The sequence below is a fragment of the Phaeobacter sp. HS011 genome (assembly GCF_018101215.1).
GTDB classification, from domain to species: Bacteria; Pseudomonadota; Alphaproteobacteria; order Rhodobacterales; family Rhodobacteraceae; genus Phaeobacter; species Phaeobacter inhibens.
Genome location: NZ_JAGEUF010000012.1, coordinates 1 through 113,609 on the forward strand (window position 1 = coordinate 1; position 113,609 = coordinate 113,609).

The 113,609-nt window shown below is 61.2% G+C and carries 108 protein-coding genes and 1 tRNA gene (1 of these 109 running past the window's edge); 59 read left to right on the forward strand and 50 right to left on the reverse strand.

What is annotated here, in order from left to right; translation table 11 throughout:
- Positions 1 to 51 precede the first annotated feature (51 nt).
- A complete protein-coding gene (locus J4721_RS18250) occupies positions 52 to 396 on the reverse strand; it encodes a hypothetical protein (RefSeq protein WP_014873669.1) in 345 nt (114 codons plus the stop codon).
- A gap of 246 nt (positions 397 to 642) precedes the next feature.
- Between J4721_RS18250 and J4721_RS18255 the strand changes: the two genes are divergently transcribed.
- Positions 643 to 1,101, forward strand: a complete 459-nt coding sequence (locus J4721_RS18255) for a methylated-DNA--[protein]-cysteine S-methyltransferase (protein WP_027247948.1) — start codon at positions 643 to 645, stop codon at positions 1,099 to 1,101.
- Positions 1,102 to 1,329: 228 nt separating this feature from the next.
- On the opposite strand, the gene J4721_RS18260 is transcribed toward J4721_RS18255, so the two are convergent.
- The 5 genes from J4721_RS18260 to fsa form a co-directional block, all read right to left on the reverse strand.
- A complete protein-coding gene (locus J4721_RS18260; protein ID WP_014873671.1) occupies positions 1,330 to 2,025 on the reverse strand; it encodes a phosphatidylcholine/phosphatidylserine synthase in 696 nt (231 codons plus the stop codon).
- Between the two features lie 160 nt (positions 2,026 to 2,185).
- Positions 2,186 to 2,527 carry a hypothetical protein gene (locus J4721_RS18265; RefSeq protein WP_211003443.1) on the reverse strand — a complete coding sequence of 114 codons (342 nt, stop codon included), beginning with the start codon at positions 2,525 to 2,527 and terminating at the stop codon, positions 2,186 to 2,188.
- Positions 2,528 to 2,624: 97 nt separating this feature from the next.
- Entirely contained in the window at positions 2,625 to 3,560 is a 936-nt protein-coding gene (locus tag J4721_RS18270; RefSeq protein WP_102915480.1) for a tyrosine recombinase XerC, read from the reverse strand.
- Positions 3,557 to 4,264, reverse strand: coding sequence for a DUF484 family protein (locus J4721_RS18275; protein ID WP_014879225.1), 708 nt, complete (start codon positions 4,262 to 4,264; stop codon positions 3,557 to 3,559). The genes J4721_RS18270 and J4721_RS18275 overlap by 4 nt, the downstream gene beginning before the upstream one ends.
- A gap of 184 nt (positions 4,265 to 4,448) precedes the next feature.
- Entirely contained in the window at positions 4,449 to 5,102 is a 654-nt protein-coding gene (fsa, locus tag J4721_RS18280) for a fructose-6-phosphate aldolase (RefSeq protein ID WP_014873675.1), read from the reverse strand.
- A gap of 148 nt (positions 5,103 to 5,250) precedes the next feature.
- Here fsa and J4721_RS18285 point away from each other — a divergent pair, with 148 nt between their 5' ends.
- Complete coding sequence (locus tag J4721_RS18285; protein WP_211003442.1) at positions 5,251 to 7,446, forward strand: primosomal protein N'; 2,196 nt, start codon at positions 5,251 to 5,253, stop codon at positions 7,444 to 7,446.
- A 131-nt stretch (positions 7,447 to 7,577) separates the two neighbouring features.
- On the opposite strand, the gene J4721_RS18290 is transcribed toward J4721_RS18285, so the two are convergent.
- Positions 7,578 to 8,642 (reverse strand): YeeE/YedE family protein, encoded by a 1,065-nt coding sequence (locus J4721_RS18290; protein WP_102876198.1) that lies wholly within the window; start codon positions 8,640 to 8,642, stop codon positions 7,578 to 7,580.
- Between the two features lie 130 nt (positions 8,643 to 8,772).
- On the opposite strand from J4721_RS18290, the gene J4721_RS18295 reads away from it, so the two are divergent.
- The 3 genes from J4721_RS18295 to J4721_RS18305 all read left to right on the forward strand — a co-directional run bounded on the left by J4721_RS18295 (position 8,773) and on the right by J4721_RS18305 (position 11,467).
- Positions 8,773 to 10,008, forward strand: coding sequence for an MFS transporter (locus J4721_RS18295; protein ID WP_027247944.1), 1,236 nt, complete (start codon positions 8,773 to 8,775; stop codon positions 10,006 to 10,008).
- A gap of 136 nt (positions 10,009 to 10,144) precedes the next feature.
- Positions 10,145 to 11,017, forward strand: a complete 873-nt coding sequence (locus J4721_RS18300; protein WP_211003441.1) for a 50S ribosomal protein L11 methyltransferase — start codon at positions 10,145 to 10,147, stop codon at positions 11,015 to 11,017.
- A gap of 105 nt (positions 11,018 to 11,122) precedes the next feature.
- Positions 11,123 to 11,467 (forward strand): hypothetical protein, encoded by a 345-nt coding sequence (locus J4721_RS18305; protein WP_076619124.1) that lies wholly within the window; start codon positions 11,123 to 11,125, stop codon positions 11,465 to 11,467.
- A gap of 206 nt (positions 11,468 to 11,673) precedes the next feature.
- Here J4721_RS18305 and J4721_RS18310 read toward each other — a convergent pair whose 3' ends face one another.
- Positions 11,674 to 11,892, reverse strand: coding sequence for a DUF1127 domain-containing protein (locus J4721_RS18310; protein ID WP_014873681.1), 219 nt, complete (start codon positions 11,890 to 11,892; stop codon positions 11,674 to 11,676).
- A 361-nt stretch (positions 11,893 to 12,253) separates the two neighbouring features.
- Between J4721_RS18310 and ruvC the strand changes: the two genes are divergently transcribed.
- From ruvC to folD, 17 genes are all read left to right on the forward strand, one after another.
- Positions 12,254 to 12,751, forward strand: a complete 498-nt coding sequence (gene ruvC, locus J4721_RS18315; RefSeq protein WP_014873682.1) for a crossover junction endodeoxyribonuclease RuvC — start codon at positions 12,254 to 12,256, stop codon at positions 12,749 to 12,751.
- Entirely contained in the window at positions 12,748 to 13,437 is a 690-nt protein-coding gene (gene ruvA / locus J4721_RS18320; protein ID WP_061049402.1) for a Holliday junction branch migration protein RuvA, read from the forward strand. The genes ruvC and ruvA overlap by 4 nt, the downstream gene beginning before the upstream one ends.
- A 117-nt stretch (positions 13,438 to 13,554) precedes the next feature.
- A complete protein-coding gene (ruvB, locus tag J4721_RS18325; protein ID WP_014873684.1) occupies positions 13,555 to 14,586 on the forward strand; it encodes a Holliday junction branch migration DNA helicase RuvB in 1,032 nt (343 codons plus the stop codon).
- A gap of 297 nt (positions 14,587 to 14,883) precedes the next feature.
- On the forward strand, positions 14,884 to 15,552 hold the full coding sequence (locus J4721_RS18330) for a hypothetical protein (protein WP_211003440.1): 669 nt from the start codon (positions 14,884 to 14,886) through the stop codon (positions 15,550 to 15,552).
- A 25-nt stretch (positions 15,553 to 15,577) separates the two neighbouring features.
- Positions 15,578 to 15,964: a tol-pal system-associated acyl-CoA thioesterase gene (ybgC, locus tag J4721_RS18335; RefSeq protein WP_102857975.1), complete on the forward strand. Its 387-nt coding sequence runs from the start codon at positions 15,578 to 15,580 to the stop codon at positions 15,962 to 15,964.
- A gap of 114 nt (positions 15,965 to 16,078) precedes the next feature.
- Positions 16,079 to 16,774 (forward strand): protein TolQ, encoded by a 696-nt coding sequence (gene tolQ / locus J4721_RS18340; RefSeq protein WP_014873687.1) that lies wholly within the window; start codon positions 16,079 to 16,081, stop codon positions 16,772 to 16,774.
- A gap of 3 nt (positions 16,775 to 16,777) precedes the next feature.
- Complete coding sequence (gene tolR, locus J4721_RS18345) at positions 16,778 to 17,266, forward strand: protein TolR (protein ID WP_027247938.1); 489 nt, start codon at positions 16,778 to 16,780, stop codon at positions 17,264 to 17,266.
- 13 nt (positions 17,267 to 17,279) lie between these two features.
- Positions 17,280 to 18,419: an energy transducer TonB gene (locus J4721_RS18350; RefSeq protein ID WP_211003439.1), complete on the forward strand. Its 1,140-nt coding sequence runs from the start codon at positions 17,280 to 17,282 to the stop codon at positions 18,417 to 18,419.
- Complete coding sequence (tolB, locus tag J4721_RS18355; RefSeq protein WP_044041374.1) at positions 18,416 to 19,756, forward strand: Tol-Pal system beta propeller repeat protein TolB; 1,341 nt, start codon at positions 18,416 to 18,418, stop codon at positions 19,754 to 19,756. The genes J4721_RS18350 and tolB overlap by 4 nt, the downstream gene beginning before the upstream one ends.
- Before the next feature lie 121 nt (positions 19,757 to 19,877).
- The gene (gene pal, locus J4721_RS18360; RefSeq protein WP_014873691.1) at positions 19,878 to 20,387 is read left to right on the forward strand and encodes a peptidoglycan-associated lipoprotein Pal; all 510 of its coding nucleotides are present in this window, start codon (positions 19,878 to 19,880) and stop codon (positions 20,385 to 20,387) included.
- A gap of 6 nt (positions 20,388 to 20,393) precedes the next feature.
- Positions 20,394 to 21,236, forward strand: coding sequence for a tol-pal system protein YbgF (gene ybgF, locus J4721_RS18365; RefSeq protein WP_211003438.1), 843 nt, complete (start codon positions 20,394 to 20,396; stop codon positions 21,234 to 21,236).
- A 53-nt stretch (positions 21,237 to 21,289) separates the two neighbouring features.
- Positions 21,290 to 22,495, forward strand: a complete 1,206-nt coding sequence (gene tilS / locus J4721_RS18370; protein ID WP_256440715.1) for a tRNA lysidine(34) synthetase TilS — start codon at positions 21,290 to 21,292, stop codon at positions 22,493 to 22,495.
- A 77-nt stretch (positions 22,496 to 22,572) separates the two neighbouring features.
- Complete coding sequence (ftsH, locus tag J4721_RS18375) at positions 22,573 to 24,486, forward strand: ATP-dependent zinc metalloprotease FtsH (protein ID WP_014873694.1); 1,914 nt, start codon at positions 22,573 to 22,575, stop codon at positions 24,484 to 24,486.
- 185 nt (positions 24,487 to 24,671) lie between these two features.
- Positions 24,672 to 25,250, forward strand: a complete 579-nt coding sequence (locus tag J4721_RS18380) for an MOSC domain-containing protein (RefSeq protein WP_014873695.1) — start codon at positions 24,672 to 24,674, stop codon at positions 25,248 to 25,250.
- 222 nt (positions 25,251 to 25,472) lie between these two features.
- Entirely contained in the window at positions 25,473 to 27,149 is a 1,677-nt protein-coding gene (locus J4721_RS18385; protein ID WP_211003436.1) for a formate--tetrahydrofolate ligase, read from the forward strand.
- A gap of 58 nt (positions 27,150 to 27,207) precedes the next feature.
- Positions 27,208 to 27,513: a chorismate mutase gene (locus tag J4721_RS18390; RefSeq protein ID WP_014873697.1), complete on the forward strand. Its 306-nt coding sequence runs from the start codon at positions 27,208 to 27,210 to the stop codon at positions 27,511 to 27,513.
- 40 nt (positions 27,514 to 27,553) lie between these two features.
- Entirely contained in the window at positions 27,554 to 28,456 is a 903-nt protein-coding gene (gene folD / locus J4721_RS18395; RefSeq protein ID WP_211003435.1) for a bifunctional methylenetetrahydrofolate dehydrogenase/methenyltetrahydrofolate cyclohydrolase FolD, read from the forward strand.
- A gap of 124 nt (positions 28,457 to 28,580) precedes the next feature.
- On the opposite strand, the gene J4721_RS18400 is transcribed toward folD, so the two are convergent.
- The 16 genes from J4721_RS18400 to J4721_RS18475 all read right to left on the reverse strand — a co-directional run bounded on the left by J4721_RS18400 (position 28,581) and on the right by J4721_RS18475 (position 44,431).
- The gene (locus J4721_RS18400) at positions 28,581 to 28,991 is read right to left on the reverse strand and encodes a PaaI family thioesterase (protein WP_102855790.1); all 411 of its coding nucleotides are present in this window, start codon (positions 28,989 to 28,991) and stop codon (positions 28,581 to 28,583) included.
- Positions 28,992 to 29,077: 86 nt separating this feature from the next.
- Entirely contained in the window at positions 29,078 to 29,752 is a 675-nt protein-coding gene (gene pdeM / locus J4721_RS18405) for a ligase-associated DNA damage response endonuclease PdeM (RefSeq protein WP_211003434.1), read from the reverse strand.
- A 52-nt stretch (positions 29,753 to 29,804) separates the two neighbouring features.
- On the reverse strand, positions 29,805 to 32,240 hold the full coding sequence (locus tag J4721_RS18410) for a ligase-associated DNA damage response DEXH box helicase (RefSeq protein WP_211003433.1): 2,436 nt from the start codon (positions 32,238 to 32,240) through the stop codon (positions 29,805 to 29,807).
- A gap of 74 nt (positions 32,241 to 32,314) precedes the next feature.
- Positions 32,315 to 33,622 (reverse strand): ATPase, encoded by a 1,308-nt coding sequence (locus J4721_RS18415; RefSeq protein WP_211003432.1) that lies wholly within the window; start codon positions 33,620 to 33,622, stop codon positions 32,315 to 32,317.
- A 173-nt stretch (positions 33,623 to 33,795) separates the two neighbouring features.
- The gene (locus J4721_RS18420; protein WP_014873703.1) at positions 33,796 to 34,302 is read right to left on the reverse strand and encodes a prepilin peptidase; all 507 of its coding nucleotides are present in this window, start codon (positions 34,300 to 34,302) and stop codon (positions 33,796 to 33,798) included.
- Between the two features lie 18 nt (positions 34,303 to 34,320).
- A complete protein-coding gene (locus tag J4721_RS18425; protein ID WP_014873704.1) occupies positions 34,321 to 35,169 on the reverse strand; it encodes a lipopolysaccharide assembly protein LapB in 849 nt (282 codons plus the stop codon).
- Positions 35,170 to 35,209: 40 nt separating this feature from the next.
- The gene (locus J4721_RS18430) at positions 35,210 to 35,812 is read right to left on the reverse strand and encodes a tetratricopeptide repeat protein (RefSeq protein WP_014873705.1); all 603 of its coding nucleotides are present in this window, start codon (positions 35,810 to 35,812) and stop codon (positions 35,210 to 35,212) included.
- Positions 35,813 to 35,815: 3 nt separating this feature from the next.
- Positions 35,816 to 36,796: a type II secretion system F family protein gene (locus J4721_RS18435; protein WP_014873706.1), complete on the reverse strand. Its 981-nt coding sequence runs from the start codon at positions 36,794 to 36,796 to the stop codon at positions 35,816 to 35,818.
- 10 nt (positions 36,797 to 36,806) lie between these two features.
- The gene (locus J4721_RS18440; RefSeq protein ID WP_014873707.1) at positions 36,807 to 37,775 is read right to left on the reverse strand and encodes a type II secretion system F family protein; all 969 of its coding nucleotides are present in this window, start codon (positions 37,773 to 37,775) and stop codon (positions 36,807 to 36,809) included.
- A complete protein-coding gene (locus tag J4721_RS18445) occupies positions 37,775 to 39,220 on the reverse strand; it encodes a CpaF family protein (RefSeq protein ID WP_014879253.1) in 1,446 nt (481 codons plus the stop codon). Before J4721_RS18445 ends, J4721_RS18440 begins: the two co-directional genes overlap by 1 nt.
- A 29-nt stretch (positions 39,221 to 39,249) precedes the next feature.
- The gene (locus J4721_RS18450; protein ID WP_014873709.1) at positions 39,250 to 40,482 is read right to left on the reverse strand and encodes an AAA family ATPase; all 1,233 of its coding nucleotides are present in this window, start codon (positions 40,480 to 40,482) and stop codon (positions 39,250 to 39,252) included.
- Between the two features lie 204 nt (positions 40,483 to 40,686).
- Positions 40,687 to 41,313, reverse strand: a complete 627-nt coding sequence (locus J4721_RS18455; RefSeq protein ID WP_076620062.1) for an OmpA family protein — start codon at positions 41,311 to 41,313, stop codon at positions 40,687 to 40,689.
- A gap of 19 nt (positions 41,314 to 41,332) precedes the next feature.
- Positions 41,333 to 42,739 carry a type II and III secretion system protein family protein gene (locus J4721_RS18460; protein WP_044040875.1) on the reverse strand — a complete coding sequence of 469 codons (1,407 nt, stop codon included), beginning with the start codon at positions 42,737 to 42,739 and terminating at the stop codon, positions 41,333 to 41,335.
- A gap of 227 nt (positions 42,740 to 42,966) precedes the next feature.
- A complete protein-coding gene (gene cpaB, locus J4721_RS18465; protein WP_027247926.1) occupies positions 42,967 to 43,827 on the reverse strand; it encodes a Flp pilus assembly protein CpaB in 861 nt (286 codons plus the stop codon).
- A gap of 150 nt (positions 43,828 to 43,977) precedes the next feature.
- Positions 43,978 to 44,154, reverse strand: a complete 177-nt coding sequence (locus J4721_RS18470) for a hypothetical protein (protein WP_014873713.1) — start codon at positions 44,152 to 44,154, stop codon at positions 43,978 to 43,980.
- A 91-nt stretch (positions 44,155 to 44,245) separates the two neighbouring features.
- Positions 44,246 to 44,431: a hypothetical protein gene (locus J4721_RS18475; RefSeq protein WP_014873714.1), complete on the reverse strand. Its 186-nt coding sequence runs from the start codon at positions 44,429 to 44,431 to the stop codon at positions 44,246 to 44,248.
- A gap of 354 nt (positions 44,432 to 44,785) precedes the next feature.
- On the opposite strand from J4721_RS18475, the gene J4721_RS18480 reads away from it, so the two are divergent.
- Both J4721_RS18480 and J4721_RS18485 read left to right on the forward strand, forming a co-directional pair.
- Positions 44,786 to 45,715 carry a lytic transglycosylase domain-containing protein gene (locus tag J4721_RS18480; protein WP_102884292.1) on the forward strand — a complete coding sequence of 310 codons (930 nt, stop codon included), beginning with the start codon at positions 44,786 to 44,788 and terminating at the stop codon, positions 45,713 to 45,715.
- A gap of 137 nt (positions 45,716 to 45,852) precedes the next feature.
- Positions 45,853 to 46,344: a hypothetical protein gene (locus tag J4721_RS18485; protein WP_211003431.1), complete on the forward strand. Its 492-nt coding sequence runs from the start codon at positions 45,853 to 45,855 to the stop codon at positions 46,342 to 46,344.
- Positions 46,345 to 46,407: 63 nt separating this feature from the next.
- Here the strand turns inward: J4721_RS18485 and J4721_RS18490 are convergent, their stop codons facing one another.
- The 5 genes from J4721_RS18490 to tldD form a co-directional block, all read right to left on the reverse strand.
- Positions 46,408 to 47,037, reverse strand: coding sequence for a 3-oxoacid CoA-transferase subunit B (locus tag J4721_RS18490; RefSeq protein WP_061049383.1), 630 nt, complete (start codon positions 47,035 to 47,037; stop codon positions 46,408 to 46,410).
- A gap of 12 nt (positions 47,038 to 47,049) precedes the next feature.
- Entirely contained in the window at positions 47,050 to 47,769 is a 720-nt protein-coding gene (locus J4721_RS18495; protein ID WP_076619155.1) for a CoA transferase subunit A, read from the reverse strand.
- 292 nt (positions 47,770 to 48,061) lie between these two features.
- Positions 48,062 to 50,749: a type I DNA topoisomerase gene (topA, locus tag J4721_RS18500; RefSeq protein ID WP_076619156.1), complete on the reverse strand. Its 2,688-nt coding sequence runs from the start codon at positions 50,747 to 50,749 to the stop codon at positions 48,062 to 48,064.
- Positions 50,750 to 50,862: 113 nt separating this feature from the next.
- A complete protein-coding gene (gene dprA, locus J4721_RS18505; RefSeq protein ID WP_211003430.1) occupies positions 50,863 to 52,101 on the reverse strand; it encodes a DNA-processing protein DprA in 1,239 nt (412 codons plus the stop codon).
- A gap of 319 nt (positions 52,102 to 52,420) precedes the next feature.
- Positions 52,421 to 53,842: a metalloprotease TldD gene (gene tldD, locus J4721_RS18510; protein WP_211003429.1), complete on the reverse strand. Its 1,422-nt coding sequence runs from the start codon at positions 53,840 to 53,842 to the stop codon at positions 52,421 to 52,423.
- 199 nt (positions 53,843 to 54,041) lie between these two features.
- On the opposite strand from tldD, the gene coxB reads away from it, so the two are divergent.
- The 10 genes from coxB (at position 54,042) to J4721_RS18560 (ending at position 63,076) form a co-directional block, all read left to right on the forward strand.
- A complete protein-coding gene (gene coxB, locus J4721_RS18515) occupies positions 54,042 to 54,881 on the forward strand; it encodes a cytochrome c oxidase subunit II (RefSeq protein ID WP_014873722.1) in 840 nt (279 codons plus the stop codon).
- 122 nt (positions 54,882 to 55,003) lie between these two features.
- On the forward strand, positions 55,004 to 55,945 hold the full coding sequence (cyoE, locus tag J4721_RS18520; RefSeq protein WP_102915465.1) for a heme o synthase: 942 nt from the start codon (positions 55,004 to 55,006) through the stop codon (positions 55,943 to 55,945).
- A 1-nt stretch (position 55,946) separates the two neighbouring features.
- Positions 55,947 to 56,126, forward strand: coding sequence for a hypothetical protein (locus J4721_RS18525; RefSeq protein ID WP_014873724.1), 180 nt, complete (start codon positions 55,947 to 55,949; stop codon positions 56,124 to 56,126).
- Complete coding sequence (locus tag J4721_RS18530; protein ID WP_014873725.1) at positions 56,126 to 56,713, forward strand: cytochrome c oxidase assembly protein; 588 nt, start codon at positions 56,126 to 56,128, stop codon at positions 56,711 to 56,713. Before J4721_RS18525 ends, J4721_RS18530 begins: the two co-directional genes overlap by 1 nt.
- Positions 56,714 to 56,737: 24 nt before the next feature.
- Complete coding sequence (locus J4721_RS18535) at positions 56,738 to 57,553, forward strand: cytochrome c oxidase subunit 3 (protein ID WP_014873726.1); 816 nt, start codon at positions 56,738 to 56,740, stop codon at positions 57,551 to 57,553.
- A gap of 118 nt (positions 57,554 to 57,671) precedes the next feature.
- Positions 57,672 to 58,346 (forward strand): SURF1 family protein, encoded by a 675-nt coding sequence (locus J4721_RS18540; RefSeq protein WP_102855792.1) that lies wholly within the window; start codon positions 57,672 to 57,674, stop codon positions 58,344 to 58,346.
- 4 nt (positions 58,347 to 58,350) lie between these two features.
- A complete protein-coding gene (gene thrC / locus J4721_RS18545; protein WP_027247920.1) occupies positions 58,351 to 59,739 on the forward strand; it encodes a threonine synthase in 1,389 nt (462 codons plus the stop codon).
- A complete protein-coding gene (locus J4721_RS18550) occupies positions 59,736 to 60,998 on the forward strand; it encodes a pitrilysin family protein (protein WP_211003407.1) in 1,263 nt (420 codons plus the stop codon). The genes thrC and J4721_RS18550 overlap by 4 nt, the downstream gene beginning before the upstream one ends.
- Entirely contained in the window at positions 60,998 to 61,588 is a 591-nt protein-coding gene (locus J4721_RS18555; RefSeq protein ID WP_014873730.1) for a GNAT family N-acetyltransferase, read from the forward strand. Before J4721_RS18550 ends, J4721_RS18555 begins: the two co-directional genes overlap by 1 nt.
- A 63-nt stretch (positions 61,589 to 61,651) precedes the next feature.
- Complete coding sequence (locus tag J4721_RS18560; RefSeq protein ID WP_211003408.1) at positions 61,652 to 63,076, forward strand: FAD-binding oxidoreductase; 1,425 nt, start codon at positions 61,652 to 61,654, stop codon at positions 63,074 to 63,076.
- Between the two features lie 18 nt (positions 63,077 to 63,094).
- On the opposite strand, the gene J4721_RS18565 is transcribed toward J4721_RS18560, so the two are convergent.
- The 4 genes from J4721_RS18565 to J4721_RS18580 form a co-directional block, all read right to left on the reverse strand.
- On the reverse strand, positions 63,095 to 64,315 hold the full coding sequence (locus J4721_RS18565) for a CynX/NimT family MFS transporter (RefSeq protein WP_211003409.1): 1,221 nt from the start codon (positions 64,313 to 64,315) through the stop codon (positions 63,095 to 63,097).
- Between the two features lie 241 nt (positions 64,316 to 64,556).
- Entirely contained in the window at positions 64,557 to 65,033 is a 477-nt protein-coding gene (locus J4721_RS18570) for a fasciclin domain-containing protein (protein ID WP_014879271.1), read from the reverse strand.
- Between the two features lie 218 nt (positions 65,034 to 65,251).
- Positions 65,252 to 65,791 carry an adenine phosphoribosyltransferase gene (locus J4721_RS18575; protein WP_008563170.1) on the reverse strand — a complete coding sequence of 180 codons (540 nt, stop codon included), beginning with the start codon at positions 65,789 to 65,791 and terminating at the stop codon, positions 65,252 to 65,254.
- A 183-nt stretch (positions 65,792 to 65,974) separates the two neighbouring features.
- Positions 65,975 to 66,850 carry an S-methyl-5'-thioadenosine phosphorylase gene (locus J4721_RS18580; RefSeq protein ID WP_371816091.1) on the reverse strand — a complete coding sequence of 292 codons (876 nt, stop codon included), beginning with the start codon at positions 66,848 to 66,850 and terminating at the stop codon, positions 65,975 to 65,977.
- A gap of 331 nt (positions 66,851 to 67,181) precedes the next feature.
- Here J4721_RS18580 and J4721_RS18585 point away from each other — a divergent pair, with 331 nt between their 5' ends.
- Positions 67,182 to 68,822, forward strand: a complete 1,641-nt coding sequence (locus J4721_RS18585; RefSeq protein WP_014873735.1) for a SulP family inorganic anion transporter — start codon at positions 67,182 to 67,184, stop codon at positions 68,820 to 68,822.
- A gap of 100 nt (positions 68,823 to 68,922) precedes the next feature.
- On the opposite strand, the gene J4721_RS18590 is transcribed toward J4721_RS18585, so the two are convergent.
- Together J4721_RS18590 and J4721_RS18595 are read right to left on the reverse strand one after the other, a co-directional pair.
- Positions 68,923 to 69,564, reverse strand: coding sequence for a CatB-related O-acetyltransferase (locus J4721_RS18590; protein WP_211003410.1), 642 nt, complete (start codon positions 69,562 to 69,564; stop codon positions 68,923 to 68,925).
- A gap of 9 nt (positions 69,565 to 69,573) precedes the next feature.
- Complete coding sequence (locus J4721_RS18595; RefSeq protein WP_014873737.1) at positions 69,574 to 70,179, reverse strand: flavin reductase family protein; 606 nt, start codon at positions 70,177 to 70,179, stop codon at positions 69,574 to 69,576.
- 207 nt (positions 70,180 to 70,386) lie between these two features.
- Here J4721_RS18595 and J4721_RS18600 point away from each other — a divergent pair, with 207 nt between their 5' ends.
- The 4 genes from J4721_RS18600 to J4721_RS18615 all read left to right on the forward strand — a co-directional run bounded on the left by J4721_RS18600 (position 70,387) and on the right by J4721_RS18615 (position 73,079).
- Positions 70,387 to 70,896: a GNAT family N-acetyltransferase gene (locus tag J4721_RS18600; RefSeq protein WP_211003411.1), complete on the forward strand. Its 510-nt coding sequence runs from the start codon at positions 70,387 to 70,389 to the stop codon at positions 70,894 to 70,896.
- A gap of 96 nt (positions 70,897 to 70,992) precedes the next feature.
- A complete protein-coding gene (locus J4721_RS18605) occupies positions 70,993 to 71,772 on the forward strand; it encodes an EcsC family protein (protein WP_211003412.1) in 780 nt (259 codons plus the stop codon).
- Positions 71,773 to 71,893: 121 nt separating this feature from the next.
- Positions 71,894 to 72,424 (forward strand): DUF1178 family protein, encoded by a 531-nt coding sequence (locus tag J4721_RS18610; RefSeq protein ID WP_014873740.1) that lies wholly within the window; start codon positions 71,894 to 71,896, stop codon positions 72,422 to 72,424.
- 13 nt (positions 72,425 to 72,437) lie between these two features.
- On the forward strand, positions 72,438 to 73,079 hold the full coding sequence (locus tag J4721_RS18615) for an SDR family oxidoreductase (protein WP_014873741.1): 642 nt from the start codon (positions 72,438 to 72,440) through the stop codon (positions 73,077 to 73,079).
- Between the two features lie 119 nt (positions 73,080 to 73,198).
- Here the strand turns inward: J4721_RS18615 and J4721_RS18620 are convergent, their stop codons facing one another.
- Positions 73,199 to 74,977: a serine protease gene (locus J4721_RS18620; protein ID WP_211003413.1), complete on the reverse strand. Its 1,779-nt coding sequence runs from the start codon at positions 74,975 to 74,977 to the stop codon at positions 73,199 to 73,201.
- Positions 74,978 to 75,246: 269 nt separating this feature from the next.
- On the opposite strand from J4721_RS18620, the gene J4721_RS18625 reads away from it, so the two are divergent.
- From J4721_RS18625 to glmM, 9 genes are all read left to right on the forward strand, one after another.
- Positions 75,247 to 76,176 (forward strand): glycine--tRNA ligase subunit alpha, encoded by a 930-nt coding sequence (locus J4721_RS18625; protein ID WP_211003414.1) that lies wholly within the window; start codon positions 75,247 to 75,249, stop codon positions 76,174 to 76,176.
- Between the two features lie 33 nt (positions 76,177 to 76,209).
- Positions 76,210 to 76,743: a DUF6446 family protein gene (locus J4721_RS18630; protein ID WP_014879282.1), complete on the forward strand. Its 534-nt coding sequence runs from the start codon at positions 76,210 to 76,212 to the stop codon at positions 76,741 to 76,743.
- A 121-nt stretch (positions 76,744 to 76,864) separates the two neighbouring features.
- Complete coding sequence (gltS, locus tag J4721_RS18635; RefSeq protein WP_211003415.1) at positions 76,865 to 78,073, forward strand: sodium/glutamate symporter; 1,209 nt, start codon at positions 76,865 to 76,867, stop codon at positions 78,071 to 78,073.
- 9 nt (positions 78,074 to 78,082) lie between these two features.
- Positions 78,083 to 80,311, forward strand: coding sequence for a glycine--tRNA ligase subunit beta (gene glyS / locus J4721_RS18640; RefSeq protein WP_211003416.1), 2,229 nt, complete (start codon positions 78,083 to 78,085; stop codon positions 80,309 to 80,311).
- Positions 80,312 to 80,496: 185 nt separating this feature from the next.
- Positions 80,497 to 83,076: a putative PEP-binding protein gene (locus J4721_RS18645; RefSeq protein ID WP_211003417.1), complete on the forward strand. Its 2,580-nt coding sequence runs from the start codon at positions 80,497 to 80,499 to the stop codon at positions 83,074 to 83,076.
- A gap of 135 nt (positions 83,077 to 83,211) precedes the next feature.
- Complete coding sequence (locus J4721_RS18650) at positions 83,212 to 83,895, forward strand: cell wall hydrolase (protein WP_014873748.1); 684 nt, start codon at positions 83,212 to 83,214, stop codon at positions 83,893 to 83,895.
- Positions 83,896 to 84,043: 148 nt separating this feature from the next.
- Positions 84,044 to 84,964, forward strand: a complete 921-nt coding sequence (locus J4721_RS18655) for a dihydroneopterin aldolase (RefSeq protein ID WP_027247907.1) — start codon at positions 84,044 to 84,046, stop codon at positions 84,962 to 84,964.
- Positions 84,961 to 85,956, forward strand: a complete 996-nt coding sequence (gene folP / locus J4721_RS18660; RefSeq protein ID WP_102869549.1) for a dihydropteroate synthase — start codon at positions 84,961 to 84,963, stop codon at positions 85,954 to 85,956. The genes J4721_RS18655 and folP overlap by 4 nt, the downstream gene beginning before the upstream one ends.
- Positions 85,957 to 85,978: 22 nt before the next feature.
- Positions 85,979 to 87,325, forward strand: a complete 1,347-nt coding sequence (gene glmM / locus J4721_RS18665; protein WP_014879288.1) for a phosphoglucosamine mutase — start codon at positions 85,979 to 85,981, stop codon at positions 87,323 to 87,325.
- Positions 87,326 to 87,407: 82 nt separating this feature from the next.
- Here glmM and J4721_RS18670 read toward each other — a convergent pair whose 3' ends face one another.
- From J4721_RS18670 to ilvC, 3 genes are all read right to left on the reverse strand, one after another.
- Positions 87,408 to 88,316 (reverse strand): DMT family transporter, encoded by a 909-nt coding sequence (locus J4721_RS18670; RefSeq protein WP_102874726.1) that lies wholly within the window; start codon positions 88,314 to 88,316, stop codon positions 87,408 to 87,410.
- Between the two features lie 87 nt (positions 88,317 to 88,403).
- A complete protein-coding gene (locus J4721_RS18675) occupies positions 88,404 to 89,318 on the reverse strand; it encodes a DMT family transporter (protein ID WP_211003418.1) in 915 nt (304 codons plus the stop codon).
- Between the two features lie 89 nt (positions 89,319 to 89,407).
- Positions 89,408 to 90,430: a ketol-acid reductoisomerase gene (ilvC, locus tag J4721_RS18680; RefSeq protein ID WP_014873754.1), complete on the reverse strand. Its 1,023-nt coding sequence runs from the start codon at positions 90,428 to 90,430 to the stop codon at positions 89,408 to 89,410.
- Positions 90,431 to 90,561: 131 nt separating this feature from the next.
- Here ilvC and J4721_RS18685 point away from each other — a divergent pair, with 131 nt between their 5' ends.
- Both J4721_RS18685 and J4721_RS18690 read left to right on the forward strand, forming a co-directional pair.
- Positions 90,562 to 91,017 carry an Lrp/AsnC family transcriptional regulator gene (locus J4721_RS18685; protein ID WP_014879291.1) on the forward strand — a complete coding sequence of 152 codons (456 nt, stop codon included), beginning with the start codon at positions 90,562 to 90,564 and terminating at the stop codon, positions 91,015 to 91,017.
- Complete coding sequence (locus tag J4721_RS18690) at positions 91,014 to 91,472, forward strand: Lrp/AsnC family transcriptional regulator (protein WP_102854138.1); 459 nt, start codon at positions 91,014 to 91,016, stop codon at positions 91,470 to 91,472. The genes J4721_RS18685 and J4721_RS18690 overlap by 4 nt, the downstream gene beginning before the upstream one ends.
- Position 91,473: 1 nt before the next feature.
- Here J4721_RS18690 and J4721_RS18695 read toward each other — a convergent pair whose 3' ends face one another.
- The 4 genes from J4721_RS18695 to J4721_RS18710 form a co-directional block, all read right to left on the reverse strand.
- Positions 91,474 to 92,166, reverse strand: coding sequence for a M50 family metallopeptidase (locus J4721_RS18695; protein ID WP_102874724.1), 693 nt, complete (start codon positions 92,164 to 92,166; stop codon positions 91,474 to 91,476).
- 1 nt (position 92,167) lies between these two features.
- The gene (locus tag J4721_RS18700) at positions 92,168 to 93,364 is read right to left on the reverse strand and encodes a UbiH/UbiF family hydroxylase (RefSeq protein ID WP_102874723.1); all 1,197 of its coding nucleotides are present in this window, start codon (positions 93,362 to 93,364) and stop codon (positions 92,168 to 92,170) included.
- Between the two features lie 105 nt (positions 93,365 to 93,469).
- Complete coding sequence (locus J4721_RS18705) at positions 93,470 to 93,715, reverse strand: hypothetical protein (RefSeq protein WP_102854141.1); 246 nt, start codon at positions 93,713 to 93,715, stop codon at positions 93,470 to 93,472.
- Between the two features lie 177 nt (positions 93,716 to 93,892).
- Positions 93,893 to 94,534: a pyrimidine 5'-nucleotidase gene (locus tag J4721_RS18710; protein ID WP_211003419.1), complete on the reverse strand. Its 642-nt coding sequence runs from the start codon at positions 94,532 to 94,534 to the stop codon at positions 93,893 to 93,895.
- A gap of 178 nt (positions 94,535 to 94,712) precedes the next feature.
- Between J4721_RS18710 and J4721_RS18715 the strand changes: the two genes are divergently transcribed.
- Positions 94,713 to 95,366, forward strand: a complete 654-nt coding sequence (locus J4721_RS18715; RefSeq protein ID WP_014873761.1) for a GntR family transcriptional regulator — start codon at positions 94,713 to 94,715, stop codon at positions 95,364 to 95,366.
- A 19-nt stretch (positions 95,367 to 95,385) separates the two neighbouring features.
- Here J4721_RS18715 and J4721_RS18720 read toward each other — a convergent pair whose 3' ends face one another.
- Both J4721_RS18720 and carA read right to left on the reverse strand, forming a co-directional pair.
- A complete protein-coding gene (locus J4721_RS18720) occupies positions 95,386 to 97,326 on the reverse strand; it encodes a glycosyltransferase (RefSeq protein ID WP_247656200.1) in 1,941 nt (646 codons plus the stop codon).
- Between the two features lie 136 nt (positions 97,327 to 97,462).
- Positions 97,463 to 98,626 (reverse strand): glutamine-hydrolyzing carbamoyl-phosphate synthase small subunit, encoded by a 1,164-nt coding sequence (gene carA, locus J4721_RS18725; RefSeq protein WP_014873763.1) that lies wholly within the window; start codon positions 98,624 to 98,626, stop codon positions 97,463 to 97,465.
- A gap of 229 nt (positions 98,627 to 98,855) precedes the next feature.
- On the opposite strand from carA, the gene J4721_RS18730 reads away from it, so the two are divergent.
- Entirely contained in the window at positions 98,856 to 99,329 is a 474-nt protein-coding gene (locus J4721_RS18730) for a GatB/YqeY domain-containing protein (RefSeq protein WP_014873764.1), read from the forward strand.
- Between the two features lie 33 nt (positions 99,330 to 99,362).
- Here J4721_RS18730 and J4721_RS18735 read toward each other — a convergent pair whose 3' ends face one another.
- The 3 genes from J4721_RS18735 to ctaD form a co-directional block, all read right to left on the reverse strand.
- Positions 99,363 to 100,148 carry a prephenate dehydrogenase gene (locus J4721_RS18735; protein ID WP_014873765.1) on the reverse strand — a complete coding sequence of 262 codons (786 nt, stop codon included), beginning with the start codon at positions 100,146 to 100,148 and terminating at the stop codon, positions 99,363 to 99,365.
- 224 nt (positions 100,149 to 100,372) lie between these two features.
- Complete coding sequence (locus J4721_RS18740; protein WP_102848691.1) at positions 100,373 to 100,858, reverse strand: DUF2244 domain-containing protein; 486 nt, start codon at positions 100,856 to 100,858, stop codon at positions 100,373 to 100,375.
- A 143-nt stretch (positions 100,859 to 101,001) separates the two neighbouring features.
- On the reverse strand, positions 101,002 to 102,684 hold the full coding sequence (gene ctaD / locus J4721_RS18745) for a cytochrome c oxidase subunit I (RefSeq protein WP_211003420.1): 1,683 nt from the start codon (positions 102,682 to 102,684) through the stop codon (positions 101,002 to 101,004).
- Positions 102,685 to 103,012: 328 nt separating this feature from the next.
- On the opposite strand from ctaD, the gene J4721_RS18750 reads away from it, so the two are divergent.
- Positions 103,013 to 103,438, forward strand: a complete 426-nt coding sequence (locus J4721_RS18750) for an HIT family protein (protein ID WP_014873768.1) — start codon at positions 103,013 to 103,015, stop codon at positions 103,436 to 103,438.
- A gap of 484 nt (positions 103,439 to 103,922) precedes the next feature.
- Positions 103,923 to 105,791 carry an alpha/beta fold hydrolase gene (locus J4721_RS18755; protein WP_371816092.1) on the forward strand — a complete coding sequence of 623 codons (1,869 nt, stop codon included), beginning with the start codon at positions 103,923 to 103,925 and terminating at the stop codon, positions 105,789 to 105,791.
- A 32-nt stretch (positions 105,792 to 105,823) separates the two neighbouring features.
- On the opposite strand, the gene lipB is transcribed toward J4721_RS18755, so the two are convergent.
- Positions 105,824 to 106,495 (reverse strand): lipoyl(octanoyl) transferase LipB, encoded by a 672-nt coding sequence (gene lipB, locus J4721_RS18760; RefSeq protein WP_076619217.1) that lies wholly within the window; start codon positions 106,493 to 106,495, stop codon positions 105,824 to 105,826.
- Positions 106,496 to 106,618: 123 nt separating this feature from the next.
- Between lipB and J4721_RS18765 the strand changes: the two genes are divergently transcribed.
- The gene (locus tag J4721_RS18765) at positions 106,619 to 108,274 is read left to right on the forward strand and encodes a peptidoglycan-binding domain-containing protein (protein WP_211003422.1); all 1,656 of its coding nucleotides are present in this window, start codon (positions 106,619 to 106,621) and stop codon (positions 108,272 to 108,274) included.
- Between the two features lie 155 nt (positions 108,275 to 108,429).
- A tRNA-Leu gene (locus tag J4721_RS18770) sits at positions 108,430 to 108,516 on the forward strand.
- 145 nt (positions 108,517 to 108,661) lie between these two features.
- Here J4721_RS18770 and J4721_RS18775 read toward each other — a convergent pair.
- The gene (locus tag J4721_RS18775; protein WP_211003428.1) at positions 108,662 to 108,955 is read right to left on the reverse strand and encodes a hypothetical protein; all 294 of its coding nucleotides are present in this window, start codon (positions 108,953 to 108,955) and stop codon (positions 108,662 to 108,664) included.
- Positions 108,956 to 110,441: 1,486 nt separating this feature from the next.
- Between J4721_RS18775 and J4721_RS18780 the strand changes: the two genes are divergently transcribed.
- The 3 genes from J4721_RS18780 to J4721_RS18790 form a co-directional block, all read left to right on the forward strand.
- Entirely contained in the window at positions 110,442 to 112,022 is a 1,581-nt protein-coding gene (locus tag J4721_RS18780; RefSeq protein WP_211003423.1) for an ABC transporter substrate-binding protein, read from the forward strand.
- 112 nt (positions 112,023 to 112,134) lie between these two features.
- A complete protein-coding gene (locus J4721_RS18785; protein WP_014873774.1) occupies positions 112,135 to 113,115 on the forward strand; it encodes an ABC transporter permease in 981 nt (326 codons plus the stop codon).
- Positions 113,115 to 113,609: the 5' portion of an ABC transporter permease gene (locus J4721_RS18790; RefSeq protein ID WP_014873775.1), read on the forward strand. The gene runs 420 nt beyond the window's last position; 495 of the gene's 915 nt are visible here — the first part of the coding sequence; the start codon lies at positions 113,115 to 113,117; its stop codon lies off the right edge, out of view. Before J4721_RS18785 ends, J4721_RS18790 begins: the two co-directional genes overlap by 1 nt.

Sequence of the window (113,609 nt, forward strand, 5' to 3'; positions counted from 1 at the left end):
AAGAACGCCGGGGGTTTTCGGGTCAGCGCGAGGGAGACGATCCGCGCCGGATCAGCCGATCACCTGCTGCGCCGCGCGATATTGATTTTGGGCGATCACTTCACTTGCCGGAAGCGGCCCAGCGTGGCAGCCCGATTGTAGATCCTGTAGCTTCTGCTGCACCACGGTGCGAAGATACTGTGTTCCCGGCACCAGGCTTGCGCCTTCAATGGGACCGGTCAGCGCGGCCTGTGTGCTTGTCGCTGCCGCCTGCTTTGCGGGAGAGGCCGCGGTTTCAAGCCCCCCCATCTGCTCACCGGTTTGCTGGGCTTGCGCCTGCTGCGCTGCGGCCTGCCCATTCGCGTGACCATTCAACATACGATAAACGCTGACATTTCCTGGACCGGTGACTTGCATGACGTGATGACCTTTTTCGTAACTTGAGATCCATCTTTACTAAAATTTAGTGCAATTGCATGAACGCCTGAGGTTAGCCGACCCTGCCGAAGGCATAGCTTCCTATCCCAAAGGTTAGGTCCAGAGGCCGGATAACGGTTCCTCCTTGACGCTGAGCAGGATCCCGCAGACGCTGGCCAAGCTGTGACAGCATCAAGCGTAAGGATCACCAGACCCGTGCACCCTCCTGAAACCGAGACAGAGCAGATGGCAGAGGCCAGTCTCGAAACACCTGTCGGCACGCTCTGCGTTGTGGAACGCGACGGGGCCATTGTTCGCCTGAGCTGGCAGGCCGCGCCGGTTGGCGCATCGGGATCGGTGCTGACAGCTGAGGCCCTGACCCAGCTGCGCGCCTATTTCGCGCATGAGCTGACCGAATTCGACCTGCCGCTGGCGGTGGCGGGTAGCGATTTTCAGCGCGCGGTCTGCGCCGCCATGTCAGCGATCCCGCTTGGTGAAACCCGCACCTATGGCGACATCGCAAAGGATCTGGGCGCAGCCGCCCAACCCGTCGGCAATGCCTGCGGGGCCAATCCGATTCCAGTGATCATCCCCTGCCACCGGGTACTTGGCGCCTCAGGTCTTGGGGGATTTTCCGGTGCGGGCGGGGTTGAGACCAAAGTCACGCTTCTGCGTCACGAAGGGGCGGCGGGATTGCTGATCTGAAGCGGCGGCGCTGATCATCCGTAACAGGCTGTAGCCTGATCAAGCCCGCCCAAACAAAGGCCGATCTTGGTGGTGGTGGCATACCGGGGCATCGCGCGACGGGCTTGGGGCCGACGCCTGCACCCGGATTTCCAGGCATCAGATGCCTCAATTCCGGGATGCCCCAGCGTTTAGATGCCGGGTTTCATGACACCCGCAGTCTGGCGATATCGGGCTGAGACGACCTGCTCAGCCCTTGCTCTCGGGGATGATCTGCTGCGCGATGCCGACAAAAATCAGATAGACCGAGGTCAGCACTAACCCCCAATGCGCCCAGCTTGCCGGGTGGAAATCGACCCAGGCGGCCCAGCCGGCAAAGAAGGTCCAGGCCAGTGCCATCGGCAGCGACACCTTGCGCCAGCGTTCGGTGCGCACCGGGTGAATGAACTTCAGCGGCAGGAACATCGCGATCGCCAGCAGGGTGACCAGCGTCAGGCTGGTCCAGTGGCTCGGCTCCAGCGCAAAGATCACCAGCACCAGCATATTCCAGCATCCGGGAAAGCCGGAGAAGGAATTATCCTTGGTCTTCATCCGGGTGTCGGCAAAATACAAAGCACTTGCAAAGGTGATCACAATCAGCGCCACCCAACCGGTCCACCCCGCCATCAGCCCGGATTTGAACAGGGCAAAGGCCGGGATGAACACATAGGTGAGATAGTCGATGATCAGATCCAGCAGCACACCATCAAACTCTGGCGCGTAGCGCTTCACCTCATAGTGCCGTGCCAGCGGTCCATCAATGCCATCCACGGCAAAGGCCACAACAAGCCAGACAAACATCAGGCTCCACTTGGCATCAGCTGCGGCCAACATGGCAAGGATAGCAAAGACCGCGCCGGTGGCGGTCAGCAGGTGAACGGAGAGGGCACGATACTGAGGTGTCATAGGCCCCTGATGGCGAATTTCCTGCACCCTCGCAAGTGGTCAATGGAAAAACGTCTCGTCTATGCGCGGAAATTCGGGTCTTTGGTGGTGTCCATGCCACCTGCGCGCCACCAAACTCTCAGCCGCTGGTCACCTGAGACAGTCACCACGGGTCCCCGTTTCACTGGTCGGAAGGGTCCTCCATCAGCGCCTTGCGAAATAAGGTCTCGGTCAGGGCGCGGCTGTCGACCAGCTGGGGGCCATCGCCTGTATCAGATGGTCCGGGGGCGGCGACAAATTCACCGCGCGCGGCCTTTCCTGCGCGATAGGTCGCCCATTCCTGATCCGAAATCTGGCGATCGCCATCGCTGTCCAGATCCGCCAGAAGCTGCTCATAAAACTGGCTGAAATCCACATCGCCAATATCGGATGTGCTGGCATTGGCGGCACTACGATTGGCGGGATTGTAGGGCGCGCCAAGCGGCGCGGCGTCTGTTGTATGGCTTTGGGCAACGATACTCATCACGGGGGCTCCTTCTGGATTTGACGCCAGAAATCTGTCGCACGCCCCTTACTACGGGGTTAAATCCAGCCCTCTAGTGGCATGTTTTACGCAGGTCTTACGCTTTCGGATGGGCGCGGTTGTAGACATCCATCAGATGCGCCGTATCGACTGCGGTATAGGCCTGCGTTGTCGACAGCGAGGCATGGCCGAGCAGCTCCTGAATGGCGCGCAGATCGCCACCGGCTTCCAGCAGATGGGTTGCAAAGCTGTGCCGCAACGCATGTGGCGTGGCACTGGCAGGCAGACCCAGCTGGGCGCGCGCCTGCGCCATGGCGCTGCGAATAAGCCGCGCATTCAGCGCCCCGCCGCGTACACCGCGAAACAACGGTGCCGCGCGCTCCTGCGGATGCGGGCAAAGCCGCAGATACCGGTCGACCGCCGCGCGTGCGGCGGGTAACACCGGCACGATCCGTTCCTTACCGCCCTTGCCGGTGATCCGCAGCACCGCCGGTAGCGGCGCGTCTGCCCCGGTCAGACCCAACGCCTCGGAAATTCGCAGCCCGCAGCCATAGAGCAGGGTCACCACCGCCACATCGCGGGCGGCGACCCAATCGGTGGTGGACTGAAACTCCACGGTCTCGATCACGGCGCGCGCGGCATCTTCTGCCAGCGGGCGGGGCAGTTTCTTCTGAAACTTGGGACTGCGCGCCGACAAGACGGCTGTGGGCTCAAACCCCTGCCGTTCCGCCAGCCAGGTATAAAAACTTTTGACCGCCGACAACTTGCGCGCCAATGAGCGCGCCCCGGTCCCGGTGGCGCGGGTGGCTGCCATCCAGGCGCGCATGTCGCCGGTGGAGATCTTCGCCAGTGCACCCAGCCCCTGCGGGCCGCCAAAATGGTGGGTCATAAATGCGAGAAACTCCACCACATCGCCGCGATAGGCGGTGACGGTGTTCTCGGCCGCGCCCTGAAGGGCTGCCAGCCCGGCCAGCCACTGCTCAAGCGCATCGCGGCAGGCCGGGGAAATCAGCGTTGTGGCTGGTGTCGTCACGACAACCAGTGGCGCATCGACCGTTCAAAGACGCCGGCAAAAAATGCCAGCAGATCGGTGCCATGCTGCGGGGTGAACTGATGCGGATCCTCTGACCCCAGAACCAGCAGACCGGGCAGGCGGCCTTCGCCCAGTTCCAGTTTCAGACAGGCCTCGGACCGGATGAAATCAGCCTTGGCCCCATGGGTGCGGGCGTGGCCAGATTGCATCTGCCGCAGGGTGACCTGGCGGTCAGGGCCATTGCGCTGCGGATTGATGTATTGTTCTACGAATCCCGGCTCGACCACCTTCAGAACCTGATCCATGCGCTGCACGGCGGCGTCCTGTTCGGGATGTGCCGTTTCCAGCACCAGCGTTACCGAATCCACCCGCAGAATTTCCGCCAGCTCACCACCAAGGTTGCCGAGATAGCTCTCAAAATCCATCGGATCCAGTAGCCGCAGCACCGCGCGGTGGATCTGGTTGGTCCCTGCAAGGTTCTCATAAGCTGCAGCAATTACAGAGCGATGGGTGTCCTCCAGCCGATCCAGCCGGGCCTCCATCCGCTCCATGGCGATGCCGCGCAGGTCCACGATATTGGACCCCATTGCGCGCTCATTGGCGCTGACCAACGCGTTCATCACGCTTTGATCTTCCAACAGGGCGTCGGGTTTGGCCAGGATCGCCTGGCGCAGATTGTCTTCCAGTTCTGCCGTCGTGCTCATGTGCTGCTCTTTAATGACCTCTGATGGGTTTTGACGGTGTTATAACACGGGTTTCGCGCAGGGGTGGCAAAAAATTCCCCGCCACCGGCGCACCGTCGCCTGTACAGGGCAGGGGGCCTCAGCCAACGAAAAAGGGGCCGCCCGCCGGGCCGCCCCTCCTGAAACCTGTCAGATGCCCTGCGGCTTACAGGATCTTGATGTTCGCGGCCTTGATGTCGGCGAGGAAGGCATCCAGACCCTTGTCGGTCAGCGGGTGGTTGATCATGCCTTTGATCACGGCGGGCGGCGCGGTGATCACATCCGCACCGATGCGCGCGCTTTCCAGCACGTGGTTGGCGCTGCGGATGGAGGCGGCGAGGATCTCGGTCGTAAACCCGTAGTTGTCATAGACGGTGCGGATGTCTTCGATCAGGTCCATCCCATCCAGGTTGATGTCGTCCAGACGGCCAATGAAGGGCGAGATGAAGGTCGCGCCGGCCTTGGCCGCCAGCAACGCCTGATTGGCGGAGAAGCACAGGGTCACATTCACCATATGGCCATCGTCGGTCAGGGTTTTGCAGGCCTTCAGGCCGTCCCAGGTCAGCGGCACTTTGACGGCGATGTTTTCGGCGATCTCAACCAGCTTGCGGCCTTCGGCAATCATGGTCTCGGCGTCGGTTGCGGTCACCTCGGCAGAGACCGGACCATCGACCAGATCACAGATTTCTTTGGTCACTTCGATGATATCACGACCGGATTTCTTGATCAGCGACGGGTTGGTGGTCACACCATCCACCATGCCCAGATCGTTCAGCTCGGCAATGGCATCGATTTCGGCGGTGTCTACAAAAAATTTCATCGGCTAGGGTCCTCTGGATGGGTTGGCCTTGATTGCGCTAGCCTTTACCTGATGGGACGGGCTTTAAAAACCCCCCGTGCGCCCGGCGTCGATTGCAGGGCATCGCTTTGGGGGTCATCATCCCCACCGGGCAAAAGAGGCAGACCGCGTGCAGGAGCAGGCATTTTTCAACGAAGGCGAACGGGTTGGCGTGCTGACAACGCAGCCGCTGGACCGCTGTCTGGACTATCGCGCCCCAGAAGGTGGCTGTCATCTGGGCGCCTATGTCGAGGTGCCGCTTGGCCCGCGCCGCGTCCTCGGGGTGATCTGGGGGCCGGGGGCGGGTGATTTCGATTCGGCCAAACTGCGCCCGGTGAATAGGGTGCTGGATGTGGCTCCGATGCGCGACGAGATGCGCCAGTTCCTGACCAAATCGGCGGATTATACGCTGACCCCGCTGCCCGCGATGTTGCGGCTGGCCACCCGCGCGCCGGGCCTCTCGGATCCCGTTTCCATGCGCAAGGTGCTGCGCCCCACCGGCCAGATGCCGGACCGCATGACCGATGCCCGCGAACGGGTGCTCTCGGCGGTGGATGAATACGGCGGTCTGGCGTTCACGGCGAAGGAACTGGCCGATCTCGCCGGGGTCACAACTTCCGTGGTCAAGGGCCTGGTGAAACAAGGCGCCCTGCGCGAGGAAGAAGCCCCCCGTGATCTGCCCTATCCCCGATTGGACCCGGATCTGCCCGGCAAGACCCTGACCGAGGATCAGGCTGCGGCCGCCAACACTCTGGGTGAAGAGGTCGCGGGGGGCCGCTATGGCACCACACTCCTGAAAGGCGTGACCGGTTCCGGCAAGACCGAGGTCTATCTGGAGGCAGTCGCCGCAACCTTGCGTGCAGGGCGTCAGGCGCTGGTGCTCTTGCCGGAAATTGCCCTGACGGCAGAATTCCTGAAACGGGTCGAACAGCGCTTTGGCGCAACACCCGCCGAATGGCACTCGGGCGCGACCATGACCGAACGCCGCCGGGTCTGGCGCATGGTCGGGCAGGGCAAGGCGCAGCTGGTGATCGGCGCGCGCTCGGCCCTGTTCCTGCCCTATCAGAATCTCGGCCTCATCATCGTGGATGAGGAACATGACACCTCGTACAAACAGGATGAGGGCGTCTGTTATAATGCCCGCGACATGGGGGTGCTGCGCGCGGCCATGTGTTCGGCGCAGGTGGTGCTGGCTTCGGCGACGCCATCGCTGGAAACCTGGGCCAATGCCGAGGCAGGCAAATACAAACGGCTTGATCTCGCTGCACGATTTGGGTCAGCCGTCCTGCCAGAGATGCGCGCGATCGATATGCGGGCGGAAAAACTGCCCGCCTCAACCTGGATCTCACCGACGTTGAAACAGGCGATGACCGCGCGGATCGAACGGGGTGAACAATCGCTGTTGTTTCTCAATCGCCGGGGCTTTGCGCCGGTCACCATCTGCCGCGCCTGCGGTGGCCATGTGACCTGCGACCACTGCGATTCCCGTATGGTGGAACACCGCTTCATGAAGCGGCTGATGTGCCACCAATGCGGCGAGACCAAACCCGTACCGGATGCCTGTCCGACCTGTCAGGTCGAGGGTAAGATGGCCCCCGTCGGCCCCGGCATCGAACGGCTGGGTGAGGAAACTGCCGCGCTGTTCCCGGAGGCGCGGATCGCGGTCCTGTCCTCCGATCTCTTCGCCTCCGCCCGCGCCCTGAAACAACGGATCGAGGAGATCGCCGCAGGTGAGGCTGACATTATCCTTGGCACCCAGTTGGTGGCAAAGGGGCATAACTTCCCGCTGCTCACACTGGTCGGCGTGATTGACGCGGATCTGGGCCTGCAAGGCTCCGACCTGCGCGCGGCTGAGCGCACTTTTCAGCTGATGCGGCAGGTCGCAGGGCGGGCCGGGCGGGCCGACAAGCCGGGTGAAGCGCTGATGCAGACCTTCCAGCCGGAACACCCGGTCATTCGCGCAATTCTGTCGGGGGATGAGGAGGCCTTCTGGCGCGCTGAAGCGGCCGAACGCCAGGCCGCAGGCGTGCCGCCCTATGGGCGCATGGCAGGTATCGTGCTGTCCGGGCCGGAGCTGCCTGCGGTTATGGATCTGGGGATGGCCCTTGCGCGCAACGATGGGCCGCTGCGCCAGATCGGCGCGCAGGTCTTTGGCCCGGCACCCGCCCCAATTGCCCGCATTCGCGGGCGCCACCGGGTGCGACTGCTGATCAAGGCCAGTAAGGGAACGCCCTTGCAAGACGCCATTGCCCGCTGGATCAAACCGGCGCGCCTCAAGGGGGATCTGCGTCTGTCGGTCGATATTGATCCGCAGAATTTCTTCTGAAGAATCCCATGGGGGCTCTGCCCCCGGCCTCTCGGCCTCCCCCGGGATATTTCCCGCCAGAAGATGAGCGGACCTCAGGTATCTTCTGGCTCCAAATATCCCGGAGCGCGAGGCAGCGCCTCGCACCCTGTCTAAGCGGTCGCCGCCAGGCTGCGCTGGTCTACCAGCAGATCTGTCAGCACTGCCCCAACCCACATCGAAAACAGCGCCAGCCAGGCGGTCCCCGCGAAGATCGATCCACCGGTGACACCGGCCCCGATGGCACAGCCGCCGGCCAACATGCCGCCAAACCCCATCAAAGCCGCGCCGATCATTGCCTTGCGCATGGTCACTGCCCCGTCAAAGGCCTGAATGCGCATCTCGCCTGTCAATGCGGCTGCGAGCATCGCGCCACCAAACACCCCGGCCACCAGCCCGATATCAAATTCCAGCACCGAGGCGCGATCCAGAAAGAACATCAACATGCGCGCCGAAGGACCGGTGAAGGTCACGCTTTCGATCTGCACGGGATCAAACGCCACCTGTGCCAGCGCCGATGTCAGCGCCCAGCCAAGCGCCACCGCAAAGCCGACGCCAGAGGCAAAGATCAGCCGCGCCGCCCCGATGCGGTTGTTCAGCGAGACCCCAAGGGCCAGACCCGCCATGCCCACCCCCAGCGCCAGCCCGGACCAATCCGGCAGGCTCAGCGCTGTCAGCAGATCCAGATTGCGCCCGCCAGAGGTGATCCAGAGGCCTGCCAGATAGTCGCGCACAGGCGCCAGATACCCGGCGAGGCTCATCTGTGCGACCACCGCAAAAATCAGCCCGGAGACCACGCTGCGCAGATTGCCGGTCGCCGCCAGCACCAAAAGCCGCCCGGAGCAACCCCGCGCCAGCACCATACCTACGCCAAAGATCAGCCCGCCGATGATGGCCCCGGACCAACTGCCGGGCACCGCCATCATCCGCGCCTCATCGGTGTCGATCCAGCCCAGCAGCCGCCCGGCCTGCACCCAGACCAGCGCGGTGGAAAAGGTCAGAAGCCAGACCGCCACCCGGTCTCCCAGTCGGCCACGGGCAAATTCCACGGTTGCCGCCCGCAGGCAAAACCGCGATCGCTGCGCCGCGACGCCAAAAATCCCGCCGGTCAGCAGGCCTAGCAACGCCGCTGTCACCGGCTCTCCTGCCCAGTCCATGATCTCAGCCAGCTCCGGCATCGCATCAGCCTCTCGTTGTCATTCGGAAATCTGAATATGAGATCGGGTTGCTCCGTGCATTGATGCAGATCAGATGTGCGCAGCGCTTTTTCCCTCGCCTGAAGGGGCGTATGGGCGTATTTGCTGGGGCATGTTCAAACCTGTCCCCACCGAAGCCGCCGCTTCCCTGCCGCTGTGGCGCCGCCCCACAACTCTGCTGTTTGTGATGGCGCTCACCATGCCCATCGCCTTCAACACCTGGAGCGCGCTGCTGAACAACTTTGTCATTGAGGCCGCGAATTTCGACGGCGCTGACATTGGCCTGCTGCACACGGTGCGCGAGATCCCTGGCTTTCTGGCCATTGGCGTTATTGCGGTGATCCTGTTTGTGCGCGAACAGGTGCTGGGGCTGGTCTCTCTGATGATGCTGGGCGTGGCGACGGCGGTCACGGCGTGGTTTCCCAGCCTTGGCGGGCTGCTGACCATCACGCTGCTAAGCTCGATCGGGTTTCATTACTATGAGACGGTGAATCAGTCGCTGCAATTGCAATGGCTGCCCAAGCTGCAGGCGCCGCAGATCCTGGGCTGGCTGGTGGCGGCAGGATCGGCGGCAACGCTGGTGGTCTATAGCCTGATCGCGCTGCTGTGGGAGCCGCTGGGCCTCACCTACAATATCGTCTTCCTGCTGGCAGGGGGCACCACAACGATTCTGGCGATTTTCTGCCTGCTGGCCTATCCGCAATTCGATGCCCCGCATCCGCAGACCAAACGCCTGATCCTGCGTCGCCGCTATTGGCTCTATTATGCGTTGCAGTTCATGGCCGGCGCGCGGCGGCAGATCTTCGTTGTCTTTGCCGGCTTCATGATGGTGGAGAAATTCGGCTTTGCAGTGCATGAACTGACCAGCCTTTATTTGATCAATCTGGTAATCAATATGATCGCCGCACCGCTGCTGGGTCGTGCTGTGGCCCGCTTTGGTGAACGCCGTACGCTGATCTTTGAATACACCGGGCTGGCACTGGTCTTTGCCGCTTATGGCGGGCTCTATTGGTTCAGCTGGGGCGTGGTGCTGGCCGGGGTGCTCTATGTGGTGGACCATATCCTGTTTGGTCTGGCACTTGCGCTGAAGACCTATTTTCAGAAGATCGCCGACCCGTCTGATATTGCGCCGACCGCCGCCGTGGCCTTCACCATCAACCATATCGCCGCGGTGGTGCTGCCGGTGACGCTGGGCTTGCTGTGGGTGGTCTCCCCGGCTGCGGTCTTTGCACTGGCGGCCTGTATGGCGCTGATCTCGCTGACGCTGTCATTGTTGATCCCGCGCCACCCGGAGCCGGGCAATGAGACGATCTTTGTGAAGTGGCGCAGCGCTGCCCCGGCGGAGTAAGCCTGCCCCGCGAAGGGCAGGCCCAGCCTCAAGGGCGCGCTGAGCTACAGGCGGCGCTCCTGGACCCGCGCTGCCAGCTCTTGACCTGCGCCGCCGACGGGCCTAGGCGCTGTGCAACCTTTGCCCGGAGACCGCCATGCCCACCTTCACCGCCCTCACCACCCTGACCGGAAAAGCCCCTGCCGAAGCGCTCGGCGCGGCGATGGAGCGTCTGACGCCGGAGCCGACCGGTCTGGGCGTGTTCGAGGTCGAAGACGGCTCCGGCCTGTGGGAGGTTGGCGGCTATTTCACCGAGAGCCCGGATGAGGCCGGTCTGGCGCTGCTGGCGACCATGTTCGACGCCCAGCCTTTTGTGATCTCAGAACTGCCGGAAACCGACTGGGTCGCCCATGTGCGCCGCGAACTGGCCCCGGTCGAGGCCGGTCGTTTCTTTGTCTACGGCAGCCATGACGCCGACAAACTGCCTGCTGATCGCATTCCTCTTTTGATTGAGGCGGCGATGGCCTTTGGCACCGGCCATCATGGCACCACGCTGGGCTGTCTGAAGGCGCTGGACAAGCTGATCGAAGATGGCTTCGTCGGCGAAAAAGTCGCCGATATCGGTTGTGGCACGGCGGTGCTGGCGATGGCGGCTGCACGCGTCTGGGACGGGCAGATCCTGGCCAGCGACATTGATCAGGTCGCGGTTGACGTGGCCGAGGCCAATCTGAAGGCCAACGACATGGAAGGCCGCGTACACTGTCTTGAAGCGGCGGGCTTTGACGCCCCGGCCTTGGCCGAGGCCGCACCCTTTGATCTGATCTTCGCCAATATCCTGAAGGGCCCTCTGGTTGCATTGGCGCCTGACGTGGCGGCGCATCTGCGCGCCAATGGTTATGCGATTCTCTCCGGTCTTCTCAACGAACAGGCCGATGAGGTGCAGGCCGTTTATGCACAGAATGGCATCAATCTGGTGCAACGCAGCGAGATTGGTGACTGGACGACGCTGCTTTTGCAGAAAACGGGCTGAATCGTTCAAGTTTGTTGAGCATTTTAACGACCCGCCCCAAAATGGTCTCATTACCTACCTAAGCATTAACATGTGGATGGTGGGAGCCATTGCAGGGTTTTGGTTATGGGTGAACAGAGTAACAATTTCTACGCTCGGCTTGACCGATTGGAACGCAAACACGGGGCCATGTCGCGCGGCTACACCGCTAAGGTGCGCGCGGATGGGTTGATCGTGGTGGCGCCGCGACGGGTACAGTCGCGGATTTCCGGCCGGTCAGTGATCTTGTTTGTCGCGGCGTTTCTGCTGTTCAAGGGGTTCTTGATGGCGGCGCTGGGATTTGGCAGCTACGACTATCGTGTCGATCAGCTGCGGGCAGGAACCGGGCTGGAGAAAGCCGGTGCATTTGTGATGCAGCGGGATCCCGTGTCGCAGTTCCTGGCCGAGAACATCGGGCCTGTGCTGCGGTAGAGGGGCAGGCTGGCGGGCCAGATGTCGGGCGCTGGGGGGCATCCGACATAAAACGGTCGCGCAGTCATGTCCGACGCAGCAGGGTGTCGCCGAGGCGCAGATCTGCAAACCAGACCTATAGAAAACGCCGCGCTCCGTCAGGAGGCGGCGTTTTTCATATGTCAGGTGGTCTGTAGCCCCCGGCGCTGCCGGGACGGCAGCCTGTCTCAGAAGACGGGCTTGCCTTCGGCAATGCGGTCGATATCTGCGCGGCACAGGCCAATGTCGGCCAGTTCCCGGTCGTTCAGCTGACCCAGGGTCTGGCGGGTCGCGCGGGCATCGTTCCAGTCGACGATTGCCGCCAGCAGGCTGGCGGTCATGGCGCTAAAGCGGCCAAACAGGCTGCTGGTGCCATAGGTGGTGCGGGTGGTGTCAAAAGCAGCCATGTCCTCGTCCTTTCGGAGGTTGAATTCAGTGAACCGCGTTGCGGCGATGGACGGCACTTAGTCATGTGAATTGGCCCTGACAATCGCTGAAATTGCATGTGTCATATGCGAAAAACGCATGGCTGATTGTCCATATAAACAAGGGAATTGGATGAATTTTTAGCTGTTCGAAAGGAATGTCGGTTTCGCCTCGGAAGAGGGTCGTTTTCAGAACAGGATTTGTAGGTTTTTGCGCCACAGGTGCCGCGCGGCATCCCTGCAGGGCACAGAATGCGGGCCAGCAAAGCAATTGGACATGTTCGCCTTTTGTGCTAATCCTGAGGAAAATTACACCTCCACATCGGGCAGGGATAGGGCAGACATGCGAATATTGGGCATCGATCCGGGGTTGCGGAACCTCGGTTGGGGGGTGATCGAATCACATGGCACCCGTCTCAGCCATGTCGCCAATGGCGTCTGCACCTCCGATGGCGATGATCTGGGCGAACGGCTGCTGTCGCTCCACAATCAGGTGATCGAAGTGATCGCGGCCTACCGTCCCGATCAGGCCGCCATCGAACAGACCTTCGTGAACAAAGATGGTGCGGGCACGCTGAAACTGGGTCAGGCCCGTGGCGTGGCCCTGATGACATTGGCGCAGGCCGGTCTGCCGGTGGGTGAATACGCGCCGAACCGCGTCAAGAAAACTGTGGTCGGCGTGGGTCATGCGGCCAAGGAGCAGATCCTCCACATGGTGAAACTTCAGCTGCCCGGCTGCCTGCCCAAGAACGCCGATGCGGCAGATGCTCTGGCCATTGCCATCTGTCATGCGTTTTATGGGGGCACGCAACAACGCCAGCTGAAGGAGAAGCGCGCGTGATCGGAAAACTCACCGGACGACTGGAATACCGCAGCAGCGATCACGTGCTGATCGATGTGCGCGGCGTCGGCTATATCGTCTATTGCTCCGACCGCACCATGGCCACGCTCCCCGGCACGGGAGAGGCGGTGGCGCTTTATACCGACATGGTGGTGCGCGAGGATCTGATGCAGCTCTATGGCTTTCCTTCGTTGATGGAAAAGGAATGGCACCGCCTGCTGACCTCGGTGCAGGGGGTTGGGGCCAAGGTCTCGCTGGCGATTCTTGGCACGCTTGGCCCTGAAGGCGTCAGCCGCGCCATTGCCCTTGGTGATTGGGCGACCGTGAAGGCAGCCAAAGGCGTTGGCCCAAAAACGGCGCAGCGCATCGTGTTGGATCTGAAGGACAAGGCACCGGGTGTGATGGCCATGGGCGGCACCATCGCTGACGCCATGGATGGGCCGGGGCTGGATGTGGTCGAATCTGCCGAACCAGTGAGCACGGCCAAGAAACCCCGCAAGGCGCCACCCAAGGCCCCCTCCGGTGCCGCAGCTGCCTCTGCGGGGGCGCTCTCTGCGCTTGGCAATCTGGGCTATGGTCCGTCGGATGCAGCCGCCGCCGTGGCCGAGGCGGCCGCCACCTATCCAGACGCCAATGAGGCCGAGCTGATCCGCGCCGCCCTGCGTCTTCTGGCGCCGAAGGGGTGATGATGACACAGAAAGAGCAGCGCCTGAGCCTGGGTGGGTGCGAAGCGCCCTCCCGTGGGGAGGGTCGGGCGCTGCCCGGCCTTCAGCCGGACGAAACATATGCGAGCAAGCGGTACCATGATTGACGCCGATCCCACCCTGCGCCCCGCGCCTCTGCCCGAAGACAGCGCCGCCGAAAACGACCGTGCCCTGCGGCCGCAGGGGCTGGGCGAATTCATCGGTCAGGCCGAAGCCCGCGCCAATCTCCGTGTCTTTATCGAAAGCGCCCGCCGCCGGGGTGAGGCGATGGATCACACGCTGTTCCATGGCCCCCCGGGTCTGGGTAAAACCACGCTCGCGCAGATCGTCGCCCGCGAGCTGGGCGTGAACTTTCGCATGACTTCAGGCCCGGTCTTGGCCAAGGCCGGTGATCTGGCGGCGATCCTCACAAATCTGGAATCCCGCGACGTGCTGTTCATCGACGAAATCCACCGGCTGAACCCGGCGGTGGAGGAGGTGCTTTACCCGGCGATGGAGGATTTTGAGCTGGATCTGGTGATCGGTGAAGGTCCCGCCGCGCGTACTGTGCGGATTGAACTCCAGCCCTTCACCCTTGTTGGTGCCACCACCCGCATGGGTCTGCTGACGACACCGCTGCGCGACCGGTTTGGCATCCCGACGCGATTGCAATTCTATACCGTGGATGAGCTGTTCGAGATCGTCAGCCGCAACGCCCGCAAACTGGGGGCGCCCGCCGATGACGAAGGCGCCCGCGAGATCGCGCGGCGCGCCCGCGGCACCCCAAGGATCGCCGGACGGCTCTTGCGCCGCGTGGTGGACTTCGCGGTTGTTGAGGGCGATGGCACCATCACCCGGGAGCTGGCCGATGGTGCGTTGACGCGGCTAGGGGTGGATCAGTTGGGGCTGGACGGCGCCGACCGGCGCTATCTGAGGATGGTGGCAGAGAACTATGGCGGCGGACCCGTAGGGATCGAAACCATGTCAGCGGCCCTGAGCGAAAGCCGTGATGCGCTGGAAGAGGTGATCGAGCCTTACTTGCTGCAGCAGGGGCTGATCCAGCGCACGCCGCGCGGGCGGATGTTGGCGCATAAGGCCTGGACCCACCTTGGACTGACGCCGCCACGGGGGCAGGGCGACCTGTTGCTATAGGGCGCCACCTGATGTGGCCCCGCATCAGCATGCGTGCGGGTTGGCGTCAAAACAGCCTGAAAGCGTTAAAATGGGTTTGAAGAATTAGACTCAATTTTAGCGTATGTTTCGCGTGCGAAACATTTGGTCAGTGGTGCTGACATTCCCCGTGCGAACGAGATCAGGGCACCGGGAGAGATGCGGCGGGGGATATTTGAGGCCAGAAGATGCACGGCAGTCCCCGGTCGCAACCCTTGCCGTTGATCCCGTGAGCGGGCATTAAGCCCTTTCAAGACCGCAGTCTGAGTAGAGAACCGCATGATGACCCCAGCCGAGATCGAAGCCCTGTTTACCCGCGCGGACGGCGCTTATGCCTTTGCCCGCTGGGGGCGGCCGATTGCGCCGATCGTCTTTGGGGTTGAGGATGAGACGCTGAAAACCGTCAAGGGCGCGCTGGAGGCGGTTGTGACGCTGGCGGGACACCAGATGGCGGAGACCGATCCCGAGCTGGGCGCAAATCTGATGCTGTTCTTTTTCCGCGATTGGGACGAGCTGTTGGAGGTGCCGGACCTTGGCCGGTTGATCCCGGATCTGGACCCGCTGGTGGCGCGTCTGAAACAGGCGGATGCCAGCCAGTACCGCGCCTTCCGGTTTGACGATCAGGGCGGCATCCAGGCCTGCTTTACCTTCCTGCGCATGTCGGGTGACATGGCCAGGCTGCCCGCAGAAACCCTCGCGCTGACGCAGGCGGTGCAGGCGATGCTGACCTGGGGTGACGGCGCCTTTGCCGAAACCTCGCCGCTGGCGGTGTTGCCGGACACCGGCGCCACCATTCTGCGGCCCGAGATTGCCGGGGTGATCGCGGCGGCCTATGATCGGATGATGCCGGTTTCTGCCGCCGACAGTTCCCATGCGCTGCGCCTGTTTGCGCGGCTTCAGGCGCCGGTGACGCCGCCTTCAGATGACGCCGCCCCGACCACCCACTGAGCCGTCTCCAGAAAGGCCAAGACAGATGATCCATCGCTTTCCGGTTCGGGTATATTACGAAGACACCGACATGGGCGGGATCGTCTATCACGCCAATTATCTGCGGTTTATCGAACGGGCGCGCAGCGACTGGGTGCGCAACCTCGGCAATGATCAGAACGCCATGCGCGAGGCCGGGCTGATCTGGGTTGTGCGCCGGATTGAGGCGGATTACCTCGCCCCTGCCAAATTCGATGAGGAGCTGCGGATCGAGACCGAGGTGCAGAAGGTCACCCCGGCACGGCTCACCATGTCACAGCAGGTGTTTCGCGGTGAGACGGAGCTGTTTCGCGCCACCGTCACCGTGGTTTGCGTCAATGCAGAGAGTGGAGCGCCCATCCGCCTGCCGGCAGAGATTCGCGCATTGCTGTAACAATTCCTGCTCTCACGGCTGTTTCATTGGCTTTTGGCCTTGAACTGCGATAGCCTTTTGCCAAATCAAAGCCGGGAAACGGCTGAAAAACGGCCAAAAACATAGAGCAGGTCCATGGAAGCAGAAACTCTGGCGTTGGCGCAGGAGATTGATTTCTCCATGTGGGGGCTATTCGCGCGGGCGACCCTGACGGTCAAATTGGTGATGCTGATGCTGGTCGTCGCCTCCATTTGGTCCTGGGCAATCATCCTGCAGAAACTGATCAACTATCGTCTCGCCCGGCGTGAGGCGGCGGAGTTCGACCGCGCCTTCTGGTCCGGTGAGCCGCTGGATGGTCTGTTTGACCAGATCGGCCCGCAGCCCAAGGGGCAGTCGCAACGGATCTTTGCCGCCGGGATGACCGAATGGCGGCGCAGCCATCGCACCGACGGGGCGCTGATTGCGGGCGCACAGGCGCGGATCGAACGGTCGATGGATGTGGCCATCGCCAAGGAAAGCGAACATGTGCAGAGCGGTCTGTCGATCCTGGCCACTGTTGGCTCTACCGCGCCCTTTGTCGGTTTGTTTGGGACCGTCTGGGGCATCATGACCGCCTTTATCGAGATCGCAGAGCAGCAGAATACCAACCTTGCCGTTGTGGCTCCGGGCATTGCCGAGGCGCTGATGGCGACGGGTCTGGGGCTGCTGGCTGCGATTCCTGCGGTGATTTTCTACAACAAGCTGAGCGCGGACAGCGACCGCATCATCGGCAGCTACGAAGCCTTTGCCGATGAGTTTTCCACCATCCTCAGCCGCCAGCTGGATTCCTGATCCATGGGGGCCTCGGTTCAACCCAATGCCGCCAATGGGCGCCGCCGGGGACGGCGGCGTAGCCGTGCGCGGCCGATGGCGGAAATCAACGTCACGCCCTTTGTCGATGTCATGCTGGTGCTGCTGATCATCTTTATGGTGGCGGCCCCGTTGATGACGGTTGGTGTGCCGGTGGAACTGCCAAAGACCGCCGCAGGCGCGCTGCCGGGCGATGAGGAAGAGCCGCTGACCGTGACCATGACCGCCAGCGGCGAGATCCAGATCCAGACCACTGCCGTGGCCCCGGATGAGCTGATCGCCAAACTGCGCGCCATCGCGGCAGAGCGGTCTTCGGATCAGGTTTTCCTGCGCGCCGATGGGGCGATCCCATACGAGGCGGTGATGCAGGTGATGGGCGCGCTGAACGCCGGTGGCTTTTCCAGCGTTGGACTGGTGACCGATGTAGGTGGCCCGAGCCTTGACGGGCGTGCCGTCGACGATACCGGACAATAGGCGGGGCACGGGTGTGCAAACCGGAACCAAGATCTCTGTTGCAGGCCACGCGCTGCTGGCGGGCTGGGTCGTGTTCGGCGCCTGGTTTCCGTCTGAACCCTTGCCGCTTGCTGTGCAGGATGTGGCGCTGATCAGTTCGGAGCAGTTTGCCAAGCTGAGCCAGCAGCGCGCCGCGCCAGTGGTGGCGGATACCGCAGGTGATCTGACCCAGCCCGAACCGGAGCCGCGCCCGGAGGTGACGTCACCGCCAGAGCCGGATCCAGAGCCGCAGATCACCCAACCTGAGCCGGTTACCCCGCCTGAACCGGATGCCGAGTTGAGCGAGCGGCCAGAACCGCAGCCAGTCGAGCCGGCCCCGCCGGTCGCCGCGCCGACGCCGCCGGATGTGCCTGATGCAACGACTGTGACGCCGCAATTGACCGAGCGCCCGCAGCTGCGCCCGGTTGATCGGGTTGCACCAACACCTGTCGCACCGCCGGAACCAGACACGCAGATTGCTGATGTGGCCCAGCCCGAGGTGTCCGATGAGGTCGGGACCGAACCTGCACAGGAATCCCAGCAGGCCACCGCCGAAGCGGCGGCCAATGACCGGATCGTGACCGAGGAGGTCGAGGCCGAGACCGATCAGGTGGCCAGCGCCGCCCCCGCGCAGTCCTTGCGCCCGAGGCGGCGACCTGATCGCCCTGAACCCGTGGCGCAACCCGAACCGGAGCCCGCCGCGGCTGAACCTGAAACCGCCCCATCCCCGGATCGCTCTGATGCGGTGGAGGATGCATTGGCCGCAGCCCTTGCCGGTGGTGGTGAGGTGGAAGCGCCGGAACCCTCCGGGCCGCCGCTGACCAGCGGAGAGAAGGACGCGTTGCGGGTTGCGGTGCAGCAATGCTGGAATGTGGGTTCGCTGTCATCGGAGGCACTGCGCACCACCGTGGTGGTCTCCGTCGCATTGACACAGGATGGCCGACCGGAAGAGGGCAGCATTCGAATGCTGTCCAGCACTGGCGGATCAGGATCGGCGGCCAATCAGGCCTTTGGCGCGGCACGGCGGGCGATTTTGCGCTGCGGTGCGCGCGGCTTTCAACTTCCGTCTGACAAATATGCCCAATGGCGTAATATCGAAATGACCTTCAATCCCGAAAGGATGCGGATCAAATGAGGACATATCTGGCAACGCTCGTGATGGGCGCGACCCTGCTGGGAGCGGCGGTGATGACGTCTGCTCTGCCTGCGCAGGCACAGGATGGCCCCTTGCGGATCGAAATCACCGACGGGGTGATCGAACCCTTGCCCTATGCGGTGCCCGGCTTTGTGCCCGAAACCCCTGCCGCTGCTGAACTGGCGCGCGATATCTCGCGGGTGATCGCAGCGGATCTGAGCGGCACCGGCCTGTTTCGTGAGGTGCCGGCCTCGGCGCATATCTCCAAGGTTACCGATTTTGACGCTGCGGTGTCCTATGCCGACTGGAAGGCTGTGAATGCGCAGGCGCTGATCACCGGCGCGCTCAGCGTCAATGGCAATCGGCTGACAGTGCGGTTCCGTGGGCATGATGTCTTTGCCGAGAAAGAACTCGGCACGGGGCTGCAATTTTCCGGCACCACCGATGGCTGGCGGCGTATGGCGCATAAGGTGGCGGATGTAATCTACAGCCGCATCACCGGCGAGAGCGGCTATTTCGACAGCCGCGTGGTGTTCGTCTCCGAAAGCGGGCCGAAGAATGACCGGCGCAAGCGCTTGGCGATCATGGATTACGACGGCGCCAATGTGCAGTATCTGACCAACAGCGCCTCCATCGTGCTGGCGCCACGCTTCTCTCCCACCGGTGACCGGGTGCTTTACACCAGCTATGAGAGCGGCTTTCCACAGATCCATGTGCTGGATGTGGGCAGCGTTCAACGCCGGGTTCTGTCGGCGGACAATGGCATCATGAGCTTTGCGCCGCGCTTCGCCCCGGATGGGCGCACGGTGGTCTATTCGCAGTCGCAGGGCGGCAATACCGATATTTTCACCATGAATATCGACACCGGCGCCCGCACTCGTCTGACCAGCGCGCCGTCGATTGAAACGGCCCCGTCGTTTTCGCCGGATGGCAGTCAGATTGTTTTTGAAAGCGACCGTTCCGGTGCGCCGCAGCTTTATGTGATGGCGGCCACCGGCGGCGAGGCCCGGCGGATCAGCTTTGGCGCGGGGCGCTACGGCACCCCGGTCTGGTCACCGCGCGGGGATATGATCGCCTTTACCAAACAGAACAAGGGCCGGTTCCACATTGGTGTGATGCGCACCGATGGCAGCGAGGAACGCCTGCTGACGGCCTCCTTCCTCGATGAGGGGCCAACCTGGTCGCCCAATGGCCGGGTGATCATGTTCACCCGCGAGACCCAGGGCGCCAGCGGCCGGGCGCTGCTTTATTCGGTGGATGTTTCAGGGCGCAATCTGAAACCTGTGCGCACCCCGGATGGCGCGTCGGACCCGGCATGGTCGCCGCTACAGAACTGAGGTGTCGCGCGTCTGCCATGTCGGTCCGATGCGCGCGCCAGGAACGAAGACCAAAGTGGCAGCGGCACCAGCGCTGTGATAAATCTGGTGCAAGATATGGAAACGGGACGAGGCGGACATCATGAGTGGTTTGACAAAAGCGATGCTGGTGGCAGCGGCATTGGGACTGAGTGCCTGTGCAGGCAATCCCTGGGACGATACGGCAGGAGGCGGTGGCTCCGGTGCGGGAGCGGGGGCCGGGGCTGCCGGACAGCTTGACCCCAGCAGCCCGGCTTATTTCCAGCAGACCGTTGGAGACCGGGTGTTGTTTGCGGTTGACCAGTCGACCCTTTCGCCCGCCGCGCAGAGCGTTCTGCAGGGGCAGGCGCGCTGGCTGACCGCGAACCCGGACTATGTGGTCACTATCGAAGGCCACGCGGATGAGCAGGGCACGCGGGAATATAACCTCGCCCTCGGGGCGCGCCGCGCCAATGCCGCGCGGGAATATCTGCTGTCGCAAGGGGTTGCGGGCAACCGTCTGCAAGTCGTCAGCTTTGGCAAGGAACGCCCGCTGGAGATCTGCTCGAATGAGGCTTGTTACACCAAGAACCGTCGCGCGGTCACCGTGCTGGCGGGTGGTCTGACGGGGTAAGCGATCATGCAACTGCGTCCTTTTGCGATTGCCGCCCTTGCACTGACCCTGGCCATGCCGCCGCTGATGGCGCGGGCGCAGGATGAACAGACCCTCGCCGATATTCGTCAGGAGCTGACGGTGCTGCACGTAGAAATCCAGCGGCTGAAGCGGGAGATGTCGACCACTGGCAGCCCGCAGACCAATGTCGCAGGTGACAGCGTGCTGGATCGGGTCAGCGCCATCGAGGCAGAGCTGCAGCGGCTGACCGCGCAGACCGAACAGCTGTCTTACCGGGTGGATCGCGTGGTGCAGGATGGCACCAACCGGATCGGTGATCTGGAATTCCGGCTGGTGGAGCTGGAAGGCGGCGATATCTCGCAGCTGGGCGAAACCACCACGCTTGGCGGTGGGGAATTGCCGGAAGGCGGCGCGCCCGCCCTGCTGGCGACGCCGGGCACGGCTGTTGATACCACCTCTGAGCTGGCCGTGGGGGAACAGGCGGATTTCGATGCCGCCAAAGCGGCGCTGGACAGCGGCGCCTATCAGGAGGCGGCGGAGAAATTTGCAGCCTTCACGCAGGCTTATCCGGGCAGCCCGTTGGCCGCTGCGGTGGAATATAACCGTGGCAAGGCGCTTGATGGGTTGGGCGACACCCGTGAGGCCGCGCGGGCCTATCTGGCGTCCTTCTCCGGCAATGCTACGGGTGAGACCGCGCCAAAAGCGTTGTTTGAACTTGGCGCAGCTCTGGGACGGCTGGGACAGACCAGTCAGGCCTGCGTGACCCTCGCCGAGGTTGGCAGCCGGTTCCCCGGCGTCGCCGAGACGGCCGCAGCGGAGGCCGAGCGCGCCAAACTGGCCTGCAATTGACCCGCCCCGACCGGGATATCCTGGCCATCGTGCAGGAGCAGTTCCGATCTGCCCTGCCTGCGAGGCTGGGGGTCGCGGTCTCCGGGGGAGGTGATTCGATGGCGCTCATGCATTTGCTGCATGAGTGTTTTGCCGATGTTGGCGTCGAGATCTGTGTTGCGACCGTGGATCACGGGTTGCGCCCGACCTCTGGTGATGAGGCGCAGATGGTTGCGGGCGCCGCTGCCAAACTGGGCATGGCCCATGACATCCTGCAATGGTGCGACCGTCCGACGGCAGGGCAGGCGGGCAACCTGCAGGAACAGGCCCGCAATGCGCGCTATGCGCTGCTGACCTCCTGGGCACAGTTGAATGACATCTCCACGGTGGCGCTGGGTCATACGGCGGATGATCAGGCCGAAACGCTGCTAATGCGGCTGGGCCGGTCGTCGGGCGTCTCTGGGCTGTCGGCCATGTCGCGTAGCCGGGCAATGGAGGGTGTGACGCTGCTGCGCCCGCTATTGGAGGTCACACGCGAAGAATTGCGCGCGTATCTGCGCGCCCGCGAGTGCTGCTGGGTCGAGGATCCCAGCAATGAGGATGCCCGATTTGAACGGGTGCGGGTGCGTCAGGCGATGGAGGCGCTGGAACCGCTGGGATTAACGGTGGAGCGGCTCGCAGCGGTGGCGCGCAATATGGGGGCGGCCCGTGAAGCGCTGGATTGGTATACGTTTCTGGCCGCCCGGGATATGGCCGAGGTGCGCGATGGCGCGATTGTGATTGACCAGCGTCAGTTCCGCACCCTGCCGGATGAAATCGCCCATCGGTTGCTGGTGCGTTCGGTGCAATGGGTCAGCGGGGCGGTACATCCGCCGCGACGGGATCCGATGATCAAGGCGCGCGATGCGGTGCGCCATGGTGGGTCCTTCACCCTTGGGGGCTGCCGGATGATCACCCGCAAGCAGCGCACCTGGATTTGCCGCGAATATAAACCGGTTGCCGAAGAGGTGGCGCTGCCGGGCAAAATCTGGGACCAGCGCTGGCGGGTTTTTGGCGGTGAGGTGCAGGATCACGAGGTGCGCGCGCTGGGGCCGGCGGGGTTGCTGCGTTGCCCTGACTGGCGTCAGGCCGAGGTCCCGGGCGCCGTTTTACAGGCCACCCCGGCGGTGTGGAAACAGGATGAGCTGATTGCCGCGCCATTGGCGGGAAATGGCAATGGATGGACCGCAGAACTGGTCCAGAACAGCGAAGAGTTCTTCACAGCCCTTTTATCGCATTGAACCTCAGTGAAGTATCCCTATTTTAGAGGCAACGAAGGCGGCCTGCCAGGTGCGCCTCGCATATTGGGAGACTTTCCTTGGGCAACGTACGCAATATCGCCTTTTGGGTTGTTCTGTTTGTGCTCGTCTTGGCGCTGTTCAACTTGTTCAGTGGTTCGGGCAGCACGATGCAGAGCCGAGAGAAGACTTTTTCTGATTTTGTCAGCGCGGTTGAAAACGGCAATGTCAGCACCGTGACGCTGGATGGCGAACAGGTTCGCTACACCACGTCGGACGGCCAGAATTTCATGACCATCAAACCCGGCGATGCCGAGGTGACCACGCTGTTGATCGACAACAACATCCCGGTGCGCGCTGAAAAGCAGCAGCAGTCCGGGTTTCAGTCATTCCTGCTGACGCTGTTGCCCTTCCTGCTGCTGATTGGTGTCTGGATCTATTTCATGAACCGGATGCAGGGCGGCGGCAAAGGTGGCGCCATGGGCTTTGGCAAGTCAAAGGCCAAGATGCTGACCGAAAAGCACGGTCGCGTGACCTTTGACGATGTTGCGGGCATTGATGAGGCCAAGGAAGAGCTGGAAGAGATCGTTGAATTCCTGCGCAACCCGCAGAAATTCTCGCGCCTCGGCGGCAAGATCCCCAAAGGCGCCTTGCTGGTGGGCCCTCCGGGCACTGGTAAAACGCTGCTGGCGCGGGCCATTGCCGGTGAGGCGGGTGTGCCGTTCTTCACCATCTCCGGTTCCGACTTTGTTGAGATGTTCGTTGGTGTCGGTGCATCCCGCGTGCGCGACATGTTCGAGCAGGCGAAGAAAAACGCGCCTTGTATTGTCTTCATCGACGAGATCGACGCGGTGGGTCGCCACCGTGGGGCCGGTTACGGCGGCGGCAATGATGAGCGTGAGCAGACGCTGAACCAGCTGCTGGTTGAGATGGACGGTTTTGAGGCCAACGAAGGCGTGATCATCCTGGCGGCCACCAACCGCAAGGACGTTCTGGACCCTGCCTTGCTGCGTCCGGGCCGGTTTGACCGTAACGTCACCGTCGGCAACCCTGACATCAAGGGCCGTGAGAAGATCCTCGGCGTGCATGCGCGCAAAACCCCGCTTGGTCCCGACGTTGATCTGCGCATCATCGCCCGCGGTACCCCCGGGTTCTCGGGCGCGGATCTGGCCAACCTTGTGAATGAGGCGGCGCTGATGGCGGCCCGTGTCGGTCGTCGCTTTGTCACCATGGAAGATTTCGAATCAGCCAAGGACAAGGTGATGATGGGGGCGGAGCGCCGCTCCATGGTGTTGACGCAGGACCAGAAGGAAAAAACCGCCTATCATGAATCGGGTCATGCCGTCGTGGGTATGGCGCTGCCGCTGTGCGATCCGGTCTACAAGGCAACCATCATCCCGCGCGGTGGTGCGCTGGGTATGGTGGTGTCACTGCCAGAAATGGACCGTCTGAACTATCACCGTGATGAATGTCAGCAGAAACTGGCGATGACCATGGCGGGTAAGGCTGCTGAGGTGATCAAATACGGTGAGGACCATGTCTCCAACGGTCCGGCGGGCGACATCCAGCAGGCCAGCCAGCTGGCGCGTGCCATGGTGCTGCGCTGGGGTATGTCGGACAAGGTCGGCAATATCGACTACGCCGAAGCGCATGAGGGCTATTCCGGCAATACCGCTGGCTTCTCGGTCTCAGCCAACACCAAAGAGCTGATCGAGGATGAGGTGAAGCGCTTTATCCAGCAGGGCTATGATCAGGCGTTGCAGATCCTCAAGGATAAGAATGAGGAATGGGAACGGCTGGCGCAGGGGCTGCTGGAGTATGAGACCCTCACCGGTGACGAGATCAAACGCGTCATGAAGGGCGAACCGCCGCAGGCGGGTGAGGATGAGGGCGACGATGCCGATACCGGCGGCGCCTCTGTCACCGCGATTCCGAAGGCCAAGCCGAAGAAATCCACATCGGATGACGGCATGGCGCCGGAGCCGTCCTCCTGACGGTAAGGCACCCGGAATACTGCACAATCAGACCCGGTCACCCCACAGGTGGCCGGGTTTTTTGATGCGCTGCCTTTGGTCGGCTGACAGTGACCCACAGAGGTTGTTCCGGGGCTGGTCAGAAACAGGGCACGTGCCTATGGTGGCGCTGATTTGTCAGGATATTTTGCAGTGGAGATGCCCCCATGCCAGTGATGCGCGAAACCGAGTTTCAGGGAGAGGTGACCTGGATCGGCTATGTTCCGGCTGCCACCGGTGGGCTGCGGTCCGAACAGCAGGATCAGCTGACGCTGGGCTTTGACGGTATCGCGGGTGAGCGCCACGAAGGTGCCTTGCGGGCCTCCTGTGTGCGGGTGCGCAACCTGCATCCCGAGGGCACGGAAATCCGAAACCTGCGCCAGATCAGCATCCTGTCGGAAGAAGAGCTGGCGTTGATCGCCGCTGATATGGGGATGGAGCGGATTGATCCCGTCCACCTTGGCGCGACGCTGGTGCTGCGCGGTATTCCCGACCTCAGCCATCTGCCGCCGTCCAGCCGGTTGCAGGGGCCGGATGGGGTGACCCTGACGGTGGATATTGAAAACCGTCCCTGCATTTTCCCGGCCAAGGAAATCGAGAAGGACCACGCGGGCTTTGGTCCGAAGTTCAAGCCAGCAGCCACCGGCAGACGCGGTGTGATGGCCTGGGTGGAACGGCCCGGCGTGCTGAAAGCGGGGGAAACCCTGCGCCTGTTTGTGCCGGATCAACCGGCCTGGGCGCCCTGAGGCCCGGCTTGAGTCGGGCCAATCTGCCCATCGGGGTTGCGTATAGGCGTCGGCCTGACACGATTGGCGATCTTTGGCTGCCCTAGGGTGAGTGAACGCCGTTTCAATGCCTGATCATGTCGGAAATCACGCGCATCGAATGTCGCAGAAGGGCTAAGTCTTGCGGGAAACCGGCACGGCTGTGCCTGTCCATTCGAGACCTCACAATTCAGGAACCCGGCCATGAGCTACAAGAGTGACATCGAAATCGCCCGCGAGGCGCAGAAGCGTCCGATCCAGGAAATCGGTGAAAAGGTCGGCATCTCCAGCGACGATCTGCTGCCCTATGGCCACGACAAGGCGAAGGTGAGCCAGGAGTTCATCAACTCGGTGCAGTCGAAGGAAGACGGCAAGCTGATCCTGGTGACCGCGATCAACCCGACCCCGGCGGGCGAAGGCAAGACCACCACCACCGTGGGTCTGGGCGACGGCCTGAACCGCATCGGCAAAAACGCGATGATCTGTATCCGCGAAGCGAGCCTCGGCCCGAACTTCGGTATGAAGGGTGGCGCCGCAGGTGGCGGTTACGCACAGGTTGTTCCGATGGAGGAAATGAACCTCCACTTCACCGGTGACTTCCACGCCATCACCTCTGCCCACTCGCTGCTGTCGGCGATGATCGACAACCACATCTACTGGGGCAATGAGTGCGAAATCGACATCCGTCGTGTGGCATGGCGTCGTGTGGTCGACATGAACGACCGCGCCCTGCGTCAGATCACGGCTTCGCTCGGTGGGGTGTCGAACGGCTTCCCGCGCGAAACCGGCTTTGACATCACCGTGGCGTCCGAAGTCATGGCGATCCTCTGCCTGGCCAACGACCTCAAGGATCTGGAAAAGCGTCTGGGCGACATTATCGTGGCCTATCGCCGCGACAAGACCCCGGTCTACTGTCGCGACATCAAGGCAGAAGGCGCAATGACCGTTCTGCTGAAAGACGCGATGCAGCCGAACCTGGTGCAGACCCTGGAAAACAACCCGGCGTTTGTCCACGGTGGCCCGTTTGCGAACATCGCACACGGCTGTAACTCCGTGATCGCAACCAAGACCGCGCTGAAAGTCGCCGACTATGTCGTCACCGAAGCAGGCTTTGGTGCGGATCTTGGTGCCGAGAAGTTCATGAACATCAAATGCCGTAAGGCAGGCATCGCACCGTCCGCGGTTGTGCTGGTTGCCACCGTGCGCGCAATGAAGATGAACGGCGGTGTGGCCAAGGCGGATCTGGGCGCTGAGAATGTCGACGCCGTAAACTCCGGTTGTGCCAACCTTGGTCGCCACATCGAGAACATCAAATCCTTTGGTGTGCCGGTTGTTGTCGCAATCAACCACTTCGTGACCGACACTGATGCGGAAGTGGAGGCCGTTAAAGCCTACGCCGCCACCCATGGTGTTGAAGCGGTTCTGTCGCGCCACTGGGAACTGGGATCTGAAGGCTCGGCACCGCTGGCCGAAAAAGTCGTGGAAATCATCGAAGGTGGCTCGGCTAACTTTGCACCGATCTACCCCGATGACATGCCGCTGTTTGAGAAGATCGAAACCATCGCCAAGCGCATCTACCGTGCTGACGAGGTTCTGGCCGACAACAAGATCCGCAACCAGCTGAAAGAATGGGAAGAAGCAGGTTATGGCAACCTGCCGGTCTGCATGGCGAAAACCCAGTATTCTTTCTCTACCGATCCGTCTCTGCGCGGCGCACCAACCGGCCATTCGGTTCCTGTCCGTGAAGTACGTCTGTCGGCGGGCGCCGGTTTCATCGTCGCAGTCTGCGGCGAGATCATGACCATGCCGGGTCTGCCACGTAAACCTGCGTCGGAAAGCATCCGCCTGAACGACGATGGCCAGATCGAAGGCTTGTTCTAAGGCCTGAAATAGGCAATCTGCGGCCCGGGGAGCCTCCCCGGGCCGCAGGAGTTTGAAGATGACTGACCGACACCCGCCACAAGACTGTGCTGATATGCCAGCACTGCGGCAGCAGATCGACAGGCTGGACCGGGATCTGATTGCGCTGCTGGCCGAACGGGCGGGCTATATCGACCGCGCGATCGCGCTGAAGACGGCCAACAACTGGCCTGCGCGCATTCCGGCCCGCGTCGAAGAGGTGGTTGCAAACGCCCGGACCACGGCCAGCGCTGCGGGGCTAGACCCCGATCTGGTCGAGAGCCTGTGGCGCCAGCTGGTAGAATGGTCGATTGCCCGTGAGGCACGGGTGATCCGCGAGGAGTAACGCGCAGCCCCATGTGGCGCGCAGCAAGAGGACAAAAGCAATGGCAGCGAATATCATCGACGGGAAGGCCTTTGCCGCCACCGTACGTGAAAAAGTGGCAGGCCACGTGGCCCGGCTGAAGGAAGAGCACGACATCACCCCCGGTCTGGCCGTGGTGCTGGTGGGCGAAGACCCGGCAAGCCAGGTCTATGTGCGCTCCAAAGGCAAGCAGACCGTCGAAGTTGGCATGAATTCCTTTGAGCACAAGATGGATGCCGACACCTCTGAGGCGGATCTTCTGGCGGTTGTTGACACGCTGAACAACGACCCCTCGGTCCATGGTATTCTGGTTCAGCTGCCGCTGCCCGGCCATTTGAACGAAGACCTGATCATCAATTCCATTGCGCCGGAGAAGGACGTGGACGGGTTCCACATTTCCAACGTGGGTCTGCTGGGCACGGGTCAAAAGAGCATGGTGCCCTGCACGCCGCTGGGCTGCCTTATGATGCTGCGCGACTACCACGGCTCGCTGTCGGGCATGGAGGCGGTTGTGATTGGCCGTTCCAATATCGTCGGCAAACCGATGGCGCAGCTCCTCTTGGGGGACAGCTGCACCGTGACCATCGCGCATTCCCGCACCAAGGATCTGCCGGATGTTGTTCGCCGCGCGGATATCGTGGTTGCCGCTGTGGGCCGCCCGGAAATGGTGCCGGGCGATTGGATCAAGGAAGGCGCCACCGTGATCGACGTGGGCATCAACCGTATCCCCGCGCCTGAAAAGGGCGAAGGCAAGATGAAGCTGGTGGGGGATGTGGATTACGCCAGCTGCGCCGAGCGCGCAGGCGCGATCACCCCGGTGCCCGGCGGCGTTGGCCCGATGACCATTGCCTGCCTGTTGGCCAACACCGTGACCGCCTGCTGCCGCGCCAATGGGCTGGCAGAGCCGGAAGGCCTGACTGCGTAAATCCTGCGCAAAACCACAATGGTAACATTTGATACTCCCGTCGGATGCCTCCCCTCTCAGCGGCAAAGCCGCCTGACGAGCAGCGGGCGGGAGTATTTTTTGGAAAGGTGACGGGTAGTGGCGCTTAGACCGACACTGGCACCATTGTGCCCTGCAGAAGGGCGATCAGTTTTTCCTCTGCGCCGGTGATGGCATAGACTTCGGCGGTGACGATGATCAGGCGGCGGCCGGGTTTGATGACCTTGCCGGTGGCGCGCAGCAGATCGCCCGCGCCCGGTGCGAGGAGGTTGATCTTCATCTCGGCTGTCATGACCTCGCTGTCCGCAGGCATCAGGGTGAGGGCGGCGTAACCTGCGGCACTGTCACCGATGGCAAAGCTGAGGGCGGCATGGGCCACCCCGTGTTGCTGGCGGCTGCCCGGCAGGATGGGCGCGGAGATGGTGACGGTGCCTTCGCCGACCTCTGCAATATGTGCGCCCAGCGTCTGCATCATGGTCTGTTTGGCAAAGCTGTCGCGGATGCGCTGTTCGATCATGGCGGTCCCTTTCACATGTGCAGCCAGCATAGACCACGCATGCTGCCATGGGGATGTGACGCTGCGCGCAGATCTAGCGCAGAGGGTCAGCGCGGCATCGGGCAGGGCAGCGGGCGCGGGCCGGTGAGAATTGCCAGAGCCCGTGGCGACATCAGATCCCGCAGCGCCTCATGGGTGGTGCAGAGGCCGCCGGTATAGGTGCCGAAGGCGGGCAGGATCAGGCGCTGATGATCGGCGAGAAATGCCGGTCTCGCGTTGCCACGCAGGCGGGCCTTGGGGTGGTAATGCCCGGAGATTTCAGCGGTGACGTCTGTTGCGCTCTCGCTTGTAAATGCGGGGTCGGCGATGTGACGAAACAGCAGCGGGCCGAGGGTCAGGCTGTCATGTGCCTCGCCCGCCAACCCGGTGGGGGCGGGGTCATGGTTGCCGGTGATCCAGATCCAGCGGTGGGCCGCGATCAGCTGGTCGAGACGGGTTTGGTCGGCATCCGACAAGGCTGCGGTTGCGGCATTATCGTCGAAACTGTCGCCGAGGCAGATGATCGTTTCGGGGCTTATCTGGTCGATCGCCGCTGCGAGACGCTCAAGCGTGTCGCGAGTCTCATAGGGGGGCAGGGCGGTGCCGCCGCGTCTGAGCTGGCGTTCGGATTTTCCCAAGTGAAGATCGGCGACGCAGAGCAGTCTGCGCGCCTGCCACCAGAGCGCGCCGGAGCCAAGCGCTGTGAGCTGCTGGCCTGCGAGGGAGAAATCATAGCCGGTCATGGCTGCTCTGATCGCTGGTTTTGCGGGACGGTGCAAGTCTGTCGATCGGGAGTCAAAGCTCTGGTGCAGCCGGGGCTTCAAGCGCTGCCAGACCGGCGAGGCGCATCAGGTCTTCGGTCTCGCGTTGCAGCAATTTTTCCTGTGCCGCGCCTTTTACCGGGACCTTGCCGACCTCAAGCAGCAGGGGGGCTGCAAGGGGCGAGATCTGCGACAGGCGGTTGAGGGTGATGTTTCCGTTGATGCGCGTTAGCATCTCCTCAATACGGCCGAAATCCACCAGACCGCCAAGCGCCTCCTGCCGTGTGATGTCCAGAAGCAGGTGATCGGGATCATATTTGCGCAATGTGTCGTAGAGGATGTCAGAGGAGAACGTCGCCTGACGGCCGTTCTTGCGCTGGCCGGGGGTATTGCGTTCGATGAGGCCTGCGATATTGGCCACTGCGCGAAAGCTGCGTTTCATCACCGCGTTGTCCGCCAACCAGCCGTCAAGACCGGCGCGCAGTTTGTCCGGGTCGAACAGCGGTGCAGGGTCGTCAACCGGGCTAAGACCCCAGATCAGCGTGGCATAATCGGTGGCGACAAAGCCCAGTGGGTCGAGCGACAGCTCCTCCATGCGTTTGGTCAGCAACAGACCGAGGGTCTGCATCGCATTGCGCCCGGCAAAGCCGTAGATGCAAAGGTGTTCGCGGCCCCGGAAGGGGAAGCTTTCGAGCAGCAGCTGGCCCCGGCGGGGCATCTGCGAGACCTCCCGTTGCAAGGCCAGCCAATCAGCGGTGTGCGGTGGCAGATCGGGCCAGCTGTCGCGTTGCAGGATATCCAGAATGCGGGTGCTGAGCTGGGTCGAGGTGGCAAATTTGGTGCCGGAGAAGACCGCCACCTTGGGCGTCTTGCTGGCATTGCGACTGACCTCCACCGTCATTTCACGCAAGGATTCATAGCGTACCACCTGCCCACCGATGAGAAAGGTATCTCCGGGGGTCAGAGTGGCGGCAAAGGCTTCCTCGATTTCCCCAAGCGGTTTGCCACCACGGCTGCGTTTGAGCCTGACCTTCAAAAGATCGGCGTCCTGAATGGTGCCAATGTTCATGCGGATGCGGCGGGTGGCGCGGGGGTCGCGCAGCTGCCACAGTCCGTCCGGGCGTTGCAGCAGCCGTTGCCACTGATCATAGACCCGGAGGGCGTAGCCTCCGGTGGCGCAGAAATCGAGACAGGCGTCGAATTCCGCCCTTGTAAGGCTGGCATAGGCGCCGGCTCCCGTGATCTCGGCATATAGCTCATCGGCGGCGAAGGGACCGGCGCAGGCGCGGATCAGGATGTGCTGACACAGGACGTCGCGGGGGCCGGGGGGGCGTGGGGTTCCGTCCAGCGTGCCTGCCTCCACCGCCTCAAGAGCGGCGCGGCATTCGACCACCTCAAACCGGTTGGCAGGCACCAGAAGCGCCTTGGAGGGGGCGTTGTAGCGGTGGTTGGCGCGTCCGATGCGCTGGACCAGCCGTTTCACGTTCTTTGGCGCGCCAATCTGGATCACCAGATCGACGTCCCCCCAGTCGATCCCCAGATCAAGCGAGCCGGTGCAGACCACCGCGCGCAGATCGCCGCGGACCATGGCGGCCTCTATCCGTTCCCGCTGCACCCGATCAAGCGAGCCGTGGTGGATGCCAATCGGCAGCGCGTCATCATTGGCGAGCCAGAGATTGCGAAAGAAGATTTCGGCCTGGGCGCGGGTGTTGTGAAAGATCAGCGTGGTTCTGTGCGCCTTGATCTGTTCCAGCACGGCAGGGATGGCATGGGCCGCGCCGCCACCAGCCCAGGGCGGGGCCGCGTCGGTGTGCAGCATCCGGATGTCGGGGGCGGGGCCGGGATCGGCCATCACGATGTTGCAGGGATCCGGGTGGCGGGCCAGATATTGCGCGATGGCGGCGGGGTCATCGACGGTGGCCGAAAGGCCGACGCGGCGCATGTCGGGACAGATCGCCTGTAGTCGGGTCAGGGCGAGCATCAGTTGATCGCCCCGTTTGCTCTCGGCGAGGGCGTGGATTTCGTCCAGTACCACCCGTTTCAGCCCCGCAAACATGCGTGGTGCGTCCTCGTAAGAGGTGAGCAGCGCGAGGCTTTCTGGCGTGGTGAGCAGAATATGCGGTGGGTCGGCGCGCTGGCTGCGCTTGCGGCTGGCGGGGGTGTCACCGGTGCGGTCATCAATGCGGATGGGCAGGCCCATGTCCTCAACCGGGGTGCGCAGGTTGCGTTTGATATCCGCCGCCAGTGCCTTCAGCGGCGAGACATAGAGCGTGTGCAGACCCTGGTGGTCGCCGGTGGCGAGATCAGCCAGCGTTGGCAGGAAACCAGCCATAGTTTTGCCACCACCGGTGGGGGCAATCAGCAATGTCGCCGGATCATCGGCGCGCGCCAGCATCTCTTGCTGGTGGGGATGAATGGTCCAGCCACGGGTGCTGAACCAATCCGTGATGACATCGGGAAGCCTGCTCATCCGACTTATGTAGGCGCGGTGGCAGAACTTTTCTAAAAGTTCTGGCCAAAGTTTTCAAAAAACTTTGGGGTGGCTCATTTGACGATGTGTTCGTCCTTCACGAACATATTGGCCCAGGCGCGGTCGATGAGGTCGGGAGACATCTGGTAGGGGATGCCTTCGAAATCGCAGATCGCCTTCATCTGGTCGATCAGGAACACCGGCTGATAATTGGCGTAGATATTGTCGATGGTCGGGTATTTGTGTTTGAGCAGGTGCACCAGCGCGGTCTCATCAAGCGGGATGCCTTTTTTCTGCGCGACCATGGCAAAGATCTTGAGGAAGTTTTCCTGATCGGGGCCGTCGATTTTGATCTTGAAGAAGATCCGGCGCAGGGCGGCCTGATCGAAGATTTCATTGGGGTGGAAGTTGGTGGAGAAAATCACCAGCGTGTCGAATGGCACTTCGAATTTCTCGCCCGATTGCAGGGAGAGGATATCGCGTCCCTCTTCCAGCGGCACGATCCAGCGGTTGACCAGCGCCTGCGGTGATTCCGCCTGCCGGCCAAGGTCATCAACGATGAAGATGCCGCCGGTGGATTTCAGCTGCAGCGGTGCCTGATAGGTGCGTGCGGTGGGGTTGTAGACCAGATCCAGCATCGACAGGGACAGCTCGCCGCCGGTGACAACCGTGGGGCGTTCACACATCACATAGCGGCTGTCAAAGCGGCGCGCACGGCGCAGGCTGTTGGGGTCGTCCTCTGGCAGGGGCACGGCGGTGTGCACGATGGGATCATAGACCGTGATCACCTGACCGGCATATTCTATGGCGCGGGGCACATAGACATGGTCCCCCAGCGCGTCGCGGATGCCGTTGGAGATGGAGGATTTACCGTTGCCGGGTGGGCCATACATCAGGATTGAGCGACCGGCGCTGACGGCGGGGCCGAGGTGATCGAGCAGGCTGTCGGGCAGCACCAGATGCCCCATCGCGCCCAAAAGCTGCTGACGGGTGACCAGAATATTGCGGATCGACTGGCGTTTGACCTGCTCGCGGTAGATGTCCAGCGGCACCGGCATGGCGCCGTAGTATTCCGACTGGCTGAGAGCATCCAGCGCGCGGGCCTTGCCTGCGTCGGTCAGCTGATAGCCCATTTCGTTGCCGCTGTTGGCGTTCAGTGTGCCGGTGGCTTCCAGCAGTTTCTGTTCGCGGGCGATATCCACGAGTTCCTGTGTCACCGGACTTGGCAGGCAGATGGCGGCAGCGATTTCGCTGACGTTTTCGCAGGTCTTGCGGAAGATCGTTTTCAGCAGGATATCCCGCATCATCACCAGGGGGAGCTGCATCTGCTCCAGCCCGCGCGGGGAGGGGGGCGCCATTACGGCGGATGTCTGCATGTTCATGCTGCGGCCTGCCTGTCTCGGTTGCACAAATGCGCGCCTCCTGGCGTGCGGAACTGTCAGGCAAGAGTTTATTCAGCACTGTGGCACAAGCGGGGCAAAGCTGGTGCATTTCCGCGAAGGGGCGGGGCAGATGCAGCGCATTTTAGGAAAGCTGCGGGGCGTCGGGGACGTGCTTAGACAGGGGCGGTCTGGCCCAGCTGGCTGCCCAGCACCAGATAAAACACCAGCGTCCCACCAAGGCAGAGCCCCATGGGGAATTTGCTGCCGACATCCCAGCTCTTCCAATGGGGGGCGAGACGGCGCAGGGGCGTGTATTTGGCAATGCGATGCGTCAGGAAGCCAGCCAGCAGCATAGCGGAGAAAATCATCACCACCACAGACAGATCGCCAAAGACCACAAAGGGGGCTGCGGCCCCGGCAAATTTGGCGTCCCCCGCCCCGACCATACCCGCGCTGTAGCATAGGAAACCAAGGCCGATGCCGATGGGCAGATGCAGCAACTGCCAGCCATAGTCCGTCCAGCTCATCAGGAAGGGGCCAACAATGACAAAAATCGCACCGAGAAGATCCACCGTCCAGTTGGGGATGCGCATATGGCGCAGGTCATTGAGCGCGACCACACAGCAGAGCGGCACGACGAAGGGCAGAAACCACAGGGCGACATGGGCCGAGATCAACATGGACAGCAGGCTCCGGTATCAGCCGTTTTCCAGCGCTGCAAGCGCGCGGGCGGCGGCATCGAAATGCTGCGGGTGGGTGGAGATCGCCTGACGCAGCAGGCTTTCGCCGGTCTGGACGTCGCCCTGTTTCACAGCCGACAGCGCCAGCGTGTGCAACAGCTGGGCGCGTTCGGTCTGATCCATCGGGATCACCGGCAGGGTGTAGTTGCGCTGCGCGCCACGGGCCAGCACCAGATTGTTCTTGGCGGTGAACAGCGATTGATCCTGACGGATGGCGTCGCCGAACAGGCGCTCGGCCTCGGCATAATCGCCACGGGTCAGTTTGGAGTAACCCCAGTTGTTCATCACGCGGGCGGGCTGCGTCGTGAGGCCAACAGCGGTCTGGTAAAAGCTGTCGGAGCGTTTCCAGTTCTGTTCGGAATCGGCAACCATCGCCTCCAACCGGTAGCGTTTGAAGGTCTCGTGGGTGGGCGGCACCTTGTCGAGCGTGGCGCGGGCCTCGTCCCAGTTGCTGGTGCGGATCAGCGCGTCGGCCAGTTCGACGCGGTCAGCATCGGTGGCCTCGGGGAGGGAGATGACCTTTTTCCAGGCGGTGACCGCCTCGGTGTTGCGCTTGGCGCGGATCAGCGAAAGCGCCAGCCCACGGTTGAGGTCAATCCGGTCGGGGGCGGATTTCACGGTGCGCTGGAAATAGGTGACGGCCTCATTCGGGTCGGCAACCGTCAGCATCACATCGTTGAGATTGCTCTCGTCGACCACGTTCACCTCTTGAAAGGCGCGGTCCACGGCTTCGGTATCGTCCTTGGCGCAGGCCGACAGGACAAGCCCACCGACCAGACATGCGGATACGAAAATCTGCTGGCGCATTTTTTGCGTCCTCTGTGCTGCTCTGCCTCTAGGCCTTGCGTCACCGGGACGTGCGAATCAGGTAACTGCCCCCTCCGCGCTGCACCAATGCGTAGCCTTTTTGTTGCGGATCACTATGCGTGCTCTGGTCAAGTTTTGCGAGGGCAAGGCGGAAATTTTCGCGGATTGCGTCACTTTCGCCATTATCAAGTGCGAAGGCACGGCGCAGGATCTGCTCGGCCTCCGGGTATTTTTGCCGTTCCATCAGCACCACGCCGAGGTTGTTCATGGCGGCTGGCCAGTCCGGATCGCGTTCCACCGCGCGGCGCAGATGGGTTTCGGCCTGCCCCAGACGCCCCAGTCCCAGATTGGCGGTGCCAAGGCCGGAGAGCACCTCGGCGCTGAGGCCGTCCTCTAGTGCGGCACGGGTGAAGGCGTCCAGCGCCAGCTCATATTCCGCCGCAGCCATCAGCCGATGTCCGACAATGAGGCCGCTTTCGGCGGTGCCACGGGGATCAACGCCGGGCAAGGCCGGGCCGCCCAGTGGATCCTTCGGGTCCGGTTTGCCACCCGGCGACATGCAAGCCGCCACCAACGCAAGCGCGAGGGTGGCGGTGATCAGCCGACAGAGACGGGACGGGATGGCCCAACCCAATGTCATCATGTGTTATTTGCTCATATTGCCCAGATTGGCGATGCCCTGCGCTGAAGGCCCGACCAGAATGATCAGCAGCGGCGGCACCGTAAGGGTCATTGTGGCAAGGGTCATTTTGGTTGGCAACTTGTTTGCGGCCTCTTCGGCGCGCATCACCCGTTTGTCCCGCATTTCGCCGGCGTAGACCCGCAGCGCCTCGGCAATTGAGGTGCCGAAGGTGGCCGATTGGATCATCACGGTCACAAAGGAGGACACATCCTGCACACCGCAGCGGGTGCCCATGTCGCGCATGACCTTGTCCTTGTCCTTACCGGCCTTCATTTCCTGGGCCACAATGTCGAATTCATCAGCGAGCGCCGGGTAGGAGGCATGGAGTTCCTTGGCCACGCGCACGATGGCCTGATCCAGCGACTGGCCAGCCTCAACGCAGACCAGCATCATGTCGAGCGCGTCGGGAAAACCGGAGGTGATCTCTTGCTTGCGCTCTTCGATGCGGCGAGTGATCCAGTATTTCGGCAGCATATAGGCGGCGGCACCGGGGCCGATGATGCGGATCACCATCTGCTGGCTGTCATACTCCATGTCCGCATTCAGCACGTAGACGTAAAACAGACCCAATGCGAGACCGATCAGCCCCAATGCGAACTGGGCAAAGTGGAAGAACCGAACCGAATCCTTGGACTGGTAGCCGGCCTGACGCAGCTTCAGCTCCATCTTGGAGAGTTCGGCGGCGTCCTGTGGTTCCAGAAAGGACGCGAATTTCTGCAGCTGTTCGTTGCGATCGGCCTGCCGCAGGCGTTCCTTCTTGGGTTTGGTCTGGGTGCTGGCAGACATGCTTTTCTGCAGCTTCTTCAGCGGGTCCTCTGGCTGGTTCAGCAGTAGAGGAATGGCCAGCAGGATCATGAAGAGGCCAATGAGGCCAACCACCAGAAGCGGGCCGAAGGGGCCGAGGTGTGTTACCAGCAGGTCATTGATATCGCTTAGGGATGTCATGGATTTTGCCTCACACCTTGATGTTTGTCAGCATGCGCATGACAAAGAGATTGACGGTCAGCATGGCGCCGACAACGAAACAGGCGGGGATGAACCAGGGATGGTCGATCACGCTGTCATAGTAGCCGGGGTCCTTGGCCAGAATGCCGCCCAGACAGAACAGCGGAAAGCCGGAGAGGAATTTGCCGGACCACTGCGCCTCGGCGGTGATGGCCTTCACGCGGCGGAACAGGCGGAAGCGGGCGCGGATCACCTTGGCCAGACCGGCCAGCACCTCGGCGAGGTTACCACCGGATTGCTGCTGGATGGTCACCGCGACGGCGAGGAAGCGCATGTCTTGCATGTCCAGCCGTTCGGCCATTTCCTTCAGCGCCTCGCCCACATCGCGGCCATAAGCGCTTTCGTCGGCGATGACGCCGAATTCGGTGGCCAGCGGGTCCTCAACCTCATTGGCGACGATCTGCACGGCAGAGGAAAACGGGTGGCCGACGCGCAGGGAGCGTACCATCAGTTCGACGGCATCGGGCAGCTGTTCTTCGATCATGGCCATGCGTTTGGCGGCTTTTTTGTTGACCCAGAAGAACACCGCGCCGACGCCGATGATCACCGAGGCCAGCAGGCGCAGCGGCAGTTCGGCGCTGGTGCCGACACTGAGACCGACAAAGGCGATGGCAGCGACGCCGCCCATGATCAGGATCAGCTGACGTGGTGAGAAGGCAATGGCCGCCTTCTGCGCGCGTTCAGCCAGCAGCGAATAGAGCGGGATCGACTTGGCGCTCATGTGCTGGCGCATTTCCTTGCGCAGCTGTTCCAGCACTTGTTCGCGGTTGCCGCCTTTATCCATCATCTCAAGGCGGCGGTTGACGCGGCTGTTGAGGCTGATGGATTTGCCGAATGTCACCAGATAGAGACCTTCGACCAGCACCAAGACGCCGATGAAGATCAGACCATAGATGATTGGTTCTGCACTCAGTTGCATCAGCGCGCCTCCATCACGGTGGGTTCATAGATCGAGGACGGCAGGTCATAGCCCCAGAGGCGGAAGCGCTCGGAGTAGTGGCTGCGCACGCCGGTGGCGGTGAAATGGCCGATGATCTTGTTCTCAGGCGTGAGGCCCACGCGCTGGAACCGGAAGATTTCCTGCATGGAGATCACATCACCTTCCATGCCGGTGATTTCGGTGATGGAGGTCATGCGGCGGGAACCGTCCTGCAGGCGCGAGGCCTGCACGATGATGTTGACGGCAGATGCGATCTGGCTGCGCACCGCCTTGATGGGCATTTCGATGCCGGCCATGGCGATCATGTTTTCCAGGCGCGAGATGCCGTCGCGGGCAGAGTTGGCGTGGATCGTGGTCATAGACCCGTCATGGCCGGTGTTCATCGCCTGCAACATGTCGATGACTTCCTCGCCGCGGGTCTCGCCCACGATGATCCGGTCCGGGCGCATCCGCAGGGCGTTTTTCAGACAGTCGCGGGGGGAAACCTCGCCGCGACCCTCGACGTTGGGCGGGCGGCTTTCCATCCGGCCCACATGGGTCTGTTGCAGCTGAAGTTCCGCCGTATCCTCAATGGTCAGGATACGTTCGGCGTTGTCGATGAAGGACGATAGCGCGTTGAGCGTTGTGGTCTTACCAGAGCCGGTACCACCGGAGACGATGACATTCAGGCGCGTGGAGACCGCGGCCTGAAGATAGGCGGCCATCTCCTCGGTGAAGGCGCCGAAGCTGACCAGATCATCAATGCCCAGCTTGTCCTTCTTGAATTTACGGATAGACACCAGCGAGCCATCAACAGCAACCGGCGGCACCATTGCGTTGAAACGCGAGCCGTCAGCAAGACGGGCGTCCACGTACGGGTTGCTTTCATCGACACGGCGTCCCACGGCTGAGACGATTTTGTCGATGATCCGCATCAGGTGCTTTTCATCCTTGAAGGTCACATCGCTGAGCTGGAGTTTGCCGTCACGTTCGACAAAGACCTGCTGCGGGCCATTGACCAGAATATCGTTGACGGTGTCGTCCTGAAGCAGGGTTTCCAGCGGGCCGAGGCCGGTGACCTCGTCATAGAGTTCCTTTGTCAGGGTCTGGCGGTCCTCGCGGTTGAGAACGATGCCTTTTTCCTCAAGGATCTCGGTGGCGATGGAGGAAATCTCAGCGCGCAGTTCCGCCTCGCTGGCGCGTTCCAGCGCGGCGAGGTTGAGGTTGTCCAGAAGCTCGCGGTGGAGCTGGATCTTGATCTCGCCCATCCGCTCCTTGCGCTTGCGTTCCTTGTCCGCCGGGGCGGCCTCCGCAGCTGTACGGGCCATGGGTTTGCGCATGCTGGCGGCCGGGGCGGGGGCCTTTTGCGGCGCGGGCGCGGCCGCAGGGGCCGGCTGCGCGGCAGCGCGTGGTGTGGCAGACTGTTTTTTGTACTTGGAGAACATGGAAAGAACGCCCCTGGTTAAATCTGGGTTCAGGCCGCAGCTGCGTCGCTTTGACCGAGGTCATGCAGCGATTGGGCCAGTTTCAGAATTTCCTTGCGCAGTGGGTTTTTGGCCGCTGAACTGGCCAGCGGATTGCCATGATCGGAGCTCTGCGCCACCTGCTTGCCGCCATCGGGCAATTGCAGGTCGATGGAAATGCCCAAGGATTCCGCCATGCGTTTCACACGGCTCTTGCCACTCAGGTCCGTGAATTTCGGAGCCCGGTTCAGCGCAAACCGCAGTTTTTCAAACGGCAGGTCCTCGGATTGCAGCGCCCGTTTCAGGCGCAGCGCGTTCTGCGCCGACCGCATGTCCAGCTCCACCATGGAGAAATAGACATGCGCCATATTGAGAATGGTTTCCGACCACTGCACCAGCGTGTGGGGCATGTCGATGACCACAAAATCGAAGTGACTGCGCGCCAGCGTGACCACCCGCTCGATATCTTCAGGGGTGATGAACTCCAGCGGGATCATATCCACCGGCGCGGTCAGTACCTGCAGCTTGTCCTCATAGGTGACCAGCGCCTGACCAAAGACATCTTCGTCGAGGTTTTCGGTGTCGCTGAGCATCTCCATCACCACTTCGCGGCGCGGCAGGTCGAGGTAGGTTGCGACCGAGCCATATTGCAGATCGAAGTCGAGGAGACAGACACGGGGTGTCTCGCTGGTGGAGAGCTGCGCCAGCTCCCAGGCGAGGTTGACGGCCAGTGTGGTCGAACCGCTGCCGCCGGCCAGACCGTGGCAGACGATGACGGCGCCATCGCGCTGACTTCCGGTTTTAAGCACGTGCTGGGGTTCGGCGGTGCGTTCGGCCTCTGCCAGGCGCAGGCGCTCAATGGCGGCTTGGAGTTCGCCTTCCGGCAGAGGGTAGGGGATGAATTCATCGGCGCCCTGACGCAGCAGGTTGTGCAGGGCGGCGGGGGTGACATCCTCGGCGATCAGGATCACCTTGATATTGCGGGTCTTTGCCTCGGTGATGATGGTGCCCATCAGCGGCAGGTTGTCCTCATCGCCGCTGTCCAGGGCGAGGGCGACAAATTCCAATGCTTCGGCTTCGCTTTGATTGAAGAAGGCCAGCGCCTCGGTGAAGCCCAGGTCGCCCCAGGATTCGCCCATTGTCGCTTCCATGTCTTCGATCAGCAGGTCGAAGTTCTGCACGTCCCGACTGATTGTACAGGCAACAATCGCATTCGCTTCTGTCTGCGGCATACCGCTGCTCATCACCGTTATCCTTCTCTCGGGGCGTGTCACGCCATATTGGCCGGACTACGCTAGCACGCACATCCTAATGATGGACGCACATTACCTCTTGAGAACAATGTCGGTGAAGATCTGGGCGAGATTGGGGCCAAGGCCGCCCATTTCTGGGGTATTCTTAATGAGGTCTAAACAGGGTTAACTGCTGCCAACCCTGTTTTGCCGCGCTTATTCGAGTGTGGTTTTGATCGAGCGCTCGCTGGTCAACGAGGTCCGTGGCACTGCACTTTCAATATACTCACGGTAGATGATCTGCGCGTATTTCCCATCAAGAACAGTGGGATGGCGCTTCAGGAAGCCGCTGACCTCAGTGACGGTACGGCGGTTGCGACGCTCGCGGTCAGAGGTCGGAATCAGGGGTTGGGTCTCGCCGAAGGAGACGACGGCCTGCAACCGGCTGCGGCTGATCCCGCGCCCGACAAGGTAGTTCACAGCTGCGCGGGCACGGCGCAGGCCAAGGGCCTTGTTGTAGCTGGCGGAGCCGACCGCATCGGTGTGACCAAAGACACGGAATCGCACCTCGGGGAATTGCCGGATCCAATGAGCCTGCTGATCCAGCACTGCGCGGGCATTGCCATCAAGCTGGGCACTGTCAAAGGCGAAGGTGATGGTGGTCGGCACCTCCTCGGCAAAGCGGGTGGCGAGCTGGATCGCGAAATCGCGTTCTCCGGCCATTACAGCTGCGTTGGAATTGGTGGCATTGCCAAAGACCGAGCGGTCCAGCGGTTCACCCGCCTCATACTCACAGGCGGCCACTGTCAGGGACAGGCCAAAGAGTGCTGCATATTTGATCATCTGCCCCATATCCTTCTGCTTAGTCCATCACATAGCCGTAAGAGCCGTTGAAGTCCTGCTTGGCCACTTCGCTGGCGGGGCCTTTCTGGCCCTTGGCCACCCGGCCCATCAGGAACAGTTCACTCTCACTTGGTGGGCGAATGCGATCGGTCGGCAGGCTCAGCGCCTCGCCGCGTGTCGGGGTCACCAGATGGGCGCTGACGATGATCACCAGTTCGGTCTGCGCGCGCTGATAGTTCGCGCTGCGGAACAGCGAGCCGAGGACGGGCACATCGCCAATCCACGGCAGCTGCGAGGAGTTGTCGCGGAATTCATCGCGGATCAGACCGGCAATTGCAAAGCTCTCACCATCGCGCATTTCAACCGTTGTCACGCTTTCCCGGCGCGAGAAGGCTGCGATGCTGAGGCCGTTCAGCTCAATCGAATTGGTCGGATCGATGGCGGAGACAGCGGCCTTCATCTCAAGATTGATCACATCCGCATCAACAACGCGGGGGATGAAGTTCAGCTCAATCCCGAAGGGTTTGAACTCAATTGTGATGACCCCGTCTTCCTGAGCGACGGGAATGGGATATTCGCCGCCAGCGAGGAATTTGGCCTCTTGGCCGGACAGGGCAGAGAGATTGGGTTCGGCCAGCGTGCGGACGACGCCCTTCTGTTCCAGTGCTTCCAGCAACAGGTTCACCTGAAAGGCCCCGGCATTGAAACCGAAGACAAAGGCACCGGTGTTGTCATTGGCCGCCGGAATATTGCCGGACAGGCTGTTGGTCAGCGCGCCTTGGGTGTTGAGGGTGCTGGTGCCGCCATTGACGCCGACGCTGTTGCCGCCCTTCACGCCGAGCGAGGCGCTGAGGGATTTGGAAACGGTGCGCTGCATTTCGGCAAAGCGCACCTTCAGCATGACCTGCTGCACGCCGCCGACGGACATCAGGTTGCTGACCCGTTCGGGGGCATAGCGTTCGGCCAGATCCAGCGCCCGCTGCAACCGGGCAGAGCTGGACACGACACCGGACAGAACGATGCCGTCATTGGCGGTGCGGACTTCGATCTTTTCGCCGGGCAGGATCTGCCGCAGACGTTCCTTGAATTCGCTGACATCGGCGGCAACGCGGACATCGACATTGGTGATCAGGCGGCCGGAGGCGTCGAGCAGGGTCAGCGTCGTCAGACCCGGCGATTTGCCCAATACGTAGATGGTGCGATCCGAAAGCGAGGAGATATCGGCGATGCTGGGGTTTGCGATGCTGAGTTCAGAGAAGGGTACGTCGCTTTCGACCACCACCGCCCGATTCATCGGCACCTCAAGATTGGCGGCGGTGCCCTTTTTGACCACGCGCAAGCCATTCCCCCAGGCTGCATCTGCAACCGGGAAACACACCAGCGAAAGCCCCGTGAGGGCCGCCGCAACATACCGTCTAAAAGCCATGTGACCTGCCTTTCCGATCACGCCTCGATACTGGGTCTTTTTGCCCATTCTTTGCGCCACTCTGCGCGCATCGGCGAATTTTTGCAAGAATCAAAGGCTTCCGGGGTGCAGCTACAGTGAGAGACCTGTGGAGTGTCGGCAACAATCACACAAAAACACCGCCCACTGAGGGACGGTGTTTGATATGTTATCCATCTGAAACCTTTGCAGGAATGCGCGGTCGCGGTTCAGTTGGTGCAGGGAATCGGGATCTCGACCACCTCGGCGCCGCGACGGGTGCGGATGGTGCAAACCTTTTCCTGCTCGGCCTGTTGTGGCGCCTCGATGGCGCCAAGTCCCAGCAGGCTGCGCTGATCCACCTCGATCACCGAGGCCACAGTATCATCGCCCGCGCCCACAAGCGACAGCGACAGCCGCCCGGTTGATTGCGCCTGCGCCAGCGCGGCCACCTGTTCGGGGCGTACGGCGGCAGTGACGGTACGCGCGATCACGGCGCCATCAAGATCGCCACCGGCGGTCTGATCAACGGCAATCAGTTCGATATTGGTCTGGATCAGACGGGTGAATTCGCCATTCCGCCCACCGTTCTGATCATTGAGCGAGCCAGTCCAGTAGACGTCGACATGGTCACCGGGGCGCAGAAAACCAGATACGCCAGAGGAGACGTCAACCCGGATTGCAAAGGCGCGCATGCCCTTGGACAGGCGCGAGGTGATGCCCGCGTCTTCACCGGGTTTGGTGACTTTGACCGCCAGAATCGCCTCATCCTTTTCCATGCGGCGCAGCACCACGCGATGATCATCGGGGTATTGCGGCGGGAACAGCGCATCCATGGTCAGGAAGGCACCTTCGGGAATGGCGTTCTCGGGCCAGCGAACGGAGCGGATATGCTCCTTGGTCAGCCGTTCGCCGTATTTCAGTTGCGTGTTGGCGATAAAGATATCGACCAACGGAATGTTCTCTCCCCGCGAGGCGCGCTCACGGGCGAGTTCGTTTTGGTAAGCGGTGATATAGTTCTTGGCCATCATCACAGCCCCCCCGGCGAGGGCGACTCCGACAATGAGGACAAGTCCGAATACTGCACGCATGGTGGTACCTCTCATCAAGGGCTGCCGGCGTTGCGGATGCAACACCGGTGCCTGGGTCGGTCAAACCGTTGCCTGAACCGGGCGTTCTGTCCCAGTGCTGCCGCCGATGCCTATCGCCACCGGCGGACAAGACGCGTTGCTGCGTCCCGATCAGCTAAACGACCAATTGGTCATATAGGCTGCCAGCAGGTCGGCCAGTCCCAATGCGCCATCCTCCATAGAGGCGGCGATGAGCACAACCAACCCAACGATCGCAGCGGTCAGAACCACCCAGTCAACGGTGACTGCGCCGTCGTCTTTGGCAATGAATTGCTTGAACCTGTTCATACTGGACCTCGCTAACCGAAGGTTCCTTTGGGCAAAGGGCCGCACCTTAGGCAAAAGGCGCGGCCCTCAAACTCGTCAGGTCAAAAGCGACTTAGGAGTCGGACGGACCTTTGGTGCCCAGGTAGGAGCCGGTCGCGGATGTCAGGTTCGACGCGCCGTTTTCGATCGAGGTGTAAACAACACCTGCCAGAGCGGCCACAGCAGCGGTCAGAACAACCCAGTCAACGGTCACGGCGCCAGAGTCGTCTTTACGGAAGTTTTTGATGAATTTGATCATGGTTCGTCCCTCCAAAGGATCTAAAAGTGTGTTTCAACCTTGCCGTACGTTTGTGAGCCTGCTCTCTCCTGCTCGGCTCTGTTCGACTTGGTGTGAGGCTATATAGCCAGCGGAGCGTGGCAGGATTTGGGCTGAAACACGGACTCATTTGCCCTACTTTAACTTTTCGCCAATGATCTATCTAAATACATGATTTCAAAAGATTATTAATTTTACTTCTTATCAACATCCGTGGCTCTGGGGCGGCAGATCTTGGTAAATATGGCAAATCTGCCAGAATCTGAGGCGCAAAACTGGATTTTTGTCGGCGCTTCAGCGAGTCTCGGCGGCGAAAAACAGAGGCAGAGCAGCCCGATGAGTCTTTGGCGATCCATTTCTGGCCGTTTGGCCTGCCGTGCATTGGCGGAACCGCGCAGAAAACCCCGAGTCGGCGGATGCGTCGCTGCGGGGCTGTGGTTGCGCAGTGGAGTGGCGGTGGTACTGGCCGTCTCCATCGCTGTCTGGGGCGGCGGTGCGGGAAAGAGCGGTGCGCAAGAAGCAAGCAAGGTGGCTCCGGCACCCTTCCCCAAATTTGAGGCAAAGCGGATACGCCCGCCCAAACCCGGTGCCAAGCAGCGCATCACCATTCAGATCGAACCGTCTGTTGTCGCGCCCACGGCGCCCGTGTCAGGAGATGACACCCCCGCGCCCGCGACGCAGACGGGGCGCTATACCGGGTTCTGGCAGAACATCTCTGACAAACTGGCGGAAGGCGGTCCGGGACGGCTGGCCCAGGCGCTGCGGGCGCTGGATGGTGATACACCGGTGGCGGCGCCCCGCTTGCAGCTGTTGCAGGATATCGCAGGCGAGCGCGGGGTGCAGATCCTGACTGCCAGTGTGGGGACTGACGTCTCGCCCGCATTGGTGCTGGCGGTGATCGCGGTGGAATCGGCAGGCAAGGCCGAGGCCATCAGCGGCGCGGGCGCGCAAGGGCTGATGCAGTTGATGCCGCACACGGCGGCACGGTTCGGGGTCAGTGACGCCCTGGACAGTGGCGAGAACATCGCGGGGGGCGTGAAATACCTCAACTGGCTGATGGGAGAGTTCAACCACGATCCGATTCTGGTGCTGGCAGGGTATAATGCAGGCGAAGGTTCGGTGCGCAGCCACGCGGGCGTACCGCCCTTTGCTGAGACGCGCGATTACGTGCCCAAGGTTCTGGCGGCGTTTCAGGTGGCGCGCGGTCTTTGTATGACACCACCGGAACTGATCACCGATGGCTGTGTCTTTCGCCAGATGAAGTAGACGCAGGTCTAGGGGGCTGAGGCTCTCGCAGTTTTTTGGAAAATTGTCGCGATCTGACTGCCGGGATCATTTTTTCGCCCGATTTGGCTGATTTACGACAGGGGTATTCTACCTGAAGTAAATTATGGAGACAGGCATTGGAGTTAGGTATTGATCCGACGGCATTGGCTGCGGGGTCACATGCGGTGACTGACAATATTGTCATGTTCGGCACCATCGCATTTGTTGGTTTTTTCGGGCGGCTGATCTTTGTGGCTTTTGGTCCGGGGCTGGCAAATGCCAATCCGCTCGGCAACTTTTCCGGCTATGGCCATATTCTGGTGGCGGTGGCGCTGTTTGCCGGTGCGCTGCATCTGTCGGGCAAAACCGTCAAGGCGCAGGTGCTGTTCAAGCGGCATCTCGTGGATCCGGTTGTTGTGACCGTGCTGGGACGCGACAGCTGCGATCTGGCCAGTGACAGCTATTGTGTGCTGGTGTTCGAGGCGGGCCGCGAGATGAGCGTCAACTGGTACGACAAACGCGTCTATATGTATGAGATCCTGAACCCGGCGGAATTGCCGTTGTGGTCCTCCTTGCGGCCACGGGGGCGACCAAATTTGCCGCCACAAGATCAGCTTGCCGACGTGTAGAATGAAAAACGGCCCGTCAGATTATCTGGCGGGCCGTTTCAATTATGCGGTGCCTTACGGCGATCAGTTGACGATGGTCGCTTGTGTTGCCGCGCGCAGCTCATCCTCGCTGACGCCCTCGGCGGTCTCGACGATTTTCAGACCGCCTTCGACCACATCCAGCACGCCAAGATTGGTGATGATGCGATCCACAACGCCCTTGCCGGTCAGCGGCAGGGTGCAGTCTTTCAGCACCTTGCTGTCGCCGTGCTTGTTGGTGTGGTCCATGACCACAACCACACGTCCGACGCCCGCGACCAGATCCATCGCGCCACCCATGCCCTTCACCAGCTTGCCGGGGATCATCCAGTTTGCCAGATCACCGTTTTCGGCCACTTCCATCGCGCCGAGGATCGCCATGGCGATCTTGCCACCGCGGATCATCGCGAAGGACTGCGCGCTGTCGAAATAGGCGGTCTGCGGCAGTTCGGTGATGGTCTGCTTGCCGGCGTTGATCAGGTCTGCATCCTCCTCGCCCTCAATCGGGAAGGGGCCCATGCCCAGCATGCCGTTCTCCGATTGCAGCGTCACGTTGACGCCTTCGGGGATGTGGTTGCTGACCAGCGTCGGAATGCCGATGCCGAGGTTCACATACCAGCCGTCCTGCAGTTCCTGTGCCGCGCGGGCGGCCATTTGATTGCGGTCCCATGCCATGTCGCGGTCTCCTTACTGTGCTGCGGGGCGCGTGGTGCGCTGTTCGATGCGTTTCTCGTGATCGCCTTGAATGATGCGATGCACATAGATGCCGGGCAGGTGGATCGCATCTGGATCGAGGCTGCCGACGGGGACGATTTCCTCAACTTCCGCAACGCAGATCTTGCCGCAGGTGGCGGCAGGCACGTTGAAATTGCGGGCGGTTTTGCGGAACACCAGATTGCCGGTCTCGTCCGCTTTCCAGGCCTTCACAATGGCAAGATCGGCAAAGATGCCCTCTTCCATGATGTAGTCTTCCATGGCGCCATCGGTCCCGGTGGGGAATTGCTTCTCCATCTTGCCCTCGGCAATCACGGTGCCGACGCCGGTCTTGGTGAAGAAGCCGGGAATACCTGCGCCACCGGCGCGCATACGCTCGGCCAATGTGCCTTGTGGGTTGAATTCCAGCTCCAGCTCACCGGACAGATACTGGCGCATGAACTCGGCGTTTTCCCCCACATAGGAGGAGATCATTTTCTTCACCTGCTTGGTCTGCAGCAGAATGCCGATACCGAAGTCATCGACGCCCGCGTTGTTGGAGGCAAAGGTGAGATCCTTGGTGCCTGCGTCCTTGATTGCGTCAAGCAGCAGTTCCGGAATACCGCAGAGCCCGAACCCGCCTGCGGCGATGAACATGCCATCGTGCAGCACACCGTCCAGCGCTTCGGCAGCGTTGGAATAAACCTTTTTCATATCCATCTCCCATGATCATCAGCCAGGTTGGCAAAGTTCTGACGCCCGCCGGGGGCAGAGTCAACGATACGGAGAAAGACAGGTATTTCTACGGACGGGAGCGCAGGGTGACGGATGGGGCGGCGCAGCGCGCCGCGTCAGCGGCGCCATGCCCAACGGGTCGAGGTCCCGTCGCCAGACGGGGGCTGACCGGGCGGGAGTGCTTTGTTCAGGGGCGGAGTCAGAAGGCCCGGCGCGACGGTCACGGGTGTCAGATCAATACCGTCGCGACAGGTTTTAAGGCTGCAAGCGGTCACCCCTCGTCGCTGCTGGTCTCCGCTTTCTTTTTGGCGGCGGGTTTCTTCGCTGCCGTCTTTTTCGCCGTGGTCTTTTTAGCGGCAGCTTTCTTTGCCGGGGCCTTCTTCTTGGCACCGGATTTGCCGGCCTTCTCGGTGATCAGCTGCACGGCCATCTCGACTGTGACATCCTTCGGCTCGACATCCTTGGGCAGGGTGGCGTTCACCTTCTCCCATTTGACATAAGGCCCGTAGCGCCCGTCCATGATGCTGATGGCACCGCCACTCTCGGGGTGATCACCCAGCTCTTTCAGCGCCTTGGCAGCGGCGCGACGTCCGCGGCCGGGGTTTGCGCGTTTCTCTGCCAGCATTTCGACCGCGCGGTTCATGCCAATCTCAAAGACGTCGAGCGTTTCCTTGAGGTTTACGTAAACCGGCTTTTCCTCGTCAGGCTTCTGATGCGCGATATAGGGGCCGAACCGACCGAGGTTGGCCTGGATCGCGCCGCCCTCAGGGTGCTGGCCGATCTCGCGGGGCAGGGTCAGCAGGGTGACGGCCTGTTCCAGGGTGACCTCATTCGGGCCCCAGCCCGGCAGGAAATCCTTGCCTTGTTTGGGCAGCGAGGAGCGCGGCGGTTTCTTGTTCTCGGGCGTGGCTTCACCGCGCTGCACATAGGGGCCGAAACGGCCGGATTTCAGGTGAATCTCATCGCCGTCATCCTCGCCCAGAATACGCTCATACCCTTCGGCGCCCTCCCCGGAGATCGGGCGGGTGTAGTTGCATTCGGGGTAGTTGCCGCAGCCGACAAACCCGCCGGTGCGCGAGGTTTTCAGATGCAGCTGACCAGCGCCGCATTTGGGGCAGACGCGGGGGTCAACGCCATCTTCGCGCGGCGGATAAAGTTGCGGGGCCAGCGCGTCATCCAGCACATCCAGTACTTCGGTGATGCGCAGATCGGAGGTCTCCGAGATCGCGGCGGAGAAATCGCGCCAGAACCGGCTCAACAGATCCTTGTAGTCGCGATCACCTGCGCTGACGTCGTCCAGTTCACCTTCCAGATTGGCGGTAAATTCATACCCCACATAGGTGCGAAAGAAGTTCAGCAGGAAGATGGTGACGATCCGGCCCTTGTCCTCAGGGAACAGGCGATTCTTGTCCTTGCGGACATATTCGCGGTCCTGGATCGTGGTGATCACAGAGGCATAGGTGGAGGGGCGGCCGATGCCCAGCTCTTCCATGCGTTTGACCAATGTCGCTTCGGTAAAGCGGGGGGGCGGTTGGGTGTGGTGCTGCAGGCCCAAAACCGCCTTGTCATCTGACAGGATGGCGCCGCCAGTGTCGGCTTTCTCCGCCTGCGCCGCCAGTGACGCTGCGAATTTCAGCGACTCGCCCTGCATGATCTGCGGCAGGCGCTTGTCGTCATCGTCGACAACATCATCGCGGCCTTCTTCGTAGACACGCAGGAAGCCGTCGAACAACATCACCTGACCCGTGGCGCGCAGCACCACCTGGCCGTCGTTTGAGCCGATATCAACCGTGGTCCGCTCCAAACGGGCGCCTTCCATCTGGCAGGCCAGGGTGCGTTTCCAGATCAGATCATAAAGTTTGCGCTGATCGTCTTCGGAGACTTTCAGGCTTTTGGCATCGCGTCCCATTTCGGTGGGGCGGATACATTCATGCGCCTCTTGCGCATTCTTGGCCTTGTTCTTGTAGATCCGGGGCGATCCCGGCACGTATTCGGCACCGTAGCGATTGGCGATTTCGGCGCGGGCTTCCTGCACGGCCTCTGGCGCCATGTCGATGCCGTCGGTCCGCATATAGGTGATGTAGCCAGCCTCATAGAGCCGCTGTGCGGCGTTCATACACTGCTTCGCGCCCATGCCGAATTTGCGGCTGGCTTCCTGCTGCAGGGTTGAGGTCATGAAGGGCGCTGATGGATTGCGTGAGGCGGGTTTTGCCTCGACCGACTGCACGGTCAGGGTCCGGCTGGCAACGGCCTGCACTGCCAACTCGGCTGCCGTGGAATTGGCCAGCGCGTATTTGTCCAGCTTGTCACCGCCCAGAACCGTCAGACGGGCCTCGAATTCCTGTCCGCGCGGTGTCGCGAGGCTTGCCTTGACGGACCAGTATTCCTGCGGTTTGAAGGCCTCGATTTCCATCTCACGCTCAACAATCAGGCGCAGGCAGACCGATTGCACGCGACCGGCAGATCGCGCGCCGGGCAGTTTGCGCCAGAGCACGGGTGAGAGGTTGAAGCCGACCAGATAGTCCAGCGCGCGGCGGGCCAGGTAGGCCTCCACCAGCGGCAGGTCAACCTGGCGCGGGTTTTTCATCGCCTCGGTGACGGCCTCCTTGGTGATCGCATTGAAGGTCACGCGGGAGACGGCGGTGTCCTTCTTGATTGAGCGGCGCTTGGTCAGCGCCTCCTGCAGGTGCCAGCTGATCGCCTCGCCTTCGCGATCGGGGTCAGTCGCGAGGATCAGTGCATTGTCGTCTTTCAGGGCATCGGCGATGGCCTTGACGTGTTTGCGGCTGTCGGCGCCGACTTCCCAGGTCATTGCAAAATCATCGTCGGGTTCAACGGATCCGTTCTTGGCAGGCAGGTCGCGCACGTGTCCGTAAGAAGCCAGAACTGTGTAGTCTGAGCCAAGATATTTGTTGATTGTCTTGGCTTTAGCTGGGGATTCTACAACAACAACGGGCATAAATTCGTAAACCTCTGTGGGACGGGCTGCGGGCGTTCTATGGCGGGGCAACATGTGGGGTGCAAGGGGAGATTGTCAATCCGGCTTCGAATGACGAGGCGCTGTGGCGTCAATCAGCGTTGGGATTTGGGCCCAGCTGCGCCCTTTGGGTCCGGATCGAAATCCCCCCGGATCAAGAGGCCACCTGCCGCGCGGGCGACTGCGCCGGAGAGTTCCAGATCGGTGAGCGCCGGTGCCAGATCGCGAGAGGGGATGGCCAGATCGCGGACCAGCTGATCCTCCGCCGTGGGGGCAGGGCCGAGCCGGTCGAGGATCAGCTGGTGCAGTGCTGCAGTGTCGCTCAGACTGCGCTGCTCCTTCGGTGGTGGCGGCAGTTCGGTGAGGCGGGCGCTGGCTGCGGCCTCCGGCGGTGGCACCGGGCGGTCGGAGAGTTCGGCCACCACGCGGTGCGACAGGTCCATCGGTGGCAACGCCTCAATCACGTCCTGCGCGTTGCGCACCAACTGGGCACCGTCGCGGACCAGCATATTGCAGCCCGCAGCACGGGCATCAAACGGGTGGCCGGGCACCGCCAGCACATCGCGACCCAGATCCAGCGCGTCGCGCGCGGTGATCAGCGAGCCGGATTTCGCGGCGCCTTCCACGACCACCACAGCCTGAGCAGCGCCGGCGATGATGCGGTTGCGGGCCGGAAAATGCCGCGCACGGGGGGACATGCCCATAGGGTGTTCGGAGATCATCACGCCCTGTTCGGCGATATCCCCGGCCAGCCGGGTGTTTTCGGTTGGGTAGACCACATCGACACCGCCGGCCATCACGGCACAGGTGCCGGTGCGCAGGGCGGCCATATGGGCGGCGGTGTCAATGCCGCGCGCCAGTCCTGAGATGATGCAGTACCCGGCCTCTCCCAGTTCCCGAGCCAAAGCGCGGGCCATGCGAACGCCAAGCGAGGACGCATTGCGGGCGCCGACAATGGCGATGGTGGGTTGGTTGAGATGCGCGGGATCACCTACCGCCCACAGCAGGGGCGGGGCGTCGCGCAGCACGGCCAGATGAGACGGGTAGTCGGCCTCACCAAAGCACAAAAGCCGCGCATTGGCGGCTTCTGCGGCCTTGATTTCGGCCAGTGCCGCATCGGCAGAGCATATTTCATACCCTTTAATGCCAGCGGCGCGCGCCATTTCAGGCAACGCGGATAGCGCGTTCTGCGCTGATCCATATTTCGCGAGGAGACGGTGAAACGTCACCGCGCCAACACGTCTTGAGCGCAAAAGACGGAGCCAGGAAATCCGAATATCTTCCGTGGTGGGTGGGAGTGGGGGGTGAGTGGAAGAATGTGCTTCTTCGGTCATCCTGCGCTCCGCCTTGTTGCAAGACTATGATTAGCTCTTGAGTGGTTAACAGGTGATGAACGTGGAGAATTAAAGGAAATATTTTAACAAACTCAATTCTAACTCATTCTGTCATAAGCGAAAAATCGCCTCCACTAAAGCGCGCGGCCAAAACTGCGCCACGCGCCCTGTCGTCTTGTGAGGGGTAGATACCGTCAAAACATCGAAAAATGCCGCCGAGTCGACAGTTTAGCGACACGGCGGCGATTCTTGTGGCGCGTCAGGCTGCGAGTCAGGCGAGTGGTCTGGCGATGATACCGCTGGCCTCTCTCGCACAGGGTTAGGTGGCGGAGCCTCCAACCGTGAGCCCGCCCATCAGGACCGTGGGCTGGCCAACGCCAACCGGCACCCATTGGCCCTGTTTGCCGCAATTGCCCATGCCGGGGTCCAGCGCCATGTCATTGCCAAGCGCGCGGATCTTGTTCAGCGCGGTGGCGCCATCGCCAATCAACGTGGCTCCTTTGACCGGCGCGCCGACCTTACCATCCTTCACCCGATAAGCCTCGGTGCAGGAGAACACAAATTTGCCGTTGGTAATGTCGACCTGACCACCGCCAAAGCCGACAGCCCAGATGCCATCCTTGATGGAGGCGACCAGATCGTCGGGGTTGGCATCGCCACCCAGCATATAGGTGTTGGTCATCCGTGGCATTGGCGCGTGGGCGTAGCTTTGGCGACGTCCGTTGCCGGTGCTCTCCACGCCCATAAGGCGCGCGTTCTGGCGGTCCTGCATGAAACCCACCAGCTTGCCATCCTCAATCAGGGTGGTTTTCTGGCTTGGGGTGCCTTCGTCGTCCACGGTGATGGAGCCGCGCCGGTCGGCAAGAGTGCCGTCATCCAGCACCGTTACCCCCTTGGCGGCGATCTGCTGGCCCATGAGGCCTGCGAAGGCGGACGACCCCTTGCGGTTAAAATCGCCTTCCAGCCCATGGCCGATGGCCTCATGCAGGAGAATACCGGGCCAGCCGGGGCCAAGCACCACGTCCATTTCACCGGCGGGGGCAGGGACGGCCTCCAAGTTGACGCAGGCGACGCGCAGCGCTTCGCGGACCTTGTTCTGCCAATCGGCGGGATCCACCAGACCGTCCAACCCCACGCGCCCGCCGCCGCCGGCAGAGCCGCTCTCGCGTCGGCCGTCCTGTTCGACAATCACGGAGACATTGAGCCGGGTCATCGGGCGCACATCGCGGACGCGGGTGCCATCGGCGCGCAGGATCTCCACCTCCTGAAGCGACGCCGCCAGCATCGCGGAGACCTGCACCACCCGTGGGTCCTGGGCGCGGGCAAAGGCGTCGATCTCGCGCAGGGTCTCCACCTTCACGGCAAAGGGCATCGCGCCAATGGGATCGTCGTCGGTATAGAGGCGGGTGTTGGTGCGGGGCGGTGGCGGGGCCATGGTGCCACCGCCATCACCCACCGCCAAACGCGCGGTTTCAGCAGCACGCCTTAGCCCGGCGATAGAGACGTCGGTGGAATGGGCATAGCCAGCCACCTCGCCGTTGACCGCACGCAGGCCAAATCCTTCGGCGGCGTCATAGCTGGCGTTGCGCAGGCGGCCATCATCAAAAACCAGCGCCTCCGACTTGCGCCGCTCGACAAAGATCTCCCCATCATCGGCCCCCGCAAGGGCCGAACGCAGGACCCCCAGGGCCTCGTCCTCGGGCAGGGTGGTTTCAAACGGGCGGAAGGCTGCGGTATCCATGGTTTGACCTCGGTTTTTTTGATCTAAATCAAGAAAGCGACGCTTTGACGCGAGCATTCCTCTTTAACTGCACGATGGAATATGATTTTTAGCAGCGTCAAAGACAACGGGTCCGGCGCGTTTTGTGGAATCAAAGTTCCGACATAGGACGTCGGCGCAGGAACAATTCGATCAACCGATCAACTGATCAGGACATGACATGAAGAACGCTTTGATGCTTTCAGGCCTTTTCTCGGGCCTCTCGAGCCTTCCAGCTATGGCGCAAGAAGGTCTAGAAACCATTGGCAAGCCGGTTGACGGCGGCCTTGGCTTTCAGCCGGCAGCGACCGAGCTTGCCGAAGGCATCCATTCTCTGGACTACATGATTCTGGTGATCATCACCGCTGTCTGTGTATTTGTCGGGGGGCTGCTGCTCTATGCAATCGTGCGGTTTAACCGTCGCGCCAACCCCAATGCGTCACAGTTCACCCACAACACGCCGATTGAAATCGCATGGACCGTTGTGCCGATCCTGATCCTGGTCTTCATCGGGTCCTTCTCGCTGCCGGAGCTGTTCCGTCAGCAGGAAATCCCCGAGGGCGACATCACCATCAAGGTGACCGGCTACCAGTGGTACTGGGGTTATGAATATGTCGATCACGAATTCGGCTTTGAAAGCTTCATGCTGGCCAAGGAAGATCTGGCTGACAACGGCTATGCCGAAGACGAATATCTGCTGGCCACCGACACTGCCGTCGTTGTGCCCGTCGGCAAGACAGTCGTGATGCAGGTGACCGGTGCGGACGTGATCCACTCCTGGACCATCCCGGCGTTCGGCGTGAAACAGGATGCGGTTCCCGGCCGTCTGGCGGAGCTGTGGTTCAAGGCTGACAAGGAAGGCATCTACTTCGGTCAGTGTTCCGAACTCTGCGGCAAAGACCACGCCTACATGCCGATCACCGTAAAAGTGGTGAGCCAAGAGGCCTATGATGCCTGGCTGGAAGGCGCGATCGAAGAATACGCCGGTCTGCCCCAGTCTTATCAGGTCGCCTCCAACTGAGCGATACGATTGGCGCTTGCCTCCCGGCGGGTGCCACCTAGCTATCACGTGAAAACGGATCGGGCCGCGCAGTCGCTGCGCGCCCGCTTTCGCTAAGACAGATCACGACAAAAGAGAGCACAATGACTGACGCAAGCATCAACGCCAGCACCGTCCAAGAAGGGGACGCGGAGTTCGGGGATTACTTTGCCCTGCTCAAACCGCGCGTGATGTCCCTTGTGGTGTTCACGGCGCTGGTTGGTCTTCTGGCCGCGCCGGTTGGCGTGCACCCTGTCATCGGTTTCAGCGCCATCCTGTTCATTGCCATCGGTGGCGGTGCCTCCGGCGCGCTGAACATGTGGTGGGATGCGGATATCGATCAGGTGATGAAACGCACGAAGAGCCGTCCGATCCCTGCAGGCAAGGTCGAACCGGGCGAGGCGCTGTCGCTGGGGCTGGCGCTGTCGGGCCTGTCGGTGATCATGCTGGCGCTGGCGACCAATGTGTTTGCCGGGGCGTTTCTGGCCTTCACCATCTTTTTCTATGTGGTGATCTACACCATGTGGCTGAAACGCGCGACGCCGCAGAACATCGTCATTGGCGGTGCCGCAGGTGCCTTCCCGCCGGTGATCGGCTGGATTGCGGCGACCGGCTCCATGGCGGTTGAACCCTGGCTGATGTTTGCCCTGACGTTTATGTGGACACCGCCGCATTTCTGGGCGCTGGCGCTGTTCATGCGCTCGGATTACGACGACGCGGGCGTGCCGATGCTGACCGTGACCCATGGTCGCCGGTCGACCCGTAAACATATTCTGATCTACACCGCCCTGCTGGCGCTGCTGGCGGTTGGTACCGCGTTCTCCGGCGTGGGTGGTCCGATCTATCTGGTGGTGGCGCTGGTGCTGAACGCGCTGTTCTTACATGGCGCGTGGAAGATTTCGCGCCGCGACGAAGACGACAGCGAGGCCGACAACTTCAAGGTTGAGCGCAGTTTCTTCAAGCTGTCGCTGCTGTATCTCTTCCTGCATTTTGGCGCGATCCTGGCCGAGGCGGTTCTGAAACCCTACGGATTGGGAGGCTGGTAATATGAGCCTGCGCAAAGAACATGAGCTGCACCAGAGACGGAAGGGACGCAATATCGGCGTCGGCGTTCTGCTGGGGTCTTTTGTGGTGCTGGTGCTGGCGCTGACCATCGTCAAGGTCACATCGGCGGGGTTCAAATTCCCGAACACCTCCGCCGCAGAGCAGAGTGAGGGGCAGGGCTGATGGCATTGCAGGGACCACAGAAAACCGTCGTACAGCTGGTTGGTGTTGTTGTCCTGATGGGCGGCCTCGCCTGGGCATCGGTGCCGTTCTATGACTGGTTCTGCCGAGTGACCGGCTTTGGCGGCGTGACGGGCGTTGCCGAACAGGGGTCGGATACCGTTCTGGATCAGACCATCACCGTACGCTTTGACGCCTCCAAGGAGCGCGATATGCCGTGGCAATTTACCCCGGTTGAGCGTGAGATGGAGATCAAGATCGGGGAAACCGGGCTGGCCTTCTACGAGGCCTACAACCCGACCGACCGCCCCGTTGCCGGACAGGCGTCCTATAACGTGACGCCCTATTCGGCCGGCGCCTTCTTCGAGAAGATCGCCTGTTTCTGCTTTGAGGAGCAGGTGCTGCAACCGGGGGAACGGGTGGAAATGCCTGTGACCTTCTTTGTCGATCCAGAAATTGTCGAGGATCGGGACGGAAAATACGTGCATACGATCACGCTGTCGTACACATTCTACGAAATCGATCTGCCAGAAGGGTATGCCGCCCTTGAAACCGGTGATACAGCCGGGGCAGGCACAAACACGAACTAGGCCGCTTTGGTGAGGGACACTTAAATGGCGCACGCTAAAAATCACGACTATCATATTCTTCCGCCGTCGATCTGGCCGCTGCTCAGCTCGCTCGGTACCTTCATCATGTTGTTTGGCGCGGTTCTGTGGATGCATGGCATTACTGCCTATGCGTTCTGGGGCGGCTTCATCATGGTGGTCTACAGCGCCTATGCCTGGTGGGCTGAGGTCGTTGCCGAGGCACGTCAGGGCGATCACACCCCGGTGGTTCGCATTGGTCTGCGCTACGGGTTCATCCTTTTCGTGATGTCCGAAGTGATGTTCTTCTTCGCCTGGTTCTGGTCGTTCTTCAAACACGCGATCTACCCGATGGAGACCTATATCGGCACCGAATATGTGGCACCGAGCATCTATCCGGTCGATGCCTTCCACCTGCCGCTGATCAACACGCTGGTGCTTCTGCTGTCGGGCTGTGCTGTCACCTGGGCGCACCACGCGCTGGTACACAACAATGACCGCAAGGCGCTGATCCAAGGCCTGTCCATTGGTATCGTGCTGGGTGTCTTCTTCACCTTCCTGCAGGGTTATGAATACGTTCACCTGCTGCACGAAGGCTGGGAATTCGGCGGCGATGAGTTCTACTCGAACTTCTTCATGGCCACCGGCTTCCACGGTTTCCACGTGATCATCGGAACCATCTTCCTGACCGTCTGCCTGATCCGCGCGATGAAGGGGGATTTCACCCCCGAGCAGCACGTCGGTTTCGAGGCAGCCGCCTGGTACTGGCACTTCGTTGACGTGGTCTGGCTGTTCCTCTTTGTGGCGGTTTACGTCTGGGGCACCGCAGGTCTGGCGCACTAAGGCGCACCCGAATTGTAACGGGTACAGGTTTGTGGTTTCGAATCCCGACCTGACACCGTAAGACATGCAGCGCGCGGCGCCAAGCGCCGCGCGCTTTCTCATTCGCAAGGACAGCGTGATGCGACGGTTGATCTTTCTATCCCTTGTTGGCGGTCTGGGCCTTGCGGCACTGATGGCGCTGGGGATCTGGCAGATCCAGAGACTGGCCTGGAAAGAAGACCTGCTGCGCACCATCGAGGCCCGGATTGCGGCGGCCCCGGTTGCCCTACCCGAGGCCCCGACGCAGGCGCAGGACCGCTACCGCGCGGTGTCTGTCACCGGCGAGGTTGAAGCGGCGGAACTGCATGTGTTCTGGGTCACCAAGACGGCTGAGACCGGATATCGCATCATCGCACCCTTGCTGACCGAGGATGGCCGCCGGGTGCTGTTGGACCGTGGTTTTGTTCCCGCCGCCGCCAAGCACGGCGATCGCGCCACCGGCGCCACTTCGATCACCGGTAATCTCCTGTGGCCGGATGAGGGCGACTGGAGCACCCCGCCGCCCGAGGTCGATACCAATATCCTTTATGCCCGCGATGTCGCCTATATGGCCGAACGTCTGGGTACTGAGCCGGTGCTGGTCGTGGCCCGCAGTGCCTCTGGTGACGCGGATGTGACGCCGCAGCCGGTGACTACGGCAGGTATCCAGAACAATCACTTGCAATACGCGATCACCTGGTTTTCGCTGGCCTTGATCTGGGCCGCCATGACCACCTATTTCCTGTGGCGCTCGCGCCCAAAATCCGAAGGCTGAAGCGATGAAATATATCTCGACCCGGGGCCAGGCGCCCGAGCTGACCTTTGAAGATGCTATGCTGACCGGGCTTGCCCGTGACGGCGGGCTTTATGTTCCGGCCGAAATCCCGACCATGTCCAAGGATGAGATCGCGGCCCTTGCGGGGCTCTCCTATGAGGAGGTCGCGTTTCGCGTGATGCGCCCGTTCCTTGGCGATTGCTTCACGGACGAGGAATTCCGCGGCATCATCGCCCGCGCCTATGACGGCTTTGGCCATGCCGCCCGTGCGCCGCTGGTGCAGCTTGCCCCCAATCATTTCCTGCTGGAGCTGTTTCACGGCCCAACACTGGCGTTCAAAGATTTTGCCATGCAGCTGATCGGCCAGCTGTTTGAAACCGCGTTGAAGCGGCGCGGCGAAAGCGTGACCATCGTCGGCGCCACCTCCGGCGATACCGGGTCGGCGGCCATTCAGGCCTTTGGTGGCTTGGATGCGGTCAATGTCTTTATCCTCTATCCGCATGGCCGGGTGTCCGAGGTGCAGCGCCGCCAGATGACCACGCCCACCGATGCCAATGTGCATGCGCTTGCCGTGGATGGTGATTTTGACGATTGCCAGGCCGCGCTGAAGGATATGTTCAACGACTTCGACTTCCGGGATGAGGTCAGATTGGCCGGCGTGAACTCGATCAACTTTGCCCGCGTGCTGGCACAGGTGGTCTATTACTTCACCTCCGCCGTGTCGCTGGGCGCACCAGAGCGCAAGGTGAGCTTCACCGTGCCGACCGGCAATTTCGGCGACATCTTCGCAGGTTTCATCGCCAAGCAAATGGGCCTGCCGATTGACCAGCTGGTGGTGGCCACCAATCAGAACGACATTCTGCACCGCTGCCTGAGCGGGCAGGGCTATCACAAGGGCGAAACCATTCCGTCGATCTCCCCGTCGATGGACATTCAGGTCTCGTCTAACTTTGAACGCGCGCTGTTCTATGCCTACGGGCAGGATGGCGCGGCAGTGGCTCAGCTGATGGACGAGCTGAAAACTGGCGGTTTCGAGGTGAGCCAGGGCGCAATGCAGGCCCTGCAGGAGCATTACGTGTCTGGTCGCTGCTCGGAGGAGGAAACCTCCGCCACCATCAAATCGGAGCGCGCCGCCTCGGGTGAGCTGCTCTGCCCACATAGCGCCATCGGCGTGAAAGTTGCGAATGAACAGCGCGACGCAGCGGTCCCGATGGTGACGCTCGCCACGGCGCACCCGGCGAAATTCCCGGCGGCGGTAGAAGAGGCCAGCGGCATTCATCCGCCCCTTCCCCCGCGCATGGCAGATCTGTATGACAGATCGGAACGGGTGACACGGATCGCTAATGACCTGACCACTCTTGAGACACATATCAGAAAGCACATCGCGCATTGACAGTTCAACAACACCAACTCGCCAACGGGTTCAGGATCGTCACCGAAACCATGCCGGGGCTGCAATCTGCTGCCATCGGCGTCTGGGTGACCGCAGGCGGGCGGAACGAGCGGATCGAGCAGAACGGCATCGCTCATTTTCTTGAGCATATGGCGTTCAAAGGCACCAAGCGGCGCAGCGCGCTGGAGATTGCCGAGGCGATTGAGGATGTGGGCGGGTATATCAACGCCTACACCAGCCGCGAAGTGACCGCCTATTATGCCCGTGTGTTGCAGGAGGACGTACCCCTGGCGCTGGATGTCGTGGCCGATATCGTGCTGAACCCGGTGTTCGATCCGCGCGAGATCGAGATTGAGCGTGGGGTGATCCTGCAGGAAATCGGTCAGGCGTTGGATGCGCCAGATGATGTGATTTTCGACTGGCTACAGGAAGAAAGCTATCACGATCAGCCCATCGGGCGCACCATCCTTGGCCCCGCCGAACGTGTGCGCGCCTTTGATCGTGAAGATCTGGAGCGGTTCGTGGGTGAACATTACGGACCGGGTCAAATGATCCTTGCGGCCTCCGGTGCCGTGGATCACGACACAATCGTGAAACTGGCCGAAGAGCTGTTCGGCGGCATGGCCCCCAAGACGCTGGTTATGCCTGCGGCGGCAACCTTCACCGGTGGTGAGGCGCGGCAGGAGAAGGCGCTGGAACAGGCGCATATTGCGCTGGCGTTCGAGGGACCGGGGTATCGCGACGATGCGATCTACACCGCGCAGATTTATTCCAGCGCCTTGGGGGGCGGCATGTCGAGCCGCCTATTCCAGGAGGTGCGCGAAAAACGCGGGCTGTGCTACACCATCTTTGCCCAAACCGGAGCCTATGCTGACACCGGCACGCTGACGCTTTATGCCGGGACGTCCGGGGATCAGCTGGATGAATTGGCTGGCATCACCATCGACGAGATGAAGCGCGCCGCCAGCGATATGAGCGATGCCGAGGTGGACCGGGCGCGGGCGCAGATGAAGGCGGGGATGTTGATGGGGCTGGAAAGTCCGACCAACCGCGCCGAACGGCTGGCCCGTCTGGTGCAGATCTGGGATGAGGTGCCGCCGCTGGAGGACACGGTGGCGCGGATTGATGCGGTCACCACCGCCGATGTGCGCGCCATGGCCGAAGATATGGCCCACCGTGCCTCAATGGCCTTGGCGCTCTATGGTCCGGTGGGCGATGCCGCCCCGCTGGCCGCTCTGCAGGAGAGGCGCGCGGCCTAATGTTGCTGACCGGACGCAAGGTGCGTATCGAGACCGAACGCCTGACGCTCAGGCCGCCGATCCATGCGGATTTTCGCGACTGGGCCGCGTTGCGTCAGCACAGCCAGGGTTATCTCACCCCGTGGGAGCCCAGCTGGGCGGCGGATCATCTGAGCCGTAAGAGCTTTACCAACCGGGTTTACTGGGCGCGCCGAGCGGTCAGCTCTGGTTCGGCGCTGCCGCTGTTCCTGATCCGGCGCAGCGATCAGTTGCTGGTCGGGGCGATCACATTGGACAATATCCGCCGTGGTCCCGCGCAGGCGGGCACATTGGGGTATTGGACCGGTCAGCCCTTCGCCCGGCACGGGTTTATGCGCGAGGCGATTGGGGCGGTGGTGCATCACGCCTTCACCAAGTTGGATCTCAGCCGGATCGAGGCGGCCTGCCTGCCGGAAAACGCCGCCTCACGCGGGCTGTTGGAGAGCGCGGGCTTCAAATATGAAGGCGTGGCGCAATCCTATCTGCAAATCAACGGGCGCTGGCGCACACATGTCCTATATGCATCCTTGCGCCATGATCGGCGCGGACGCACGCAGGTCGGCCAGGCCTGACGCCCCGACGGGCGCAGTCAACGCCGGGGCCGACCCTACAGCAAGGTATTGGGAGAGATGCGCATGACCCTGAACCCCGCGGACACCAGTTTTGTCGACCATCTGCGCGCGGTGCTGCCTGCCGATACCCTGCGCCCGGCTGAGCCGCGTTATCTGGAAGAACCGCGCGGCCGCTATCAGGGGCAGGCGGGTGTCATTGCCCTGCCGCGCAGCACCGAAGAGGTTGCGACGCTTCTGCGCGCGGCCCACACCGCCCGTGTGCCGGTGGTGCCCTATGGCGGTGGCACCGGGCTTGTTGGCGGGCAGATCATGGGGGCGGCGGGGCCGGCGCCGCTGGTGATTTCGCTGGAGCGCATGACCGCCCTGCGCGGAGTTTACCCGCAGGAGAACGTTATCGCGGTTGAGGCGGGCATGATCTTGGCCGAGGTACAACGCGCCGCTACGGAAGCGGGCCGACTGTTCCCGCTGTCACTGGCCGCAGAAGGTACCGCGCGCATCGGCGGCACGCTGGCGACCAATGCCGGGGGCGTCAATGTTCTGCGCTATGGCAACGCCCGCGATCTTTGTCTGGGGCTGGAGGCCGTCCTGCCAACCGGCGAGATCTGGCATGGGCTCAGCCGCCTGCGTAAGGACAACACTGGGTATGATCTGCGAAACCTGCTGATCGGGGCGGAGGGCACGCTGGGGATTATCACGGCCGCGTCGCTGAAGCTTTCACCGATCCCGGCAGAACAGGGCACCGCGATGCTGACGGTTGCTTCTCCTGCCGCAGCAATTGATCTGCTGGCGATGGCCCGCGATCAGTTGGGCGAGACGATCAGCGCCTTTGAACTGATCCACCGTCAGGGGTTGGAGTTCCTGCGTGAAACCCTGCCAGACCTCCGACTGCCCTTTGCCGATCTGCCGGACTGGTGCGTGCTGATAGATCTTGGCCTGCCCAAGGGGCGCAGCCCCGCCGATGCGCTGGCCGCCTTGTTCGAGACGGCGCTTGATGCGGGGCTTTGTGCGGATGGTGTTATCGCCCAGTCGGAGGCGCAGCGGCAGGCGCTGTGGTCGGTGCGGGAGCACATCCCGGAAGGCAACCGCCGCATCGGCTCGGTCTCCAGTCACGATATTTCAATCCCGATTTCACGCATTCCCGATTTCATTGTCGAGGGTGGCAAGCGTCTGGCGACTTTGGGCGACATGCGGATCAATTGCTTTGGCCATCTGGGCGACGGCAATTTGCATTACAACGTCTTTCCCGGGCAGGGGAAGGACCGTAGGGCTTATGACCACCTGCGCGATGAGGTGAAACGCTGCGTGCATGATCTGACCCATGAATACGACGGCTCGGTCAGCGCCGAACATGGTGTCGGGCGGCTGAAGGTCGCCGATCTGGCGCGATACGGCGATCCTGTCAAACTGGCGGCAATGCGGGCGATCAAACAGGCGCTGGATCCGCATGGTATCATGAACCCCGGCGCCGTGGTGCCACTGGCAGACTAGGCAGCGGCGCTACCGTCGTTAGGCCGGTTGCATCCGGGGTCGCGCCGGTCGGCTGCGCATCAACAGCAGTACCATGATCGCGATATTCAGCCCGTTCCAGAAAATGCCGTTCACAAAGGCGAGCTGATAGGACCCGCTGACATCGTAGATCCAACCGGACATCCATCCCCCCAGCGCCATGCCGAGGATGGTCATCATCATCACGAAACCCACGCGCGTTCCGGCTTCCTGCGGGGGCATGAATTCCCGCACCACCAGCGCATAGCTGGGGACGATCCCGCCCTGCGCCAGGCCAAAGATGGCGCTGACCAGATAGAGCGAGACCATGCCGTCATAGGGCAGGTATAGAAACAGCGCGATACATTGCAGGATGGACCCCACCAGCAGCGTGCGTACCCCGCCGAACCGATCCGCGACCAGCCCCGAAATGACCCGGCTGACCACGCCGCCCAGCAGCATCAGCGACAGCATCTCGGCACCGACCGTGGGGCCATAGCCGAGGCCAACGCAATAGGCGACGATATGAACCTGTGGCATTGACATGGCGACGCAGCAGCCAATGCCCGCAAGCCCCAATATCCACTGCAATTGTCGCGGGGAGAGCCCCACCCGGGCAGCATTACTGGCCGAAGCCGCCGCGCTGTCGCCCTGCGCGTCGAATGCGATCCGCCGCCGCAGCACCAGGGAGAGGGGAACCACCACCAGAAGTGTGACGACAGCCAGTGTCGCATAGACACTGCGCCAGCCGCTCTCGGCCAGCATATCGGCAAGTGCTGTGGGCCAGATCGCACCGGAGAGGTAATTGCCGCTGGCGACCAGCGCCACCGCAATGCCGCGCCGCCGCTGGAACCAATGCGAGATATCGGCGATCAAAGGCCCAAACCCGGCTGCCGTGCCCAGCCCCAGAAACAAATGTGCTGCCGACAGCCAGATCATGTCGCGGGCGAGCATCGCCAATCCGTAGCTGATCGCGCTGAGCAGTGCCGCTGCGCAGAGCGCCAGCGTGATGCCAAACCGGTCTACCAGACGGCCAATCACCAGATTGCCAACAGCAAAGCCGATCATCGTCAACGTATAGGGGAGGGAGGCTGAGGCGCGATCCGCGCCGAATTCGACCTCGACCGCAGGCATCACCACAATCACCGCCCACATGCCAACATTGGCCACTGTGGCAATGGCCAGTGTGATCAGAAGCCTGGTCCAGGAATAACGGCTGTCGAGGATTGCGGATGTAGACATGTCGGCACGCTATGAGACGCGCCGACACGCTGCAACGGTTTTCACCCCGTCCAGGAGGGGAGAGAGACGGCAGGGGTGTCAATCGCCGCAGATTTTGTCGGCAGCGGTATCTCGGGCCGTCGCTGCCGACCGTGGCCACAACCCCTACCCATGGTCCGAAAGGAAAAAGACCGCAGGAACGGGCGCGCCACGCAGGGATGGGTAGCTGCGCGAACCGCTTCGCTGACCACCCGCCTGAAACTTAGGGCATGATAACGGTGTCGATGACGTGGATCACGCCGTTTTCAGCCTCGATATCAGCGGTTGTGACCGTTGCCTCGTCAACCATCACGCCGCTGTCCAGATCAATGGTGATTTCGCTACCCTGCACGGTCGCGGCCTTCATGTCGTCAACCAGATCACCGGACATTACTTTGCCAGGGACCACGTGATAGGTCAGGATTTCGATCAGCTTGTCCTTGTTTTCAGGCTTCAGCAGCTCCTCGACAGTGCCTGCGGGCAGGGCGGCAAAGGCGGCATCGGTCGGGGCAAAGACGGTAAAGGGGCCGTCGCCTTTGAGGGTGTCAACCAGACCAGCGGCCTGCACGGCAGCAACCAGTGTCGAGAAATCTCCAGCCCCCGCAGCAGTGTCGACAATATCCTTGGCATGGCCACCCGCAAAGGCGGAGGTGGTCAAAGCGAGAGTGGCGGCAGCGGTCAGAAGTGTCTTGCGGATCATGAGTACATTCCTCTGTTTTGATTGTATGCCCAAGCTGGCATTGATGGGGTTACGGCGAGGATTGCGGTTTGGATCTGGCGGGTTTTCGCCGGGCGCAAGTTGACAAAAAAAGCGCGCCGCCTAAGCCGCGCGCCTGTAAAAGTTCCACTCACATTTATGTGATTGAAAGGGGCGATCTTTCGATCATAAGGAGGTGATCCAGCCCTAATTGCAGGGGCTCAGGCGCCCTCGAACTCGCAGAGCACGGTGACATCCATGCCCAGATCTTCGAGAACCTTGCGACCGCCAAGCTCCGGCAGGTCGATGATGAAGGCACAGGAGACGATCTCACCGCCCAGTCGCTCGATCAGCTTGATGCCCGCTGCCGCGGTGCCGCCGGTGGCCAGAAGGTCATCGACCACCAGAACCTTCTCTCCGGGCTGGATTGCGTCGTCATGGATTTCCATGATCGCCTCGCCGTATTCCAGTTTGTACTCTTGGCTGATGGTGGTTCCGGGCAGCTTGCCCTTTTTGCGGATCGGCACGAAGCCGACACTCAACTGATGGGCAATGGCCCCACCAAGGATGAAGCCGCGCGCCTCAAGCCCCACAACCTTGTCGATCTGCTCGCCCGCATAGGGGTGTAACATCTGGTCGATGGCCATGCGAAACCCGCGCGGATCGGCAAACAGCGTGGTGACATCGCGGAACATGATGCCCTCATGGGGGAAATCCACGATGGTGCGGATGTAGTCTTTGACAGCGGTCTTGCGGGCCATGGGGTGTCCCCTCTTGTGGTCGTCTGGGTGTCTATCTGTGTCACCGGCGGCCGGTGCGGGCAGCGGGACCTAGAATATGTCGCCGATGCTGGTGATGCAGGCAAGTGTGGGGCGCAGGTGGTAGGGTTACGGGGCGTGGCTGTGACCTTTCGGAACCAGCCGCGCGGCCCCATCGCGGTGAGCCTAGCCCAGAACGCGACCTGCGACGGCATCCAGTTTGGCCAATAAGGCGGCGCTGCGTTTTTCCGGGGCGGTCATGATGGCATGTTCCAGAGCACGATCGCAGCCATGTGGGCAGGCCGCGCGGGTCTGGCCCAGCAGCGCAGGCAGGCGCTGCACCAACGCGCGACCGTTCTGCGAATTGCCGGTCAGCGTGGCGATGATTTCGGTGATCTCCACGGCGCCGTGATCCGGATGCCAGCTGTCGAAATCGGTCACCATGGCGATGGAGGCATAGCAAAGCTCGGCCTCGCGGGCGAGTTTCGCCTCTGGCATATTGGTCATGCCGATCACGTCACAGCCCCAGCTGCGGTACATTTTGCTTTCCGCCATGGAGGAAAACTGCGGCCCTTCCATACACAGATAGGTGCCGCCGCGATGCACATTGATGCCCGCGTCCCGCGCTGCGGTCTCTGCCGCATCGGACAACCGCTCGCAGGTGGGATGGGCCACGCTGACATGGGCGACGCAGCCGGTGCCGAAAAAGCTCTTCTCGCGCGCGAATGTGCGGTCGATGAACTGATCGACAATAACAAAATCCCCCGGCGCCATCTCCTCGCGGAAGGAGCCACAGGCGGAGATCGAGAACACATCCGTCACCCCAAGCCGTTTCAGCGCGTCGATATTGGCACGATAGGGGACTTCGGTCGGGGAATGCACATGGCCGCGTCCGTGGCGGGGCAGAAATGCCATCTTCACGCCATCAAGGGTCCCGGTCAGGATCTGATCGGAGGGCGCCCCCCAGGGCGTTTCCACCGTGACCCATTCGGCGTTTTGCAGCCCGTCGATGTCATAAAGGCCGCTGCCGCCGATGATCGCAATCATTGTTTCCTGTGTCACGTGATCTGTCCCCTGATGCTGCTCATTCGGTTCTGCCTTAGGAGGGCCTGATTTGACAAGCGCCAGGGATGGTTTGATTGATATCGCCCTGATGGGCGGCATCCGGATAATGTGATTGATACCGCCCGACGGGCGGCATCAAGGCCTTCGGCGAGAGTATTTAAGGAAAGATGACAGGCAGGTCAGACACTGGCGCGGGTAAAAAATGACAGGCAGGAGGGGTGACCAATTGGGCTGTGAATAGGTCGGGGAGGGCCGCGCCCTTGCCCCAATGGCGGAATTCCGCTAGGGGCGGCGCTAACGATACCCTTTCCCGATCACAGGTGACCCCATGACACGCGGCATTATGGCGACGCTCGCCAAGCAGATTTCACCGCCCAATCTCTCCATTATGCAGGATGAGGGCTTTACCGTCTCTCGGGTGCGCACCGAACTGCTGTCCGGCCTGACCGTGGCGCTGGCGCTGGTGCCTGAGGCGGTGGCCTTTGCCTTTGTCGCGGGGGTACATCCGCTGGTCGGGCTTTATGCGGCCTTTATGGTGGGGCTGATCACGGCTGTGTTTGGCGGCCGGCCTGGAATGATCTCCGGTGCGACGGGGGCGCTGGCGGTGGTGATGGTGGCGCTGGTGGCGCAGCACGGGGTGGAATACCTCTTTGCCACGGTGGTGCTGATGGGGATCCTGCAGATCATCGCGGGCGTCATGCATTGGGGCAAGTTCATCCGTCTGGTGCCGCATCCGGTGATGCTGGGTTTTGTGAATGGTCTGGCAATCGTGATTTTCCTGGCGCAGCTCACGCAGTTCAAGGATCCGGACAATACCGAGGCCTGGCTGGCGGGATCGCAGCTGATCATGATGCTGGGGCTGGTGGGGCTGACCATGTTGATCATCTGGGGCACGCCCAAGATTACCGCGATCATTCCTGCACCACTTGCAGGGATTGGCATCGTGGCGGCGCTGGTGATTGCCTTTGGAATCAATGTCCCGACCGTTGGCGATATGGCCTCGATCAAGGGCGGGTTCCCCTCCTTCCACAATCCGTTTGGCACGGGTGAGGGGCTCTATGGCACCGCGCTCGCACCCTTCACGCTGGAGACGCTGTGGATCATCCTGCCTTATGCGGTGATCCTAGCGGCGATTGGCCTGATTGAGAGCCTGCTGACGCTGAATCTGGTGGGCGAGATCACCGGCAAGCGCGGCGGTGCCAGCCAGGAATGTATTGCGCAGGGTGCGTCGAATGTGGTGACCGGCTTTTTCGGCGGCATGGGTGGCTGTGCGATGATCGGCCAGTCGATGATCAACGTGAAATCCGGTGGCCGGACGCGGATTGCCGGCATTGCCGCGGCGCTGTTTCTGCTGGCGTTTATCGTGGTGGCCTCGCCCTTGATTGAGCAGATCCCGCTGGCGGCGCTGGTGGGCGTGATGTTCATGGTGGTGATTGGAACCTTTGCCTGGAACAGCTTCAAGGTGATGACCAAAGTGCCGCTGATGGATGCCTTTGTCATCGTGCTGGTGACCGTGGTGACGGTGATGACCGACCTTGCGATTGCGGTGGTTGTGGGCGTGATCGTCTCGGCGCTGGCCTATGCCTGGAACAACGCGCGCCGCATTCATGCCTATACCCGCGAATCCGAGAGCGATAAGGGCGCCAAGGTTTATGAGATCGAAGGGCCGCTGTTCTTTGGCTCCACCGATGGATTCATCGAGCTGTTCGATGTGGCAGGTGACCCGGATCATGTGATCGTGGACTTTGCCCGCAGCCGGGTGGTGGACCAGTCGGCGCTACAGGCGATCGAGGCGCTGGCAGGCAAGTATGAGGCCGAGGGCAAGGCGCTGGTGCTGCGGCATCTCAGCCGCGATTGCCATCAGCTGCTGACCAAGGCCGGGCATCTGATGGTCGACAGCGACGATGACCCTGACTATGCGCTGGCGGTGGATTACTCGGTCAAGACCGGGATCCTGGGCGGCCACTAAGCTGTCCCAGAGCATCTGAAAGAAGAAACCCGCGGCACCATGGGCGTCGCGGGTTTTGTCGTTTTGCGGTGATTGAACTGTGCTCTCGGGCAAAGCTTGGTTAGTCCGGTGCCAGCGTCTCCAGCATGTCGAGGTCACCTGACAAGAGCGCAGGTTCAGCGCGGGAGATCAGGTCGGCGGGCCAGTCCCACCATTTCAGGCCAAGGAGACGGGCGATCTGCGGTTTGGTGAAACGGTAGCTGTGGACGGTGCCGGGGTTGCCGGTCACGATGGCATAGGGCGGGATCGACCCGCGCACCACCGCACCGGCACCGATGATGGCGCCATCCCCGATGCGCGCCCCCGGCAGGATCATCGCGCCATAGCCGATCCAGACATCATTCCCGATCACCGTGTCGCGGGTATCGGGTTGAAATCCCGTGATCTGCGTCTGATCGAACACCGGAAAAGGGTAGCAACTGAGCCCGTCCTGAGCGTGATTGGCAGAGGCGGTAATGATGCGCACGCCCTCGGCGATCTGGCAGAACCTGCCGATCACCACCCGCTCGCGCGATCCGGCAAAGAGGTAGGGAGTCAGTCGGCTGGCCCAGTCCGATGGCGGCTCAAAGGCGGAGGCATAGGTGAAGGCGCCGATGGTGAAGTTTGGGTGATCAATCGCCTCGGCCAGCATTACCGTGCCGGCGTGGGCGCTGCCATCGGGCAGGGTGATCGGATGGCGTTTCTTTGGGTCAGGTAGCGGCATATCGGGGCCTCATTCATCCGGGCGGGTGAGAGAAAACAGGTCCCGCACCACAGAGTAGTCGCGGTAGCCCAGGCGCGCCAGTGGTTGGAACCGGGTGACATCAAACGTGCCGTCGTTCAGGCAGTTATCATCCAGATGGACGCCGACCACCTCGCCGAACACCACCTTGTTGGCGGCCCCCGGCAGGGTGACGATCTGGGTCAGTTTGCATTCCAGCGCGGCGGGCGCGGCGGCGACACGGCCACAGTTGATGGTTTCGCAGGGGGACATCTCAAGCCCGGCATGTTCGAACTCATTGATATCCTTTGGCAGCGGTGCGGAGCTGGCGTTCATCGCATCACGCAGCGCATAAGACACCACGTTGACGCAGAACACGCCGGTTTCCTCGATATTGGCGACGCTGTCCTTGGTGCCGTCGCGGTCCGCCTTGGCGGAGGTGGAGGCAAACATCACCTGCGGCGGTTCATAGGCGACCGCGTTGAAAAAGGAATAGGGTGCGAGGTTGTTGCTGCCGTCTGCCCCGCGCGACGAGATCCAGCCAATGGGGCGCGGGGTCACAATGGCGTTGAACGGGTTGTGCGGCAGGCCATGGCCATCTTCGGGGCGGTAGAACATCTGCGGGTCTCCAATGTCGTGGCGGAGGCGGTAGCGCGCTGGTTTTGCTCGCTGATCCGGTCGCCGGGGTTTGCCCAAGGCTTACGCCCGTGTTAGGCCGATGACCAGCCTGCCGGGAGAGATTGCCGCGCGCTGTGGGACAAAGCCCGCAGGTGCGACAGTTATGATCAGTGCCAGCAGGGACGGTGACGGGCGTGGAGGCGGCGCGTGATTGAATTGAAGGCAGAGCAGCCCGAAGACCGCTGGGAGGTCGAGGCGCTATATGATCTGTGTTTTGCGCCGGGTCGCGAGGCGCTGTCGTCCTATCGGCTGCGCGAAGATGTGCCGCCGGTCAGCGGGCTAAGCCAGGTGGCGCGGGATACGGACGGTATTCTGGCCGGTGCGATCCGATTTTGGCCGGTGCGGATCGGCAAGGCGGGATGGCCTGCGCTGCTCCTGGGGCCGGTGGCAGTCCACCCGACCCATCAGGGCGAAGGGCTGGGCGGTGCGCTGATCCGCGACAGTCTTGCTAAGGCGGCAGAGCGCGGTTGGAGCCGGGCCTTGCTGGTCGGGGATGCGCCCTATTATGTTCGCTTCGGCTTCACTCCGCTGTGCGGGGTCGACATGCCGCCGCCGACCAACCCGGATCGTGTGCTGGGGCTGGAACTGGTGTCTGAGGGCTGGACGGACGTACGCGGTCAGGTGCTGCGCTGGAGCGGGACGCAGACGCCGGGCTGACATCCTGATCTGTGGGGCGCGATTTTGGGATCGGACCGTTGCGATCTTGAAATACGGGGCGGGAATACAAACATTTTCTGCAACAAGAGGTGCGCTATGAGTGAGATCCTGACCCCTGATACGGCCCTGACCAGATCACTGGATGCTGCCGCCGTGGAGGCGGAGCTCACGGCGTTGGCTGAACGCTATCGCGCGGCCGGTGGGCTTGGGATCCAGATCCTGAACCTCCTTGGCGGCTCTGTCGACGGGCTTTTGGACAAACTGCCCGCCCCGGTGCGGAGCCGGTTGGACGGGGCCACCGAGCAGGCGTTGCAATTGGCGATGCAAGGGGCCAGCGGATCACGGCGGATGGTTCCGGATCAACCTTCGGGTGTCAACCGCGCGGTGAGCGCTGCGATGGGCGCTGCGGGGGGCATGGGCGGTTTGCCGGGTGCGCTGGTTGAGCTGCCGGCAACAACCGCCTTCCTGTTGCGCAGCATTCAGGGGGTGGCCGCCGAAGAAGGTTTCGACCCCGAAGCAGATGGCGTGCGCTTTGACTGTATCCGTGTGTTTGCAGCGGCAGGACCACTGGCGGCGGATGACGGTGCAGACCTGGGGTTTCTGTCGCTGCGGCTGGGTCTGACCGGCGGCGCGGTTCAAAAGCTGATTGCCCAGGTGGCGCCCCGGCTCAGTGTGGTTCTGGGCCAGAAACTGGCGGCACAGGCCGTACCGGTGCTGGGTGCGGTGGCGGGGGCCACGACCAATTTTGTCTATGCGGGCTACTATCAGGAAATGGCGCGGGTGCATTTCGGGCTGCGCCGACTTGCCGTTGCGGCGGATCAGCCGCATGAGGTCTTGGTTGCGCGCCTTCAGGACAGGTTGCTGGCCCCGCGTTAGATTCTGATCGCGGCCCGGACCAGAGGCACCGATGTGACGTGAACTGTGGCGCGGGCGCTTCTGCCCTTGCACTTCAGGGGATTGAAGATTTAATCATCCCCTCCTGATAAGAGTGATGGTGATGATACAATACGCTCTGAAATGCGCCGAAGGGCATCGTTTTGACAGCTGGTTCCAGTCGGCTGCCGCTTTTGACAAGTTGGCAGCGGCGGGGATGGTGTCCTGTGCGCAGTGCGGCTCCAGTCAGGTTGAAAAGGCGATCATGGCCCCTCGGGTGCGCCCTGGTCGCAAGGCAGTGTCCCCGGTCGGGGAGGCCGAGCCACGCGGAACGGCCTCTGCCAAAACGTCACCGCATGCGCCAGCCACCTCTGCGGCGTCGCACCAAGCGGCTGCGGTGGCGCCGGGAGCAGGCGCGCTGAGCACCCCATCGGGAGAGTTGGAGGCGGCGGTCGCTGAACTGCGGCGCAAGGTCGAGAGCAATTCAGATTATGTCGGTAAGGATTTTGCCAGTGAGGCGCGCGCCATGCATTTGGGCGATACGCCGGAGCGGGCGATCCACGGTGAGGCCAAGCCGGAAGAGGCCAAGGCGCTGATCGAAGAGGGGGTGCCGGTGCTGCCGTTGCCCTTCCTGCCCAATAGAAAAACCAATTGAAGGAAGACCGTTTATGCATGTCGTCGTGACAGGAACCAGCCGGGGCATTGGCCGTGAATTGGTGGCCAAGCTGCGGGGGGACGGACACGAGGTTACGGGCACCTCGCGGGATCATTCCTCTGGTGTGCGACTGGATGTGACCGACCCTGGTCAACAGGCGCGGTTTGCCGCGCAGCTGAAGGGGCGTCCGGTGGACCTTCTGGTCTGCAATGCCGGGGTCTATCTTGATAAATCGATGGCGCTGGAGGATTACTCTGCTGAAGTCTGGGGCAAGACGCTGGCCGCAAATGTCACCGGTGTCTTTCTGACGGTGCAGGCGCTGCTGCCGAACCTGCGGCTGGCAGCAGACCCGAAGATCGCAATCATTTCCTCGCAGATGGCGAGCCACGCCCGTGCGCCAGGTGGCAGCTATGCCTATCGCGCCTCTAAGGCGGCGGCGCTGAATATCGGGCGCAATCTGGCCACCGATCTGCTGCCGGAGGGGATTGCAGTCGGGATCTATCATCCGGGTTGGGTCCGCACCGATATGGGGGGCGATGAAGGTGATATTTCGGTGCAGGAATCCGTTGCTGGCTTGATGCATGAATTTGATGTGCTGAGCACAGAAACCACCGGGTGTTTTCACACTTGGGACGGGCGTATCCACGCCTATTGACCCATGTCTATTGAACGGCACCGCGCGAACCACTGCGCGGATGCATCTGGAGATACGAAGAAGGCCGGAGCGGATGCTCCGGCCTTTGCTGTTTTTTGGAGTGGCTTGGCAGCGACTGATCACTCCCAACAGCTGACCAGTACGGTCATGCCGCTGGCCTGACGGGTGAGGGCGCCGACGGGCAGGGCTGTTGCCCCGGCGCTGGCGTCTTTGGGGGTCACTCCTGCGCTGCTGAGAGCGCTGCGTAGGCTCTCGGCGTTGGCGGCGAAGCTGACGCCTTCGGGCAGCTGGGTGGCGCTTTTACTCTGGCTCAGCAACATGCCCTGAACGGCGCCATCAGTGGTCAGCACCGGACCGCCTGCATCGCCGGGCTGGCTGGTCAGTTGCAGGCGCGAGACACCTGCGTTGCCGGTCAGGTCTTTCACATCCTGCAAGCTGCCCCAGCTGAGGCTGGGGGCACCCAAAACACCCTCATAGGAAAAACCGGACACGGCGATATCGGACTGGAGGCGGGCAGAGGCGCTGGCGAGATTGGCAACGGCCATCGGCGCGAGGGGCTCAACCGGGCGCAACACGGCAATCCCGGCGGCGCTGTCATTGAAGGCAACCTCGGCCTGATATTCGTGATCCAGCGTGACACGGGCGCAGCCAGCAACCACGTCGGAGGTGGTGACGACGCTGCCTTTGGCATCGACATAGAAGCCCGAGCGCGAAAGCCGCGGTTTACGCACGTCGAGACCGGAGACCAGATCGACATTCTGCGGCGCATCCGCGCCGGCAGCCGGGTCAAGCACGCCATCGATACGCTCAAAGCTCGTCTGCATTTCCGCCAGCACACGGGCGCGGCGGTCATCGTCGCCCATAGGCCAGACCAGAGTGAAGCCTTTGATTTCCCCGTTAGCAAGTCGGGCCTCGGTGTAAGAGACGATGCCATTGCCGCGCCCTTCAAGGGTGAAGCTGTTGCCGCTGCGCTGGCGCGGGCCGTCCAGCGGTACGATCTTCAGCGTCTGCATGATGTCATAAAGACCATAGAGCGTGCGTTTGTCGCCGGGCTGGCTGATCAGGAGCACCTGCGCGCCGAGGTCGCCGCTGCTCTTGAACAGGGCGAAGGGCGATTCATAGCGGTCAAAGGTGACCTCACCGGCGGGGATTTTCAGCGCGATCCCGGCCTTTGTGTCAGTAAGCGGCTCCATACCCACCGAGATCAGCGGAGCGTTGTATTCATCCATCAGCGCCTGGCGCTGGGCAGTGGTCAGCACACCGGTAGGGGCGTAGCTGCGGGCCGACTGCCAGTCCGACATGGAGCCGCGGGTGCCACGACCAAAGGCCCCGTCGATGGTGGAGGTATAGAACCCGGCCGCCTTCAACGCGGTCTGAAGATCTTTGCGTTCCTCGCGGGTGAGGCGGGATTCGCTGCGGCGTGCCTCTGCCGGGGTTTCATCGGGCAGGGTGGTTTGCACGGGTTCTGCCGGCGCTTCGGTCACCACTGCGGGGTCGATGGGTTCCAGAACCGGGCTTTCGGCGGTTGGCTGCGGTTCGGTATTTGCGCCGGCCGCTGTCGGGTAAAACTGATTGCCGAGGTTGCGGCCAAAGGCGATGAAACTATCGCGCGGGATCTGACGTTCTGAGCGATAGACCTGCAGCACCCGATCCGCGTCGGTGCGCGCATAGGGGCCAAGTACGATACCGTACCAGCCACCGCCGAGTGCGAAACCGGAGACATCGGGCAGACGTGCTGCAAACTCCTGCGCCTCGGCCTGAGCTTCGCGCAATGAGGCGCGCGCTGCGACCTGGATCCAGACGGTGTCCTGCGAGGATTGCTGGGCATGAGCAACGCCCGAAAAGGCGGATGCCAACGTCATCAGGGCAAGCGCCAGCGTAGCTATCAAAGTCTTCATCAAATGGCCTCTATCCGGGTGATCTGTTGTTGGCGCGCACATAACCACTTTCGTGGCGCGAAGGGAACTCCTGTTCGCAGGGGGAAAACAACGCGCTTGATGCCAGATCCGGGCTTTGACGTCGGCTTGGCGGGTGTCTGACGGGGGAAGTGGGCCTGTGGGCGCGCTTCGAGGTGGTTGGACGGACCTGTGCCGCGATGCGCCGTTGACCCTAGGCCGGGGCTTGCATAGGAAGAACCCCGGATTTGCTGCCCCCATAGGGAAGAAACATGACCGACACCAAAGGCGCCCCGCGCTCATTCCAAGAGATTATTCTGAGGCTCCAGAATTACTGGGCCGCCAAGGGCTGTGCGGTGATGCAGCCGTATGACATGGAAGTCGGCGCCGGCACCTTCCACCCCGCGACCACGCTGCGCTCGCTGGGGTCCAAGGCCTGGGCCGCGGCCTATGTGCAGCCCTCGCGCCGTCCGACCGATGGCCGCTATGGCGAAAACCCCAACCGGTTGCAGCACTACTACCAGTATCAGGTGTTGATCAAACCCTCGCCGCCGAACCTGCAGGAGCTGTATCTCGGATCGCTGGAAGCGATCGGTGTCGATATGGACATGCACGACATCCGTTTTGTCGAGGACGATTGGGAAAGCCCGACGCTTGGCGCTTGGGGGCTGGGCTGGGAGGTCTGGTGCGACGGGATGGAAGTCAGCCAGTTCACCTATTTCCAGCAGGTCGGCGGTCACGATTGTCACCCGGTATCGGGCGAGCTGACCTATGGTCTGGAACGTCTGGCGATGTATATTCTGGGCGTTGATCACGTGATGGACATGCCGTTCAACGACCCGGACGCGCTGATCCCGCTGAGCTATGGCGATGTGTTCAAACAGACCGAAGAAGAATACGCCCGCTGGAACTTTGACGTGGCCAATACCGAGGTTCTGCTGCGTCATTTCGAGGAGGCCGAGGCCGAATGCGCTGCCATTCTGGCGCAGGAGCATATCGACCCCAAGACCGGCAAACGCATCATCATGGCGCATCCGGCGTATGACCAATGCATCAAGGCCAGCCATGTGTTCAACCTGCTCGATGCGCGCGGCGTGATTTCGGTCACCGAGCGACAGGCCTATATCGGTCGTGTGAGGGCGCTGGCCAAGCAATGTGCCGACGCCTTTGTGCAGACCGAAGCCGGCGGCTACGTAGCGTAAGCTGCGCCGCGCTTTCAGTAGGAGTCCACGGATATGGGCAAGTTCCTTTCGCTGATCCTGATCCTCTCCGGTCTCCTGGCCGGGGCGGCGATGTATTACCTTCAGGTCTACGGTTTTTACGAGGACGTCGAGCTGCAGCCGGGCCGCGATGTCCTGTTGATGCCGCTTGGGGACGGGGAGCCGTTGCCGATCCGTTACAGCGGGTTCGAGGCGATCGACGCGGAGAGTTCTCCCATTCGCTATCGCGCCTGTTTCGCAACCGATCTGAAGCCCGAAGAGCTGGCGCAATTGTTTGTGCTGTCGGATCAAAAGGAGCCGCGCAATGCGCCGGGCTGGTTTGACTGTTTTGATGCCGAAGCGATTGGTCAGGCTCTGGCAGAGGGCCGCGCTGAAAGCTTCCTGTCGGTCAAGAATATCTCCTACGGCGTAGACCGGATCGTGGCGGTGACCGACACCGGGCGCGGGTATGTCTGGCACGAGCTGAATGATTGCGGCCAGAAAGCCTATGACGGCACGGTCGTGGGCGAGGAATGCCCACCCCGGCCCGAGGCTGGCGAAAATAACTGAGATAAATAGGAAAGACCGCGTGACGGACGTGTGTGGTCTTTTCTGACACGACGGTTCTGTCAGCCCGCATATGCTGATGCCCACCAGACGACCCGCTGTGAAAGGCTGATCCTCACCCGATATGGATGCGCAGATCAACATACCGGACTTTATCTCGCTGACGTTGGGATTTGCTGTTTACCTGCTTGGGGCGCGGCTTAATGAACGTGTCCCTGTCCTGCGCCGGTTCAATATTCCCGAACCCGTCAGCGGCGGGCTATTGGCGGCTGTGGTCGTGATGATCATCTATAGCGTCGGTGGTTGGGCTATTACGTTTGAAATGGCGACGCGTGACTATCTGTTGGTGCTGTTCTTTGCGGGCATTGGTTTGAATGCCCGATTGGCGGATCTGGTGGCCGGTGGTCGCCCGCTGGTGCTGCTGTTGATCCTGACCTTTCTTGCGATCCTGGCGCAGAATGTGATTGGCGCAGCTGGCGCGTTGCTATTTGGCTACCCGCTACAGGTCTCGGTGCTGTTCGGGTCCGCCGCGCTGATTGGTGGCCATGGTACTGCGATTGCCTGGGCGCCGGATGTGGCGGCGCAAACCGGTTTGACTGGCGCCGCAGAACTGGGCGTAGCGGTGGCCACGTTGGGGCTGGTGCTGGCGGCCTTGGTTGGCGGGCCGGTTGCGCGGTTCCTGATCAACCGTCACGGGCTGACCCCGGCGCGCCCGGATGAGGAGCCGACCGTAGGTCTGGCCCATGATGCCGAAGATGTTCCTGCGATTGATCATCTGTCCCTGATGCGGGTGATGCTGCATCTGAACATTGCCATTATCATCGGCTACTTCTCCTCCTTTGCGCTGGACGCCGCCGGGCTGAAGCTGCCGCTGTTTGTGCCCTGCCTGATCGCGGGCATCGTGCTGGCCAATCTGCGCACGGTTCTGATGCCGAATGCCGCCTCGGTGGCGCGCACGCCTGCGCTGGCGCTGATATCCGAGTTCTCACTCGGGGCCTTCCTTGCCATGTCGCTGATGAGCCTGCAGTTGTGGACACTCTCCAGCCTGGGCCTGGCCATTGCCGTCATTATGCTGGCCCAGACCGTGTTCACTGTCGCCTTCGTCCTATTCGTGCTGTTTCCGCTCTTGGGGCGGGGCTATCGCGCCGCTGTGCTGGCCGCCGGTTTTGGCGGCTTTGCGCTGGGCGCTACCCCAACGGCCATTGCCAATATGACGGCTGTGACCAAACGCTATGGGCCGTCGCCTATTGCTTTTGTTGTGCTCCCCCTTGTATCCGCCTTCTTTGTTGATATCGCCAATGCCATCGTCATCCAGGCGATTGTGAATTTCTGAGGACACCCGATGCCCGATCTGCTGATTGAACTCTTTTCCGAAGAAATCCCGGCCCGTATGCAAGCGCGTGCGGCTGAGGATCTGAAAAAGCGTATGACCGATGGTCTGGTTGAGGCAGGTCTGACCTATGCGGGCGCGCATGCGCTGTCGACGCCGCGTCGTCTGACGCTGGCCATGGAAGGACTGCTGGAGCATTCCCCAACCGTGCGCGAAGAACGCAAGGGGCCGAAAGTGGGCGCGCCGGACAAGGCGATCGAAGGCTTCCTGCGCGGGGCGGGCCTGACCCGTGATCAGCTGGAAGAGCGCGAAACACCCAAGGGCGCGGTCTATTTCGCGCTGATCGAAAAGCCGGGCCGTCCAGCGGCAGAGATCATTGCCGAGTTGCTGGAAGACACCATCCGTAACTTCCCCTGGTCAAAGTCCATGCGCTGGGGCACTGGCAGTTTGCGCTGGGTGCGTCCTTTGCAGTCAATCGTCTGTCTCCTGTCAAAGGAAGACGGCGCCGAGGTTGTGCCGCTGAATATCGACGGTATTGCCTCGGGCAACATCACCTACGGCCACCGTTTCATGGCGCCGGATCAGATCACCGTCACCGGGTTCGACGATTATGCCGCCAAGCTGAAGCGCGCCCATGTGGTGCTGGACCCGGCCGAGCGGGAAGCGTCAATCTGGCAGGAGGCCACCAATCAGGCCTTTGCCAGCGGGCTGGAGGTGGTTGAGGACAAGGGTCTTCTGGCCGAGGTCGCTGGACTGGTGGAATGGCCGGTGGTGCTGATGGGCGCCATTGACGATGAATTCCTGGCGCTGCCACCGGAGGTTTTGCAGACCTCGATGAAGGAACATCAGAAGTTCTTCTCGGTGCGCAATCCCAAGACCGGGCGGATTGAGAAATTCATCACCGTCGCCAACCGCGAGACCGCCGACAATGGTGCGACCATTCTGGCGGGCAACCAAAAAGTTCTGTCGGCACGGCTGGCGGACGCGAAGTTCTTCTGGGAGAATGATCTGCGCACGGTGACCGAGCAGGGGTTTGAGCCCTGGGTGGCGAAGCTAGGCAATGTGACCTTCCACAACAAGCTGGGCACGCAGGCGGCGCGGATTGACCGCATTGCCGCGCTGGCCCGCGAGATTGCGCCGGTTGTCGGCGCCGATGCCGATCTGGCAGAGCAGGCCGCACGGGTTGCCAAGGCCGACCTCAGTTCTGAGATGGTCTATGAATTCCCCGAGTTGCAGGGCCTTATGGGGCGCTACTACGCGGAGGCGGCTGGCCTGCCGCAGGACGTCGCCAACGCCTGCGAAGCGCATTATTCGCCGCTTGGCCCGTCGGATGACGTGCCGACAGAGCCGGTGTCCGTTGCCGTGGCGCTGGCGGACAAGCTGGACACGCTGACTGGGTTCTGGGCGATTGATGAAAAACCCACCGGCTCCAAAGACCCCTTTGCCCTGCGCCGCGCTGCGCTGGGGGTGATCCGCCTGGTGCTGCACAATGATGTGCGGATGCGGCTGGACGGGGCAATTGATGCCCATTTGCTGCGCCATGAAATGGCCCAGAACGGTGGTGACCCGGTTGCCACCGGGTTGATGCAGGACATGCTAAACGAGATCGCCGATCACGGTGTCTTTGGTTCTGCTGTGCGAACGGTGCTGGATGCCTTCGACGGGGATCTGCCCAAACATATCGAGCAGCTGAAGAAGCAGCTGCCGGATGTGTCGTCTGATCTTCTGTCCTTCTTCCACGACCGCCTCAAGGTCTTCCTGCGTGATCAGGGCATCCGTCATGACGTGATCGACGCCTGCATCGCGATGGAGGGCAACGATGACCTCACGCTGCTGGTCAAACGCGCCCGTGCGCTGGAGGACTTTATGGCGTCTGACGACGGCCCCAACCTGTTGCAGGGCTTCAAACGCGCCAACAACATTCTGGCGCAGGCCGAGGAGAAGGATGGCGTCGAGTATTCCTATGGGGCGGACAAGAAATTCGCCGAGGATGACAGCGAGATTGCCCTGTTCGACGCGCTGGCGCAGAGCGAGGGGGCGATTTCTTCGGCCATCGAGGCCGAAGATTTCGCGGCTGCCATGGGCAGCATGGCCGCATTGCGCGTCCCCGTGGATGCGTTTTTCGAGGCGGTTCAGGTCAATTCCGACAATGAAGTGGTGCGCCGCAACCGTCTGAACCTGCTGAGCCAGATCCGCAAAGTCTGCGGTCAGGTCGCCGATCTGACCCGGATCGAGGGCTGATCTCCCCCACGGGGCGCGACTTAGCCGCGCGGTCCGTGACAGCAAAACATATGGAAACCGGGGCGATCTCAGGGTCGTCCCGGTTTTCTCCTTTTGGGCCACGTGCTTTTCCTTGCGGGAATGGGCGACAGGGCTATGCTGCATAGCAAAGGAAAGGTGCCGCAGTGCAGAAATATGATCAAGACATGGGAGGCCCCACCCACGATGAGACGCCGGATTCCGTGCTGATCACGCCGGTGGCGCCGATTGCCAACCACACCCATGGTGGACGGGCGAAATGTCTGCAGCGTTTGGTGCGACTGGATCTGCCGGTGCCGCGCACCGTGGCGTTGTCGTTTCAGGCGGTGCATGGGATCGCGCAGGGCGAGATGCCCGATATGGCTTCTATTGTTGAGGCGTTTCCGGCTGATGCGCTGCTCTGCGTGCGGCCTTCGTCACAGGACCCGGATTGGGGTGGTCCCGGCGCGATCCTGAACATCGGCATGAATGACGCGCGCTACGTTGACCTGTGCGACAGTCTGGGGCGCGATGGGGCGGCGGCGCTCTATCTGCGGTTTGTACAGTCCTATGCGGTGCATGTGGCGCGATTGGACCCGGATGTGTTTGACGATGTCGAAGACGGTGGCCCGGATGCGCTGAGCGAAGTCTTGCACGCCTATGAAGCCGAGACCGACGAGCCGTTTCCGCAGGACCCGGCGGAGCAGCTGGCGGCGGTGCTGCGTTCGATGGCGCGGGCTTGGGAAGGCACCTCGGCCCGGCTGTTGCGGCAGGCCAAGGGCGCGCCTGCGGATGCGGGGCTGGGACTGGTGGTGCAGGAAATGGTGCCCGGTTTTGGTCAGGGCGAATGCGGCTCGGGCGTGTTGCAGCTGGTCAATACCAAGACTGGGCAACCGCAGATCACCGGGCGGTACCTGAGCCAGAGTCAAGGGCGCGATGCGCTGGGGGCGGGGGCAGAGGCGCTATATCTGGAGCGGGATCCACGCGGGCCGTCGCTGGAAGACTCCGCGCCGGAAGCCTTTGCCGATCTGAAATCCCATGCCCGGCTGATGCGCCAACGGCTGCGCGAAGAGATGCAGCTGGAATTTGTAATCGTCAGCGGGGCGGTGCATATCCTTGACGGGGTGCGCGTCACCCGATCGGCGCAGGCTGCCGTGCGGATTGCGGTGGCTCTTGCGGAGGATGGTATCATCCCGCGCGAGGAAGCGATCATGCGGGTGGACGCCCATATCCTGACCGAGCTGCTGCATCGGCAGGTGGCCCCGGATGCGACCCGCGATGTGATTGGGCGGGGCATTGCGGCCAGTCCCGGTGCGGCCACCGGGCGATTGGTGTTTACGGCGGCGGAGGCACAGGCCAGTGCGGCGCGGGGTGAGCCGTGTATTCTGGTGCGGCGTGAGACTTCGCCCGAGGATGTGCGTGGCATGCATGCTGCGGTTGGGGTGCTGACAGAACGGGGTGGCATCACGAGCCATGCGGCGGTGATCGGTCGTGGGCTGGGCCTGCCCTGTATCGTCGGGGCGTCCAATCTGAAATTTCACAGCAAACGCAAGCAGTTGATTGCGACGGATGGGCGTGTGTTCACGCGTGGCGACACAATTACGATTGATGGCAGCAGCGGCGAAGTTCTGGCCGGACAGCCGGAGATGCTGGAGGCGGCTGAAGACGGCGCCTTCCAGACATTGTTGACCTGGGCCGATGAGGTGCGTGACATCGGCATCCGCGCCAATGCGGATACGCCGGAAGATGCCGAAACCGCGCGCAAGTTCAATGCGCAGGGGATCGGACTTTGCCGCACCGAGCATATGTTCTTTGATCCCGGCCGGTTGACGGTGATGCGGGAGATGATCTTTGCCGAGACCTCGGAGGGTCGTGCGGCGGTACTGGCGCGGTTGTTGCCGATGCAGCGGGAGGATTTCTTTGCGCTGTTTCGCATCATGGAAGGGTTGCCGGTCTGTATCCGGTTGTTTGACCCGCCGCTGCATGAATTCCTGCCGACCTCCAAATCGGGGCAGCGTGAGTTGTCTGAGGCGCTGGGTATCCCGGTGAGTGATGTGACCCGGCGGGTTGAAGAGATGGAGGAATACAACCCCATGCTCGGCCTGCGCGGCGTACGGCTGGGGGTCACGGTGCCGGAAATCTACGACATGCAGGCACGGGCTATCTTTGAGGCGACGCTTGATGCGTCCAAGGAAGGTGAGCCGGTGGTGCCGGAGATCATGATCCCGCTGGTGTCTGCCAAGCGTGAGGTGGAGCTGGTCAAGGCGCGCATTGATGCCGTCGCTCTGGCGGTGAAGGCCGAACGCGGTGAGGATTTCACCTATCGTCTGGGCGTTATGGTGGAGACGCCACGGGCGGCGCTGCGGGCCGGTGAGATATCACCGCATACGGCGTTTTTGAGCTTTGGAACCAATGATCTGACACAGATGACCTATGGCCTGTCGCGCGACGACGCCGGGCGGTTCATGTCAGCCTATGTCAATCAGGGGGTCTTTCCCGAGGATCCGTTCCACGTGTTGGACACCGATGGTGTGGGCGAGCTGTTGAAACTGGGGGTGCAACGGGGACGGGCGGAAAACCCGGATATCACGCTGTCGATCTGTGGCGAGCACGGCGGCAACCCCGAATCGATTGCGTTTTGTCGCGAAGCAGGGTTCGATTACGTCTCCTGTTCCCCGTTCCGGGTTCCTGTCGCGCGGCTTGCTGCGGCGCAATTGGCGATTTCCAGCCAAACCGGAAAATCTCCACCCGAATCCTTAAAATCCTAAGAAAAACAAGGGACTTTCCCAAGGGGGAGATATCCGGGCGGATTGACGCCGACCCAGCGGGCTGAGGGGTGCGCTGTCCCGTCGCTGGACGTTTGGAGGGATTTCCACTAGGAGGTGCGATCGCGTGACGTTGGGATGGCCGTGCGCGACCTTTCTAGTGGGGATACCCTGATGAAGATTCTGACAGTAGCTGCTGTGTTTGCTGCCGCCTTGGCAGCGGCCAAAGATGTATATGCGGATTCCGGTTTGGACGCGTTGTTCAAGCGTGAGCAATCCACCCTGAACGCCGTACCGACCGGGCGTTTGAACAATTTTTTCAACTTCAACCGCTCTGGCAAGAAGGCCAAGCCGACCGAAGTTAAATTTACAAAGGCCTGGCTGGACACTGTTCCCGTCGCCAAAGGTGGCGACAATTTCGCATGTCTTGCCGAGGCGCTGTATTTCGAGGCGCGCGGTGAGACCGTGAAGGGCCAGTTCGCCGTTGCCGAGGTGATCATGAACCGCGTGAAATCCTCGCAGTTCCCCGATAGCCTGTGCGGCGTGATCAACCAGGGGACCGGGCGCAAGTATCAGTGCCAGTTCACCTACACCTGCGACGGCCACAAGGAAGTGATCCGCGAGAAAACCGCCTTTGAGCGGGTCTCAAAAGTGGCGCGTCTGGTGATGGACGGGGCGACCACAGGGATTACGGATGGCGCCACCTACTATCACACCACGGCGGTACGCCCGCGCTGGAGCAAAAGCTTCACCAAGACCGCGCGGATCGGCGTCCATCTGTTCTACCGTGATGATCGGTTCCGGACTGCCCTCAACAACTAAGACGTGTTTCACGGTAGAGCTGCCGGGGTGGAATCCTCGGCGGCGCCGCTTTCGGCCACTGGTATGGCGCATGAAGGCCTGTTATGCGGGCGCCGCATGTTTATGCTGGAACCTCACCGCCAGATAGCCAGTCAGGGGCCCGATCGTTATGTCGTCAGAAATTCGTCTCGCATTTGCGCACCCCTCGGAACGGTCTGAGGCCACTGCGTCTCGTGGGCCACTGGACCGGATTTCCCTGCGTGATCATACCGTAGAAGTAGAGATCGGTGCGTTTCAGGCGGAGCGCGGCACGACCCAGCGGATCTGCTTTAACGTGGTTGTGGAAATTGCACCGCTGCCTGCGGATCTGGACGACGATGTTGACCGCATTCTGTCATATGACCGTGTGACTGAGGCGATTGCGCATGAGTTGTCGGAGGAGCGGCTGAACCTACTGGAAACCCTGGCGGAGCGGGTCGCGGAGCGGATCCTTCTGGAACCGCAGGCGGTGCGCGCCTTTGTGCGGATCGAAAAGCTTGATCGCGGCCCCGGTGCGCTCGGCGTCGAGATTGTGCGCGCGCGCGATCAGGTTGCCAGCGAGGTGGACAGCGAAGAACGCCCGCACCCACGGCTGATGTATCTGTCCAACAGCGCCATCGACAGCGACGGTCTGACCGGCTGGATTGACCAGATGGAATGCCGCCAGCGTCCGCTGATCCTCTGTGTAGGCGCGCATGAGCTGGCAACACCGCAAACGGGTCATAAATGGACCCAGCGGCGGATTGATCTGTTGGCCATTGAACAGAACGCCTGGCGGCTGGCTGCAAAGGATGATCGCTGCGTTGTCGTTTCCACGCGGACGGAGCTGGACTGGGGCATGAAAAACGGGCAGATTTGCGTCTGGGCGCCGTCAAAAATCGTTTTGGATGCGGTAGATGGCCCCTCGGCAGCGCCCTCCGATGCGGTGGCGCTGGCTGCGTGGTTCGCCGCCACATTTGAGGCCGGCGAAATGATCGTGATTGGCGCTGCACTGCCTGATAATCCAGGGGTGCCACTGCGCGCTGTGGATGTGGAGCAGACCCAACTGTGAGTTATTACCGGCCGCTGGTTCAGCACGGGGAAAACCGCCCCGAGGGAGCGTTGTCGCTGATCAGTGGCGCTCTTTGGTTTACTCAAGTCGAAGTTCTGGACCGCGGTGCGCCGCCACGGCTGATGCCTGCAGGGCTGCTGCCCGAAGATGTCCGGCACCGGCTGACCGCGCGCCGCGCGACGATCGCTGGGCTGGATATGACCCAGCCGCAGATCATGGGCATTCTGAATGTGACGCCTGACAGTTTTTCCGATGGTGGTCAGCACGATGAGGTTGGCACGGCCTGCGCGGTTGCACTGCAGATGGTGGCTGATGGTGCCAGTATTATCGATGTTGGTGGCGAATCCACCCGCCCCGGTGCTGTTCTGGTCCCTGAGGAGGAGGAGATTCGTCGCACCGCGCCGGTGATCGCCGCGATCCGAGCCAAGTCGCAGGTTCCGATTTCCATCGACACCCGCAAGGCCGTGGTGCTGGCAGAGGCGCTGGAAGCCGGTGCAAGCCTCACCAATGATGTGTCCGGCTTTACCTTTGACCCGGCGCTGGCCCCGTTGACGGCCCAGGCCGGGGTACCTGCCTGTATCATGCATGCGCAGGGCGATCCCGCGACGATGCAGGACAGTCCGGCCTATGACAATGTGTTGCTCGACGTCTATGACTTTCTCAAAGCGCAGATTGACCGGCTGGAGGATATCGGTGTCGTGCGCGAACAGATCGTGATTGATCCCGGTATCGGCTTCGGCAAGACGCTGGAGCACAATCTGATCCTGTTGCGTAATCTCAGCCTGTTTCACGGCCTTGGCTGTCCGATTCTGCTGGGGGTGTCCCGCAAGGGGTTCATTGGCAAGCTGGGGCATGAGCCGGATGCCGCCGCCCGCGCGCCGGGCTCTATTGCGGTAGGGCTTGCAGCGCTGGCCCAAGGCGTGCAATTCCTGCGGGTGCATGATGTTGCTGAGACGGTGCAGGCGGTTCGCCTGTGGCAGGCCGTCCGATAAGACCCCGACCGAAAGGGCTGATATGCGCAAATTCTTTGGCACTGATGGCGTGCGCGGCACCGCCAATATTCACCCTATGACTGCGGACATGGCGCTGCGCATCGGCGCCGCCGTGGGGCGGTATTTTCGCCGTGATGCCTCTGGTGTGCACCGTGTCGTGATTGGCAAGGATACGCGCCTGTCGGGCTATATGTTCGAAAGCGCGCTGACGGCGGGTTTGACTTCTACCGGTATGAATGTGCTGTTGCTTGGCCCGGTGCCGACGCCGGCTGTCGGCCTGATGACACGGTCGATGCGGGCTGATCTGGGCGTGATGATCTCTGCCAGCCACAATCCGGCGGCGGATAATGGGATCAAATTTTTTGGCCCTGACGGGTTCAAACTGTCCGACACGGTCGAGATGGAGTTGGAAGCGCTGATCGAAGCGGGTGTTGAGCCTGCGCAGGCGCAGAATATTGGCCGCGCCAAACGGATCGACGATGCCCGGTTCCGTTATGGCGAGCGTGTCAAAAGCTCGTTGCCTCGCGATATCCGTCTGGATGGGCTGAAAGTGGTGATCGATTGCGCCAATGGTGCCGCCCATAGGGCCGCACCGGAGATCCTGTGGGAGCTGGGGGCGGAGGTAATCCCGGTGGGGGTTTCGCCGGATGGCACCAATATCAACCGCGATTGTGGATCGACACATCCGGGCACGGCGGCGGAAACTGTGGTGGCCCATGGCGCCCATGTCGGGATCTGTCTGGACGGTGATGCGGACCGGGTGATCATTATTGATGACACGGGCAAGGTGGCCGACGGCGATCAGTTGATGGCACTGCTGGCAACACGCTGGGCTGAGGACGGGGTACTGGCGGGGAATGCGCTGGTATCAACCGTCATGTCGAACCTTGGGTTGGAGCGTCATCTTGCGGCGCGGGGCATTGCCCTTGAACGCACGGCGGTCGGCGACCGCTATGTGGTGGAGCGGATGCGTGAGGGCGGGTTCAACCTTGGCGGTGAGCAATCCGGCCATATCGTGATGACGGATTATGCCACCACCGGTGACGGGTTGATGGCCGGGCTGCATTTCCTGGCGGAGATGGTGCGCGCCGATAAACCGGCCTCTCAGCTTGCGCAGCAATTTGCTCCGGTGCCACAGTTGTTGAAAAACGTACGCTTTGCTGCCGGGCAGACTCCACTGGAAAGCGATCAGGTTCAGACGGCGATCAGGGTGGCAGAGGAAACGCTGGCCGGACAGGGCCGTCTTTTGATTCGCAAATCAGGCACTGAACCGCTGGTTAGGGTCATGGCAGAGTGTGAAGACGCCAAGGTGCTGACGGCAGCGGTGGACAGCGTGGTTGCTGCGGTTGAGGCGGCGGTCGCCGAGTAAAGTCGTCTTGGGATTGCGACGAGACTGGCTGGAATTGCCCGCTGCTGATGTTTCAGCTGGCGGGCACTTTTTATCCTATGGACTATTTTTTTGTGCGCCCAAACAGTCGTGTCAGGGCACCAAACTGGCTGATGCAAAGGCCGCTGAGGATCAGCAGTAGCGCCATTAGCATCGCAGGCGGCAGCTCCTCGTCCAGAAAAAATGCGCCCAACACGACGGCCCAGACCGGCACCTGATAATTCGTCAGTGTCATGAAGGTGGGACCGGCCTCGCGCACCACGATAACGCGCAAGAGGTTTGCGGCGGCAGTCGGGATCAGGCCCAGGACTGCAGCAATGCAGAGGGTTCGAGTGTCAGGGATCACCGGCGGCCCCTCTGCCAGCCAGGCGACGGGGATGATGAGCGCGGACCCGATGAGCAGGAGGATGGCGGCCAGCCCCAACGGATCCACGGGCGGCAGGCGGCGCGTCAGGATGGAGCTGACCGAGTAGCAGGCGGCAGCGGCAAGACAGGCGGTGCGACCATAGCCTTCAAGCGCCGCGCCGCTGCTTTCAAATGCTTTGCTGCCGAGCAGGACTGCAACCCCGCCAAAGCCGATGGCAAATCCGATCACCCGGCGCAGGCTCATTTGCTCTCCTGGGATGAAAACATGCGCCAGCGGCAGTACCATCAGCGGGATGGCGGCCATGCTGACGCCGGTAAATCCGGAGGAAACATGCTGCTGCCCCCACGAGATCAGCATGAAGGGCAGGGCAGTGCTGAGGATGCCGATCAGGGTCAGCGACGGCCAGTTTGTCTGATCTTTGAACAGCTTGAACCCGCGCGCGCCCCAGATTGCACTGAGCAGAAGTGCTGCAAACCCGATGCGGCTGGCCGCCAGCCAGAACGGGGTGGTGCCCTCTAGCGCAAGCTTGATCAGCAGGAATGTCCCGCCCCAGACAAAGCCGAGGATGGCGATCATCAGCCAGTAGCGCGGTGCGATATTGGGCATAGGGTCCTCCGCCGGTTCACCGCGCGACAAGACCCCGCCGGGCGCGTTGGGTCAATGGCAATTGCTTTGTTATCTATCGAGGTGGTTTCACGGGCAGGCCGCGCGCGGGCGTCGGCGGCGGCTGAGAAGCAATCCGCCGAGGATCAGCGCCAGTGCAGCAAAGAGCTGCGGCGGCAGGGTTTCGCCAAGCAGGGCGGCACCGAAGATCACCGACCAGACGGGCACCTGATAGTTCACGGTGGACAGGAACGCCGGACCTGCGCTGCGGGCGACCTGCACCAGCAGCACCTGGGCGAGGGCTGTTGGCAAGAGGCCAAGGTATATGACGGCGCTGAGCGGCTGGATGGCAGGCAGGTCCGGCACGCCTTCGGCCCAGAGCGCGGCAGGTGTCATCATGGCGGCACCGCAGAGGAGCGCCGCGGCAGAGAGGGACAGCATGTTCACCTTCGGGCAAAGCCGGGTAATGATTGAACCGATGGCATAGCACAGCGCTGCGCCAAGGCAGGCGAGCCGGGCGAGGGATTCGAAATCCGTACCCGCAGAGCGGAAGGCGTCCAGCCCGATCAGCACGACCACGCCGGCAAAGCCAATGAGAAAGCTGATAGTGCGGCGCAGGGTCATATGCTCGCCGGGCACCAGCAGATGCGCCAGCGGCAGAACAAACAGCGGCACCACCGCCATGCAAACCCCGGCAAAGCCGCTGGCCACATAGGTCTGCCCCCAGCTGAGCAAGGTGAACGGCAGAGCGTTGCTGAAGAACCCCATGCCGAAAGCGCAGGCCCAGATAATCCGTCCGTCATGTGTGCGCAGCGTAGGCAGTTGAATTCCCATGACCCTGACCACAGCAAGCAGGCATAGCGCGCCGATCAGAATTCTGAGCGCGGCGATGGTCATCGGTGGGAAGCCCCTGAGTGCCAGCGACACCGCCATGAAGGAGGCGCCCCAGATCACACCGAGGAACAGAAGCTTGGCCCAATTGGCGCCACCTGGAGATTCTGACATGGGAAAGCCTCAATCGGTTCATATAAAAAGGGCGCCCCAATACGGAGCGCCCAGCAGAGGAAAAGGCTGCGGAAGGATCCGCGGGCGCCTTAGTTCTTCTCTTTGTCGACCATCTTGCCGGCCGAGATCCAAGGCATCATGTCGCGCAGCTTGCCGCCGACCACTTCGATCTGGTGCTCGTCGTTGGCACGACGCGAGGCTTTGATTGTGGGCTGGCCCACAGCGTTTTCCAGCATGAAGTCGCGCACGAATTTGCCCTGCTGGATGTCTGTCAGGACGTCCTTCATGGCTTTCTTGGTCTGCTCGTAGGGCAGGATGCGCGGGCCGGTGACGTACTGGCCGTACTCTGCGGTGTTGGAGATCGAGTAATCCATGTTGGCGATGCCGCCTTCGTAGATCAGGTCAACGATCAGCTTGGTTTCGTGCAGGCACTCGAAATAGGCCATTTCAGGTGCGTAGCCTGCTTCGACCAAAGTTTCAAAACCGCAACGGATCAGCTCAACGATGCCGCCGCACAGAACGGCCTGTTCGCCGAAGAGGTCGGTTTCGCATTCTTCGCGGAAGTTGGTCTCGATGATGCCGGAGCGGCCGCCACCGATGGCGGAGCAGTAGGAGAGGCCGATTTCCAGCGCTTTGCCGGTGGCGTCGGTGTCAACAGCCACGAGGCAGGGCACGCCGCCGCCTTTGGTGTATTCGCCGCGCACGGTGTGGCCGGGGCCTTTGGGGGCCATCATGATGACGTCAACGCCTTCTTTCGGCTCAATCAGGCCAAAGTGCACGTTCAGGCCGTGGGCAAATGCGATGGCTGCACCGGGCTTGATGTTGTCATGGACGTATTTCTTGTAGGTTTCGGCCTGCAGTTCGTCGGGCATGGTGAACATGATCACGTCACACCAGGCTGCGGCTTCGGCGATACCCATGACTTGAAGGCCTTCGCCTTCGGCTTTCTTGGCGGAAGCAGAGCCTTCGCGCAGCGCAACAACAAGGTTCTTGGCACCGGAATCGCGCAGGTTCAGCGCGTGGGCGTGACCCTGGGAGCCGTAGCCCAGGATGGCCACTTTCTTGTCCTTGATCAGGTTAACGTCGCAGTCGCGGTCATAGTATACACGCATGATCACATTCCTCTTGTTCGTGTTTGAAGGCATCATAGGGGGTGCTAGCAGGCAAAGTAGTCCTAATGGGGATGAAAATCGTATCGATTATGCAATAGCTATTCTTCATATGAGGCTATATCGTATATTTCATGCTTGATGACCTTGACCGACGCATACTTCGCCACCTGCAGGCGGATCCCGAACAATCGCTGCCTGATCTGGGGGACCGCCTTGGCCTGACTGCGTCGCGGCTGTCGCGGCGACTGGAGAAGCTGCGCGAGGGAGGCGTGATCCTTGGTCAGCGGGCGGTGATCGACTGGCGGGCCTTGGGCTATGAAGTAGAGGTCTCCCTGCGCATCACGCTGGACAAGACCAATCCGCGGGCCTTTGATGAGTTTATTCCCGCCGCACGCGAGATCCCTGAGGTGCTGGAGATCCAGACCTTTCTGGGGCAGGTGGATGTGCGGCTTTCGGTGATTGCGCGGGACATGCCGCATTATCAGCAGATCTACCGTGCGGCGATCCTGACCTTGCCGCATATCACCGATATCGAGGCGCTGATGCATGTGGCGCGGATCAAATCGAACGAGGCGCTGCCGATATGATCCAGTTAGACGAGATTGATCATGCGTTCTTGCGCGCTCTCAGCCGGGATGCCACGCAAACGGCGGGGGCTTTGGGGCGCGCGCTGGACCTTAGCCAGCCGGCGGCGTGGCGCCGCATTCGCCGGTTGCAGGAGGCAGGCATTATCACCGGGCGCAAACTGGATCTGGATGCAGGCAAGCTGGGCTTTGGCGTGACCGTCTTTCTGGGTATCAAGCTGGCCACCAAAGGACGGGTCAGCCTGGAAGATTTCGAACGCGCAGTGTCCGCTATCCCCGAGGTGCAAACGGTGGAGCATATTCTGGGCATGTATGATTACCGCCTGCGAGTCAGCGCTCGGGATATTGCCGATTTCGAGCGGGTGCTGCGGCGGCGGGTGATGACGCTGCCCGGCGTGGGCAGTGTTGATGCAAATGTGCTGTTGAGCGAGGAACGCAGGCCGGGTCCGCTGGGATGATCTACACCTTGCGGCGCAGTGAGATATTGCTGGATTTGCCAAGCCCATATCGGAGCGTGATCCCAATCACTGCCAGACTGATTGCCAGCCATAGACCACCCCAAACTACGGTCGTACCGCCGATGTCCTCGGCCATCATACGGGCATCTGAGCGCAGGTAAGAGCGCGCGATCGTATCGTCCCAGATGTCGAGGGGCGCATAGATCATGCTGCTGATGCCGATAATCCGCAGGGTCATGTCATTGACGGCAAGGCTGAGGTAGCGGGCGGTCGCCAACATCATTGCACCTGTCACCAAGGTGAAGCCGAATGCGAAGAGGTCACGGATATAGAGGGCTGCAACAAACAGCGTCAACGCCCCAAACAGGGCCAGAATTCTACGGTCCCAATCGGTGCGCAGGGCGATGACAAACAACGCAGCCCCAATGAACAGCGAACCGGTATACCCGGCTGACAGCGTCAGAAAGCGGTTGCCGCCCCGGGACGTCACGCTGCCACCTTCATAAGGGTCTATGGTGAGGTTGAGCACCTCACCGCCGGTGGCCAGTGTGACAATGGCATGAGACGTTTCGTGCAGGAAGACGGTCAGGATACGCAGTGGCAGCACTGCTGGCGTGGACCAGAGCAGCACGATCACCAGCGTCAGGCAGATCAGCTGCCAATGTCCTGTGATGACACGCCGTAGAAATGGCATCTTATTTGACACCCAGCCCCATCTGCATCAGCGTTTTGCGTACCGGCGCCATGGAGTAGAGCGCATTGAGCCCAAAAGCGCGCAGGTCGCGCAGCGGACGCGGGGTCAGCATGGAGGTCCGGTTCAAGAGATCGATCCCCTTCACCCGCATCATAATCTCGCTGTGGCGGGCCTTATGGTAGCTTTCGAGCATGGCGGCATCACCTAGCGCCTCGGGACGGGCCTGCGCCAAATCCAGCAGAACGCGCAGATCGCCCAGAGACATGTTCAATCCCTGCGCCCCGATGGGCGGCACCACATGGGCGGCCTCCGCCATCAGCGCCAAGTGCTCGCCATTCATGCGGGCGGCTGATTGGCTGATGATGGGCCAGATGCTGCGGCGGGAGGCAAGGCGCAGCTGTCCCAGAACGCCACAGCTGCGGCGGTTCATTTCAGTCTCGAAAGCGTCCACATCCATGCGCTGCAGCGCTTGCGCTCGTGGGCCGCGCTCCATCCAGACAATGGCGGAAGAGGGCTGGCCGTTGTGATCCGGCAGCGGGACCAGTGTGAACGGCCCGCCGGAGCGGTGGATCTCGGTCGAGACATTCTGATGTGGCTGCGCGTGTGTGACGGCAAACGCCAGCGCTTTTTGCCCGTAGCGGGTTGTTCGTACGGGGATGCCCGCCGCGCGTCGCATGGGGCTGTCACGTCCGTCGCAGGCCAGGACCAGCCTCGCGGTGACGCAGGTGCCATCACTCAGGGTGACCTGTGCGGCATTTGTGCGTGTGAACAGGCTGATGGTGCCAAGGCCGGGACGGAAATCGACAGTCGCGAGGTCATCAAGGCGCGCCAGAAGTTCACGGCGCAGTAGCCAGTTGGGCAGGTTCCAGCCAAAAGGCTGATCAGAAATGTCGGCAGATTTGAAATCCTTGGTGACGCGGGCCACAGGCTCAGTGCCGCCTGCATCAATGATCCGCATGATGTCCAGCGGGGCGGCGTGGCTGTCAAGCCGGGTCCAGATCCCGGCCTCTTGCAGCAATGCCTTGGCCGGTTGCAGGATTGCGGTGGTGCGCAGATCGGCCCCGGCATCATCGCGCAGCGTCACTGGTGGCGTCGGGTCGACGCAGATCACCTTGAACCCGGCAACACCCAGTGTCGCCGCGGCGGTCAACCCTGCGATGCCGCCGCCGGAAATCAGAATGTCGCAACTCTCAGCCATGGAACCTGCCTTTCGTCTCTACGTCTGAGATAGGCCGGTGCTGGTCAGAATGACAAGCGACATACTGTCCTTTTTGACGGTGCCGTTGACTGCGGTTGCCGACGCCTAGCCGCGCGTGATGCTCACCAATATCACGAACATGACGGCTGTTTTGGCCACCGCGGGCAGGAATAGTGCAGGCAGCCCCCAGATGGCGACGGCAAGTCCCCAGAGCAGCACATAGAGTAGAATGGCCAGCAGAGCCTTCGTCGCATTGGCCTGATTGCGGGTTTCAGACGGCCTCACAGGTGATGGTGCGGTGGACGAGGGCGCTGTCGGGTGCTGGGTGTGGTCAAAAGTCATGTCATTCATTGGGCGGCATCCTTGGTCTGGGCAATCTGCGCGGATCACAGCAGCAAGAAGCTACGGGCGCGCGTCAAAGATGCCAGCCATATATACCTTCACGACCCCAACAAAAGGCTGGTGCGGCGGCGCGCCACAGGGGTGCGACAGGATGCGCCGCTAGAGGTCGTGATAGCCCACTTGCCCTCAGAGTAAGCCGAGGAACCGGGTTAAATCGTCTGTATGGTGATGAATATGCGCGCCGGGTGTAGCCTCGGGCGCGACATGGACGGTCCGCATGCCCAGATCATGTGGGGCCTGGAGGTTGCGTGGATCATCCTCAAACATCGCGGCCTTCGCTGTATCGATGCAGGCCTTGGCAAAGACGATGTCAAAGGCCTGGCGCTCCGGTTTGGGGCGATAGTTCGCGTGCTCAACGCCGTAGATCTCGTCAAAGCACCCCTCAAGCCCTCGCGCGGCCAGCACCTGCTCGGCATACGGCGCGGTGCCATTGGTATAAATGATCCGTTTGCCGGGCAGCGCTCTGATCCGTTCAGCCAGCAGAATGTCCGGTTCCAGCTGATCGAAGTTGATATCGTGGACCTCGAGCAAGAAGGGATCTGGATCCAGATCATGGTGTGCCATCAGCCCGGCAAGGGTGGTGCCATGCTCGCGCCAGTAGTCATCGCGCAGCTTGTTGGCCATCTTCTGGTCAACACCAAGGGCAGCCATGACATAATCCGTCATCTTGACCTCAATCTGGTCAAACAGCCGGGCGGACGGGTGATAGAGGGTGTTGTCGAGGTCGAACACCCAGTGGCGGACGTGAGAGAAAGATTGCGATACCATGGCGTGGGACCTAGGCCGCGACCTGTGCAATTGCAAGCATTGCCGGCGGACTAGATGTGGTCGAAACGCGATCTTTGGCAGGAATAAGCAGCCGGATCTTAACCGCTTGGCCGGGCCGGGGTTGATTGCACGGCTGCGAGGCCTGTAGACATCGGTGAGCAACAATCCAAGGATCGACATGAGCCTCACTCGCAGCACCAGCCAGACCGACGCTTATGCGCTGATCCTTGAAGCCATTGATGTCGGGGTCTACCGCCCCGGTGATCGTCTGGTCGAAAGCGACCTTGCTGAACGGTTTGGCGTGTCGCGCACCCCGATCCGCGAGGCCTTGCAGCGGCTGGAGACGCAGTCCTTGCTGGAACGTGATGGCCGGTCGCTGATTGTTGCCTCGCTGGACCACAACCAGATGGCGGAGCTGTATGTGGTGCGGCGTGAGTTGGAAGGGCTGGCCGCCAGCCTTGCCGCACGCCACGCCACCGAAGAGGAAATTCGGGTGTTGCAGGAGATGGTTACCTCGGATGATGCCTTTGTCGACACTCCGACGGAGCTGGCCAAGGCGAACCGTCGTTTCCATGAGCAGATCCATCTTGCCTCCCACAACCGTTATCTGGTGCAGCAGCTGAATCTTGTGCATCGCACCATGGCACTGATGGCAACCACGTCACTGGCCGCAGAGGGCCGGGGGCGGATTGCGCAGGCAGAACATAAGAACATTGTAAATGCCATTGAGCGACGCGACGAGGAGGCGGCGGGCCGGGCGCTGAAGGATCATATTTCGGTGGCCTTCATGACCCGGCTGAAACAGGACGCTGGGGATCGCAGCAAGGGATAGGGCACCGGCTGCCCTCACCCTATGTTCGAGGAAGCGGTGTTTTCGGTTGTTTCTGCGACTGTCCATGCGCGGTCTTGTCCCAAAAAAACGGTTTGAAGATCAGCTCATAGAGCGCCTTGTAGACGGCGATCACGCCCATTGGGAAATACAGGATCATGCTGGGTGTCCAGAGCGCCAGCCAGCGCCGTCCGCTGGCGAAAGCAGCGGTGATCCCGATCGTGATGCCAAGCAATTCGAAAAATACCAGAACGGCAGCAGCCAGATAGGGCGCCCCGGCGGGCAGCAGCGGTGTGCTGGGATGGTCGAACCCGAGGGTGATCAGCCAGAAGGTCCAGAGGCAGGGTGCCAGCAGGAACTGACCGACCGTTCCCAGAAAGAAAGCCTGTAAGCCAAGAAATTGCCGCCAGCCCAGTTGCCGGGCCAGCACAACGGGGCGGCGCATATGGACCAGATAGGTGACCATGAAGCCCTTCAGCCAGCGTGATCGTTGCTTGACCCACGCCCACGGGCGGCAGTTTGCCTCCTCATAGGTGGTGGTGGGCAGCATCTCCGTGCGGTAGCCAAGACGGCAGAGACGGACGCCGAGATCGGCATCCTCGGTCACGTTATGGGCGTCCCAGCCGCCCAGTTGCTCAAGAACGTCGCGGCGGATGAAGAGTGTGGTGCCGCCCAGTGGTACCACCAGCCCGAGGCGCGCAATGCCCGGCAGCACGATGCGGAACCAGCTGGCGTATTCAAGCGTGAAGCAGCGCGAAATCCAGTTCTGGCCGGGGTTGTAGTAGTCCAGCGCGCCCTGCAGGCAAGCCAAATCATTGTCCCCTAGCGCAAAGGCGCTTGCGACCTGCTCCAGCTGGTCAGGCTCCGGTGCGTCCTCGGCGTCCCATACGCCGATAATCTCACCCCGGCAGTAGTTCAGCGCGTAGTTCATGGCCCGCGGTTTGGTGGTGAGGCCGCCGTGGGCGGGTACCTCGATTACCCGGAACCACTCAGGCAGATCAGCGCAGCGGATGGCATTGCGGGTAACCTCGTCATCCTCTTCCAGCACAAGCAGAACCTCTAGCAGACTGCGCGGGTAGGTGAGTTTGCACAGCCGCCTCAACAGGGCGCGGCCAATCTCCGCTTCCTTATACAAGGGCACCAGAACGGAGATCCGCGGCAAGCGTCGCTGCGTTGTCGGCACGCCCAGCACCTGGTCGGATCGGAGCGGGGTGTTGGGTTGTGGTCGGGCACTTTGATGCAGACGTTGCCTGCGTCGATCCTGAAGATGGGACAAAAAACCTGCGCATTTCAGCAGAACGAACAGCAGCAGTGTCAAAAGGGCAAGGCCGCAGAGCAAGGTGAAAACCACCCTCGGCATAATGGTGACAAGTGCAAGGGTCGCCAAACCGATGATGAGTGGCAGACCGAGCCAGTTCGGCTGGCCCAGGGTACGGCAGCTGTAGGTCAGCGGCACACAGGCGCTGGCATGGCGGGCGAGATCGTCGCGAAAATGCGCGGTCAGCAGCTCGGTGATCTGGGCCTCACTGGCGATGACCGGTCGGATATCGCCAAAACTCTCCGCAAGGTCGCGTTGCAGCTCTGCAAGACCGGCCGGATGCGCAATCGCCACCACAAGTGTCTGCCCCAGTTGCATATATGGCAGCGCACAGCGACGCAGCCAGAACCGGGCGGGTTTGCGCGCGAGCAGACGCGCCTGGGGGCGATGGCCACCCAGATCAACCCGTTGCATTCCATGCTCGGACGACAGCGCATCCAGAACCTGCTCCTGACTGGCCCATCCTTCGGAAACAAGGATGTGATCAATCGGAACACGCTGATGCTGGCGTAGAACCAGCGCCCGCATCAGGTGATCTTTGCTGACGGCGTGATGTTCAACCAGACGCCGTTCAAACGACGTTTGGCGCTCTCGCCGGATCAGAGGGCGCGCGGCATCAATCAGTCTTAGGTTGTGCTCAGCCATGACTGAACAGTTTATGCGGTCTTGGATTCGGGCAAGAGGTTTTTCCCGGGGCTATTGTCCAGCCCCCTGTTATCCATGGCGAAAACTCGCCATGGATCTGTATTTTTTGCGCAGGCTTATCTAAAGCTGTGTAGGTTTACGCGGATTTGCGCGCTGCCATCGCTTCGGCGAAACGCTCAAACAGGTAGAAACTGTCCTGCGGTCCGGGGCTGGCCTCTGGGTGGTGCTGGACGGAATAAACCGGGCGATCCGAGATGCGAATACCGCAGTTGGAGCCGTCAAACAGTGAGACATGGGTCTCTTCAACGCCATCGGGCAGGCTCTGACCGTCCACGGCAAAGCCATGGTTCATTGAGGTGATCTCAACCTTGCCGGTGGCGTTTTCCTTCACCGGGTGGTTGGCGCCGTGATGGCCGTGGTTCATCTTGACGGTCTTGCCGCCAAGCGCCAGCGCCAGCATCTGGTGGCCGAGGCAGATCCCGAACATCGGCAGATCGGTGGTGTCGAGGATCTGCTGGATCATCGGTACGGCATATTCACCTGTGGCGGCGGGATCACCGGGGCCATTGGAGAGGAAGACACCATCAGGGCTGTGCGCCAGCACCTCCTCAGCGGTGGCGGAGGCGGGCAGCACGGTAACGTCGCAGCCTGCAGAAGCAAGGCACCGCAGGATGTTGCGTTTCGCGCCATAGTCGATGGCGACGACTTTATGCTTCGGGGCCTCCTGCCGGGTGTAGCCCTCAGGCCAAGCCCACCGCATCTCATCCCAGCGGTAACTCTGGGAGCAGGTCACGTCTTTGGCCAGATCCAGTCCTTCCAGACCGGACCATTCGCGGGCCTTGGCGACCAGCGCTTCGATGTCGAAGTTGCCGTCAGGATCATGGGCCAGTGCCACATGCGGCGCGCCGAGCTGGCGGATTGCGCGGGTGAGCCGGCGGGTGTCAATGCCGCCGATTGCGATACGGTTGGTCCGGGTCAGCCAGTCTTTCAGCTCTTCGGTGGCGCGCCAGTTGGAGGCCAGTGTCGGATCCCATTTCACCACCATGCCTGCCGCGACCGGGTCAGCGGTTTCGTCGTCTTCCGGGGTGACGCCGGTATTGCCGATATGAGGGAAAGTGAAGGTTACGATCTGCCCAGCATAGGAGGGATCAGTCATGATTTCCTGATAGCCGGTCATGGCGGTGTTGAAGCACAGTTCTGCAACTGTTTCGCCGTATGCTCCGAAGCCGTTTCCGTAAAAGATGGTGCCATCTGCGAGCGCCAAACATGCGGTGGGTTTGGGCGTGACGGTATCGGCCATGGCGCGACTCTCCAATCTGGGCAAAATTCATGGGCTTGTAAGGGGAGGGCCGCAAGGCGTCAAGCCTGCGTGGACGTGATACGGCGGTGTTCGGGCAGTCTTCTGGCTCGGCTGCGCGTTTGATGGCCGCTTGGGGGTGCCCCAACGTCATTCGAATAGCCGCAACTTGAATTGCCCTACCACATTAGGTAAAGATCCGGTTTCCGACTCCGTGGGAATGGACAGATAAATGGATACGCGAACTCGGGTCAATATGGCCCTGAAACAGGCCATGAAGGACCGCGCAGCAGCCCGACTGGCAACCCTGCGTCTGATCAATGCCGCGATCAAGGACCGCGAAATTGCCGAGCGGGTGGATGGCGAAGCGGGTGGGATCGGCGATGCTGAGATCCTCGCGATTCTGGGTAAGATGACCAAGCAGCGCAATGAAAGCGCGCGCGCCTATGAAGAGGGCGGGCGGCTGGATCTGGCCGAGCGTGAATTGGGCGAGATTTCAATCATCGAAGAATTCCTGCCCAAACAGTTGAGCGATGACGAAGTGGCGGAGGCCGTAAAGGCCGCTGTTGTCGACACCGGTGCCCAATCGATCCGGGATATGGGAAAGGTGATGGGCGCGCTGAAGGGCAAATACACCGGCCAGATGGATTTCGGCAAGGTTGGCCCACTGGTCAAGGATCAGCTGTGCCAAGGGGGCGATTGCTGACCTACCGCTGACTGGCGGATATCGTTGCAGAGATCAGAAGCCCGCCGCGTTTGGCGGGCTTTGTTGTGTGCGAGGCGTGACGGGGTGTCGGCCTAGGTCGGCGGCGCGCTCTAGGAAGCTGTCCCGTATGTCTGCCGCAAACGGATTGTCGCGCAGGATGGCCTCCAGCACACCGGGGGCATCTCCGGTCACCATCCGGCTGGCCTGCTGCATCAGCTCGAAACTGGCGGTGGTCATCCGCAGGGTCTCCGGCGCAACCTGATTGAGGGCCTGGGCGATCAGGTGGGTCAGCCCCTGTACCGTCGCCAGTTCACGATCATGCGCTTCGGGCGTGGTCCAGATCACTTCAAGCCGGAAGATATGCCGTAGCACTGCCGCCAAGCGCAACGGGCGACCGCCGCGGAGGGGGCAGAGCGCGATTTTCTGACCCGCGAGCCCCTGCCGGGTGCTTTCGGGACCAAAGAGCGGATGGGTGCCAAGCAGATTGACCTCTGGTGGCAGGACGCGTTGCATCACGTCGGCGGGGGCCATTTTCACCGATCCGACATCCAGGACCCATGTCCCGGGCCTGACCAGTGGCGCAAGCGTGTGGCATAGCGGTTCCATCGCGCCAACAGGCACGGCGAGGATCACCAAGGGACAAGCGGCGGTCTCAGCGAGGGAGCCGAACCGAAGCGATGGGTGGCGTGGTCTCTCATCGGTTTGTACCGGATCATATACGCAGATCGGCAGCAGCGGCGACAGGTGACGGGCAATCAGCCGCCCGAAGGCACCAAAGCCGATCAGGCCTATACGGGAGAATTGAGGAGGTTGGGGCATCGAAATCGGGCTCCGGTCTGTGCCGCGATGCCGATGGAAAGGATGAGAGATGATGCCTAAGACCGCCGGATCGCGGCGGGATAAACATCAAAGAAATGAGAATGCGTCCGCCGTTATGGAAACAGCGGATAATAGACGGTCGAAAAGATCAGGTTCGCATTGGTCATATGGCAGCCATAGCCGGGCTGAGTGTCTATGTCAAAGGGCTGCACGTCGAAGGCCTGTCATGCCTTGCTAAATGCGGCCTGCAACTCATCATAGAGCGCCTTGCGTTCATCCTCTGACAGGAAGGCACCGATTTCCACCTCGCGACCGCTGCCACGCAGGGTGACATAGTTGGGAACCGGGCCATCATCTGTGTGCAGCTCGACCTCGGTCCAATACCGATTGCAGCTCCAGTTCTGCCTCTTGCCAGTCGGATTGATGCGCTCCAGGTGCGCTTCGCTTGGGTCAAGGGTCAGCACCTCCAGCACATGACGGTCGCGGCGGCTGCGGTCCAGCGCCCATTTTACCGCAAACAGCGTGGCAGTCACAAAGGGCAGAACGCCCCATAGCGCAGCGCTGCCGAGGAGTGGGATCATCGGAATCGTGATCAGCGCAGCGAGCGTTCCAAGAAAACGCACATACCCCTCCGGTGGCAGCGATTGATGCGGCCAAAGATGCAGCTCTTGGTGACTGTCAGTCCGGGCGGTGGTCCATTGGTAGGGCATGGCGTGAATTTAGCGTCTCGGCAGAGGCTGTCCAGCACTCCGGGGCAGACATCTTCAGCAATGTGCCAAGATGTGCTGATGCCAAGAAGAAGGCCCCGAAGCGGGTGCTTCGGGGCCTGTCGGTGTTTCAGCTCATCAGCACCTTAGTGCGAATGGGAGCGATCCCAGTCTTCCTGCTTGGGCAGGATTTCGAAGGTATGCTCCGGTGGCGGAGAGGGCAGGGTCCACTCCAGCGTGTCGGCATATTCGTTCCAGTAGTTGTTCTGGGTGATGCGAGCGCCACGCAGCAGCGAGTAGATCACAACGCCAAAGAACAGCAGGAACGATGCAAAGGACAGGAACGCGCCATAGGACGAGATCTTGTTCCAGTAGGCGAAGCCTTCCGGATAGTCGATATAACGACGCGGCATGCCCTGACGCCCGAGGAAGTGCTGCGGGAAGAAAGTCAGGTTTGCGCCGATGAAGAACATCCAGAAGTGGATCTGGGCGCCCAGCTCGTTGTACTGACGACCGGTCATCTTGCCGAAATAGAAGTAGATGCCCGAGAAGATCGCGAAGACAGCGCCCAGCGACATCACGTAGTGGAAGTGCGCAACCACATAATAGGTGTCGTGATAAGCACGGTCGACCGACGCCTGCGACAGAACCACACCGGTCACACCACCAACGGTGAACAGGAACAGGAAGCCGAACGCAAACATCATAGGTGCTTTGAACTCGATCGAGCCGCCCCACATGGTGGCGATCCAGGAGAACACCTTAACCCCGGTCGGAACCGCGATGACCATTGTGGCCAGCATGAAGTAGGCCTGCTGGTTCAGCGACATACCGACGGTGTACATGTGGTGCGCCCATACGACGAAGCCCAGAACACCAATCGCGATGATCGCCCAGACCATCGGCAGATAGCCGAAGACCGGCTTGCGTGCGAAGGTCGCGATCACGTGGGAGATGATGCCAAAACCCGGCAGGATCACGATGTACACTTCCGGATGGCCAAAGAACCACAGGATGTGCTGATACAGGATCGGGTCGCCGCCGCCGGCAGGGTCAAAGAAGGTGAACCCAAAGTTACGGTCCATCAGCAGCATGGTGATCGCACCCGCCAGAACCGGCAGGGACAGCAGGATCAGCCAGGAGGTGACGAAGATCGACCAGGAGAACAGCGGCACCTTGAACAGGGTCATGCCAGGGGCACGCATGTTCAGGAAGGTGGTGATCATGTTGATCGCACCCAGGATCGAGGACGCACCAGAGACGTGAACGGCGAAGATCGCCAGATCCATGGAGAAGCCGCCTTCGTTGGTGGACAGTGGCGGGTAGAGAACCCAGCCCACGCCGGAACCGGCCTGATCGTTGCCGCCCGGTGCGAGGACCGAGGCAACCGCCAGCGAGGTACCCGCGACATACATCCAGAACGACAGGTTGTTCATCCGCGGGAACGCCATGTCCGGCGCGCCGATCTGCAAGGGCATGAAGTAGTTGCCGAACCCGCCGAAAAGCGCGGGAATAACCACGAAGAACATCATCAGGATGCCGTGGGCGGTGATCAATACGTTCCAGAGGTGCCCGTTGGGGACACACTCACGCGTAGCATCTGCGATGAACCTCATGCCGCCAGATTCTGGAGCACACATGTACTGAACGCCGGGATCCATCAGTTCAAGCCGCATGTAAACGGTGAACGCGACGGAGATGAAACCAACGATCGCCGAAACGATCAGGTAGAGAATGCCGATATCCTTATGGTTCGTGCTCATGAACCAGCGGGTAAAGAAACCGCGCTCGTCTTCGTGGCCGTGACCATGAATGGCTGCATCTGCCATTAAGGTGCCTCCTGTTGCATAACGATAGGCCCCAAAAAACCGTATAGGTGGGCCTAGACTCATCTTGCGTTTTAGTTCGCCCGCAACAGGCCTTCAATGGCGGAGTTTGATATGGATCAAGAATAATTGTCGCGGGCAGCTCCGTTTCGGGCTGCACGGACTCCCGTCGGGTGTCGCGGTCGCGGGCCGGCCTGCGTTTTGGCGCCCGCATAATTCATCGCCAATACCGCAACGCGATACTGTTTTGTCAATCAAGATGCCGTGGCGCGCTTGACCCTGATAGCCGAGGGCGCGAAAGTCCATCTGACGACCTCACGGAGTGCAGATAGTGGCGCAATACGATCCAAACAATATCTTCGCGAAAATTCTGCGCGGAGAGCTTCCTTCTTACAAAGTGTATGAGGATGAGGCGACCTTCGTCTTTATGGATATCATGCCTCGATCTGACGGTCATATGCTGGTCATCCCCAAGACGCCGTGCCGCAATCTGCTGGATGCTTCAGCTGAGCAGCTGGCCGCTGTGATGGCCACGGCGCAGAAGATGAGCCACGTTGCGATGCGCGCGTTCGATGCGCAGGGTGTCACGGTGCAGCAGTTCAATGAGGCTGAAGGGGGGCAGGAGGTTTTCCATCTCCATTTCCATATCCTTCCCCGTCGCGGTGGGGACACGGTGCGGCCACCGGGTATTATGGCAGACCCCGGCGTCTTGTCCGAGCACGCCGAAAAAATGCGTGCGGCAATAGCTGCAAGTTGACCAGTAGTCGGGGCTACACTTGGATGCGGAGATCTGCGTTTGAGACGTGCCGTAGGTCGTGGTCCTAAGTTATTCTACCTTGACGCGAAAAAATGATTGATATGTGTGGCCCGTTTATTCTACGGTCACCAAAATTTTCACGAAGTCCTCAAAATTTTGGGTTTTGCCGCGTCAACAAAGTACCGGAGCGCACAGATGGTGCATTCCGACGTGGATGGTGCGTTCCGATACGAATGGGGGGGGCGGTTCTGGGGAGCGCTCACGGTGCTGCTGCCGGAGCATTTGGCCAATTGGGGGATAGAACCCTGACCAAGGCACGCTGCTGCTTTGGTGAGATCAGGGCTAATTGTGGTTGTCCTGCACGCGTTTGATCGCTGCAGGTTTGCAAAGTGACGGGCGTTTTGCCTGTGTATGTTGCTGAGGAGGGGCCGTGGGTAAGACGGCAGGGGATAATAGTGTTTCAGATGGTTTGTCAGACGAAACAGTGGCAGCCGCAGTATATGCTTCGGTTCTGGGCGCGGCCAATGCCGAGGCCTGGCGCGACCGGTTGAACCGGGCCGGTTATGATGATGTTTCTGAACTGGCCTCCCGATCGGCGATTGGTTCTGGCCACGCCAGCAGGCAGACTGCGGCTACGGTGGGCTGGGAGGGTCTCAAGACACAGGCGAGTGACATAGATCTCACCTCAGTTTTTTCGGCTGAGGGGGAAGCAACAGGCCCTGTTCTGATCGGGCGCCACTTCGACAGGGCGATTTACCTCAGAAGTCGATTGGCAGCCGCGCAAAATCATGGCTTTTGGCCTGAACTTCAGACCGTGCTTCCTTGCGGTGATCGCAATTGGACACTGGTCTCGCACGAGGCCGAGGTTCTGGCCGCAGGGGGCGACTGGCCCGGTAGCGGGCGCGTCACTGATCCGTTTATGTCCGAAAAGTTACAGATCACGGATGCTGATCTGCCAAAGTGGCAAAACCTGTTTGACGCTGGTGCGCGGCGCCCCGCGCTTGTCCTCTTGCGGGCTGCTGGGGGGCGCCTACTGATGTGTCAGCCCCTTGGTGGGCGTGCGGTTTTTTCCAACATGACCGATGGCTTTGCCGGTTCTGATCAGATTGGTTCGGGGCGTGTGGGTCGGCCCTTGCGACCCCTCGGAGCGGCAGATCTGGCCGCGCCTGCATTCTTGGTGGAGCAAGTGCAGACCGCCTGGTCCGATATGGCCGCAACCCTGATCGCAAAGCGGTTTGGCTTCGGCCAGCAGGAAATGTCGCTGCTGCGGCGTCTGCTGACCTGTGACGATTGGATCGAATTGCGAATAGGCACAGGTGGCCAGCGTGGTCCCGAACTGGCTGTTCTGGGCCGGATGCTGACCAAGACGGCGGCACCGAGTTGTCCGGAAATGCTGCGTTTTCTGGCGCATCTGATTGCCCAGACGGTGGAGGACTACAAGATCGCCGCAGGGGTCGCCTCGCCGCCGCAAAAATGGCTCTCTCTGCCGTGTGGGCTAAGTTCGCGCTATTTGCGTTTTGGCGCGGAACGTGGGCAGGCGGTGATTTTTGTTCACGGGATCTTCGACGGTATCGCGGGGGTGCAGAGGTTGCAGCCTATGCTGCGTGCGCGCGGTTTGCAGGTGCTGGCGCCATTGCGCTGTGGATACGGAGCGTCGGACCGATTGCCGCGGCAGGCTGATCCTGTTGATCTGTTCATAACGCAGCTTGAGGCGCTGATCGATGCCGAGGGTCTGGAGCGACCTATTCTCCTCGGGCATCGCAGTGGCTGCATGTTCACCGCCGCAGCGGGGCGTCGGCTGCGGGACCGTTTAGGCGGAGTTGTCGGTGTTGGCGCGACACTGCCCTTGCCCAGCATAGGGCAGGCCGGAGCTCTACGCGGACATCAGCGCGCCATGGCGCTCAGCGCGGTTCATGCCAGGGCGGTATTGCCGCTGGTGGTGCGCAGCTGGTCCCGGTCGGTGCGTCAGAAAGGACCACAGGTCCTGGTCTCGCGCCAGATAGCAAAAGACAGCGCGGATCGGAGATTGCTGGCGGATCCCGGATTGAGCGCCGTGCTGGAACAGAGCCACAGGATGATGATGCAGCATGGGCGCGGCGGATATGAGACGGATTTGCGGCTGGCGGCGCGCTCGCGTGACACACGCCACAGTGCCAAGGCCGCGCCCACCATATATCTGCATGGTGGTGAAGATACCGTGACCCCAGCGGAGCGCTTGCAGGCGGCGCTTGGCCCCGGCAGTGCGGACCTGCAAATCCGTATCAGCAAACGGGCTGGGACCATGCTGCTTTATGCGCAGCCGGAACTGGTGTTCGCGGCGATTGAGGATTTGCGGCAGCGCATTCCATCGTAAGCGCGGACACACTACCGATTTTGTAGGCTGGCCTAATCTGTAGGGCAGGTGTCAGCTGTGGCAAATGCCACATCGAAGCACTGCTTCAATGCCACATCGACATCGGTCATGGTCACAGGCAGGCCCAGATCCACCAGGCTGGTGACACCAAACTCGGTGATGCCACAGGGCACGATACCGTCAAAGTGGCTGAGATCCGGTTCGACATTGATCGAGATGCCGTGAAAGCTGACCCATTTGCGCAGGCGGATACCGATGGCCGCGATCTTGTCTTCGGTCTTTTCACCATTGGCACGCAGGGGCTTATCATCACGTTCGACCCAGACACCAACCCGACCATCGCGGATATGACCGGTCACATTGAAGCGATCAAGCGCCAGGATCACCCAACGTTCCAGTTGGCGCACGAAGCACCGCACATCACGGCCACGCTTGGCGACATCCAGCATGACATAGATCACGCGCTGCCCCGGCCCGTGATAGGTATATTGCCCGCCGCGCTTGCTCGGATACACAGGAAAGCGGTCAGGATCTGTCAGATCTTCGGGCTGGGCTGAGGTGCCGGCGGTATAAAGCGGCGGATGCTCAACCAGCCAGATGCACTCATCTTGGGTTCCCGCGGCAATCCCAGCGGCACGGTCTTCCATGAAGGCGACGGCCTCGTCATAGCCGGTCAGGCCTGAGGTGGTGATCCATTCAACCATCGACGGTGTCCTTTGTTACGACTTTTGTAACCAGTATAGCGCGGCGCGCCGAATTTTCTGGCCTGCCCTGCGGGTGGTGCGCTACCGTGATTGCATGTTTTCATCAATAGGGGGGCGCGTAATATGTTCTCAAAATCACTTAAAACGACATTGGCCGCATCAGTTCTGGCAACCTCAGGGGCGGCACCCGCTGTTGCCGATAACCTTGGCGCGGCGCTGGTCGGTAGCATCATCGGCGGTGTTATCGTCAACGAGGCGCATAAGAACCGCGCGCGCAAACAACCGGTTACGCGCAAGCGCACCTATTCTCCGGCGCGTGCCCAGAACCGCGAAACGCAAACCGCACTCAATTATTTCGGTTTCCAAGCAGGTTCTCCTGACGGTGTGATGGGGCGCAAATCCCGCGCCGCCGTGGCACAGTATCAGGGCCACATGGGGTTTCCTGCAACGGGCCAGCTGACCCAATATGAACGTGATTTTCTGGTGTCGTCCTACAGCCGGGCGCAAATCGGCGGTCCCCAGGTAATCAAGGCAATGCAGGGGCCGAATGGCGTGCGTGGCCTTCTGCGCACCTGGCGGGATGAGGCCACCGGCATCCGTAGCGCTGGCGGCTATGGCAGCTATGGGGGGTTGCCCTTCGAGGTCAGCGAGGCCGTGGACGAAATCGCCGCCAGTGCCGATCCCAGTGCCGAGCAATTGTTGCAGCGGTCCGGATTTATGCAACTGGCGGATCTGAATGGGGACGGCAAGAACGATTATATGATCGACACCTCGGTGTCGGGCAGTTCCTTCTGGTGTGGGGCGTCGCATTGCTCTGTCATGGTGTTTGCCTCAACTCCGCAGGGCTATCAGCGCAATGATTTTATGGCGCGTGGCGTCACCACGGCGAGTTTCTCCTGTCATCAGGGGGTCTGCCGGATGAGCGACGAACCGGCGTCCGGCACAGTCCAAGCGGCCGCACCGACGCCCGCGCCGGCACCAGCACCTGGTGGCAGCGTGGGCGGCACGGTGCTCGCTTCCGCGCCACAGGTCGCGGCTCCTGCTCCTGCGGCTGGTGGTCTCGCGGCGCTCCAGCTGTTCCAGCAACCGGCACCGGCGGCGAATACAGCCTCCCTCACCAGCCATTGTAGCAAAGTCAGCCTGCTCACCAGCTCCAACGGCGGTTATATGACCGTGTCCAATCTGCGTGATCCCGAGTTGGCGCTTGGTGAACAGTTCTGCCTGACGCGCTCCTACGCGATCAACTCCGGCGAAGCCCTCGTCGCCAAAGTGCAGGGCGTGAGCCAGGCGCAAGTCGATAGTCAATGCGATGCCTTTGGTCCTGTCGTGCAGCCCTATCTTGCCAAGCTGGGCAGCACAGGCAGCGACGCGCTGGTCTCCGATCTGCAGAAATTCGTCTTGCAGTCCAACATGTCGATCGAGCAGCTCTCCAATACGGCGGGTATCTGCCTGTTCTCCGGGTACCGCCGTGATAACATGGAGGTGGCGCTTGGCGCGGCCTTGATCATGGTTGGTGTTGGACAGCGTCCCTACGCCGAGTTGATCGGCCACCATCTGGCACAGGGGTTCGGTGTGGCAAAGTCGCCGGAACAGGCGCAGGGCTGGTACCAGACAGCCATCGCAGCCCTGGAGACGGGGTCCGAACCGGTTTTCGCTCCAGGTCAGCCGGAACGTCTGGCGCTGATCAAGGCAGCGTCAGCCGGGCTCACCGGCACAATCGCGCAGCCGGTTCCGGCATCCAGCACCGCCGCTGCCCTGCCGAGCTTCTCAACGGACTGAGTTTTCACGCAGCAACTACAGCTAGTGTCGGGGGCGGAATACACATCCGCCCCCGTTACATTTGGAGGCAATAGAAAACCCTGCAAAATGGTCATTTTGCATCTTCACAACCGCGCTATGCTCGTCTATACGCCGCTACACCAAGTCAAGACAGTGCGGTCGTGGCGGAATTGGTAGACGCGCAGCGTTGAGGTCGCTGTGGGGTAACACCCGTGGAAGTTCGAGTCTTCTCGACCGCACCATTTCACATTTTGATGTGAATATCCCCAAAAACTCAAAAACTTTAGACACTCGCGGAGTTCGAAAACCGTTTTGGCGATCATAGGCCAAAGGTGCTTTGAATGCCGTTTTGAGAATGGTTTTCTTCAAGGCTAGCGACCCTTTATCTTATATATTCCAATGGTTTGGCAGGAATTCTCTCAATAGTTCGAAAATCTGACCCATGCTCGCTTTTGGTTTGGTGTTTTGCGTGACTTGGTCACCCAGACGCAGCTTGTCTTCATCCAGCTTTGCAATCTTGGTTTCGAGCGCTGCGATGGCCTTTGGGTTTGATGTTTTGACCAACCGCTCCACCATGGCATCCTGCTGATTGTCCAGTTCAGTGATTTGGCGTTTCAGCGCAGTCTTTGCCTGTTTGGCATGTTGATCGCTCTGGCCTGATGCATCCACTAGCATCGACATCGCCACTGAGAGAACATTTTCGGTTGGCGAGATGGCACTCAGAACTTCCTCAAACCCAGCTTAAACTTTCTCAGCGCGGATATTCTTGCGGTACTCAAAGCATGCATGTGTCTGGCGCCAGAAGTAGCAGTAACGCTTGCCAGTGCCGCGTCCTGGCTAGCAAGAGGTCATTGGCATGTCACAACACGCACAAGGCACCGCACCATGAAGTGGTTGATTTGTACCCAGTCTTGGAACATTTTTTAGCGCTGCTAAACCAAGCGTGTTCAAAGCGCTCTGAGAGATGTCCGGACCGAAGCAGAAAGTCTGCTGCACGCCCTGCCGACCCTTGGCTTTGGCAGAACGCAGTGAAGGTCGAAATGCCTTTTCACGAAACTTCTCGTCGGGCTCCATGAACTAGCTGTCGTTGTCATATCGTGCCACAACCAACTGGCCCCCCACGCAACTCAAGTCTAAAATCTCCCATAAGCTGCATGGACACATCAAAAGTGCCGCTTTGGCTGTGCAAGCTTACCGGGTAGGATACTTTGAAGTAATCACGATTTTCTTTGCGGCGAAGACGGCAGAGCTGGCCCCGTTTTTGATCAATTGAATAAGGTCCCGTGCTCATTTGTTCGCACTCATAGGGGGCACTCTCGCCCAGAACTACCAACAAGCTGGACTATCTGAATGGAAAAAGCTGAACTTCATACAACTAGGATCAAACGGCAGATGGCCGAGGCATAGAGGCCCATCACTTGGTAGGGCTTGGATTGGCAGTGAGCGGGGCATTGCTGCCATTGCCGTTACAGGTGTTTGCTGACGCAGCATTCGCTTGCAGGTGCCGTACGCTCATCGCTGCGTTGCGGCCGATGTCACGAGACCGGCCATTCAAAGCCACTCTGAGGTGAGGAATTTAGGCCGTTCCTTCGCTGCAGCCAGGATCTGCTAACAAGGAGCCGGACTTTCCTGCCGTTCGTGCACTGCACCCTAACGGCAGATAATACCTAACACGCACTATTCCGATCCAGAGAAACCTGCGTTTGCGGAAAGGATCCGCCAATTGTTGGTAGCATTTCAGCTCCGGCGGATTGGATCTGAGGAGTCGTATGAGGAAAAAAACTCTGCTAGCCGACCCTGGTGCGCGGTTTTCGGAAAAAAATATCCAACGCGCAAGCTAAGTTAGTAGCTACGTCCAGCCGCCCATCAGGGTAACTTTGAATTCTGCGGCGTTGATCTGTTATTCTTGAAATAACGGGTCATTTGATAGGAAATTTCCCCAGAGTTTCAATTATTGCGTTCATTATTACTTCAAACCTTAGGTAACCTGTCTACACGCAGCTCTGTCTTGTAGGCCGTCGCGTATAAATGAAGCTGTCTTGCGTATCGTGGAGGGACGCAAGGCTTTGTCTCAATAATATGGCTCCGCTGAAGGCGCTTAGCGGCAAATCCGATGATTTGCCGAACGGTCACGCCTTGCATTTTGGGGGCAACATGGAGGAAAAATATGAAACTCAAATCACTGCTGCTTACAAGCGTGTTTTACGCAGGAGCCGTGTGTTCGGCTGAAGCCGAAACCCTGAAATGGGCACGCGCAGGCGATGCACTGACCCTGGATCCACATGCTCAGAACGAGGGTCCGACGATCACACTCGGCCGCCAAATCATGGAACCGCTCGTGGACCGCGATATGAAGGGCGGGCTGGTTCCTGGACTGTCGACCGAATGGAGGCCTTCTGAAAGCGATCCCAATGTCTGGACTTTCACGCTGCGTGACGGCGTTAAATTCCACGATGGTGCAGATTTTGACAGTGAAGATGTCGTGTTTTCCATAAACAGGGCAATGACCGAAAAAAGCAACTACCGCGAGGTTCTTGCTTCGGTCGCCGAAGTCCGCGCCACAGGCCCCTACAGGGTTGAGATCGTGACTAAGGGTCCGAACCCGATCATGCCGAACAACCTCACCAACCTCTTGATCATGGACAAGGGGTGGGCCGAGGCCAACGATGCTGTCGATGTGCAGGACTATGAGGGCGGCGAAAGCACCTATGCTGCCAAAAATGCTAACGGCACAGGCCCCTATAAGGTGGTCAGCCGCGAGCCGGACGTGAAAACCGTGCTGGAGCGTTTTGACGGCTACTGGGGCCTGGGGCAGTTCCCGCTGCAAGTGACCCGGATTGAAGCATCGCCGATCCAGAATCCGGCGACCCGTGTCGCTGCCCTTCTGTCCGGTGAAGTGGACTTCATCCAGGACGTGCCAGTGCAGGATCTTTCCCGTGTGGACGGTTCAGAAGGCCTGGACGTGCGCAAGGCACCGCAGAACCGGGTGATCTTCTTTGGCATGAACCAAGGCGATGCGGATCTGGCCAACGACAATGTCGATGGCAAGAACCCGCTGTCAGACGTGCGCGTGCGCCAGGCGATGAACATGGCAATCAACCGCGAAGCCATCCAGAAAATCGTGATGCGCGGCCAATCGGAGCCTGCGGGCGTGGCGCTGCCGCCCTTCGTGAACGGCTGGACTGCCGAATTGGACAAGGTTCCGGCAACAGATATCGCAGCGGCAAAGGCGCTGATGGAAGAGGCGGGATACGGCGACGGTTTCTCAATCAAGCTGGACTGCCCGAACGATCGCTACATCAATGATGAGGCAATCTGCCAGGCTTCGGTCGGTATGTTCGCTCAGATCGGCATCAACGTGAACCTGGATGCGAAACCCAAGGCCCAGCATTTTCCGCTGATCAACAATCTGGAATCCGACTTCTACATGCTGGGCTGGGGTGTTCCGACCTATGACTCAGAGTACATCTTCAACTTTCTGGTTCATTCCAAAGGCGAGGCTTATGGGTCGTGGAACAGCACACGCTATTCAAACGCCGAACTGGACAAAGCAATCGAGGCACTGGCGAGCGAGACCAATATCGCCGCACGCAATGAATCGATTGGCGCGATCTGGGACCAGGTGCAGGAAGATGTGCTGTACCTCCCGATTCACCATCAGGTGCTGAACTGGGGCATGAAGTCCCATGTCGACGCAATCGTCGATCCGGAAGACAGCCCGAAGTTCAAATACTTCGCCTTCAAATAAGGAAAACCAGTCAGGCACCCCTGTGTGAGGGTGCCTGCGCCGGAGCACGCGTCTGCTTGCGGGGAACATCCCCGCGGACTGCCGCAGTCTTCGGTCAGGGAGATCAAAGTCAATGTTAGCCTATATCATCCGCCGCATAATGCAGTCCGTTCTGGTCCTGTTTGTGGTCGGTCTTGTCGCCTTTTCCATGTTTCGCTTTGTGGGCGACCCGATCGAGAACATGCTGGGACAGGAGCGCACCACCGAAGACGTTGTACGCCTGCGCGCCGATCTGGGATTGGATCAACCGTTTCCGGTCCAATACTGGCGCTTTCTTGAAAACGCCGCCCAGGGCAATTTCGGTCTCAGTTACCGTCAGGGGCGGCCCGTCGCAGACATCCTGATCGAGCGCGCGCCCGCCACACTTGAATTGGCGCTGGTTTCGGGCACCCTGGCTATGGTGCTTGGTATCGGACTGGGGGTCCTCACAGCCATCCGACGGGATGGCTGGCTGGCGAATACCATTATGACCGCCTCCCTGATAGGGGTCTCCCTGCCAACCTTCCTGATCGGCATACTGCTGATTTATGTGTTCTCGGTCGAATTGGGCTGGCTGCCCTCCTTCGGGCGTGGAGAGACGGTGATGCTTGGACAATGGTCCACCGGGTTTCTGACCAAAAGCGGCCTTATGTCTCTGGTTCTGCCCAGCATTACGCTTGGCCTATACCAGATGACGCTGATCATGCGGCTTGTCCGTTCGGAAATGCTGGAAGTTCTGCGCACCGACTACATCCGGTTTGCCCGGGCCCGGGGCCTAGGGGAAAGGGCAGTCTACTTCCGCCATGCGCTAGTCAACACCATGGTGCCTGTCATCACCATCATCGGCCTGCAACTGGGCAGCATCATTGCTTTCGCGATCATCACCGAGACCGTCTTTCAGTGGCCGGGCGTAGGATTGTTGTTCATCAACGCGGTTCAGTTCGTCGATATCCCTGTAATGGCAGCTTATCTGATGCTGATTTCGGTTCTCTTTGTTGGCATCAACCTGATTGTTGATCTTCTTTACTTCCTTATCGACCCGCGCCTGCGGACCAGCAAGGCAGGAGCACACTAATGCAAAAACTCAAAAACATCTGGCATTCCGACCTTGCCTGGAACTTCCGAAACTCTCCCGTCGCGGTGGTGTCCGCACTGATCGTGCTGGTCTTGGCACTGGCGGTGATCTTTGCTCCGCTTATCGCACCGCACAACCCGTTCGACCCGGCAACCCTGAACCTGATGAACGGTTTTTCAAAGCCGATGCACCCCAATGAATTCACCGGGGAAGTCTTCCTGCTGGGAACTGACGATCAGGGCCGGGACGTGTTTTCAACCATTCTATACGGCATGCGCATTTCGCTGATGGTCGGCGTTCTGTCCGTTACATTTGCGATGGTTCTGGGCATTATCCTCGGCTTGCTTGCCGGCTATGTCGGCGGCTGGACCGAAACCATCATCATGCGGGTTGCCGATGTGCAGCTCACCTTCCCTTCAATTCTGGTTGCCATGCTGATTTTCGGGATTGTCAAAGGGGTTACCCCGGTTGAATACCGCGACCAGATGGCGATC

Excerpts from the sequence above, each read along its gene's own strand:
- J4721_RS18305 (WP_076619124.1), top strand. The coding sequence starts at position 11,123 with ATGGGTGAACAGAGTAACAATTTCTACGCTCGGCTTGACCGATTGGAA.
- J4721_RS18430 (WP_014873705.1), bottom strand. The coding sequence starts at position 35,812 with ATGATGACATTGGGTTGGGCCATCCCGTCCCGTCTCTGTCGGCTGATC.
- J4721_RS18735 (WP_014873765.1), bottom strand. The coding sequence starts at position 100,148 with ATGCCCCAACCTCCTCAATTCTCCCGTATAGGCCTGATCGGCTTTGGT.
- tldD (WP_211003429.1), bottom strand. The coding sequence starts at position 53,842 with ATGGATACCGCAGCCTTCCGCCCGTTTGAAACCACCCTGCCCGAGGAC.
- J4721_RS18620 (WP_211003413.1), bottom strand. The coding sequence starts at position 74,977 with ATGAAGACTTTGATAGCTACGCTGGCGCTTGCCCTGATGACGTTGGCA.
- J4721_RS18480 (WP_102884292.1), top strand. The coding sequence starts at position 44,786 with ATGAGTCTTTGGCGATCCATTTCTGGCCGTTTGGCCTGCCGTGCATTG.
- J4721_RS18780 (WP_211003423.1), top strand. The coding sequence starts at position 110,442 with ATGAAACTCAAATCACTGCTGCTTACAAGCGTGTTTTACGCAGGAGCC.
- dprA (WP_211003430.1), bottom strand. The coding sequence starts at position 52,101 with ATGACCGAAGAAGCACATTCTTCCACTCACCCCCCACTCCCACCCACC.
- J4721_RS18685 (WP_014879291.1), top strand. The coding sequence starts at position 90,562 with ATGCTTGATGACCTTGACCGACGCATACTTCGCCACCTGCAGGCGGAT.
- J4721_RS18615 (WP_014873741.1), top strand. The coding sequence starts at position 72,438 with ATGCATGTCGTCGTGACAGGAACCAGCCGGGGCATTGGCCGTGAATTG.
- J4721_RS18670 (WP_102874726.1), bottom strand. The coding sequence starts at position 88,316 with ATGCCCAATATCGCACCGCGCTACTGGCTGATGATCGCCATCCTCGGC.
- J4721_RS18775 (WP_211003428.1), bottom strand. The coding sequence starts at position 108,955 with ATGTCGATGCTAGTGGATGCATCAGGCCAGAGCGATCAACATGCCAAA.
- coxB (WP_014873722.1), top strand. The coding sequence starts at position 54,042 with ATGAAGAACGCTTTGATGCTTTCAGGCCTTTTCTCGGGCCTCTCGAGC.
- tolR (WP_027247938.1), top strand. The coding sequence starts at position 16,778 with ATGGGGGCCTCGGTTCAACCCAATGCCGCCAATGGGCGCCGCCGGGGA.
- cyoE (WP_102915465.1), top strand. The coding sequence starts at position 55,004 with ATGACTGACGCAAGCATCAACGCCAGCACCGTCCAAGAAGGGGACGCG.
- J4721_RS18655 (WP_027247907.1), top strand. The coding sequence starts at position 84,044 with ATGTCGTCAGAAATTCGTCTCGCATTTGCGCACCCCTCGGAACGGTCT.
- J4721_RS18310 (WP_014873681.1), bottom strand. The coding sequence starts at position 11,892 with ATGGCTGCTTTTGACACCACCCGCACCACCTATGGCACCAGCAGCCTG.
- J4721_RS18265 (WP_211003443.1), bottom strand. The coding sequence starts at position 2,527 with ATGAGTATCGTTGCCCAAAGCCATACAACAGACGCCGCGCCGCTTGGC.
- glyS (WP_211003416.1), top strand. The coding sequence starts at position 78,083 with ATGCCCGATCTGCTGATTGAACTCTTTTCCGAAGAAATCCCGGCCCGT.
- carA (WP_014873763.1), bottom strand. The coding sequence starts at position 98,626 with ATGGCCGATACCGTCACGCCCAAACCCACCGCATGTTTGGCGCTCGCA.
- pal (WP_014873691.1), top strand. The coding sequence starts at position 19,878 with ATGAGTGGTTTGACAAAAGCGATGCTGGTGGCAGCGGCATTGGGACTG.
- J4721_RS18380 (WP_014873695.1), top strand. The coding sequence starts at position 24,672 with ATGCCAGTGATGCGCGAAACCGAGTTTCAGGGAGAGGTGACCTGGATC.
- J4721_RS18250 (WP_014873669.1), bottom strand. The coding sequence starts at position 396 with ATGCAAGTCACCGGTCCAGGAAATGTCAGCGTTTATCGTATGTTGAAT.
- J4721_RS18390 (WP_014873697.1), top strand. The coding sequence starts at position 27,208 with ATGACTGACCGACACCCGCCACAAGACTGTGCTGATATGCCAGCACTG.
- J4721_RS18260 (WP_014873671.1), bottom strand. The coding sequence starts at position 2,025 with ATGACACCTCAGTATCGTGCCCTCTCCGTTCACCTGCTGACCGCCACC.
- gltS (WP_211003415.1), top strand. The coding sequence starts at position 76,865 with ATGGATGCGCAGATCAACATACCGGACTTTATCTCGCTGACGTTGGGA.
- J4721_RS18645 (WP_211003417.1), top strand. The coding sequence starts at position 80,497 with ATGGGAGGCCCCACCCACGATGAGACGCCGGATTCCGTGCTGATCACG.
- lipB (WP_076619217.1), bottom strand. The coding sequence starts at position 106,495 with ATGGTTGAATGGATCACCACCTCAGGCCTGACCGGCTATGACGAGGCC.
- J4721_RS18565 (WP_211003409.1), bottom strand. The coding sequence starts at position 64,315 with ATGTCTACATCCGCAATCCTCGACAGCCGTTATTCCTGGACCAGGCTT.
- J4721_RS18695 (WP_102874724.1), bottom strand. The coding sequence starts at position 92,166 with ATGCCATTTCTACGGCGTGTCATCACAGGACATTGGCAGCTGATCTGC.
- tolB (WP_044041374.1), top strand. The coding sequence starts at position 18,416 with ATGAGGACATATCTGGCAACGCTCGTGATGGGCGCGACCCTGCTGGGA.
- J4721_RS18730 (WP_014873764.1), top strand. The coding sequence starts at position 98,856 with ATGGATACGCGAACTCGGGTCAATATGGCCCTGAAACAGGCCATGAAG.
- J4721_RS18610 (WP_014873740.1), top strand. The coding sequence starts at position 71,894 with ATGATACAATACGCTCTGAAATGCGCCGAAGGGCATCGTTTTGACAGC.
- J4721_RS18470 (WP_014873713.1), bottom strand. The coding sequence starts at position 44,154 with ATGAACAGGTTCAAGCAATTCATTGCCAAAGACGACGGCGCAGTCACC.
- J4721_RS18415 (WP_211003432.1), bottom strand. The coding sequence starts at position 33,622 with ATGAACATGCAGACATCCGCCGTAATGGCGCCCCCCTCCCCGCGCGGG.
- ybgF (WP_211003438.1), top strand. The coding sequence starts at position 20,394 with ATGCAACTGCGTCCTTTTGCGATTGCCGCCCTTGCACTGACCCTGGCC.
- J4721_RS18560 (WP_211003408.1), top strand. The coding sequence starts at position 61,652 with ATGACCCTGAACCCCGCGGACACCAGTTTTGTCGACCATCTGCGCGCG.
- J4721_RS18555 (WP_014873730.1), top strand. The coding sequence starts at position 60,998 with ATGTTGCTGACCGGACGCAAGGTGCGTATCGAGACCGAACGCCTGACG.
- J4721_RS18420 (WP_014873703.1), bottom strand. The coding sequence starts at position 34,302 with ATGTTGATCTCGGCCCATGTCGCCCTGTGGTTTCTGCCCTTCGTCGTG.
- J4721_RS18575 (WP_008563170.1), bottom strand. The coding sequence starts at position 65,791 with ATGGCCCGCAAGACCGCTGTCAAAGACTACATCCGCACCATCGTGGAT.
- J4721_RS18700 (WP_102874723.1), bottom strand. The coding sequence starts at position 93,364 with ATGGCTGAGAGTTGCGACATTCTGATTTCCGGCGGCGGCATCGCAGGG.
- J4721_RS18585 (WP_014873735.1), top strand. The coding sequence starts at position 67,182 with ATGACACGCGGCATTATGGCGACGCTCGCCAAGCAGATTTCACCGCCC.
- pdeM (WP_211003434.1), bottom strand. The coding sequence starts at position 29,752 with ATGACCGGCTATGATTTCTCCCTCGCAGGCCAGCAGCTCACAGCGCTT.
- tolQ (WP_014873687.1), top strand. The coding sequence starts at position 16,079 with ATGGAAGCAGAAACTCTGGCGTTGGCGCAGGAGATTGATTTCTCCATG.
- J4721_RS18275 (WP_014879225.1), bottom strand. The coding sequence starts at position 4,264 with ATGAGCACGACGGCAGAACTGGAAGACAATCTGCGCCAGGCGATCCTG.
- J4721_RS18570 (WP_014879271.1), bottom strand. The coding sequence starts at position 65,033 with ATGATCCGCAAGACACTTCTGACCGCTGCCGCCACTCTCGCTTTGACC.
- J4721_RS18435 (WP_014873706.1), bottom strand. The coding sequence starts at position 36,796 with ATGACATCCCTAAGCGATATCAATGACCTGCTGGTAACACACCTCGGC.
- J4721_RS18765 (WP_211003422.1), top strand. The coding sequence starts at position 106,619 with ATGTTCTCAAAATCACTTAAAACGACATTGGCCGCATCAGTTCTGGCA.
- topA (WP_076619156.1), bottom strand. The coding sequence starts at position 50,749 with ATGCCCGTTGTTGTTGTAGAATCCCCAGCTAAAGCCAAGACAATCAAC.
- J4721_RS18785 (WP_014873774.1), top strand. The coding sequence starts at position 112,135 with ATGTTAGCCTATATCATCCGCCGCATAATGCAGTCCGTTCTGGTCCTG.
- J4721_RS18450 (WP_014873709.1), bottom strand. The coding sequence starts at position 40,482 with ATGAGCAGCGGTATGCCGCAGACAGAAGCGAATGCGATTGTTGCCTGT.
- J4721_RS18440 (WP_014873707.1), bottom strand. The coding sequence starts at position 37,775 with ATGCAACTGAGTGCAGAACCAATCATCTATGGTCTGATCTTCATCGGC.
- J4721_RS18705 (WP_102854141.1), bottom strand. The coding sequence starts at position 93,715 with ATGAATGACATGACTTTTGACCACACCCAGCACCCGACAGCGCCCTCG.
- ruvC (WP_014873682.1), top strand. The coding sequence starts at position 12,254 with ATGCGAATATTGGGCATCGATCCGGGGTTGCGGAACCTCGGTTGGGGG.
- thrC (WP_027247920.1), top strand. The coding sequence starts at position 58,351 with ATGAAATATATCTCGACCCGGGGCCAGGCGCCCGAGCTGACCTTTGAA.
- J4721_RS18300 (WP_211003441.1), top strand. The coding sequence starts at position 10,145 with ATGCCCACCTTCACCGCCCTCACCACCCTGACCGGAAAAGCCCCTGCC.
- J4721_RS18605 (WP_211003412.1), top strand. The coding sequence starts at position 70,993 with ATGAGTGAGATCCTGACCCCTGATACGGCCCTGACCAGATCACTGGAT.
- J4721_RS18625 (WP_211003414.1), top strand. The coding sequence starts at position 75,247 with ATGACCGACACCAAAGGCGCCCCGCGCTCATTCCAAGAGATTATTCTG.
- J4721_RS18385 (WP_211003436.1), top strand. The coding sequence starts at position 25,473 with ATGAGCTACAAGAGTGACATCGAAATCGCCCGCGAGGCGCAGAAGCGT.
- ilvC (WP_014873754.1), bottom strand. The coding sequence starts at position 90,430 with ATGCGTGTATACTATGACCGCGACTGCGACGTTAACCTGATCAAGGAC.
- J4721_RS18425 (WP_014873704.1), bottom strand. The coding sequence starts at position 35,169 with ATGCGCCAGCAGATTTTCGTATCCGCATGTCTGGTCGGTGGGCTTGTC.
- J4721_RS18740 (WP_102848691.1), bottom strand. The coding sequence starts at position 100,858 with ATGCCCTACCAATGGACCACCGCCCGGACTGACAGTCACCAAGAGCTG.
- J4721_RS18255 (WP_027247948.1), top strand. The coding sequence starts at position 643 with ATGGCAGAGGCCAGTCTCGAAACACCTGTCGGCACGCTCTGCGTTGTG.
- J4721_RS18535 (WP_014873726.1), top strand. The coding sequence starts at position 56,738 with ATGGCGCACGCTAAAAATCACGACTATCATATTCTTCCGCCGTCGATC.
- J4721_RS18290 (WP_102876198.1), bottom strand. The coding sequence starts at position 8,642 with ATGCCGGAGCTGGCTGAGATCATGGACTGGGCAGGAGAGCCGGTGACA.
- J4721_RS18675 (WP_211003418.1), bottom strand. The coding sequence starts at position 89,318 with ATGTCAGAATCTCCAGGTGGCGCCAATTGGGCCAAGCTTCTGTTCCTC.
- J4721_RS18595 (WP_014873737.1), bottom strand. The coding sequence starts at position 70,179 with ATGTTCTACCGCCCCGAAGATGGCCATGGCCTGCCGCACAACCCGTTC.
- cpaB (WP_027247926.1), bottom strand. The coding sequence starts at position 43,827 with ATGCGTGCAGTATTCGGACTTGTCCTCATTGTCGGAGTCGCCCTCGCC.
- ctaD (WP_211003420.1), bottom strand. The coding sequence starts at position 102,684 with ATGGCAGATGCAGCCATTCATGGTCACGGCCACGAAGACGAGCGCGGT.
- J4721_RS18490 (WP_061049383.1), bottom strand. The coding sequence starts at position 47,037 with ATGGCATGGGACCGCAATCAAATGGCCGCCCGCGCGGCACAGGAACTG.
- J4721_RS18650 (WP_014873748.1), top strand. The coding sequence starts at position 83,212 with ATGGCCGTGCGCGACCTTTCTAGTGGGGATACCCTGATGAAGATTCTG.
- J4721_RS18720 (WP_247656200.1), bottom strand. The coding sequence starts at position 97,326 with ATGGCTGAGCACAACCTAAGACTGATTGATGCCGCGCGCCCTCTGATC.
- ruvB (WP_014873684.1), top strand. The coding sequence starts at position 13,555 with ATGATTGACGCCGATCCCACCCTGCGCCCCGCGCCTCTGCCCGAAGAC.
- J4721_RS18530 (WP_014873725.1), top strand. The coding sequence starts at position 56,126 with ATGGCATTGCAGGGACCACAGAAAACCGTCGTACAGCTGGTTGGTGTT.
- J4721_RS18295 (WP_027247944.1), top strand. The coding sequence starts at position 8,773 with ATGTTCAAACCTGTCCCCACCGAAGCCGCCGCTTCCCTGCCGCTGTGG.
- J4721_RS18400 (WP_102855790.1), bottom strand. The coding sequence starts at position 28,991 with ATGATCGAACAGCGCATCCGCGACAGCTTTGCCAAACAGACCATGATG.
- J4721_RS18475 (WP_014873714.1), bottom strand. The coding sequence starts at position 44,431 with ATGATCAAATTCATCAAAAACTTCCGTAAAGACGACTCTGGCGCCGTG.
- J4721_RS18410 (WP_211003433.1), bottom strand. The coding sequence starts at position 32,240 with ATGAGCAGGCTTCCCGATGTCATCACGGATTGGTTCAGCACCCGTGGC.
- J4721_RS18460 (WP_044040875.1), bottom strand. The coding sequence starts at position 42,739 with ATGGCTTTTAGACGGTATGTTGCGGCGGCCCTCACGGGGCTTTCGCTG.
- ybgC (WP_102857975.1), top strand. The coding sequence starts at position 15,578 with ATGATCCATCGCTTTCCGGTTCGGGTATATTACGAAGACACCGACATG.
- J4721_RS18630 (WP_014879282.1), top strand. The coding sequence starts at position 76,210 with ATGGGCAAGTTCCTTTCGCTGATCCTGATCCTCTCCGGTCTCCTGGCC.
- J4721_RS18455 (WP_076620062.1), bottom strand. The coding sequence starts at position 41,313 with ATGATCAAATATGCAGCACTCTTTGGCCTGTCCCTGACAGTGGCCGCC.
- glmM (WP_014879288.1), top strand. The coding sequence starts at position 85,979 with ATGCGCAAATTCTTTGGCACTGATGGCGTGCGCGGCACCGCCAATATT.
- fsa (WP_014873675.1), bottom strand. The coding sequence starts at position 5,102 with ATGAAATTTTTTGTAGACACCGCCGAAATCGATGCCATTGCCGAGCTG.
- J4721_RS18540 (WP_102855792.1), top strand. The coding sequence starts at position 57,672 with ATGCGACGGTTGATCTTTCTATCCCTTGTTGGCGGTCTGGGCCTTGCG.
- J4721_RS18590 (WP_211003410.1), bottom strand. The coding sequence starts at position 69,564 with ATGCCGCTACCTGACCCAAAGAAACGCCATCCGATCACCCTGCCCGAT.
- J4721_RS18495 (WP_076619155.1), bottom strand. The coding sequence starts at position 47,769 with ATGAAAAAGGTTTATTCCAACGCTGCCGAAGCGCTGGACGGTGTGCTG.
- J4721_RS18715 (WP_014873761.1), top strand. The coding sequence starts at position 94,713 with ATGAGCCTCACTCGCAGCACCAGCCAGACCGACGCTTATGCGCTGATC.
- folD (WP_211003435.1), top strand. The coding sequence starts at position 27,554 with ATGGCAGCGAATATCATCGACGGGAAGGCCTTTGCCGCCACCGTACGT.
- J4721_RS18525 (WP_014873724.1), top strand. The coding sequence starts at position 55,947 with ATGAGCCTGCGCAAAGAACATGAGCTGCACCAGAGACGGAAGGGACGC.
- J4721_RS18710 (WP_211003419.1), bottom strand. The coding sequence starts at position 94,534 with ATGGTATCGCAATCTTTCTCTCACGTCCGCCACTGGGTGTTCGACCTC.
- J4721_RS18690 (WP_102854138.1), top strand. The coding sequence starts at position 91,014 with ATGATCCAGTTAGACGAGATTGATCATGCGTTCTTGCGCGCTCTCAGC.
- J4721_RS18445 (WP_014879253.1), bottom strand. The coding sequence starts at position 39,220 with ATGTTCTCCAAGTACAAAAAACAGTCTGCCACACCACGCGCTGCCGCG.
- J4721_RS18330 (WP_211003440.1), top strand. The coding sequence starts at position 14,884 with ATGATGACCCCAGCCGAGATCGAAGCCCTGTTTACCCGCGCGGACGGC.